Source organism: Leifsonia sp. McL0627 (assembly GCF_058244615.1).
Genome location: NZ_JBZCGM010000002.1, coordinates 1009343 through 1123020, shown reverse-complemented (window position 1 = coordinate 1123020; position 113678 = coordinate 1009343). Strand labels below are relative to the sequence as shown.

107 protein-coding genes and 1 tRNA gene (2 of these 108 running past the window's edge) are annotated in these 113678 nt (G+C 67.8%); 35 read left to right on the top strand and 73 right to left on the bottom strand.

Annotation, left to right across the window (positions count from 1 at the left end; genetic code table 11):
• The 3 genes from AC37TH_RS05990 to AC37TH_RS05980 all read left to right on the top strand — a co-directional run.
• A protein-coding gene (locus AC37TH_RS05990; RefSeq protein ID WP_490763425.1) for a sigma-70 family RNA polymerase sigma factor crosses the window boundary here: on the top strand, nucleotides 1–499 show its 3' portion. Its footprint begins 392 nt before the window's first position; the window shows 499 of its 891 coding nt (coding positions 393–891); its start codon lies beyond the left edge, outside the window; the stop codon is at nucleotides 497–499.
• 107 nt (nucleotides 500–606) lie between these two features.
• Nucleotides 607–1692: an AI-2E family transporter gene (locus AC37TH_RS05985; RefSeq protein ID WP_490763424.1), complete on the top strand. Its 1086-nt coding sequence runs from the start codon at nucleotides 607–609 to the stop codon at nucleotides 1690–1692.
• Complete coding sequence (locus tag AC37TH_RS05980) at nucleotides 1689–3377, top strand: SulP family inorganic anion transporter (RefSeq protein ID WP_490763423.1); 1689 nt, start codon at nucleotides 1689–1691, stop codon at nucleotides 3375–3377. Before AC37TH_RS05985 ends, AC37TH_RS05980 begins: the two co-directional genes overlap by 4 nt.
• Nucleotides 3378–3396: 19 nt before the next feature.
• On the opposite strand, the gene AC37TH_RS05975 is transcribed toward AC37TH_RS05980, so the two are convergent.
• From AC37TH_RS05975 to AC37TH_RS05940, 8 genes are all read right to left on the bottom strand, one after another.
• Nucleotides 3397–4248, bottom strand: coding sequence for a metallophosphoesterase family protein (locus AC37TH_RS05975; protein ID WP_490763422.1), 852 nt, complete (start codon nucleotides 4246–4248; stop codon nucleotides 3397–3399).
• Nucleotides 4249–4293: 45 nt separating this feature from the next.
• Nucleotides 4294–5232, bottom strand: a complete 939-nt coding sequence (locus AC37TH_RS05970; protein ID WP_490763421.1) for a carbohydrate ABC transporter permease — start codon at nucleotides 5230–5232, stop codon at nucleotides 4294–4296.
• Between the two features lie 8 nt (nucleotides 5233–5240).
• A complete protein-coding gene (locus tag AC37TH_RS05965) occupies nucleotides 5241–6041 on the bottom strand; it encodes a carbohydrate ABC transporter permease (RefSeq protein ID WP_490763420.1) in 801 nt (266 codons plus the stop codon).
• A 168-nt stretch (nucleotides 6042–6209) separates the two neighbouring features.
• Nucleotides 6210–7112 (bottom strand): phosphodiesterase, encoded by a 903-nt coding sequence (locus AC37TH_RS05960; RefSeq protein WP_490763419.1) that lies wholly within the window; start codon nucleotides 7110–7112, stop codon nucleotides 6210–6212.
• A 20-nt stretch (nucleotides 7113–7132) separates the two neighbouring features.
• Nucleotides 7133–7906 (bottom strand): tyrosine-protein phosphatase, encoded by a 774-nt coding sequence (locus tag AC37TH_RS05955; protein WP_490763418.1) that lies wholly within the window; start codon nucleotides 7904–7906, stop codon nucleotides 7133–7135.
• Between the two features lie 47 nt (nucleotides 7907–7953).
• Nucleotides 7954–9327, bottom strand: a complete 1374-nt coding sequence (locus tag AC37TH_RS05950; RefSeq protein ID WP_490763417.1) for an ABC transporter substrate-binding protein — start codon at nucleotides 9325–9327, stop codon at nucleotides 7954–7956.
• Nucleotides 9328–9405: 78 nt separating this feature from the next.
• Nucleotides 9406–10536: an ABC transporter ATP-binding protein gene (locus AC37TH_RS05945; protein ID WP_490763416.1), complete on the bottom strand. Its 1131-nt coding sequence runs from the start codon at nucleotides 10534–10536 to the stop codon at nucleotides 9406–9408.
• A 155-nt stretch (nucleotides 10537–10691) separates the two neighbouring features.
• On the bottom strand, nucleotides 10692–11603 hold the full coding sequence (locus AC37TH_RS05940) for a MurR/RpiR family transcriptional regulator (protein WP_490763415.1): 912 nt from the start codon (nucleotides 11601–11603) through the stop codon (nucleotides 10692–10694).
• A 96-nt stretch (nucleotides 11604–11699) separates the two neighbouring features.
• On the opposite strand from AC37TH_RS05940, the gene AC37TH_RS05935 reads away from it, so the two are divergent.
• Nucleotides 11700–13553 carry a glycerophosphodiester phosphodiesterase family protein gene (locus AC37TH_RS05935; RefSeq protein WP_490763414.1) on the top strand — a complete coding sequence of 618 codons (1854 nt, stop codon included), beginning with the start codon at nucleotides 11700–11702 and terminating at the stop codon, nucleotides 13551–13553.
• A gap of 16 nt (nucleotides 13554–13569) precedes the next feature.
• Here AC37TH_RS05935 and AC37TH_RS05930 read toward each other — a convergent pair whose 3' ends face one another.
• The 3 genes from AC37TH_RS05930 to AC37TH_RS05920 form a co-directional block, all read right to left on the bottom strand.
• On the bottom strand, nucleotides 13570–13962 hold the full coding sequence (locus AC37TH_RS05930; protein ID WP_490763413.1) for a hypothetical protein: 393 nt from the start codon (nucleotides 13960–13962) through the stop codon (nucleotides 13570–13572).
• Nucleotides 13963–14061: 99 nt separating this feature from the next.
• The gene (locus tag AC37TH_RS05925) at nucleotides 14062–15216 is read right to left on the bottom strand and encodes a sensor histidine kinase (RefSeq protein WP_490763412.1); all 1155 of its coding nucleotides are present in this window, start codon (nucleotides 15214–15216) and stop codon (nucleotides 14062–14064) included.
• Between the two features lie 4 nt (nucleotides 15217–15220).
• Nucleotides 15221–15937 carry a response regulator transcription factor gene (locus AC37TH_RS05920; RefSeq protein WP_490763411.1) on the bottom strand — a complete coding sequence of 239 codons (717 nt, stop codon included), beginning with the start codon at nucleotides 15935–15937 and terminating at the stop codon, nucleotides 15221–15223.
• Nucleotides 15938–16058: 121 nt separating this feature from the next.
• Here AC37TH_RS05920 and AC37TH_RS05915 point away from each other — a divergent pair, with 121 nt between their 5' ends.
• Genes AC37TH_RS05915 through AC37TH_RS05905 form a run of 3 tightly spaced genes read left to right on the top strand, consistent with a single transcriptional unit; the run spans nucleotide 16059 to nucleotide 18054 of the window.
• Nucleotides 16059–16724 carry a glycosyltransferase family 2 protein gene (locus AC37TH_RS05915; protein ID WP_490763410.1) on the top strand — a complete coding sequence of 222 codons (666 nt, stop codon included), beginning with the start codon at nucleotides 16059–16061 and terminating at the stop codon, nucleotides 16722–16724.
• Complete coding sequence (locus AC37TH_RS05910) at nucleotides 16721–17344, top strand: TIGR04282 family arsenosugar biosynthesis glycosyltransferase (protein WP_490763409.1); 624 nt, start codon at nucleotides 16721–16723, stop codon at nucleotides 17342–17344. The genes AC37TH_RS05915 and AC37TH_RS05910 overlap by 4 nt, the downstream gene beginning before the upstream one ends.
• Nucleotides 17341–18054, top strand: a complete 714-nt coding sequence (locus AC37TH_RS05905) for a methyltransferase domain-containing protein (protein WP_490763408.1) — start codon at nucleotides 17341–17343, stop codon at nucleotides 18052–18054. Before AC37TH_RS05910 ends, AC37TH_RS05905 begins: the two co-directional genes overlap by 4 nt.
• Here the strand turns inward: AC37TH_RS05905 and AC37TH_RS05900 are convergent.
• From AC37TH_RS05900 to AC37TH_RS05890, 3 genes are read right to left on the bottom strand one after another with little or no spacing between them, the layout of a single operon-like run.
• Entirely contained in the window at nucleotides 17966–18448 is a 483-nt protein-coding gene (locus AC37TH_RS05900; RefSeq protein ID WP_490763407.1) for a hypothetical protein, read from the bottom strand. The genes AC37TH_RS05905 and AC37TH_RS05900 overlap by 89 nt on opposite strands.
• Entirely contained in the window at nucleotides 18445–19068 is a 624-nt protein-coding gene (locus tag AC37TH_RS05895) for a molybdopterin-dependent oxidoreductase (protein ID WP_490763406.1), read from the bottom strand. The genes AC37TH_RS05900 and AC37TH_RS05895 overlap by 4 nt, the downstream gene beginning before the upstream one ends.
• Complete coding sequence (locus AC37TH_RS05890; protein ID WP_490763405.1) at nucleotides 19058–19636, bottom strand: hypothetical protein; 579 nt, start codon at nucleotides 19634–19636, stop codon at nucleotides 19058–19060. The genes AC37TH_RS05895 and AC37TH_RS05890 overlap by 11 nt, the downstream gene beginning before the upstream one ends.
• A gap of 111 nt (nucleotides 19637–19747) precedes the next feature.
• Here AC37TH_RS05890 and AC37TH_RS05885 point away from each other — a divergent pair, with 111 nt between their 5' ends.
• The 3 genes from AC37TH_RS05885 to AC37TH_RS05875 are packed head-to-tail and all read left to right on the top strand — an operon-like array spanning nucleotide 19748 to nucleotide 23126.
• Complete coding sequence (locus AC37TH_RS05885; RefSeq protein WP_490763404.1) at nucleotides 19748–21166, top strand: glycosyltransferase 87 family protein; 1419 nt, start codon at nucleotides 19748–19750, stop codon at nucleotides 21164–21166.
• Nucleotides 21163–22032 carry an MTAP family purine nucleoside phosphorylase gene (locus AC37TH_RS05880; protein ID WP_490763403.1) on the top strand — a complete coding sequence of 290 codons (870 nt, stop codon included), beginning with the start codon at nucleotides 21163–21165 and terminating at the stop codon, nucleotides 22030–22032. The genes AC37TH_RS05885 and AC37TH_RS05880 overlap by 4 nt, the downstream gene beginning before the upstream one ends.
• Complete coding sequence (locus AC37TH_RS05875) at nucleotides 22029–23126, top strand: NAD-dependent epimerase/dehydratase family protein (protein ID WP_490763402.1); 1098 nt, start codon at nucleotides 22029–22031, stop codon at nucleotides 23124–23126. The genes AC37TH_RS05880 and AC37TH_RS05875 overlap by 4 nt, the downstream gene beginning before the upstream one ends.
• On the opposite strand, the gene AC37TH_RS05870 is transcribed toward AC37TH_RS05875, so the two are convergent.
• Nucleotides 23105–23566: a GNAT family N-acetyltransferase gene (locus AC37TH_RS05870; protein WP_490763401.1), complete on the bottom strand. Its 462-nt coding sequence runs from the start codon at nucleotides 23564–23566 to the stop codon at nucleotides 23105–23107. The two genes, AC37TH_RS05875 and AC37TH_RS05870, sit on opposite strands and share 22 nt — an antisense overlap.
• Before the next feature lie 110 nt (nucleotides 23567–23676).
• Between AC37TH_RS05870 and AC37TH_RS05865 the strand changes: the two genes are divergently transcribed.
• Genes AC37TH_RS05865 through AC37TH_RS05855 form a run of 3 tightly spaced genes read left to right on the top strand, consistent with a single transcriptional unit; the run spans nucleotide 23677 to nucleotide 25912 of the window.
• Complete coding sequence (locus tag AC37TH_RS05865) at nucleotides 23677–24282, top strand: DUF1214 domain-containing protein (protein ID WP_490763400.1); 606 nt, start codon at nucleotides 23677–23679, stop codon at nucleotides 24280–24282.
• On the top strand, nucleotides 24279–24953 hold the full coding sequence (locus tag AC37TH_RS05860) for a DUF1254 domain-containing protein (RefSeq protein ID WP_490763399.1): 675 nt from the start codon (nucleotides 24279–24281) through the stop codon (nucleotides 24951–24953). The genes AC37TH_RS05865 and AC37TH_RS05860 overlap by 4 nt, the downstream gene beginning before the upstream one ends.
• Before the next feature lie 38 nt (nucleotides 24954–24991).
• Nucleotides 24992–25912: a DUF5996 family protein gene (locus tag AC37TH_RS05855; protein WP_490763398.1), complete on the top strand. Its 921-nt coding sequence runs from the start codon at nucleotides 24992–24994 to the stop codon at nucleotides 25910–25912.
• A gap of 63 nt (nucleotides 25913–25975) precedes the next feature.
• On the opposite strand, the gene AC37TH_RS05850 is transcribed toward AC37TH_RS05855, so the two are convergent.
• The 7 genes from AC37TH_RS05850 to AC37TH_RS05820 form a co-directional block, all read right to left on the bottom strand.
• Nucleotides 25976–27541, bottom strand: coding sequence for a family 20 glycosylhydrolase (locus AC37TH_RS05850; protein WP_490763397.1), 1566 nt, complete (start codon nucleotides 27539–27541; stop codon nucleotides 25976–25978).
• On the bottom strand, nucleotides 27538–28734 hold the full coding sequence (locus AC37TH_RS05845) for a glycoside hydrolase family 1 protein (RefSeq protein WP_490763396.1): 1197 nt from the start codon (nucleotides 28732–28734) through the stop codon (nucleotides 27538–27540). The genes AC37TH_RS05850 and AC37TH_RS05845 overlap by 4 nt, the downstream gene beginning before the upstream one ends.
• Nucleotides 28735–28757: 23 nt before the next feature.
• Nucleotides 28758–29612, bottom strand: coding sequence for a carbohydrate ABC transporter permease (locus AC37TH_RS05840; RefSeq protein ID WP_490763395.1), 855 nt, complete (start codon nucleotides 29610–29612; stop codon nucleotides 28758–28760).
• Nucleotides 29609–30562, bottom strand: coding sequence for a carbohydrate ABC transporter permease (locus tag AC37TH_RS05835; protein ID WP_490763394.1), 954 nt, complete (start codon nucleotides 30560–30562; stop codon nucleotides 29609–29611). The genes AC37TH_RS05840 and AC37TH_RS05835 overlap by 4 nt, the downstream gene beginning before the upstream one ends.
• A 2-nt stretch (nucleotides 30563–30564) precedes the next feature.
• The gene (locus AC37TH_RS05830; RefSeq protein ID WP_490763393.1) at nucleotides 30565–31827 is read right to left on the bottom strand and encodes an extracellular solute-binding protein; all 1263 of its coding nucleotides are present in this window, start codon (nucleotides 31825–31827) and stop codon (nucleotides 30565–30567) included.
• 142 nt (nucleotides 31828–31969) lie between these two features.
• A complete protein-coding gene (locus AC37TH_RS05825; RefSeq protein ID WP_490763392.1) occupies nucleotides 31970–33043 on the bottom strand; it encodes a LacI family DNA-binding transcriptional regulator in 1074 nt (357 codons plus the stop codon).
• An 83-nt stretch (nucleotides 33044–33126) separates the two neighbouring features.
• On the bottom strand, nucleotides 33127–33975 hold the full coding sequence (locus tag AC37TH_RS05820) for a helix-turn-helix transcriptional regulator (protein WP_490763391.1): 849 nt from the start codon (nucleotides 33973–33975) through the stop codon (nucleotides 33127–33129).
• A 101-nt stretch (nucleotides 33976–34076) separates the two neighbouring features.
• Here AC37TH_RS05820 and AC37TH_RS05815 point away from each other — a divergent pair, with 101 nt between their 5' ends.
• The gene (locus AC37TH_RS05815; protein WP_490763390.1) at nucleotides 34077–34760 is read left to right on the top strand and encodes an SDR family NAD(P)-dependent oxidoreductase; all 684 of its coding nucleotides are present in this window, start codon (nucleotides 34077–34079) and stop codon (nucleotides 34758–34760) included.
• A gap of 22 nt (nucleotides 34761–34782) precedes the next feature.
• Here the strand turns inward: AC37TH_RS05815 and AC37TH_RS05810 are convergent, their stop codons facing one another.
• The 7 genes from AC37TH_RS05810 to AC37TH_RS05780 all read right to left on the bottom strand — a co-directional run bounded on the left by AC37TH_RS05810 (nucleotide 34783) and on the right by AC37TH_RS05780 (nucleotide 42456).
• Nucleotides 34783–35619: a carbohydrate ABC transporter permease gene (locus tag AC37TH_RS05810; RefSeq protein WP_490763389.1), complete on the bottom strand. Its 837-nt coding sequence runs from the start codon at nucleotides 35617–35619 to the stop codon at nucleotides 34783–34785.
• The gene (locus AC37TH_RS05805) at nucleotides 35613–36593 is read right to left on the bottom strand and encodes a carbohydrate ABC transporter permease (RefSeq protein ID WP_490763388.1); all 981 of its coding nucleotides are present in this window, start codon (nucleotides 36591–36593) and stop codon (nucleotides 35613–35615) included. The genes AC37TH_RS05810 and AC37TH_RS05805 overlap by 7 nt, the downstream gene beginning before the upstream one ends.
• The gene (locus AC37TH_RS05800) at nucleotides 36590–37909 is read right to left on the bottom strand and encodes an ABC transporter substrate-binding protein (RefSeq protein ID WP_490763387.1); all 1320 of its coding nucleotides are present in this window, start codon (nucleotides 37907–37909) and stop codon (nucleotides 36590–36592) included. The genes AC37TH_RS05805 and AC37TH_RS05800 overlap by 4 nt, the downstream gene beginning before the upstream one ends.
• 175 nt (nucleotides 37910–38084) lie before the next feature.
• Nucleotides 38085–39176 carry a LacI family DNA-binding transcriptional regulator gene (locus AC37TH_RS05795; protein WP_490763386.1) on the bottom strand — a complete coding sequence of 364 codons (1092 nt, stop codon included), beginning with the start codon at nucleotides 39174–39176 and terminating at the stop codon, nucleotides 38085–38087.
• A gap of 35 nt (nucleotides 39177–39211) precedes the next feature.
• Entirely contained in the window at nucleotides 39212–40132 is a 921-nt protein-coding gene (locus AC37TH_RS05790) for a PfkB family carbohydrate kinase (RefSeq protein ID WP_490763385.1), read from the bottom strand.
• Nucleotides 40133–40141: 9 nt separating this feature from the next.
• Nucleotides 40142–41143, bottom strand: coding sequence for an SIS domain-containing protein (locus tag AC37TH_RS05785; protein ID WP_490763384.1), 1002 nt, complete (start codon nucleotides 41141–41143; stop codon nucleotides 40142–40144).
• Between the two features lie 95 nt (nucleotides 41144–41238).
• Nucleotides 41239–42456, bottom strand: coding sequence for an ROK family protein (locus tag AC37TH_RS05780; protein WP_490763383.1), 1218 nt, complete (start codon nucleotides 42454–42456; stop codon nucleotides 41239–41241).
• A 156-nt stretch (nucleotides 42457–42612) separates the two neighbouring features.
• Between AC37TH_RS05780 and AC37TH_RS05775 the strand changes: the two genes are divergently transcribed.
• The 5 genes from AC37TH_RS05775 to AC37TH_RS05755 all read left to right on the top strand — a co-directional run bounded on the left by AC37TH_RS05775 (nucleotide 42613) and on the right by AC37TH_RS05755 (nucleotide 48039).
• On the top strand, nucleotides 42613–43545 hold the full coding sequence (locus AC37TH_RS05775) for a carbohydrate ABC transporter permease (RefSeq protein WP_490763382.1): 933 nt from the start codon (nucleotides 42613–42615) through the stop codon (nucleotides 43543–43545).
• Between the two features lie 9 nt (nucleotides 43546–43554).
• Nucleotides 43555–44511 carry a carbohydrate ABC transporter permease gene (locus tag AC37TH_RS05770; RefSeq protein WP_490763381.1) on the top strand — a complete coding sequence of 319 codons (957 nt, stop codon included), beginning with the start codon at nucleotides 43555–43557 and terminating at the stop codon, nucleotides 44509–44511.
• 50 nt (nucleotides 44512–44561) lie between these two features.
• On the top strand, nucleotides 44562–45902 hold the full coding sequence (locus AC37TH_RS05765) for an ABC transporter substrate-binding protein (RefSeq protein ID WP_490763380.1): 1341 nt from the start codon (nucleotides 44562–44564) through the stop codon (nucleotides 45900–45902).
• 54 nt (nucleotides 45903–45956) lie between these two features.
• A complete protein-coding gene (locus tag AC37TH_RS05760; protein ID WP_490763379.1) occupies nucleotides 45957–47459 on the top strand; it encodes a glycoside hydrolase family 36 protein in 1503 nt (500 codons plus the stop codon).
• A gap of 61 nt (nucleotides 47460–47520) precedes the next feature.
• The gene (locus AC37TH_RS05755; RefSeq protein ID WP_490763378.1) at nucleotides 47521–48039 is read left to right on the top strand and encodes an Lrp/AsnC family transcriptional regulator; all 519 of its coding nucleotides are present in this window, start codon (nucleotides 47521–47523) and stop codon (nucleotides 48037–48039) included.
• An 11-nt stretch (nucleotides 48040–48050) separates the two neighbouring features.
• Here the strand turns inward: AC37TH_RS05755 and AC37TH_RS05750 are convergent, their stop codons facing one another.
• The 9 genes from AC37TH_RS05750 to AC37TH_RS05710 form a co-directional block, all read right to left on the bottom strand.
• A complete protein-coding gene (locus AC37TH_RS05750) occupies nucleotides 48051–48539 on the bottom strand; it encodes an Lrp/AsnC family transcriptional regulator (protein ID WP_490763377.1) in 489 nt (162 codons plus the stop codon).
• 70 nt (nucleotides 48540–48609) lie between these two features.
• Nucleotides 48610–49341: a 3-keto-5-aminohexanoate cleavage protein gene (locus AC37TH_RS05745; RefSeq protein WP_490763376.1), complete on the bottom strand. Its 732-nt coding sequence runs from the start codon at nucleotides 49339–49341 to the stop codon at nucleotides 48610–48612.
• A 50-nt stretch (nucleotides 49342–49391) separates the two neighbouring features.
• Nucleotides 49392–50060 carry an RraA family protein gene (locus tag AC37TH_RS05740; RefSeq protein WP_490763375.1) on the bottom strand — a complete coding sequence of 223 codons (669 nt, stop codon included), beginning with the start codon at nucleotides 50058–50060 and terminating at the stop codon, nucleotides 49392–49394.
• Between the two features lie 34 nt (nucleotides 50061–50094).
• Nucleotides 50095–50889 (bottom strand): carbon-nitrogen hydrolase family protein, encoded by a 795-nt coding sequence (locus AC37TH_RS05735; RefSeq protein WP_490763374.1) that lies wholly within the window; start codon nucleotides 50887–50889, stop codon nucleotides 50095–50097.
• Nucleotides 50890–50929: 40 nt separating this feature from the next.
• Complete coding sequence (locus AC37TH_RS05730) at nucleotides 50930–52090, bottom strand: ABC transporter ATP-binding protein (RefSeq protein WP_490763373.1); 1161 nt, start codon at nucleotides 52088–52090, stop codon at nucleotides 50930–50932.
• Between the two features lie 34 nt (nucleotides 52091–52124).
• Nucleotides 52125–53189, bottom strand: a complete 1065-nt coding sequence (locus AC37TH_RS05725; RefSeq protein WP_490763372.1) for an ABC transporter substrate-binding protein — start codon at nucleotides 53187–53189, stop codon at nucleotides 52125–52127.
• A gap of 40 nt (nucleotides 53190–53229) precedes the next feature.
• Entirely contained in the window at nucleotides 53230–54060 is an 831-nt protein-coding gene (locus tag AC37TH_RS05720) for an ABC transporter permease (RefSeq protein WP_490763371.1), read from the bottom strand.
• Nucleotides 54060–55019, bottom strand: a complete 960-nt coding sequence (locus AC37TH_RS05715; RefSeq protein WP_490763370.1) for an ABC transporter permease — start codon at nucleotides 55017–55019, stop codon at nucleotides 54060–54062. The genes AC37TH_RS05720 and AC37TH_RS05715 overlap by 1 nt, the downstream gene beginning before the upstream one ends.
• A gap of 181 nt (nucleotides 55020–55200) precedes the next feature.
• Nucleotides 55201–55677, bottom strand: coding sequence for an Lrp/AsnC family transcriptional regulator (locus tag AC37TH_RS05710; RefSeq protein WP_490763369.1), 477 nt, complete (start codon nucleotides 55675–55677; stop codon nucleotides 55201–55203).
• 109 nt (nucleotides 55678–55786) lie between these two features.
• On the opposite strand from AC37TH_RS05710, the gene AC37TH_RS05705 reads away from it, so the two are divergent.
• Nucleotides 55787–56257, top strand: coding sequence for a DUF2000 domain-containing protein (locus AC37TH_RS05705; protein WP_490763368.1), 471 nt, complete (start codon nucleotides 55787–55789; stop codon nucleotides 56255–56257).
• A gap of 63 nt (nucleotides 56258–56320) precedes the next feature.
• On the opposite strand, the gene AC37TH_RS05700 is transcribed toward AC37TH_RS05705, so the two are convergent.
• The 3 genes from AC37TH_RS05700 to AC37TH_RS05690 all read right to left on the bottom strand — a co-directional run bounded on the left by AC37TH_RS05700 (nucleotide 56321) and on the right by AC37TH_RS05690 (nucleotide 58519).
• The gene (locus tag AC37TH_RS05700) at nucleotides 56321–57214 is read right to left on the bottom strand and encodes a formylglycine-generating enzyme family protein (protein ID WP_490763863.1); all 894 of its coding nucleotides are present in this window, start codon (nucleotides 57212–57214) and stop codon (nucleotides 56321–56323) included.
• A gap of 76 nt (nucleotides 57215–57290) precedes the next feature.
• Nucleotides 57291–58148 (bottom strand): aldo/keto reductase, encoded by an 858-nt coding sequence (locus AC37TH_RS05695; RefSeq protein WP_490763367.1) that lies wholly within the window; start codon nucleotides 58146–58148, stop codon nucleotides 57291–57293.
• 2 nt (nucleotides 58149–58150) lie between these two features.
• Nucleotides 58151–58519, bottom strand: a complete 369-nt coding sequence (locus AC37TH_RS05690; protein ID WP_490763366.1) for a carboxymuconolactone decarboxylase family protein — start codon at nucleotides 58517–58519, stop codon at nucleotides 58151–58153.
• A 140-nt stretch (nucleotides 58520–58659) separates the two neighbouring features.
• Here AC37TH_RS05690 and AC37TH_RS05685 point away from each other — a divergent pair, with 140 nt between their 5' ends.
• Nucleotides 58660–59532 (top strand): helix-turn-helix transcriptional regulator, encoded by an 873-nt coding sequence (locus tag AC37TH_RS05685; protein ID WP_490763365.1) that lies wholly within the window; start codon nucleotides 58660–58662, stop codon nucleotides 59530–59532.
• The gene (locus AC37TH_RS05680; RefSeq protein WP_490763364.1) at nucleotides 59529–59939 is read left to right on the top strand and encodes a (R)-mandelonitrile lyase; all 411 of its coding nucleotides are present in this window, start codon (nucleotides 59529–59531) and stop codon (nucleotides 59937–59939) included. Before AC37TH_RS05685 ends, AC37TH_RS05680 begins: the two co-directional genes overlap by 4 nt.
• Before the next feature lie 21 nt (nucleotides 59940–59960).
• On the opposite strand, the gene AC37TH_RS05675 is transcribed toward AC37TH_RS05680, so the two are convergent.
• The 4 genes from AC37TH_RS05675 to AC37TH_RS05660 all read right to left on the bottom strand — a co-directional run bounded on the left by AC37TH_RS05675 (nucleotide 59961) and on the right by AC37TH_RS05660 (nucleotide 65212).
• Complete coding sequence (locus AC37TH_RS05675; RefSeq protein WP_490763862.1) at nucleotides 59961–60932, bottom strand: NAD-dependent epimerase/dehydratase family protein; 972 nt, start codon at nucleotides 60930–60932, stop codon at nucleotides 59961–59963.
• Complete coding sequence (locus AC37TH_RS05670) at nucleotides 60929–63619, bottom strand: alpha/beta fold hydrolase (RefSeq protein ID WP_490763861.1); 2691 nt, start codon at nucleotides 63617–63619, stop codon at nucleotides 60929–60931. Before AC37TH_RS05670 ends, AC37TH_RS05675 begins: the two co-directional genes overlap by 4 nt.
• Nucleotides 63609–64640 carry a 3-oxoacyl-ACP synthase III gene (locus AC37TH_RS05665; protein WP_490763363.1) on the bottom strand — a complete coding sequence of 344 codons (1032 nt, stop codon included), beginning with the start codon at nucleotides 64638–64640 and terminating at the stop codon, nucleotides 63609–63611. The genes AC37TH_RS05670 and AC37TH_RS05665 overlap by 11 nt, the downstream gene beginning before the upstream one ends.
• A 200-nt stretch (nucleotides 64641–64840) precedes the next feature.
• Complete coding sequence (locus AC37TH_RS05660; RefSeq protein WP_490763362.1) at nucleotides 64841–65212, bottom strand: VOC family protein; 372 nt, start codon at nucleotides 65210–65212, stop codon at nucleotides 64841–64843.
• 76 nt (nucleotides 65213–65288) lie between these two features.
• On the opposite strand from AC37TH_RS05660, the gene AC37TH_RS05655 reads away from it, so the two are divergent.
• A complete protein-coding gene (locus AC37TH_RS05655) occupies nucleotides 65289–66257 on the top strand; it encodes a helix-turn-helix transcriptional regulator (RefSeq protein WP_490763361.1) in 969 nt (322 codons plus the stop codon).
• Nucleotides 66258–66918: 661 nt separating this feature from the next.
• Here the strand turns inward: AC37TH_RS05655 and AC37TH_RS05650 are convergent.
• The gene (locus tag AC37TH_RS05650) at nucleotides 66919–67305 is read right to left on the bottom strand and encodes a 3,4-dihydroxy-2-butanone-4-phosphate synthase (RefSeq protein ID WP_490763360.1); all 387 of its coding nucleotides are present in this window, start codon (nucleotides 67303–67305) and stop codon (nucleotides 66919–66921) included.
• Between AC37TH_RS05650 and AC37TH_RS05645 the strand changes: the two genes are divergently transcribed.
• Nucleotides 67292–67870 carry a sugar-binding transcriptional regulator gene (locus AC37TH_RS05645; protein ID WP_490763359.1) on the top strand — a complete coding sequence of 193 codons (579 nt, stop codon included), beginning with the start codon at nucleotides 67292–67294 and terminating at the stop codon, nucleotides 67868–67870. The two genes, AC37TH_RS05650 and AC37TH_RS05645, sit on opposite strands and share 14 nt — an antisense overlap.
• 37 nt (nucleotides 67871–67907) lie before the next feature.
• On the opposite strand, the gene AC37TH_RS05640 is transcribed toward AC37TH_RS05645, so the two are convergent.
• From AC37TH_RS05640 to AC37TH_RS05625, 4 genes are read right to left on the bottom strand one after another with little or no spacing between them, the layout of a single operon-like run.
• Nucleotides 67908–70001 carry a beta-galactosidase gene (locus AC37TH_RS05640; protein ID WP_490763358.1) on the bottom strand — a complete coding sequence of 698 codons (2094 nt, stop codon included), beginning with the start codon at nucleotides 69999–70001 and terminating at the stop codon, nucleotides 67908–67910.
• Between the two features lie 29 nt (nucleotides 70002–70030).
• The gene (locus tag AC37TH_RS05635) at nucleotides 70031–70930 is read right to left on the bottom strand and encodes a carbohydrate ABC transporter permease (RefSeq protein ID WP_490763357.1); all 900 of its coding nucleotides are present in this window, start codon (nucleotides 70928–70930) and stop codon (nucleotides 70031–70033) included.
• A gap of 19 nt (nucleotides 70931–70949) precedes the next feature.
• Entirely contained in the window at nucleotides 70950–71891 is a 942-nt protein-coding gene (locus tag AC37TH_RS05630; RefSeq protein ID WP_490763356.1) for a carbohydrate ABC transporter permease, read from the bottom strand.
• Complete coding sequence (locus tag AC37TH_RS05625) at nucleotides 71888–73174, bottom strand: ABC transporter substrate-binding protein (protein WP_490763860.1); 1287 nt, start codon at nucleotides 73172–73174, stop codon at nucleotides 71888–71890. The genes AC37TH_RS05630 and AC37TH_RS05625 overlap by 4 nt, the downstream gene beginning before the upstream one ends.
• Nucleotides 73175–73394: 220 nt before the next feature.
• Between AC37TH_RS05625 and AC37TH_RS05620 the strand changes: the two genes are divergently transcribed.
• Entirely contained in the window at nucleotides 73395–74024 is a 630-nt protein-coding gene (locus tag AC37TH_RS05620; protein WP_490763355.1) for a TetR family transcriptional regulator, read from the top strand.
• Between the two features lie 3 nt (nucleotides 74025–74027).
• Here AC37TH_RS05620 and AC37TH_RS05615 read toward each other — a convergent pair whose 3' ends face one another.
• On the bottom strand, nucleotides 74028–74861 hold the full coding sequence (locus AC37TH_RS05615; RefSeq protein WP_490763354.1) for an SDR family NAD(P)-dependent oxidoreductase: 834 nt from the start codon (nucleotides 74859–74861) through the stop codon (nucleotides 74028–74030).
• Between the two features lie 83 nt (nucleotides 74862–74944).
• Between AC37TH_RS05615 and AC37TH_RS05610 the strand changes: the two genes are divergently transcribed.
• Entirely contained in the window at nucleotides 74945–75556 is a 612-nt protein-coding gene (locus AC37TH_RS05610; protein ID WP_490763353.1) for an acyl-CoA-like ligand-binding transcription factor, read from the top strand.
• Here the strand turns inward: AC37TH_RS05610 and AC37TH_RS05605 are convergent.
• The 6 genes from AC37TH_RS05605 to uidA form a co-directional block, all read right to left on the bottom strand.
• Nucleotides 75528–76142, bottom strand: a complete 615-nt coding sequence (locus AC37TH_RS05605; protein ID WP_490763352.1) for a hypothetical protein — start codon at nucleotides 76140–76142, stop codon at nucleotides 75528–75530. The two genes, AC37TH_RS05610 and AC37TH_RS05605, sit on opposite strands and share 29 nt — an antisense overlap.
• Before the next feature lie 284 nt (nucleotides 76143–76426).
• A complete protein-coding gene (locus tag AC37TH_RS05600) occupies nucleotides 76427–77155 on the bottom strand; it encodes a hypothetical protein (RefSeq protein ID WP_490763351.1) in 729 nt (242 codons plus the stop codon).
• Nucleotides 77152–77694 (bottom strand): gluconokinase, encoded by a 543-nt coding sequence (locus AC37TH_RS05595; protein WP_490763350.1) that lies wholly within the window; start codon nucleotides 77692–77694, stop codon nucleotides 77152–77154. Before AC37TH_RS05595 ends, AC37TH_RS05600 begins: the two co-directional genes overlap by 4 nt.
• A gap of 1 nt (nucleotide 77695) precedes the next feature.
• Nucleotides 77696–78958, bottom strand: coding sequence for an MFS transporter (locus AC37TH_RS05590; protein WP_490763349.1), 1263 nt, complete (start codon nucleotides 78956–78958; stop codon nucleotides 77696–77698).
• Between the two features lie 154 nt (nucleotides 78959–79112).
• The gene (gene manD, locus AC37TH_RS05585) at nucleotides 79113–80351 is read right to left on the bottom strand and encodes a D-mannonate dehydratase ManD (RefSeq protein ID WP_490763348.1); all 1239 of its coding nucleotides are present in this window, start codon (nucleotides 80349–80351) and stop codon (nucleotides 79113–79115) included.
• Between the two features lie 32 nt (nucleotides 80352–80383).
• On the bottom strand, nucleotides 80384–82183 hold the full coding sequence (gene uidA / locus AC37TH_RS05580; RefSeq protein ID WP_490763347.1) for a beta-glucuronidase: 1800 nt from the start codon (nucleotides 82181–82183) through the stop codon (nucleotides 80384–80386).
• Nucleotides 82184–82309: 126 nt separating this feature from the next.
• Between uidA and AC37TH_RS05575 the strand changes: the two genes are divergently transcribed.
• The gene (locus AC37TH_RS05575) at nucleotides 82310–84946 is read left to right on the top strand and encodes an alpha-L-rhamnosidase (protein WP_490763346.1); all 2637 of its coding nucleotides are present in this window, start codon (nucleotides 82310–82312) and stop codon (nucleotides 84944–84946) included.
• 72 nt (nucleotides 84947–85018) lie between these two features.
• Here AC37TH_RS05575 and AC37TH_RS05570 read toward each other — a convergent pair whose 3' ends face one another.
• From AC37TH_RS05570 to uxaC, 3 genes are read right to left on the bottom strand one after another with little or no spacing between them, the layout of a single operon-like run.
• Nucleotides 85019–86236: a glycoside hydrolase family 1 protein gene (locus AC37TH_RS05570; protein WP_490763345.1), complete on the bottom strand. Its 1218-nt coding sequence runs from the start codon at nucleotides 86234–86236 to the stop codon at nucleotides 85019–85021.
• Complete coding sequence (locus tag AC37TH_RS05565) at nucleotides 86233–87618, bottom strand: mannitol dehydrogenase family protein (protein WP_490763344.1); 1386 nt, start codon at nucleotides 87616–87618, stop codon at nucleotides 86233–86235. The genes AC37TH_RS05570 and AC37TH_RS05565 overlap by 4 nt, the downstream gene beginning before the upstream one ends.
• Nucleotides 87615–89003 (bottom strand): glucuronate isomerase, encoded by a 1389-nt coding sequence (gene uxaC, locus AC37TH_RS05560; protein WP_490763343.1) that lies wholly within the window; start codon nucleotides 89001–89003, stop codon nucleotides 87615–87617. The genes AC37TH_RS05565 and uxaC overlap by 4 nt, the downstream gene beginning before the upstream one ends.
• Nucleotides 89004–89182: 179 nt before the next feature.
• Between uxaC and AC37TH_RS05555 the strand changes: the two genes are divergently transcribed.
• Nucleotides 89183–90217, top strand: coding sequence for a LacI family DNA-binding transcriptional regulator (locus tag AC37TH_RS05555; protein ID WP_490763342.1), 1035 nt, complete (start codon nucleotides 89183–89185; stop codon nucleotides 90215–90217).
• A gap of 24 nt (nucleotides 90218–90241) precedes the next feature.
• Nucleotides 90242–90580: an antibiotic biosynthesis monooxygenase family protein gene (locus AC37TH_RS05550; RefSeq protein ID WP_490763341.1), complete on the top strand. Its 339-nt coding sequence runs from the start codon at nucleotides 90242–90244 to the stop codon at nucleotides 90578–90580.
• Nucleotides 90581–90788: 208 nt separating this feature from the next.
• On the opposite strand, the gene AC37TH_RS05545 is transcribed toward AC37TH_RS05550, so the two are convergent.
• The 4 genes from AC37TH_RS05545 to serS all read right to left on the bottom strand — a co-directional run bounded on the left by AC37TH_RS05545 (nucleotide 90789) and on the right by serS (nucleotide 94445).
• A tRNA-Ser gene (locus tag AC37TH_RS05545) sits at nucleotides 90789–90873 on the bottom strand.
• Between the two features lie 78 nt (nucleotides 90874–90951).
• Nucleotides 90952–92226: an LCP family protein gene (locus AC37TH_RS05540; protein WP_490763340.1), complete on the bottom strand. Its 1275-nt coding sequence runs from the start codon at nucleotides 92224–92226 to the stop codon at nucleotides 90952–90954.
• 138 nt (nucleotides 92227–92364) lie between these two features.
• On the bottom strand, nucleotides 92365–93183 hold the full coding sequence (locus AC37TH_RS05535) for an HAD family hydrolase (protein WP_490763339.1): 819 nt from the start codon (nucleotides 93181–93183) through the stop codon (nucleotides 92365–92367).
• On the bottom strand, nucleotides 93180–94445 hold the full coding sequence (gene serS, locus AC37TH_RS05530; protein WP_490763338.1) for a serine--tRNA ligase: 1266 nt from the start codon (nucleotides 94443–94445) through the stop codon (nucleotides 93180–93182). Before serS ends, AC37TH_RS05535 begins: the two co-directional genes overlap by 4 nt.
• A gap of 69 nt (nucleotides 94446–94514) precedes the next feature.
• On the opposite strand from serS, the gene AC37TH_RS05525 reads away from it, so the two are divergent.
• Entirely contained in the window at nucleotides 94515–95528 is a 1014-nt protein-coding gene (locus tag AC37TH_RS05525; RefSeq protein WP_490763337.1) for a diacylglycerol/lipid kinase family protein, read from the top strand.
• A gap of 37 nt (nucleotides 95529–95565) precedes the next feature.
• Here AC37TH_RS05525 and AC37TH_RS05520 read toward each other — a convergent pair whose 3' ends face one another.
• Together AC37TH_RS05520 and pheA are read right to left on the bottom strand one after the other, a co-directional pair.
• A complete protein-coding gene (locus AC37TH_RS05520) occupies nucleotides 95566–96372 on the bottom strand; it encodes a hypothetical protein (RefSeq protein WP_490763336.1) in 807 nt (268 codons plus the stop codon).
• Nucleotides 96373–96391: 19 nt separating this feature from the next.
• Nucleotides 96392–97384, bottom strand: a complete 993-nt coding sequence (gene pheA, locus AC37TH_RS05515) for a prephenate dehydratase (RefSeq protein ID WP_490763335.1) — start codon at nucleotides 97382–97384, stop codon at nucleotides 96392–96394.
• Between the two features lie 99 nt (nucleotides 97385–97483).
• Here pheA and pgm point away from each other — a divergent pair, with 99 nt between their 5' ends.
• Together pgm and AC37TH_RS05505 are read left to right on the top strand one after the other, a co-directional pair.
• Nucleotides 97484–99106: a phosphoglucomutase (alpha-D-glucose-1,6-bisphosphate-dependent) gene (gene pgm / locus AC37TH_RS05510; protein WP_490763334.1), complete on the top strand. Its 1623-nt coding sequence runs from the start codon at nucleotides 97484–97486 to the stop codon at nucleotides 99104–99106.
• 176 nt (nucleotides 99107–99282) lie between these two features.
• Nucleotides 99283–100833 (top strand): DUF5979 domain-containing protein, encoded by a 1551-nt coding sequence (locus tag AC37TH_RS05505; RefSeq protein WP_490763333.1) that lies wholly within the window; start codon nucleotides 99283–99285, stop codon nucleotides 100831–100833.
• Nucleotides 100834–100902: 69 nt separating this feature from the next.
• On the opposite strand, the gene AC37TH_RS05500 is transcribed toward AC37TH_RS05505, so the two are convergent.
• The 3 genes from AC37TH_RS05500 to AC37TH_RS05490 form a co-directional block, all read right to left on the bottom strand.
• Nucleotides 100903–103005: a sigma-70 family RNA polymerase sigma factor gene (locus tag AC37TH_RS05500; protein WP_490763332.1), complete on the bottom strand. Its 2103-nt coding sequence runs from the start codon at nucleotides 103003–103005 to the stop codon at nucleotides 100903–100905.
• 176 nt (nucleotides 103006–103181) lie between these two features.
• Entirely contained in the window at nucleotides 103182–103565 is a 384-nt protein-coding gene (locus AC37TH_RS05495) for a hypothetical protein (protein ID WP_490763331.1), read from the bottom strand.
• Between the two features lie 2 nt (nucleotides 103566–103567).
• A complete protein-coding gene (locus AC37TH_RS05490; RefSeq protein WP_490763330.1) occupies nucleotides 103568–103798 on the bottom strand; it encodes a hypothetical protein in 231 nt (76 codons plus the stop codon).
• Nucleotides 103799–104216: 418 nt separating this feature from the next.
• Between AC37TH_RS05490 and AC37TH_RS05485 the strand changes: the two genes are divergently transcribed.
• Nucleotides 104217–105461 carry an LCP family protein gene (locus AC37TH_RS05485; protein WP_490763329.1) on the top strand — a complete coding sequence of 415 codons (1245 nt, stop codon included), beginning with the start codon at nucleotides 104217–104219 and terminating at the stop codon, nucleotides 105459–105461.
• 86 nt (nucleotides 105462–105547) lie between these two features.
• Here AC37TH_RS05485 and AC37TH_RS05480 read toward each other — a convergent pair whose 3' ends face one another.
• Both AC37TH_RS05480 and AC37TH_RS05475 read right to left on the bottom strand, forming a co-directional pair.
• Complete coding sequence (locus AC37TH_RS05480) at nucleotides 105548–106384, bottom strand: M15 family metallopeptidase (RefSeq protein WP_490763328.1); 837 nt, start codon at nucleotides 106382–106384, stop codon at nucleotides 105548–105550.
• 82 nt (nucleotides 106385–106466) lie between these two features.
• A complete protein-coding gene (locus tag AC37TH_RS05475) occupies nucleotides 106467–107372 on the bottom strand; it encodes a DUF1287 domain-containing protein (RefSeq protein ID WP_490763327.1) in 906 nt (301 codons plus the stop codon).
• Nucleotides 107373–107725: 353 nt separating this feature from the next.
• Here AC37TH_RS05475 and AC37TH_RS05470 point away from each other — a divergent pair, with 353 nt between their 5' ends.
• Together AC37TH_RS05470 and AC37TH_RS05465 are read left to right on the top strand one after the other, a co-directional pair.
• Nucleotides 107726–109723: an MDR family MFS transporter gene (locus AC37TH_RS05470; RefSeq protein ID WP_490763326.1), complete on the top strand. Its 1998-nt coding sequence runs from the start codon at nucleotides 107726–107728 to the stop codon at nucleotides 109721–109723.
• Between the two features lie 188 nt (nucleotides 109724–109911).
• Complete coding sequence (locus AC37TH_RS05465) at nucleotides 109912–112194, top strand: ATP-binding protein (protein WP_490763325.1); 2283 nt, start codon at nucleotides 109912–109914, stop codon at nucleotides 112192–112194.
• A 37-nt stretch (nucleotides 112195–112231) separates the two neighbouring features.
• Here the strand turns inward: AC37TH_RS05465 and AC37TH_RS05460 are convergent, their stop codons facing one another.
• Together AC37TH_RS05460 and AC37TH_RS05455 are read right to left on the bottom strand one after the other, a co-directional pair.
• Nucleotides 112232–112471, bottom strand: coding sequence for a hypothetical protein (locus AC37TH_RS05460; protein ID WP_490763324.1), 240 nt, complete (start codon nucleotides 112469–112471; stop codon nucleotides 112232–112234).
• Nucleotides 112472–112502: 31 nt separating this feature from the next.
• On the bottom strand, nucleotides 112503–113678 hold the 3' portion of the coding sequence (locus tag AC37TH_RS05455; protein WP_490763323.1) for a CehA/McbA family metallohydrolase. It continues 126 nt past the right edge of the window; 1176 of the gene's 1302 nt are visible here — the last part of the coding sequence; the start codon falls outside the window, past its right edge; it ends in the stop codon at nucleotides 112503–112505.

Genomic DNA, 113678 nt, shown 5'->3' with positions numbered 1-113678 from the left:
CTTCGGGGAATCGTTCGACGAGATCGCGACCGTGCTCGATCGGTCGCCGGCGGCGGCGCGGCAGCTCGCGTCCCGCGCCCGGCGCAGGGTGCGCGGCGCGGAGGAAGAGCCGCAGCCGGAGCCGCAGCCGAAGCGCGAGCGCGACCGTCGGCTCGTGCACGCGTGGCTCGACGCCGCCCAGAACGGCGACCTGCGCGCGCTCCTCTCGCTCCTCGACGACGGCGCGGTGCTCCGGGCTGACTACGGCACCTCCACCCAGCTGCTCGACGGCGCACAGGCCATCGGCGAGCAGGCGGTGCTCGCCGCCCGCCTGGCCGCGCACTCCGTCCCGATCCTCATCGGGGGCAGGCCGGGCGTCGCGGCCGTCCTCAACGACAGCGTCTTCTCGATCATGGCGTTCGACATCGTCGGCGACCGCATCGTCGGGCTCGACGTCCTCGCCGACCCCGCACGGCTGCGGCAACTGGATGTGCAAAGCGCGCTGCGAGGCGGCGCTTAGGCAGCCGCCGATCGCCGCCGCCGGCCGTCCTCACGAGTGCCCTCTTGACGCACACCCGTTTGTGCGGAAGCGTCACTCGTGGAACGAGTCCCTCCGGAAGGAGCCCGATGACGCAGCACGGCTCGACCGGACTGGCTCAGGCCTCGCGGGTGCTGCTGACGCTTGCGGCCGCTGCGGGCGCCGGATGGGGTGTCTGGGCGGCGAAGGATGTGCTCGCGCCGTTCCTGCTCGCCGCCGTCGTGGTGATCGTCGTGCATCCGGTGCGTCGCCCGCTGGATCGGCGGGGCGTGCCGCGCTGGCTCGGCAGCACAGCGGTGATCGCGGTGTCGATCGGCGTGCTGGTCGCGCTCGGGACCATCACCCTCCTCGCGCTCGGGCAATTCGCGAACCTGCTTCGCGACTCCGCCGGCGACCTCCAGCAGAGCGCGAAGGCCGTGTCGTCCTTCTTCTCCGGGCTGGGCTTCGAGCCAGGATCGCAGCCCGGCGGCTGGCTCGACCCTCATGCCGTGCTCACCGTCGTCTTCGACGCGGGGATGCGCCTGCTCAACGCCGGTGCGGCGATCTTCTTCGTGTTCGGCTACATCATCTTCATGGCACTGGATGCGGCGCGGTTCCGGGACTTCCCCCGTGAGCTGGCCGAGACGGAGAGCTTCCGCGTTCGCAGCTTCCGGAACTTCGCGGACGCGACCAGCCGCTATTTCGCGGTCAACTCGGTGTTCGGGCTCACGGTCGCCGTGATCGACGGGCTCGCGCTGTGGGCTCTCGGGATCCCCGGTCCGTTCATCTGGGCGGTCCTCGCGTTCGTGACGAACTACATCCCGAACGTCGGATTCGTCATCGGGCTGATCCCTCCGGTCATCCTCGCCATCGTGACCGGCGGCTGGGGCCTCGGACTGATCGTGCTCGCCGTCTACTGCGTGGTCAACGTGGTGCTCCAGGTGCTCGTCCAGCCGCACTTCGTCAGCCAGACGGTGCGGCTGAGCGTGACGCTGACCTTCGCGTCCGTGGTGGTGTGGGCGTTCCTGCTCGGACCGATCGGCTCGATCCTCGCCGTGCCGCTGACGCTGCTCCTCCGCTTCGCCCTGTTCGGCGCCGACCCGCAGGCACGGCTCGCACGGTGGCTGACGGGCGACGACGAACCTCCGCCCGCCGTCAGCCCTGATCGGTCAGCGATACCCGGTTCAGAGGGATGAACGGCCCGCTCCGGCGAACGCTCGCCCCGGCCCTCGGTGTGTTCCGCCGCAAGACGATCGGCAAGGACGCCCTCGCAGGAGTGGTGCTCGGCATCGAGAGCGTTCCGGACGGCCTGGCGAGCGGACTCCTGGCCGGAGTCAACCCGGTCGCCGGGCTCTACGCGTACATGTTCGGGCTCGCCGGGTCCGCGTTCTTCGCCAGCAGCACCTTCCTCGCCGTGCAGGGAACCGGCGCGATGGCGCTGGTGGTCGCCGACACCGACCTCGCCTCCCGGGCCGACCCCTCCCGAGCGCTGTTCACGCTGTCGATGCTCACCGGGGTCTTCATGATCGTCGCGGGCCTGCTCCGCGGAGGGCGGCTGCTGCGGTTCGTGCCGACGGCCGTCATGGTCGGGTTCGTCACCGCCGTCGGCGTGAACATCGTGCTCGGTCAGCTCTCCAACTTCACCGGGGCGGAGGGCAACGGCAACAACCGGGTGACCAGGGCGCTGGACCTGCTGATCCACGTCGGCAGGATCAGCGGGCCGACCTTCGCCGTCGGCGTCGTCACCCTCGCCCTGATCATCGTCCTCACCCGCACCCCGCTGAAGTCGCTGGGGCTCGTCGTCGCGGTGGCTGCCGGATCGGTGCTCGCCCAGGTGCTCAACGCGTCGTTCGGTTCGAAGGTCGCCGTGGTCGACGACATCGCAAAGATCCCGGCCGGCCTCCCCCTCCCCGTGCTCCCGACGCTCGGCGACATCGGCTTCCTGATCGTGCCCGCCCTGTCGCTCGCGTTCGTCGGGCTGGTGCAGGGCGCTGCGGTGTCGGCCGGGGTCCCGAATCCGGAGGGGCGCATCAGCGACAGCTCCCGCGACTTCATCGGGCAGGGCGCCGGGAACATCCTGTCCGGGCTCTTCCGGGGGATGCCGGTGGGCGGCTCGATGTCCGCATCGGCGCTGATCACCGCGGCCGGGGCGAAGACCAGGCTCGCCCTCTTCATCGCCGCCGGAGTCATGGCGCTCACCGTCCTCCTCCTCTCCGGCGTCGTCGCGGTCGTCGCGATGCCGTCCCTCGCCGCCCTGCTGATCGTGGTCGGCGCCGGCGCCATCAAACCGGCCAGGATCCGGTCGGTGATGAAGACGGGGCTGCTCCAGACCACGATCATGGCCGTGACCTTCGTCCTCACCCTGCTCATCCCGCTGCAGTACGCGGTGCTGGTCGGGGTCGGGCTCGGCATCATCCTGTTCGTCGCCCAGCAGTCGAACCGTCTCCGCGTGCGCCAGATCGTGTTCGAGCCGGATGGCCGCCGCCGCGAATCGGATCCCGCGCCGGTCGTGGGCCCGGAGAAGGTGATCGTGCTGCAGCCGTACGGGAGCCTCTTCTTCGCCAGCGCGCCGATCTTCGAAGCGCAACTGCCCCGGATCGACGACGCCACCCGCCGGTCGGTGGTCGTGATCCGGCTGCGCGGCGTCGACCAACTCGGGCTGTCGCTGGTCGAGGTGCTGCGCCGGTACGCGCGCTCACTCGGCGACCACGGCAGCCGTCTGGTCGTGGTGGTCACCAGCGAGGACGTCCTGGTGCAGATGGCGGCCGGTGGCCTCATCGAGACCATCGGCCGCGCCTCGGTCTACCGGGGCACCGAGTGGCTCGGCGCGACGACCAGGCTCGCCGTCGACGACGCGCGGGAGTGGATCCAGGCGGGCTGACCCGCCGCCGAGCCGAAGCTCAGAGGGTCACGCCGAGCGCATCCAGTGCTGCGGTGAACTCCGGGAGCTCGGTCGGCGGCACCTCGACCAGCGAGGTGAGGTTGCGGAAGAACGGACGGACCTCACCCGCCTGCGCGCCGTCGCCGAGGACATATTCGACGATGCCCTGCTGGGCCAGCGCCGTTCCTCCGAGGCCGGCGTGCGCAAAACCGGTGGCCGGTGCGGACACCGTCAGGATGTCGCGCTCCCCCACCGTCTCGACGGCGACGGCGTACTGGTGCAGATGCCCGCTCCCGAACGCGGCGATGGGCACCCCGTCGAGCGTCGAGAGCAGGCGATCCTTGGACGCATCCGGGATGGCGATGTTGTGCTCGACGACCTGCGGGTAGGGGTTCCAGACCGGCTTGTGGCTGAAGATCAGCGTCGGTCGCGCGCCGATCTGCGCCGGTAGGGTCTCAAGCCACGCCCACTGAGCCTCCTCCGCGGCGAGGCCGCTGCCCATGATCTCGCTGTTCAGGCCCACGACGGCCCAGTCGCCGACGAGCTCCAGCCAGTGGTCGTCGCCGAACGTCTGCTCGAACGCCGCGACCCGTTCCTCCGTCACGACGAGCTCCGCCCAGGCGTTCTCCGGCCGCTCCCCGATGTCGTGGTTGCCCGGCAGAACACGCAGCGGCGCCTGGATGCCCGCGAGGAGTTCTCGCCCGGCCTCGCGGTCTTCGGCATTGTCCGGGTCGAGGATCGCGACGTCGCCGCTGTGCACGACGAACGTCGGGTTGATCGCATTGATCAGGTCGACGAACTGGCGCAGGTTCTCGGTGGTGGCGCCGCCGAGGTGGGAGATGTGGGTGTCGGAGAGCTGGATGATCTTCATGGGGTGTTCCTCTCAGGGGGTCTCTCGGGGGACGTGCGGAAGCGGTCAGCGCAGGCCGGAGCGGACGAACGCGTCGACGATGTAGCGCTGCAGGAAGAGGTAGATGAGGAAGATGGGGAGGCAGGCGAGACCTGCGGCGGCCATGATGGCGCCCCAGTTGTCGCCCTCTGCGCCGAGGAAGCTCCGGATGCCGACCTGGATCAGCGCGTCCGACTTGTGCTGGAAGATCAGCGACGGCCACAGATAGTTGTTCCACGCCTCGATGAACAGCATGATCCCGAGCGCCGCGAGCGCCGGGCGCATGTTGGGCAGGACCACCCTGAGCAGGATGCCCCAGTGGTTCCGCCCGTCCATGTGGGCTGCGTCGATGAGCTCGCGCGGGAACGACTGCATGTGCTGGCGCATCAGCATGACCGCGAACGCGGAGCACAGGGTCGGCACGATCACGCCGCCGATGGTCCCGAGCAGCCCCAGCTGCGAGATGAGCACATAGTTCGGGATCATCGTGACCTGGAACGGCACCAGCCACGACCCGATGAAAAACAGGAACAGGATGCTCTTGCCGGGGAACTGCCACATGGCGAACCCGTATGCGGCCAGGATCGCGATGATCAGCTGGCAGACCGCGACGGACAACGACATCGCGAAGGTGTTGCCGATCATGCCGAGGATCGGGATCTGGTGCCAGACCGTGACGAAGTTCTCCAGCGACAGCGGCCAGGGGAACAGCGACTGCGACAGGGCGTCCGCCCGCTGGCGGAACGCCGTGACGAACATCCAGTAGATGGGGAAGATGCTCGCGACTGCAACGACCACGAGCACGATGTGACCGGTGATGGTCACGGCGCGGGTGCGGCGGCGAGCGCTCTCGCGTTCTGCGGTCGCTGCGAGACCGGACGCGGCAGCGGTCTCGGCCGGCACCTCGACGGCGACCGGTGCGGAGGGGCGGAGGGCCGCGGGACCGGCGACGGGGACGAAAGCCATGGGTGCTCCTAGTTGTCGTAGAAGGACAGCCGGTCGGACAGGGTGACGAGACCGAGTGCGATCAGACCGAACGCGATGAAGAAGAGGGTGCCCGCCGCCCCGGCGCTGCCGGCGTCGAAGTTCTGGAACCCGATCTGGTAGAGCAGGTAGTACAGGTTGGTCGTCGAGTCGCTCGGGCCGCCCTGCGTCAGGATGTCGATCATCGGGTAGGTCCACTGCGCCGAGAGCAGGATCGTCATGAGGACGAGGAACACGATCGTCGGCGACAGCAGCGGCAGTGTGATGCGGCGCAGGATCCGCCAGCCGCTCGCGCCGTCGATGGAGGCGGCGTGTGCATAGTCGGGGTTGATGCCCGCGATCCCCGCGGAGACGACGAGCACGCCGAACCCGAGCATCTGCCAGCCGACGATCGCGATGATCGCCCAGATCGCGCCGCTCGGCGAACGCAGCACGTCGCCGATGTCGATGCCGATGCTGTGCAACACGGTCGGGATGGCACCGCCGGAGTCCGACAGCAGCCAGCGCCAGACGGCCGCCGCGGCGACGGGAGTCACTAGGAACGGCACGAAGATGACCGCCTGGTAGACGGTCTTGGCCCGGCCGCCGACGCGGCGCGTCAACAGCGCGATCGCGATCGGGAGCACGACGGAGAAGACGAGGAAAGCCGCGATGTAGATGCCCGTGTTGACCAGCGCATCCCGGAGTTGAGGCGACGTGACGACCGAGGCGTAGTTCTGCAGCCCGACCGGGGTCAGCGGCTGCGTCGGCAGCAGGTTCCAGCTGTAGAACGACAGCTGGAAGGTCTGCACCAGGGGGCGGTATACCCACACGCCCAGGAGCACGATCGCCGGGAGGACATAGAGGTACGGCGCGAGGGGGATGCGGCGTTTGGGCGCCGCCGGCCGGCCGGGGCCGCGGAGTCCGCGACCCTGGCCGGCCCTGCGTCTGTGACGAACATCGGGATGCTCCGGACTCGCCTACTCGGCGCCGACCGAGGCCTGTACGGCGGCGAGCTGCTCGGCGGGCGTCATCGCGAGGAACTTCTCCAGAGCCTCACCCGCCATCTCGTACGCGGTGGGGAACTGGCCGATCGGCACCACCGAGTGCTGCACGTGGTCTCCGTAGACATGCACGAGGTTGTACGACTGCGCACCGGCCTGGCCGCGCGCGGCCGGGAACGGGACCACGAGGTCCTGGGTGTAGCAGGTCGCAGACGCGACGGACACCGGGATCCCCGCGAAAGTGTCGGTCGTCGAGTAGTGCAGGTGGCCGCCCAGGATGCCGCGCACATCGGTTCCACGGATCACGTCGTCCAGCTTCTGCTGGTCTTGCAGCTCGAACAGGCGGATGAGGCCGAGGTGGCTGGGGATGGGCGGGTGGTGCAGCGCGAGCAGCGTTCCGTCCGGCGCCGGCGTCTTCAGCTCGTCCGCGAGCCAGGCGAGCTGGTCGTCGGTGATCTCGCCCCAGTGCTGGCCGGGGACGGTCGAGTCGATCACGATGATCCGGAGCCCGTTCACGTCGTAGACGCGGTCATACGGCTCGGTGGTGCCTTCCTCGCCGAGCAGCCCGGTGCGGAAGGCGGCGCGCTCGTCGTGGTTTCCCATCACCCAGATCAGTTCGGAGCCGTACCGCTCGGCGATGGGCTCGACCATCGCCCGGATGCGGTCGTATGCGTCCGGCGCGGCGGTGTCGGCGATGTCGCCGGTGAAGACGATCGCCTCCGGGCGGGTGTTCGACTTCTCGAAACCTTCGAAGAGCTCCTGCAGGTTCGCGTCGCTGTCGACGATCTCGTGCAGCATGTCGCGGTTCTGAACGAAGTGGGTGTCGCTGATGTGCAGGATGAAGTGGTCCGGCGTCGGGTATGCGTCGTAGTCGGTCATGGTGTTCGCCTTTCGTCTGGTCAGTCGTCGATGGTGGATGCGGTGGAGCTGGGGCCGAGCAAGGAGGCGGCGAGCGCCGCGATCTCCTCGTCGGTCAGTCCGTGCGCTCGGAGGTAGCCGCCGGCGGACCCCCATTCGGAGTCCCAGCGGGCGATGACGGCCGTCATCAGCTCGGCCGGGCTCGCGGTCACGATCTCCTCGAGCGCAGGGCTGAGCGTCGCACCGCTTTCCTGCATCCGCTGGATCATGCCGTCTGCCCAGGGCCCGGCGAGGTTGGCGGCCGTCTGTGCGTAGTCTGCGACGACGTCCTCTCGCTCGACCCCGGAGGCGAGAAGGGCGAGAGCGACCACCAAGCCGGTGCGGTCCTTGCCCGCCGTGCAGTGCACCAGCACCGCATCCTCCCCCGATTCGGAGATGAGACGGACCGCGGCGGCGAGCTGCGGTCCGTGCCGGTCGATCATGACGTCGTAGACCTGGGCCAGCGTGACCTCGGCCTCGCCGAGCGGCACGGGCTGCGTCGCGCCGGTGAAGATCGGCGCGTGAACGATGACGGTCCCGTCGTGCAACAGGCTCGGGCTGGCCGAGACCTCGTCGTCGGAGCGGAGGTCGATGACCAGGCGGACACCCAGGTCGGCGACCGCCTGCCGGCCGGTCGGGGTGAGCGCGTGCAGGGCGTCTGATCGGTAGAGCTTGCCTGCGCGAACGGTGGCGGGTCCGGCGCGGTAGCCGCCCACCTCGCGCAGGTTGTATGTGCCCTCCACGGGCACCTGGCGGCGGGGGATGGTGTCTGTCACGGTCGTCTCTTCTGCTGGGATGGTCGGTGCCTGTCGCGAGTCGATGCTCACTTGACCAGCGCCTGGGCCTGCTTCTGGGCGTCCTGCATCGTCGCCTTCGGGTCCTTGCCGTAGTAGATGGAGTCCTCGACGGCCTTGGAGAAGATCGTGCTGATCTGGCTGTAGTTCGCTCCCGGGTACGACTCCCACGGCTGCAGCTTCTGCAGCTGCGCGATGTTCGGCGCGACGAGCGGGTTGGACTTCGCCCAAGCGGCGAGCGGCCCGTCGCCCTCGGTCATCGTGTCGCGCAGCGGCAGGTAGCCGATCTTGGTGGAGATCTGTTCGTAGGCGGTCGGGCTGGTCATGAACTTGATGAACTCCCAGGCAGCCGCCTGCTTGGCCGGGTCCTTCGACATGATGAACAGCGCGGACCCCGAGTTGGTCGGAGCGACCGACTTCTCGCCGAAGGCGGGCAGCGCGGTGTTCTTCAGTTCCCAGCCGCCGGCCTTCGCCCCGGCCATGAACATGCTCTGGAGCGCGGAGGTCTGCACCTGGATCAGCGACTTGCCGGAGGCGAATGCCGAGTACATGCTGGTCGAGTCGAGGTTCTGCAGCAGCCCGGCGTCGTTCAGCTTCCGCATTTCCTGCACCGCGCCGACCGAGCCTTCGTCACCGAACTCGATGGTCTTGTGGTCGGCGCTGACGATCTTGCCGCCGTTCGACTTGATGATGCCCTGCATGCACCAGTCGCCGCCCGTGACCGTGCACGAGATGGTCACCGGGGCGGTGCCCGTCTTCGCCTTCAGCTGCGCGGCCACCTTCTCGAGGCCGTCCCAGGTGGAGAAGTCCGGGTTGGTGATGCCCGCGTTCGCCAGCGCGGTGGCGTTGTACCAGAGCACCGGCGTCGAGAACACGTACGGGATGCCGTAGGTGACGCCGTTCCAGTCGCCGAGCTTCGTGGCGTTGGCGTTCATCGGGTACTCCCCGCCGAACGCGTCCTGCACCGCCTTCTTGCCGACGAGCTTCGAGATCGGCTGCGCGCCCAGGTCGTTCGCGATGTAGTCGAGGCCGTCGAACGTCAGTTGCGCCACATCCGGCGCCTTGCCCGCCAGCATCTCGGTCTGCACGCTGGAGATGTACGAGGTGCTCGCGCCGCCGGTGGAGGCCGGAGCCTGGCCGGTCACCGTGATGTTGGGGTGCTTGGCCTCGAAGGCCGAGATGAGGCCCTGGATGGTGTCGGTCCAGGCTCCCGCCTGAGCGAGGTTGTAGCTCTCGAAGCTGATCGAGACCTTCTGGTCGGGCGAGAGCGTGGGGATGGTCGCGGTCGAGACGGCGTCGCCGGTCGGGGTGGAGGCGACGCCGGCGCCGATGCAGCCGGTGAGGCTGAGCGCCGCTGCGGCGGTGATGGCGACCGCAGCGAGTGAACGAAGTGCGTTGGGCATGGCGGTAGTGCTCCTTCGATGGTGTGCGAGGGGGTGAGGTGGCGCTGGGTCGAACGGATCTGGGGTGGGGCGGGGGCGCTAAGCCGGGACGGACACCGGCTGCCCGAGGACGGGGAGCTCGTCGGCGTCTGCGACCCATTCGAGGCGGCGGCCGGTGGCGCGGTCGAACAGGTGGATGCGCTCCAGCTGGGCTCCGAGGCCCACCGGGTCTCCGCGGCGGAATGCGCCGAGCGCTTCTCCCCTGGCTGTGACCAGGCGGTCGCCGACCCGGACGTAGAGCACGTGCTCGCTGCCGAGGTTCTCGATCCGCTCGACGAGTCCGTCGATGCGGAGTGCGCCCATCGCGTAGTCGGCCGGGCGAAGGTGCTCCGGCCGCACGCCGATCACGACATCGAGGCTGTCCACCTCGCCGTCCCACAGCCGGGCGTCGATGCCGGGGGCGGTCGCGGCGACCACCCCTCCGGTCGAGCCGACGACGCCGGGGACGAGGTTCATCGGCGGTGCGCCGACGAACCCGGCGACGAACACGGACGCCGGGCGGTGGTAGATCTCCTCCGGGGTGCCCGCCTGCTCGATGCGACCGGCGTCGAGCACGACGATCTTGGTCGCCATGGTCATCGCCTCGACCTGGTCGTGGGTCACGTAGACGAAGGTGGCCGAAAGCCGGGCGTGCAGCTCGCTGAGCTCCTGCCGGGTGGCCGTCCGCAGTTTCGCGTCGAGGTTGGAGAGCGGTTCGTCCATCAGGTACGCGCTCGGCTCGCGCACCAGGGCGCGGCCCACCGCCACCCGCTGCCGCTGGCCTCCGGAGAGCTCGCGCGGCTTGCGGTGCAGGAGCTGCTCCAGCCCGAGCGTGGTCGCGACCTCGCGCACCATGCGGTCCCGCTGCTCCTTCGGCATCCGGAGCACGGCGAGCGGGAACGCCAGGTTCTTCGCGACGCTCAGGTGCGGATAGAGCGCGTAGCTCTGGAAGACCATCGCCAGGTTGCGCTTCTTCGACGGAAGCCCCGTGACGTCTTGGCCGTCGATCAGGATGCGCCCCGACGTCGGTTCGAGGAGGCCGGCGATCATCCGCAGCAGCGTCGTCTTCCCGCATCCGCTCGGGCCGAGCAGCACGACGAAGTCGCCGTCCTCGATGACGAGGTCGATGTCGTCGACGGCCCGGTGGCCCTTGAACTGCTGGGTCAGTCCCAGGATCTCGATGCGGCTCACGCCTGCTCCTCACGCTCAAGTAATTTCGTTTCCCAACTTGAGGTAGTTAGGAATTATCGTTACGTGAGCATGTTCTGCGGCGGAGATTAACGGCAGGCAACGCGGAGCCGACCACCTGGCAGACATTCCGTCAACGCTGACGGGCCACCCTCCGGTCAGTCGACCGTGTCATCCCTGACGCTCGCCCGATCGTCGCTCTCCGTATCGGCGTCGACGACGGTCATGACCCCCTCCATCACGGCAGGGTCGGTCGTCGGAAGTCCGGCGGCCGCCGAGATCGCCAGCTCGAGCGCGGCGAAGAGCAGCACGTGCGCGACGTTCCCGGTAATGAGCCCCGTCGACCACTTCGCGATCGACGCACCGCACACCAGCGTGACGTCCGACAGCTCGTGCAACCGGGAGCGCTGATACCCGGTGACCCCGATCACGGTGGCGCCGGAGCCCGCCGCCGCCTCCGCCGAACTGAGCGTGATCCTGTTCGAGCCGCTCGCGCTGATGCAGATGCAGACGTCGCCTGCACCGAGAGAGCGAGCGGTGAGCTGCTGCATCACGGCGTCCGCCGGCGCCTCGCTGGGCCTGCTCGAATTCAGGAACCCCAAGGTGGCGAGTTGCGCGATCGGCGCCGATGCCCCGTTGCCGATGATCAGCAGCCTCGTCGCACCGGCGATGGCAGCGACCGCCCTCTCGAACTCATCGAAGTCCAGCGGCGCCAGCGCGTTCGCCAGCTCCTCCCCGGCAGAGCGGAACATCGACGGGAGCCAGTCGCGCGGCGCTCCATCGTGGTCGACGGGCGACAGCTCGACCCTGGACGGGAGATCCCGCAGCAGGAGGAGCCGCAGATGCTGAAACCCTTTGAAGCCCAGACTCTGGCACGCCCGGATCACGGTCGCCGCAGAGGTTCCCGTCCGCGACGCCAGGTCGGCCGCCGACATCATCGCGACATCCTCGGGATGCTCGACGACCTCCCTGGCCACCCGCTGCTCACTCGGCACGAGCGAGGGGATCACCGAGTCGATGTAGCTGAGGGTGCCGCCGACGGGAGGGTCGGCACGCAGTGCGTCTGTCATAGCCCGTGTCTACCACGCCGACAGAACGGGACGGCAAACACGTCGCTCCCAGCACTCTCACAAAAAAGAACGAACGTTCCGTTTAGAGTGGGAAGGATGGGCACTCAGCGACACAGCACGACCGGAACCTCCCGGCACCTGCTGCGCCGACTGCGCGCATCCACTGCTGTCGAGGTCACGCGTATCCGGAACGCGGCCAGGCGCACGCGCTCCCGCCCCGGCGCGTTCCTCCTCACCACGCTCACCGTCCAGCTCGCGGCGATCGCGGTGTCCGTGCCGCTCGTCGGCTGGCTCTTCGAGCTGGCCCTGGAGCGCTCGTCGGCACGAAATCTCACCGACCGCACGCTGTCGAGTGTCCTCGCGGACCCCGTCGCCCTGCTCCTCATCGCCCTGGCCGTCGTCGTCATGGGGGCGACGCTGATCGTGCAAGTCGCGGCCCTGGTGGCGGTCTCGTCCCAGGTGCGCAACCGCACGACGCTCTCCCCACGGCTGATCCTCCGCGACATCGGGCGGGCGCTGCGGTCGGTCTTCCATCTGCACGGCCCCGTCCTGCTGCTCTACCTGCTGATCGCCGTGCCGGTGACCGGGTTCGGCTCATACTCGGCGGTGACCCAAGGGGTCGCGATCCCGCCGTTCGTCACCAGGGAGTTCCTCAAGGCGCCGCTCAGCACAGCGGCGTACTGCGGGATCATCGGCGTGCTGCTCTACATCAACCTCCGGCTGGCGTACACGATCCCGATGATGCTGATCGGGCGCCGGACGCCGGTGGCCGCGATGGTCGCGAGCCTCCGGATGACACGGACGCGGACGGTTCCCCTCCTGCTGTCCGTGGTCGTCCCGATCGGGCTCGGCACCCTCCTCTCGACCGCGATCGTCGACGGGATCTCCTGGGTCGCCTCCCTGCCGCCCGGCCTCGGCCAGACCACGTCGGCCGTGCTGATCGGCTGCGGGTCGGCCCTCGGACTCGCCCCGCTCGTGCTCGGCTGGGCGACCGCGCTGAACGCGCTCGTCGACGACACCTGGACGGCGCTCGACCGGCAGCCCGCCCCCGCCCCGCCGCCCGCGCGCACTGCCAGGCGGGTGCGAAGGAACGTCGTCGGCGTCGGCGTCAGCCTCATCGTCGCCTCCGTGGTCGCCGCGGTGTCTGGGACGGCAGCCACCGCCGTCCCTGCCACCCCGATCGCAGACACGGTGATCCTGGCCCACCGCGGCGACGTCTGGGGCGGCGTCGAGAACACGCTCGGCGCGCTGGACGCGGCCGCCGCCGAGCATCCGGATTACGTCGAGATGGACGTGCAAGAGAGCAAGGACGGCGTCTTCGTCGCCGTGCACGACACGAACCTGTTCATGCTCACGGGGCGCGACGTCAACGTCTACGACCTGACCGCCGCCGAACTGGAAGCCACGCAGGTCACGGAGCACGGCCACACCGACGTCATCCCGACCATGGCCACCTACGTCACCCGCGCCAGGGAACTCGGCGTGAAGCTGCTCATCGAACTCAAGGTCCACGGCCACGAACACGGAGACGTCACACGCGCCTTCCTCACCCAGCTGGATGCGCTCGGCAGCCCGGACGACGCCATCTACCACTCTCTCGATCCGGAGGCGGTGGCCGAGCTGAAGCGGCTGCGCCCCGGCCTCACGGTCGGCCTGACCATCGCCATGAGCATCGGCGGCGTCCCCGACACCCCCGCCGATTTCTTCACCGTCGAGCAGGGGTCGTTCTCCGAGAAGTTCCTCGCTGACGCCCACGCGCAGCACAAACCGGTCTACGTCTGGACGGTCAACGACTCCGCCCGCGTGCGCGAGCTGCTCCGGCTCGGCGTCGACGGCATCGTCACGGACATCACCGCCACCGCGGTGGCCGACCGCGACGAACTCACGAGCGACACGTCCCCCGGGCTCGCCGTCTCGGACGCCCTGAAGCTGATCGGCGCGTTTCGCTGAGAACGCTCCCCGCTCGTCAGCCGACCGGGATGAAGAACGCGATCAGCGCCACCACGACCGCGATCCCGAAGGCGAGCGCCGTGATCTGCATCGCCTTGCGCTGATCCTTCGTGCGGAAGTCCGCCTCCATCACGGTCTCCTCCGTGCCCAGCTCGCCGAAGTTGTACAGGCCGCGGGTGCCGAATCCTACGCAGAAGTGGAAGGCGGCCTGCAGGAACCCCTGCGCGGACAGGAACGCGGGCAACGCCACGAACAGCCGCCACGGAGCCGGCCAGGCGAACACGAAGGCCAGCACGAGGAACACCACGCCGACAGCGGCACCGATGTAGCCGGACAGCCGTCGTCTGCGGATCTCGGCCGGCCCGATGTTGCACACGCCCGGCTGGTAGACCTTCTCCTGCGTCGTCATGGGAGCACTCCCTCCACAGCGAGTGCGGCGACCGATCGGCCGCCTGCAGCGCTGCACGAATCAACAGTAACTCCAGCGCTCTCGATTCGGTCACGCCCGTCAGAGCGGAATCGCCGACTCACGCGAACGAGGCAGCACGACGTCGAACCGGCATCCGCGATCGGTGTTGCGGACGAACACATCGCCCGAGTGCGCCTTGACGATGCCGTGGACGATCGCCAGGCCCAGACCGGCGCCCGACGACATGATCGTGCCCTCCGCCGGGGTGCGTGCGGTCGAGCCGCGCCACCCGGCGTCGAACACCCTGCCCAGGCTCTCCTCCGGAATGCCGCCGCCCTCGTCGATGACGCTGAGCGCCACCGTCGACTCTGCGGTCTCCCGCGCGGTCACGAGGATGTCCGAGCCGGGCGGTGAGTGCTGGATGGCGTTCATCAACAGGTTCCGGATGACGCGGGACAGCTCCCGGGCGTCGCCCCAGATCGTCAGGTCCCCGGCCTGGGACTCCCGCAGGGTCACGGAGCGGGACGCGGCGAGCGGGCCGAGGTCTGCGACCGCGTCGCTGACCAGGTCGTACAGCGAGAGCGGCCCGAGGTCGAGCGAGAGCGCGCCGGACTGGATCTTGGAGAGCTCGAACAGGTCGTCGACCATGTGCGCGAGCGTGTCCGACTGGCTGCGGAGTTGCCGATAGTAGCGCTGCGGGTCTTCCGCAATCCCGTCCTCGAGCGCTTCGGCCATGGCCTGCAGGGCGGCGAGGGGCGTGCGGAGGTCGTGCGAGATCCAGGCGACCAGTTCGCGACGCGACTCGTCGAGCATCCTGACCTCTTCCCTGGCCTCTGCAAGACGCTGCGACACCGAGGCGAGCTCGGCGGAGAGCTCACTGAACTCGCCGCCGTCCTGGGGCTGCGCCACGACGATGCGCCCTTCGCCGACAGCCCTGGTCGCGTCGCGCAGGGTGCGGCTGGTGCGCACGAGTCCGACGCCGAGCACGGCCGCGACGCCCAGGCTGACGACCGCGGCGACGCCGATCACCCAGCAGAGCACCACGAAGTCGTGCGGCGAGATGTACATCGCCTGCGCGACCGCGATGGTGCCGCCGACGATGGACGCGACCGCCGCGACGACGACCACGCCGATCCGGAGCATGATGGACGCGCGTTTCGCCGCGTAGAGCATCGCGATCGCGACAGCGGCGATCACGACGGCGACGATCAACGTCGTGCCGACGATCGCGGCGAGGTCTGCTGCTCCGATCATCGGCTCACACGCTCATCCGGTAGCCGACGGCCCAGACCGTGGTCAGGAACAGCGGTTTCGTCGCGTCGGCCTCGATCTTCTCCCGCACCCGGCGCACGTGGACGGTGACCGTTGAGAGGTCGCCGAACTCCCACCGCCACACCTCGCGCAGCAGCTGCTCGCGGCTGAACACCTGGTTCGGATGCTTGAGGAAGAAGGCGAGAAGGTCGAATTCGCGCGCGGACAGCGAGAGCGGGACGCCCGCCTTGGCCACCGTGCGGTTGGACGGGTCGATCGCGAACTCTCCGAGCTCGAACGCGGACTCGGGGGTCAGCTCGCTCACGCTCCGGCGGAGGATCGACTCGACCCGCAGCACCAGCTCGCGCGGCGAGAAGGGCTTGGCGAGGTAGTCGTCCGCGCCAGCTTCAAGACCGTCGATCCTGTCGTCCGTCGAACCGAGAGCCGTCAGCATGATGATGGGCACCCGCCGCGTCTCGCGCAGCCGCCGCGCCACCTCGAGACCGTCGATCCCTGGCAGCATCCGATCGAGCACCACCAGGTCGGGCGGGGTGCGCCCCGCGGAGCGGAGGGCGGAGAAACCGTCGGGCGCCTCGTCGACCACGAGGCCCGCTGACCGCAGATAGTCGCTGGCGACCTCGCGGACGGTGGGATCGTCTTCGACGACGAGCACGCGTCTGTCCCTCACCCCGCTGTCCTGCCGTGCGCTCGCGCCTGCCGTCATGGCCCCAGGATAGGTCGGAGCGCTGGGAAGGGGAACGTCCATCCCGCTTGCACGGCGGACCGTCCGCGTTTCGTAAGATTCTCAGCCCGTGGCCGGTCCGGCCGCTGCGTAGCGTCGGACCGTGACCGATCAAGTCGATGTCGTGCTCCCCTGTCTGAACGAGGCCGCTGCGATCCCCTGGCTCCTGGCCAGGATCCCGGACGGCTTCCGCGCGATCGTGGTCGACAACGGGTCGACGGACGGCACGGCCGACGCCGCCCGCGCTGCCGGCGCACTGGTGGTCGAGGAGTCGCGGCGCGGCTATGGCGCCGCCGTGCACGCCGGACTCCAGGCGGCCGGCTCGGACGTCGTGGTCGTCTGCGATGCCGACGGCACCATTCACCCTGCGCAGTGGGGTGCGGTCATCGCGCCGGTGCTGACCGGAAGCGCCGAACTGACCATCGGGCTCCGGCGACCGACCACGCGGTCGGCCTGGCCGCTCCCGCAACGACTGGCCAACTGGCAGCTGGCCCGGATGCTGCGGGCGCGCACCGGGACGGACCTCCGCGACCTCGGGCCGGTGCGGGCTGCGTCCCGCGAGGGCCTTCTCGCCCTCGGCGTCGAGGATCGCCGGAGCGGCTACCCGGTCGAACTGGTGCTCCACGCTGCCTCGGCCGGGTGGCGCATCCGGCAGGTCGAGGTCGATTACCACCCGCGGATCGGCCGCTCCAAGGTGACCGGCACCGTCCGAGGCGCCCTGACCGCGACCGCGGATATGCGCAGGCGACTGAGGGAGACGACCCCGTGACCGCCGTGGCCGTCATCGCCAAGGAGTGCATCCCCGGGCGGGTCAAGACCCGGCTGCAACCGGAGTTCGACGCCGTGCAGGCGGCGGCGATCGCCTCGGCCGCTCTCGCAGCGACGATCGAGCTGGTCTCCTGCCTGCCCGCGACACGGCGCATCCTGGCGTTCGACGGGGAGGTCGCGCCTCCGGGAACAGACGGCTGGGACGTGCTGCCGCAGCGCGGCGACGGCCTCGACGAGCGCATCGCGCACCTCTTCGACGCGGTCGACGAGCCGTTGTTGCTGCTCGGCATGGACACCCCGCACCTCGACCCGGCCTGGCTGAGCGGGCTCTTCGAGCCGTGGGGGGACCTTGACGCGTGGTTCGGCCCGGCGACCGACGGCGGCTTCTGGGCGCTCGGGATGCGGGAGCCGGACGGATCGCTCGTGCGGGGCGTCGCGATGTCCACGGCGCAGACCGGTCGAGAGCAGCTCGAGCGGCTGACCGGGGCGGGAATGACCGTGCGCCTCCTCCCGCCGCTCACCGACATCGACACCGCTCAGGATGCGCGGGTCGCCGCCGACAGGTGCCCACCGCTGGCGCTGGTACTCCAGTCCATCGACCAGGAGAGGGACGCCGCGTGAGCACGACGCTGGCCGGACGCCCGCCGACCGGACACCCGCAAACCGCTACCTTCGGCCACGGCGGCGGCGAGCCGTTCGATCAGGCGATCCGCTCCGGCGGCGGCCAGGTGACGCTGGTCCCGCGCGCGGACGGTGGTCGACGCCGCGAGAACGACGCTCGGGGGGCCGTCCTGGACGTGTCGGCCTATCTGGCTCCGGCGACCGCAGCCGAACGGCGGGCGCTCGACGTATCCACCGGCCCGGTGCTCGACGTCGGCTGCGGGCCAGGCCGGATCGTTCGCGCCGCCATCGACGCCGGTCGCCTCGCGCTCGGGATCGACGTGTCTGCGGCCGCCATCGCACACGCGACGGCCGACGGACTGCCCGTTCTGCGCCGATCGGTCTTCGACCGTCTCCCCGCAGAGGGCTCATGGGGTGCTGTGTCCCTGTTCGACGGGAACATCGGGATCGACGGCGCCCCTGACGCGCTGCTGGAGCGCTGCGCAGAGCTGCTCGCTCCCGGCGGCAGCCTGCTCGTCGAGACGCACGCCGACCACGACCGCGACCACCGATTCGAGGCGACGCTCCGGCATCCGTCCGGCCGGGAGAGCGACGCGTTCCCGTGGGCGGAGGCCGGAGCGCTCACCGTTCTGTCGTTGACGGAAGCTCTCGGGATGTCGGCGACGACGGTTCGCCACGGCGCACGGACCTTCGTCGTCGCCACACGATGATCCCGGCCACGACGGCCACCACGGTCAGGATTCCGAGCCAGAGAGCGGCGAGCGCGGCGAGGTAGTCGCCGGGCACCACGGTCGGATTCCTCGGGCCGAGCCTCTGGGCGACCAGCTCGGGGATCACCAGCGCGGTGACCAGCGCGCCGACCGCGAACCCCGACTCGACGACGACGAGAACCGAGCGCGGAACGACGACCGCCCTCCGGCGGAGCACCCGTCCGAGGAACGCGAATCCGGGAACGATGATCCCATCGTGCACGACGACCGCCGCACCCAGCCAAAGGACGAGCCCGGCCATTTCGCCGACGCTCAGTTCGAGAAAAGCGAACACGATGCCGACCACGACCAGCGCTGCGCCGGAACCGAACAGGATGACACGGGTGGCCTTCACGACGGCAGCACCTCGATCGAACTCAGCCACTTGGTCTGCAGGACGCCCGGACGGCCAGGGGCGATCACCCGCGCAGGGAAGCCGTGGTCGATGTCCAACGTCTCCCCGTTCACGCGTAGCGCGACGAGCGTGGTCGGGTCCTGCACGAACTCGCTTCCCATCGTCGTCACGCGATACGCGCCCTGCGCTTGCAGACTGGTGATCCGAACGGTCGCCTCCGTGGCGCCGCCCACCAGGGCGACGAGGTCGCGCATCCGGACACCGGTCCACTCCGCCCAGGTGCTCCACCCCTCGACACAGGCGATCGGCAGCCGCGCCGAGGTCTGCGGCAGCCCGTCGAGGCCGCTCCGGGACAACGCGACCTCTCGGGCAGGCCCCCGGAGGTTCAGACGCCAGTCGGAGGAGCGCGCGGCGTCGAGGACCCCGGCTGACCGCGCCGTCTTGTTGACGGGGAGCGACTGCGGGCCGTGACCCTGCACGCGCGGGGCGAACACGTTCAACGGGGCGAGCCATCCGAACGACTGGCCGGCGGTGAACGCGACCAGGGTCGTGGCGGACGCGGCGATCGTGCCGAGCAGCGCGCGCCTCGACACGGTCCGCGCGCGGTCCTCAGCGCTCATCCGTGACGCTCCTGTCCTGCGCCGCGCTGCGCCGCCGCCAGAACCGCACGATGACCGGGAGCTTGAACGCGATGTGCACGGCGATCGACCCGACGATGACCCAGGCCAGCACGAAATGCGCCTGGCGGAACGGGAACGGCCACGGGTACCACTGGTACGTGTTGATCAGGCCGATCGTCGGCTCCAGCAGTGCCGACGAGACCAGCACCGCGATCGTCACTCGCTCGACGAGTTCGACGGCCGACGTCACCGGCGGCCAGACGAACAGACGCGGGTAGACGGTCCACAGCTTGCCGAGCAGCAGAGGGAAGATGGCGATCCCGACCGTCACGTGCAGCCCCTGCGTGAACGCGTACACGCCCGGCCACACGAGAAATCGCAGGCCGGGCAACGGATCCTGCAGCAGATGGCTGTAGAGCCCCGTCAGGAAGCAGATCACGAACGCCAGTGCGAGCAGTCGTCCCACCACGACGGTCGTGCGCGCCGTTCTTGCCGGCGACGCGAACAGGGCCCGAGCGCCGCCCATCCGCGCCTCGAGCGCGGTCGAGAGACGTTCGGTGACAGCCATGCGACGATTCTCGTTCGGATGCCCGGAGCGCACGGCGGCCAAATCTTACGGTCCACGAACGGTCGGCCGGAATCGGCCTCCCGACCGGTCGCCGCACGCGACACTCGAGGTGTGAAGGTCATCGCCGTCTGCGTGCTGCTCGCCGCACTCGCTGTTGTGACAGCCGTGTCCGCGGCGACGTTCAGCGCGTTCGTCCCCGGGCAGAGCGCTCCGCTGGGGATCGCCACGGCCGCCACGTGGGTCCTGGCCGGCTGCGCGTTCCTGATCCTGCTGCGCATCCGGGGGCGCGCCGCGATCGTGCTCGTCGTCGCGGGCTCAGCTGCCATCGGTCTCGCCGCACTCGCGGGTCCGCCGAACCTCAGCACCGACTCCGCCCGGTACGCCTGGGATGGGATCGTCCAGAACGACGGCGTCTCCCCGTATGCGCACGTGCCGGCAGCGGACGCGCTCGCTCCATACCGGCAGGGCTGGCTCTTCCCGCAGCCGACCACCCGCCCGGATGGGATCGCGCACTGCACAGGAACGCGCATCCAGTCGGCGAGGACCGTCCCGGGCGGCGACCTGCTCTGCACGGCGCTCAACCGGCCGCAGGTCCCCACGATCTACCCACCGGTGGCCGAAGGGTTCTTCGCCGCGGTCCGCTCGGTCGTTCCTCCGTCAGCGCAGTACTGGCCCTTCCAGGTGGCCGGGCTCCTGGTGAGCCTGGCGACCACGACACTGCTGCTCGTCGGGATGCGACGACGCGGGCTGGATGCGCGGTGGGCTGCGCTCTGGGGCTGGAGTCCGTTCGTCGCGGCCGAAGCGGTGACGAACTCCCACGTCGACGCGCTCGGCGCCCTCCTCGTGGTCGCGGCGACCTTCGCCGCGACGCCGGCACTGTCCCTCTCCGGACGGCTCGGGCGAGGCAGGGCGATCCTCACCGGTGTCGCCATCGGCCTCGCCGCCGCGACCAAGTTCGTGCCTGCGCTCGCAGCCCCGCCGATCGCCCGTCGCCGACCATTCACGGTCACGATTGCCGCTGCCGTGACCTTCGCGGTCACCTACCTGCCGTACCTCGCCGTCACCGGATGGGCCGTGATCGGCTATCTGCCCGGCTACCTGGACGAGGAAGGGTACGACAGCGGGTCACGCTTCGCGCTCCTCTCGATGCTTCCGGGAGCAGCGGCGACGGCGGTGGCGCTGGTCCTGATCCTGGCCGTGCTCGCCGTCGCCTGGTGGCGGACCGACCCCCACGAGCCGTGGCACGCCCAGACCGTCTCGATCGGGCTCGTCCTGCTGATCGCGAGCCCCGCCTACCCCTGGTACGCCCTGGTGCTCATCCCGTTCATCGCCCTCAGCCGGCGGTGGGAGTGGCTGGCGGTTCCGCTGGCCCTCTCGGCCAGGGCGCTCCTTCCCGAGCCCTGGCAGGGCACGGCCCTGCTCGCGCTCGCTGCCGCGGCGACCATCGGCGCCACCGTCGTCCGACGACGGCGGAGACCGGCCGCCCTTCCGCCCACGATGCCATCCGCCGTTCGAGAGGAGACACCATGACCGCACCGACGATCGGAGTGATCGGAGGATCCGGCCTCTATCGGCTGTTCGACGACGATGACGACGCCAGCGAGACCGTCACGATCGACACCCCGTACGGCCCGCCGTCGGCTCCCATCCGGCTGGGGCTGCTCGGAGGCCGCAGAGTGGCCTTCCTGCCCCGGCACGGCGCTGACCACCGGTTCGCCCCCCACCTCGTGCCATACCGTGCCAACATCTGGGCCCTCGCCTCGCTCGGGGTCCGCAGCATCGTCGCATCCTCAGCCGTCGGCGGCCTCTCCGAGCGGGCCGTCCCCGGCGCCTTCGTGCTTCCCGACCAGCTCATCGACCGCACCGTCGGCCGCCCCGACACCTTCTACGACACCGGCGACGTCCAGCACCTGGCGGCGGCCGAGCCGTTCGACGTCGACCTGCACGCGCTCGCCCTCCGCGCGTTGACGGGCTTGGGAGAGACTGTGCTGCCGGACGGCACCACGGTGGTCATCCAGGGTCCGCGCTTCTCCACCAGGGCGGAGGCCGCCTGGTTCCGGATGGCCGGGGCCGACATCGTGAACATGACCCAGTATCCCGAGGCGATGCTGGCCGCCGAACTGAACATCGCGCTGGTCGCGCTGGCCTTCGTCACCGACACGGACGCTGGCACGGCGGCAGGCGACACGTCCGAGGCCGCGGATGCCGCCGTCGTCCTGGCGCGGATGGCCGAGGCCGGACCGCGCATCCGCGCGGCGACCGCCGCGATCGTCGCAGCGGTCCCGCACGACTTCCGGGGCCGACGCTCGATCCCGCCGCAGGCGGTGGACCGGGTGCTTGGCGCGGCGCCGCGGGTGCCGGCGACTGTGCCGGTGCCGGACAGGACTCCAGCGTGACGCACATTCTGGTGACCGGGGGCCTCGGCTTCATCGGCTCGCACATCGTCGAGGCCGCCGTCGCGCGCGGCTGGCGGGTGACGGTCGTCGATTCGCTGCGCCCCGACGTTCACGCGACCGCAGACATCCCGGACTGGTTCGCGGGGCTCCGCGGCGAGGTCGACCTGCTCGTCGGCGACGCGGCCGAGGCGGCGGCGCCCGTGCTCGGATCGGTCGAGCTGGTCTGCCACCAGGCGGCCAAGGTCGGACTCGGCGTGGACTTCTCCGACGCACCGGACTATATGGAATCGAACGCGGGCGTGACCGCTCGCCTGCTCGCAGCGATGACCAAGGCCGGGGTGGCGAAGCTGGTCCTCGCCTCGTCCATGGTGGTCTACGGCGAGGGCCTTTACCGGGACGGCTCCCGCACCGTCCAGCCGCCCGAGCGCACGATCGGCGATCTGCGAGCGGGCCGGTTCGACCCTCTCGACGCGTCGGGCACCCCGCTCTCCCCCGTGCTGATCAGGGAGACGGACGCCACCGACCCACGCAATGTCTACGCCGCCAGCAAGCTCGCCCAGGAGCACCTCGCCCGGTCGTGGGCCCGATCGACCGGCGGCCGAGCCGCGGCGCTGCGCTACCACAACGTGTTCGGCGCCAGAATGCCCAGCGGCACGCCGTACGCCGGAGTCGCCTCGCTGTTCCGTTCCCGGCTCGCGGAGGGCCTCGCGCCCCTGGTGTTCGAGGACGGGCGTCAGCGCCGTGACTTCGTCGACGCCCGGGATGTTGCCGAGGCCAATCTCGCCGCCTCCGCGTGGCTGGCGCACCAGGAGAACGGGAGGTTCCGGACCTTCAACGTCGGAAGCGGCCAGGTGCACACCATCGGAGACTTCGCGACGGCACTCTCCCGCGCGACGGGAGGACCGCATCCGGAAGTGACGGGTGCGTATCGGCTCGGGGACGTGCGCCACATCACGGCGACCTCGGAACGGGCCGCCGTCGAACTCGCGTGGCACGCGACAACGGACTGGCCCGGCGCCGTCCGCGACTTCGCGGCCGCAGCGGCACGCCAGCCGGTCGCGCCCGCCGGGCGTCAGAGCGCGAGCGTCAGATAGACCGTGTTCGGATCGAGCACATGCCGTCCGTACGGCTCGCACTCGACGAACCCGGCCTTCGCGTACAGCGCCCGCGCGGGCCGGAAGAAGTCCATGGTCCCGGTGTCCAGCGAGATGCGGGCGACATCGCGGCGGCGCGCATCCGCCAGCAGGTGGCCGAGCATCCTGGAGGCGACACCGGAGCCTCGGCTGGCGGGGGCGGTGCGCATGCTCTTCAGCTCCTCGTGTCCTGGCTCGATCGCGGCGAGCGCGCCGGTGCCGACGATGTCCTGCCCGTCGTACGCGACGAACAGTCGCACGGCCGGTTGCTGCAATCCGGACAGGTCGAGGGCGTGGCGGCTCTCCGCGGGGGCGGTGGGAGCGAGCTCGTCGAGGTAGGCCTCCAGGAACTCGGTGAGCCGCGGATCGGCGAAGTCCGCGCGGCGAAACTCGATCGTCATCCCCTCACCGTATCCGGAGCGGAGGGGCGCGTTCGGACTCTAGGATTCCGAGTAGTGGTCACGACGACGGGCATGCCGCCACCGTGGGAGCGCTGGGACGAAGGTGACTGGTGAGCGGGTTTTTCTCCTGGATCGCGGACTCGGGCGTCGTGCAGGGCGTGATCATCGGCGCCACGTTCGCCTTCCTGACCACCGTCCTGCTGCTGGATGCGGTGGCCAGGTCGAAGACGACGACCGTCAACGGCTGGAGCACGATCCGCGCGGTCGGCCAGCCCGGAAACGGGGTGTTGGTGCGCGCCGCGATGCAGAAGGCGCTTCCCGTCGTCAACTCGTTCGAAGAGGCCGCGTACTGGACCGCGGACAGAGACGACACGGGACGACGCCTCACCGGTGACCGCTCGTATCGGCTCCGCTTCCCGGCCGGGCAGCTCCCGCCCAACGAGGCTTTCTGGTCGCTCACGGCGACGGACACCGTCGGTTACCAGACCGGAACCGCGCCCGGCCAGTCGAGCATCGACAGCCGCACCCCTCTCACGACCAACGCCGACGGCTCCGTCGACATCGAGCTGAGCGCGCATCCATCGTCCGAGGTGCGCGGCAACCACGTCGCGACGCCCTCCGGCCGGTTCAAGCTCACCCTCCGCGCCTACCTGCCCGGAGCCTCCATCGTGACCGGCGACTACGAGGTGCCGCCGGTCGTGGAGGTGCGGTCGTGAACCGGTTGATCCTCAAATACGCGACGCCGGCGACGATCGTCATCCTGGCGATCTTCGCCTGGGTCGTCTACCGCCGGATCGCCGACGGAGGGCTGGACTCCATCGTCGTGCTCGCCGTGACCGCTCTGATCGTGTGGGTGATCGGGGCGTTCGTCTTCATCGTGTTCTGGCCGCGGATCACCGTGGGCGGGTTCAAGCGCATCATGCTGAAGCGCGGGCTGGGCGGCGGTCCGATCCCGCTGAACACGCTCTACGCCGTGCGGGAGAGCTCGTCGGAGTCCGCCTCCGCGGGCAGCGTTATCGCGACGGGCACCGACGGCGTCCTGTATTTCGGCGGCTGGCTCGATGTGAAGGCCGGACCCTCGGTGTTGCACGTGCCTGACCTGGACGGCCGGTATTACAGCCTGCAGTTCACCGACCGGGTCAGCGGCGCCAACTTCGCGTATGTCGGAAAGCGCACCACCGGGACCGCCTCGGGCGACTTCCTGCTGTGCGATGCCGGATGGGACGGCGCGACGCCGGTAGGCGCCACCCGGATCGAAATCCCGCACCACGCCGCGCTGCTCATCGGCCGGGTGTTCGTCGCCGACGAGACCGATCGCGGCACTGCCTACGCGCTGGCGGAGCAGTTTCGGCTCGCGCCCGCGGACGAGCGCAGCGGCCGGGTGTGAGCCCGGCCATCCTCAGACCGACGACCCGAAAGGCGCACATGAGCGACAACGCTTGGCCGGCCCTCCCGCTGGATTCCTGGACCGCGACCCGCGACACCCTCCACCTCTGGACCCAGGTGGTCGGGAAGATCCGGATGGGCCTCGCGGCCCCGATCAACCACTGGTGGCATGTCACGCTGCGCGTCGACGCGCGGGGCCTGACGACCGGGGCGATCCCGGTCGACACCAGGATGCTCGAGATCGCGTTCGATTTCATCGATCACGTCCTCGTCGTTCGCACCAGCGACGGGCGCACCGCCTCGTTCTCCCTTCTCGGCCTGTCGGTCGCGGAGTTCTTCGCCGAGGTCTTCAAGGCACTCCGCCAGGCCGGCGTCGAGGTCGCCATCCAGCACGCGGCGCCGAACGAAGTGGAGACCGCGATCCCGTTCGCCGACGACACGCTGCACGCGACATACGTGCCCGAGCAGGCGAACGCGTTCTGGCGTCAACTCATCCAGGCGGACCGCGTCCTGCACCGGTTCCGCTCCGAGTTCCTCGGCAAGGTCAGCCCCGTGCACTACTTCTGGGGTGCGATGGACCTCGCCGTCACCCGGTTCTCCGGCCGCATCGCTCCCCCGCACCCCGGCGGAGCGCCGAACTGCCCGGACAGCGTGATGCTCGAAGGCTACTCGCACGAACTCAGCAGCGCGGGCTTCTGGCCGGGCGGCGGTTCTGAGGGGGCGTTCTACTCCTACGCCTATCCCGCGCCGCGCGGTTACGCCTCGGCGGAGCTGCCGGAGGGCGCATCGTTCAGTGAGGAGTACGGGGAGTTCCTGCTGCCGTACGAGGTCGTCCGAACGTCTCCCGATCCCGACGCGACCGCGCTCGCGTTCCTCCGCGCCACCTACGACAGTGCCGCCCACCTCGGCGACTGGCCGGCAGGGCTGTCATCGCGGTCGGTTCTCCCGTCAGACGTGTGACACCGAGACCGGGGACACGGAGAGGAGCACACCGAACGTCTCAGGGCCGTGCCTCGGTTCCCGTCATATCTCGTCGATCGACGTCTCAATCGGGATGGCATCGTCGCCCAATTCATAGGCGGCCTCCCAGCCGGTGCGTTCCCAGACGGCGCGATGGGTAGCGATGCGTGCTGCGTGGTCCCGCCACGTCGTCGGCGCTCTGCTCCACGCCCGCTCCGCGGCAGAGCCGAGCCGGGGAAGGAGGAGGAAGGCGAGATCATCGAAGCTCTCGACCGTCTCGGCCCAGATCGCGGCCTCGACTCCCGCAATGGGAATGCCGTGACCGGTGACGAAGTCCTCCGGCATCCAGTCGTGCATCTGCTCGAGGGTCTTGGCCGGATATTCGGTGAAACCCAGGCGCTCGCGCCGGCGTTCTCCCCCGCGGCTGGCGGCGGGTTGCGCGTACGGACGATCGAGGTAGAGCACGTCGTTCGAGGAGATCAGCGCAGGGATACCCGCCGCCGCGATGAGTTCTCGATCGCCCGTCGCCCTGGCGAAAAGGTCGACCATCTCGTCAACGAAGTGATGGGCCTCCGGCGGGAGCTCTGCCTTCTTGGCGTCAGAATCGATATGGGTCTCGTCTCCGATCCACAACTGCACAATGTCCGTCTCGGAAAAAGCGTCGGCTCGCACCGCCTCTTGGAATGCGACGACACGTTTGCCGGCGGTATGTGCTGCCGCGATAGCGATGCCGACCGCGTCTGTGAACGCAGATGCCGGCATCCCGAACGCCTCATCGCCGCCGAGATGCACGAACGCGGCAGGTGAGGCGGCGGCGAACCCGCTCGCCTGCGCCTCGATGAAAGCGGCCGCCGGGGCAGCGGCCGGATCGAGATATCCGAGACGGGCGGCACGATCGTCGGCAGCCAGCTCAGGGTATGCCCGGATCGCGGCGGCCGAGTGTCCCGGTAGGTCAACCTCGTACACGATCGTCACGCCACGTGCGGCCGCGCGCTCGGCGAGGCGGGCGAGATCATCCGCAGCGAACGGCGCGCCTGCAGACGCCTCAACCAGTTCGGGATACGCGGCGGACGGGAGCCGCCACCCTTGCGAGTCGGTGAGGTGGAGATGCAGCACGTTGAGCTTGTAACGGGCGATCAGGTCGATCACACGCTCGATTTCTTCGGCCGTGAACGGATGGCGCACGACATCGAGCAGGAGCCCGCGCCAGGCGTACCGCGGCCCGTCCTCGATCCGGCATTCGGGTATCCGGGCATCCGGGCAGGCGAAAAGTTGCAGGAGACCGGCGACGCCGCGCAGTATCGCTCGGTCACCTGGCCCGGTGACGATGACACGGTCGGGGTGGATCTCGATTGTGTGCCGTTCGTCGTGGGCGATGCCGGACGCGTCGACACCCTCAGCGGGAGCGACCCCCGTCGGCGCCGGGCCGAGGCGGAGTTCGACGACGAGCTCCGGCCCAGTGGGACCACTCTGGCCCGCGGCAGCGAGCCCGGCGAGTTCGGACGCCAGCCACCCGCGCGCGTGGTCCAGCTCCGCCGCACCGACGATCCGTACGCGGCTTGGCTCAAAAGCCACATGGCCCTCGCCGAGCGTGACCGACTGCGGCCAGGGTACGAGCGGGAGGGTCATCGCACGACCTCGTTTTCACCGGCGCCCGCCAGGACTCCGACGTGCCGGCCGTACCAGCGCGCGCTGGACTTGACCGTCCGGGCGAAGGTGGCGCGGTCCACGGCGACGAGTCCGAAGGTGGGGTTCCACGAACCCCACTCGTAGTTGTCCAGAAGCGACCAGTGCAGATAGCCGCGCACGTCGACACCGTCGGCGATCGCCCTGTGCAGGCCGGCCAAGGCCTGCTCGGTGTATTCGATGCGCTCGTCGTCGCTGTCAGTCGCGATGCCGTTCTCGGTGACCAGGATCGGCACCCCGGGGATGCGGGCCGCCGTGTGCCGCACGGCGTCCTCCAGCGCCTGCGGGTAGAACTCCCAGCCGATCTTCGTACGACGGTCTTTCTCACCGGGAAGGTCGATACCGTGCGGTCCGACCCGCAGCCTGCTGTACGCCTGAACGCCGATGAAGTCGTCATCGCGGGCGACATCGAGATAGCGGTCCTCGACGGCGTACGAGATCGCTTCGACTCGTGCGGGGTCGGCGTCGAAACCCTGGACGTTCTGGTTCGCCACGGTCCATCCGGAGTTCACCCCGTGAACACCGCGGAGGATGTCCCTGCTCAGCTCGTGTGCGCGGATCAGGGCCGTAGTCACCGCCTCGTCTGGCGGGGGGAAGGTGGTGCCCGCGTTCTGCTTCCCCTGCTGCCTCATCGCGGTCATCAGAGCGACCATGTTGGGCTCGTTGATCGTGCACACCCGTTCGACGCCGTCGAGGATCGGGAGCACCTCGCGCACATAACGCGCAAAGTGGTCGAGGGCCAGATCGGACTTCCAGCCGCCCAGGGAGCGCAGCCAGGCCGGGTTGGTGAAGTGGTGCAAGGTGACCACAGGCGTGATGCCCCGGTCCGCGCATCCCTCGATCATGCGCCGATAGTGGGCCAACTCGGCCAGGGAGACGTGGTCCGGCGTAGGCATGATCCTGGCCCACTCGATGCTGAAGCGATAAGTGTTCAGCCCGAGGTCACGCACGATGTCGAGGTCCTCCTGCCAGCGGTGGTAGCTGTCGCAGGCATCCCCCGATCTGTCTTCGAGCCCCCACTCTCCGTTGCTCTCGGCGGTCCAGAAGTCGCTGAGGACGTTGTTGCCTTCGATCTGGTGCGCGGAGGTGGATGCTCCCCAGAGAAAGCCCCCGGGAAAGTGTGTGGAGTCTGACATGCTGTCCGTTCGAGTCGTCCCGATCATTTCAGGCCCACCGTCGCGAGTCCTTGCACGAAGTAGCGCTGAAGGAAGACGAAGAGCAGGAGGATCGGAGTGATGATGAGCACCGCTCCAGCGAGGAGGGTGCCGTAGTCGGTGGAGTACTGACCCGTCGAATAGAGCGAGAGTGCCACCGGCAGGGTGTACATCGACTGGGATTGGCTGGCCACGAGCGGCCATAGGAAGTTGTTCCACGAGCCGAGAAACGTGAGGATGCCAAGCGTTGCCAGGGCCGGTCCGCATAGCGGGAGCATGATCCTGGCGAAGATCCGCAGCTCAGACGCTCCGTCGATGCGGGCGGCCTCCAGCAGCGAATCCGGGATGTCGAGCATGAACTGCCGCATCAGGAACACACCGGCCGGCTGAGTCAGGAACGGCAGGATGAGCGCCCCGTAGGAGTTGAGCAGCCCCATCTTCGCCACGATCACAAAGAGCGGCACCAGCGTGACCACACCAGGGACCATGATTGTCATCAGCACCGTACCGAGCAGGATGCGTTTGCCGGCGAAGTCCATCTTGGCGAGCGCGTAACCCACCATGGAGCAGAACAGCAGATTGCCCAGGACGGTCACTATCGCGACGATCGCACTCGTAGTGAAGAACGTCCCGAAGTGCAGGTCGACGAACCACTTGGTGAAGTTGCCCATGGTCGGTGACTGCGGCCAGAAGGCTGGAGGGTCGGCCAGGATCTCGGACTGGGGTTTGACAGAACCCAGCACCATCCAGAGGAACGGGTACAGCCAGACGACAAGGCCGACGGTGAGCAGCGTGTAGGTCAAAACGCGGGTGCCGCTTCGAGCCGGGGTGCGACGACGGCGGGTGGTGGTGATGCTCATGTGCGGCTCCTCAATGCGCGGAACTGGATGAAACTCACGGCGGCGATCACGGCGAACATGATGTAGCTGGCGGCGGAGGCCTTCGCGAAGTCGCCGAAGCCGACGAGATTGAAGGTGTAGTACGTCATCGAGAGCGTCGACCCGAGCGGACCCCCGCGGGTCATCACGAAGGCCTCCTCGAAGAACTGGAGGTATCCGACAGAGATCAGCACACTGCCAAGCAGCATGGTCGGGCGCAGCAGCGGCAACGTGATGTTGAAGAACCGCCTGCCCGCTCCCGCGCCGTCCATGGTCGCTGCCTCCGTGACGTCGGCCGGGACGGATTGCAGACCAGCGAGGAAGATCACCATCAGGGTCCCCGTGTTGCGCCACACCGCCATCGCTATCAGTGAGGGCAGCGCCCAGTCAGGGCTGTTCAGCCAGTCCGGGCCGTGGATGCCGATGACGGCGAGTGCGGTGTTCACCAGGCCGTCAGGCGCGAGGATATAGCGCCACACCACCGAGACGCCGACGATGCTGGTCACGACAGGGGCGTAGAACGCGACGCGGTACAGCGGCTTGAGGCGACGGATCCCGGAGTTGAGCGCGACAGCCAGGAGGAGCCCGAGCGCCACCGTCAAAGGGATGCCCACGATGACAAAGGTTGTGGTCACCAGGGCGGCGCGCTGGAACTGCGGGTCGCTCAGTACAGCGACGTACTGGTCGAGGCCGACGAAATTCACTGCGAAAGGCGTCTGGATGTCCTGCGCCGACAGGTCGGTCAGGGAGAAGCCGAACGAACTCGCGATCGGCACGAGCATGAAGACGGTGAACACGATGAGGAAGGGCGCGGAGAACAGCCACGCGATCCACGTCTGTCTGCGGCGTTGAGCCGATCGCGCCCGCGGGGCACGCACGCCGGTCGACGTGCGTGCCTCACGGACGGTCACGGAGGTGACAGGGGACGTCACGGCTACTTCACTCCGATGCCATCGGCCTGCTGCTGCAGCGACTTCAGAGCGTCTTTGACGGGAACGCCGCCCTTGATGATCTGCTCGATGGCCGAATCGCCCACGGCTCCCACCTTGTCGAACGACACGTTCTGCGGAGGGGTCTTCGCCGTCGCGAGTTGCTTCCGGAAGGCGGTCAAGGTGGAGTCGCCCGCCAGCGGCTTCTCGTCCCAGGCGCTCTGAACCGACGGGAGATCCCCGCTGACGCCGTACCAGGCCGCTTGCGTTTTTGCCTTGCTGAGCCACTGCACGAGGCTCCAGGCCGAATCCGGGTTCTTTGCCTTCTTGAAAACGACCAGGTTCGCTCCACCGACGAACGATGTCGACGACTTCTCCGTCGGGAGGGTCGTCGTCGCGAACTTGGATGCGAAGTCTTTGCCAACTGTCGAGGTCAGGACCCCGCGCAGCCACGGACCGTCCACGACCATGGGCGTCGCTCCACTGATGAAGTCCTTGACCTCCGATGTCGGGTCGGTCGCGACGTTGGGATCTGCGATGCCCTTGGTGAAGTAGGACTTCAGGTAGGAGTACGCGTCGGCGAACTCCGGAGTGTCGAGAGTCCACTTGGTCTCTCCGGCATTCATAAGACCTCCGCCTTGCGACCAGGGCAGCCAGAGCGTGCTCTGGAACGAGCCCGACGTGCCTGCGGGAAGACGGATGCCCCATTTCGCGCCAGCCTTGGACTGGAGGTCGGAGCTCAGCTTTTGCAGGTCGTTCCAGGTCGTCGGCGGACTCGTCCAGCCCGCCCGCTGAGCGAGATCGGTGCGGTAGTAAAGCACGCGCACGTCGACGTACCATGGCACCTCGAGAAGGCTGCCCTTGATCGTTCCCGTGGCGATGGAGCCTTTGAACATGTCATCCGTCCGGATGGCGTCCGGAACGGAGGCGAACGCATCCGCGAAGCCGGGAAGGCCCGGCATCATCGCGACATCCGGAACATCGCCGGACGCGATGGCGGTCTGGAACTTTTGATAAGCCGAGTCCCACGGAATCGCCGTGACGTCCACCTTCACGCCCGGGTGGGCGTCCTCGTACGTCTTAACGAACTTCGGCAGCAATTCGCCTTCGTTGCCCATGGCCCACATGGTGATGGTGCCGCTGGGCTTCGCCGCGATGGTCGATGTGCTCGTGGGTTGGCTCTCCGTCACCGTGGATCGTCCGCAGCCCGTCATGGCTACGACGACCGCGGCTGCGACGGCGAGTGCCGCTGCTCCTCTGAATCTCATGCCTGTTCCTTCCTCATTGAAGCCTTCTGATGTCGAAATCGTCTATGCGCATAGAAATCTATGCGCATAACAATGAATTGTCCAATCGTTCGTCGGCTCGCTCCTCACCGAGCGGCGGCGCGCGTCAGCTACCGGGCCGGAGTCACTCGCAGCCGCAACTACGTCCGAGCACGAGGCGGGTGGCGAGGCGGACGGAGCGACTATCGCCGCTGAGGAGGCCGGGGTCGGCGAGAATACGGACCGCCAGTCGGCCCATCGTCACGAAGGGCTGTCTGATCGTCGTCAGGACGGGGTCAGCCAGGCGCGCTGCGATAATCCCGTCGAACCCCGTGACGGCGACATCATCGGGGACGACGAGGCCGCTTGCGGAGAGCGCATCCATCACGGCCAGGGCGGTCTGATCGTTCGCGCAGATCAAGGCGTCGGGCAGCATCCCTCGGGCGATGGCGTCGCGCAACGCGCCGAACCGATCGTCCGCCATCACATTCGACTCGAACGGCTCGGCCGGCGACGGCATCCCTCGGGCGGCGAGCGCGTCTCCGAACGCGTCGAACCGAGCCGCGATGTCCGGTGCCGTGAGTTCCCCGACGAACCCGAGCGTGCGGCTGCCGTGCACATCGACCATGTGGTCGACAACCTCGGTCATCGCGGCCGCGTTGTCGATCGTGATGTGGTGCAGCGAGTCGTTGGAGGGAGGCGTACTGAACACCACGACGGGAACCCCGCGCCCGACATGCTCGAGAAGGGCGCGCTCCGCCCCGCCGGGAAAGATGGCGAGACCGTCCACGCTCCCCGCCAGGTCGATGCTTCCGCGCAGGTCCTGACTGGTCCCTCCGCCGAGGAGAACCGAATAGCCGAGCCGCCGGGCTTCCAGCTCGAAGCCGCGCTGTATCTCGTGGACGTAGAGAGGGAAGCGACGCACGTCCCCCTCCCGCTCGAGTTCCTGCTCCACCAGGTCGCCGATCTCCTCGGGAGGGCTCTGCAGCTCAGAGGGCAGGAACATGTCGAACGTGTAGAGGCCGAGCGTCTGGAACGTGCCGTTCGCCAGGCCTCGCGCGCTGCCGCTGGGAACGTAGCCGATCTCTTGCGCAGCACGGAACACCAGCTCCCGCGTCTCCGAGCGGACGCGGTCCGGCTTGCGGAACGCGAAAGAGACGGTCGCTATCGAGACCCCCGCGCGTTCAGCGACGTCGTAGACCGTCGGCCTCTGCCCCACAGGAACCCCCTTCACACGTTCCCTGATCGTATCGTCCCCGAACACGCGCGCTCTACGCGCATAACACCGGCGCTACTCGATCCCTACCGATAGCTCGCGCCGCGTGCGAACGCCTCCAGCCCCGTCACCCGCAGCAGGTCGAGCTTCGCCGCGTCGTCGCTCCCCTGGGCGGCCGTGTACACGACGATCCGCAGGTCGCCGCCTGGAACACTGAGCACATCGCAGTCCACGGTGATCGGGCCGACCGCGGTGCCGGTGAGCGTCTTGCGACTGGCCCGGTGCTCGGCCACGCGCGCTGTCGCCCAGTGCTCCTCGAATGCCGGGGACTCGGCGCGGAGGCGGGCGATGAGGTGGCCGAGCGCCGGGTCGTCCGGGTAGCGTCCGGTGGCGGCACGCAGGTCGGCGACGAGATCGCTGGAGAATTCGCGGTCGTGCTCCTCGTCGAACAGGATGCCCGTCCGCTCGGTCATGAAGTGACGCCAGGCGAGGTTGCGTTCGATGCCGGCGCGCTCCGCGGGGTCGCCGGTCAGAGCCGCCCACAGCGGGTTCCAGCGGACGATGTCCCACACCGCCGTGAACACCGCGAGCGGAACGTCGCCGATCCGGTCGATGATGCGCTGCACTCCGGGCGTGATGTGGCGGGGAACCACGGCGGGCGACGGCGGCATCGCACCGGCGACGCGGTAGAGGTGGTCGCGCTCCTCGTCGGTGAGGCGGAGCGCCCGGGCGAGGGCTCCGAGCAGCTGCGGCGACGGGTTCGTCGCGCGCCCCTGCTCCAGCCGCACGATGTAGTCGACGCTGACGCCGGCCAGCGCGGAGAGCTCCTCGCGCCGGAGGCCGGGCGTACGCCGCCCAGGACCGGCCGGCAGCCCCACCTCGGCGGGGCTCACCCGTCCGCGCCACGACCGCAGCGCCTCCGCGAACTCGCTCATCCCGGCAGTGTATGCCGCGCGTCACGGAGCAGGGTGGTACTCCCGGTCCCCCCGAACGACGAGGCCTGGGGCGGCCATCGCCGCCGGGCGAGCATGGAGTCATGACAACGACACTCATCACCGGCGGCAATCGCAGCCTCGGGCTCGAGACCACCCGCCGACTCCACGACGCCGGCCACACCGTCTACGCCGGGATGCGCGACACGCGTGACGGCGACGCCGCTCTGGCGCTCGGCGCGATCCCCGTGGAACTGGACGTCACCGACCAGGCGAGCGTAAACGCCGCGCTCGCCTCCCTCCCTGCGCTCGACGTGCTGGTCAACAACGCCGGCATCCTGGGCTCCTCCATCACCGGCCTCGACACGCTCGACGCGGAGTCCATGCTGCAGACCCTCGACACGAACGTGCTCGGCATCGTCCGCGTCACCCAGGCGGCCCTGCCCCTGCTGCGCACCTCCGAGCATCCCGTCATCGTCAACGTCGCCTCCGGCGTCGGCTGGCCGCGCTTCCTCACCACGGAAGGACGCGACGAGCAGCCCATCCTCGGCATCCCGTATGCGGCGTCGAAGGCCGCGGTGATCGCACTCACCGTGCAGTACGCGAAGAACCTGCCCGCGTTCCGGGTGAACGCGAGCGACCCCGGATACACGGCGACCGACTTCAACAGGCATTCCGGCCACCAGACCGTCACCGAGGGCACCGACGCGACCGTGCGGCTCGCCACGCTCGGCGACGACGGCCCCACCGGCGAGTTCTGGGACCGGACGGGGCGCATCCCGTTCTGAGGGGCGAGGACTCTCCCGTTCGCTACTTGCCCACGCCGCCCGCGAGGCCGCGCACGAAGTAGCGCTGACACACGAAGAACAGGATCACCATCGGCAGGGCCGCCATCACCATTCCGGCGAAGACGATCGGGTACTGCGTCCCGTTCTTCGACATCATGTCGGCGAGGCCGACGGGCAGTGTCTGCACGCCGGTTCCACTCGTGAAGATCATCGCGAACAGGTATTCGTTCCAGTTCTGCAGCACGTTCAGCACGATCGTGGTGGCGACGATCGGCATGCTCATCGGCAGGATGATCCGCCAGAACGTCGCCGCTCGCGACGCGCCGTCGATCGCGGCGGCCTCGTCGACCTCACGGGGCAGATCAAGCATGTACGCGCGCATCAGGAACACGGTGAACGGGATCCGGAACGCCGTGTAGAGGATCAGAAGCCCGAAGAACGAGTCGTAGAGCCCCCACGCCTGGAACAGCTTCACCAGCGGGATGAGAGCGACGGTCGGCGCGAGCATCAGCCCGGCGAGCACAATGATCGTGAAGGTGCGGTTCAGCGGGATGTTCACCCGCGCCAGGCCGTAGGCGGCCCAGGCGCTGATCAGTTCGGTGATGAGCGTCGCCAGCACCGTCAGCGACACACTCGTGAGCACGAAGTCCCCGACACCCTGGTTCCACGCTTTGCCGAAGTTCTGCCACAGCCACTGCGTCGGCAGCGCGAACGGGTTGCCGAACAGTTCCGCGTTGGTCTTCAGCGCGTTCGTCACCATCCAGAGCAGCGGGTACAGCACGAGCACCGCGAGCCCCAGCAGGAGCGCCCACATCGCGACGACGCGGACGCCGCGGCCCAACCGGGCGATGGCTACCATTCCACTCTCCTTCTGCGCGAGTATGCGAGCTGTGCTGCAGCCAGCAGCAGGGTGATGACGAAGATCGCGACGCCGATCGCCGCGGCCGAACCGAAGTCGTTGGTGACGAACCCTGCGTGGTACAGCCACGTGCCGAGCACTTGGCTGGAGTTGTTCGGTCCGCCGCTCGTCATCACCATGACCTCGTTGAACACCTGGAATGCTCCGGAGATCGTGACGATCATCATCAGCCCGGTCATCTCTCGAACCAGCGGAAGCGAGACCTGGAAGAACCGGCGCACGGGACCGACGCCGTCGAGGTTCGCCGCCTCGTACAACTCGGTCGGGATGCGCTGCAGAGCCACGGAGAAGAGCAGCACGCTGTAGCCGAACCCCTGCCACTGGCTCATCGCGATGATCGCGAAGATCGCCGTGCCCTCGTGTCCGAGCCACGCCTGCGAGAACTCGCCGAGGCCGAGGTTGTCGAGGAAGACGTTCAGCATCCCGGTCTGCGGCTGGTAGATGAAATAGAAGAGCAGACCGGCGACCGTCAGCGAGATCGCCGACGGGATGAAGTAGATCGCCCGGAAGGCCTTGCGCCAGCGTTCACTGCGCACGCTCTCCACGATGGCGGCGAGCACCAGGGCTCCGAACACCTGGAAGACGATCGAGAGCCCCGCGTACCATCCGTTGTTTCCGAGCGCCCGCCAGAAGATCGGGTCCTGCGCCAGGTTGGTGTAGTTGTCCACGCCGACGAAGGTCTGGTCGCCGCTGTAGATGTTCCACTTCAGGAAACTGAAGAGGACGTTCTGGAGGAGCGGCCAGTACACGAAGACCGCGAGCACGGCGAGCGCGGGCACCAGCCAGATCAGGCCGCGCCATTGACCGGCGCCTCGCCGGGATGCTCGAGGCGCGGCGTTCCGTGGCGCCGGGTCCGTGCGGGCGCGCTCGATGCGCGCCCGCACGGGGGCATGGGGTGCCTGGGTCGTGGTCATTTCGCCTTCTCGGACGCCTGACGCACGCTCTTCAGCGCATCCTCCGGGCTGAGGCTGCCCGAGACCAGGCCCTCCGAGGCGGAGACCCAGGCGTCGCCGACCGTCGGCACGTTCGCCATGTCGAGCCAGACGACAGTCGACTTCGCGTCGTTGACGAGTTTCGTGCCCTCGGCGACGGCGGGGGTGGTGATCTTCTCGGTGACGACGCCCTTCACTGCACTCGGCTGACCGTATGGCGGCGCCGAGAGGGTCGTAGCGTTCTTCTCGTTCGTGACGAACTTCAGGAAGTCCAGTGCGAGCGCGGCGCTCTTGCTCTTCTTGTTGATCATGTATCCTTCCGGCGCCGCCTCCAGGGCCGAGGTGTCACCCTTCGCTCCGGCCGCGGCGGGCAGCGGGAAGATGCCGAACCCGTCCTTGCTGAGCTGACTGTCCTTGGTGTTCACCGAGTCGAACTCGATGAGCTCCTGGTAATACATCGCCGCCTTGCCCGTCGCCTGCTGCTGTTGCGCCGTCGTGTATGTCACGCCGTTGGAGTTCGACCCATCGCCGGTGCAGGAGTTCACGACCTGCGTGAACTGCTTCATGCCCTCCACATACCCGACGTCGGTGTACTTCGCCGTCGACGGGAGCAGGTCGGCCTGGCGGGCCTTCTCCGGCACGTCGTAGGCGAAGAGCTGGCCGAGATAGTGCAGTCCTGGCCAGCCGTCTTTATTGCCGAAGGCGATGGGGGTGTATCCGGCGGCCTTGATGGTCGAGCAGTCCGAGATGAGCTGTTCGAGGCTCGTCGGGACCGTGAGCCCGAGGTCCGAGAAGATCTTCTTGTTGTAGCCCATGAACTTGCCGTCGACGTATTGCGGGATGCCGTAGTACTTGCCGTCGTACTTGAAGGCGTTCAGCGAGCCCTCGCCGAAGGTGTCGCCCCAGGCTGTGCCGGGGGCGATGACCGAGCTGAGGTCGGCCGCAAGCCCGTTCGCCGCGAAGTTCTCTCCCCAGTTGCCGGCGTAGCTGAAGTAGATGTCGGGCAGCGACTGCGACCCGATCAGGACCTTCTCCTTGTCTTTGATCGCGTTGTCGTCTGTCTCCTGCGCCAGCGTGATCTTCACGTCCGGGTGCAGCTTCTTGTAGTCCGCGATGACCGTATCGAAATACGAGCCGAGCGGGTCGCCTGCTGCCGCGGTGAGGATGCTGAGGCTTCCGGAGTAGTCCGGTTTGGCCGCGATGTCGGCGGAGCCGCCTCCGCCGCCGGACGAGCACGCGGTCAACGCGAGTGCGAGCACGCCCGCCGCCGCTGCAGTGATGGTCCTGATCTTCTTCACGCTGAACTCCCGTCGTCCGGGTGCGGTCGGGGGTCCGCCTAACCCGTCATTGGATCGCTTGGTTGCGATGACTATACGCGAAAGTGGTACCGGTATCAACACTGGCCAATAATCGGGTTTGCCCCCGTGCCGTGCCAACGCGCGCCGACGGGCGCGCGACGTGCCGGAGTCCCCTTCAGGACCGGGGAGCCGCGACGCTGTCGCGCTCGACCAGCGAGGCCTGCAGCACGTGGGTCGCGACGGGCGCGTCGCTTCCGGCGATCCGTGCGAGCAGACATTCTGCCGTCAGCTCGCCGAGCTGGTGCATCGGCTGAGCCACCACGGACATCGGCGGGGTCATCACGCTCGCCCAGGAGCTGTCGTCGAAACCGATCACCGAGATGTCGGCGGGGCAGCTCAGACCGCGTTGCCGCATCGCCCGCAGCGAGCCGGTCAGCGCGTCCGTCTCCGTGGCGAAGATCGCGGTCGGCGGGTTCGCGAGCGAGAGCATCCCGAGAACGGCTCTGGTCGCCTGGGCCTCGTTCTTGTGCACGTGCGTGACGAGTCCGGTGTCGAACGGGATGCCCCCCACTTCGAGCGCGTCGAGGTAGCCCAGAAGTCGCTCGCCGTCCGACCACAGCGCGTGGTCCAGGATGCGGCGCAGGTCGTCGGCGTCGGCGGCCGGCTCGTTCGTCACGGGACCCCACACGAACGCGATCCTCCGGTGGCCCTTCTCGATGAGCGAGCTGACGGCGGCGCGGGACGCCTCGCGGTTGTTCACGACGACGGCATCGGCTTCCACCGTGTCCACCAGGCGGTCGAGGAGCACCAAAGGGATCTCGCGCTTCTGCACGATGTCCAGGTGCGGGAGCGGGTCGCGGCGGCCGGCCGCAGCAGCGAGGACGATGCCGTCGACCTGCTTGTCGACGAGCACGTCGATCGCGGCGGCCTCCTGCTGCAGATCCTCGTCGGTACTCAGCACGAGCACGTCGTAGTCCGCCTTGCGCGCCGCGTCTGTGATGCCGCGCAGTACTCCGGCGAAGAACGGGTTGCCGACGTCGGCGAGCACCACGCCCAGCGTTCTCGTCTCACCGGTGGTCATGCTCCTGGCGATCGAGTTCGGCCGGTAGCCGAGATCCTTGGCGACAGCCAGCACGCGATCCCGCGTCTTCGGGCTCACCGAACCGTACCCGCCCAGGGTGCGTGCGACGGTGGCTCTGCCGACACCTGCGGCCGCGGCCACCTCGGAGATCGTCGGGGACGGCGTCCTGTCACGGTCCGTGGACATTGCCACCCCTTCCTGTGCCGGGGCGGCTCGCGCCGTCACCCGGCGTCGCCCGCCAGCCGGGACATCGCTCCGCCCGCATCCATCGCCCTGTCGAACGGGCGCCCGTGACCGAATGCGCCATCGATGGTGCACTGCCGCGCCGCGAACTGAGCTGCCCGTCGCATGGAGCGGTGCACAGCTGCCCCGCTCGGCCGCGCGTTCCTGCGCCAGCCGGATCGGAGCAATTCAACCACGAACGAGCTCACATACGCGTCACCGCATCCCATCGTGTCCACGAGAGGGCCGGGCACGGGCGCCGCGTCCGAGTAGTAGTACGCCTCGCCGTCGAACAGCACCGCGCCGCCCTCCCCCTGCGTGCCGAGAACCAGGGATGGCCCGTGGGCCGCGATCCTGCGCAGTTCCGCCCACGTCTCGGTTCGGGACAGCCCGCCGAGCGACACCAAGGCGAGATCGATCCACGGCCCGACGTCGTCGAGGTACTCGGACGACCGGAACTCCTGCTCGGAGGAGAAGTCGTACGAACGCAGTGCACGCGCAGCGGCGAGTTTCGGCAGCTCGGGGATGACCCCCGAATACGCGCTCGAATGGATGAGGTCGAACGCAGAGGCGTACCGCACGTCTTCGTCGCCGAGGACGAGGGGATCGCTGATCGTGACCCCGCCCTGATTCCAGCCGAGGAAGCGCCGCTCACCGCCGACCGTCTCGATCTCGGTGAGGCCGTTCGGCCCGGGGCGCACCGCGGACCGCGAGGTGTCGACCCCGCAGGCTTCGATGGCGCCCCGGACGAATCGGCCGCGCTCATCGTCGCCGAACACGCCGAGATACGCCGCCTCGGCGCCGAGCTGCCGTGCGAAGACGGCGACGTTCGCCGCGTTTCCTCCGGGGTACTCGACGCCGCGATCGACGAATCGGTCAACGATGTTGTCCCCGAGTCCGAGGACGCGCACGGTGGTCATCCGATCCCTTTAGTACGCCACGACGCGGTAGTAGCGGCGCAGGTCGAGCGAGTGATCGCGCACCTGGGCCAGGTGCTTGCTGAACCGGTCGACGACCGTGTCGATCACGAGTGGCGCGAGAAGGCCACGGAACTCGTCGCTCACCCCGGGGAGCGCGTAGTCCTTGGTGTCGACGACGGTCACGTCGTCGCTGTAGTCATTGGAGAACGAGATGACCCGGTCGGTCAGCGGCCGGGTCTCGTCTTCGCCGACGAACACGATGATGCTGGTGTCCTTCTCGATGAGCTCGAGAGAGCCGTGGAAGAACTCTGCGGCGTGGACGCGCGTGGTGCGCAGCCACTGCATCTCCTCGAGGATGCACATCGAGTACAGATAGGTGAAACCCCACAGCTGGCCGGCGCCGGTGAGGAAGTGGAAGTCCGTCTCGGCGTGCTTTTCGGCGAAACCTCGGCCGACCTCATCGGCCTGCTTCGCCACGGCGACCAGGGCGTCAGGAATCGCGTCGAGATCCCGGACAAGACGGTCGTAGCCGTCGAACTCGCCACGCAGCGAGAGGAACTTGGCCGCGAACGTGAGGAACTGCGCATCGAATGGCCAGGCCTTCGGTGCGGATAGGAGCACCTCGTCGACCGCTGACGCGATCGGGCTGTTCTCCTGGCCTGTGAAGCCGATGGTCAGAGCGCCCTTCTCGCGAGCGAACTCGACGCAGTCGAGGATGTCCTCCGTGGTGCCGGAGACCGACGCGAAAATGGCCACGGAGTCCGGCCCGAACTGCGCATCTGGCGCAAGGACGAACTCCTTGCCGATGACGGCGCGCACGGGGAACGAGGAGCGGATCTGGAAGAACCGCTCATACGGAAGCGCAGCGGCGTATGTGCCACCCGCTCCGATGAAGTAGATGTTCTTCCAGCGGCCCGCGCTGACGCGCTCGGCCAGTTCCTCGATCTGCGACCGAAGTGCGACGGTGCTCCGCACCTGCTCGATGAACTCTTCTTCGTTGAAGCCCAGCATCTGTCTCCCTTCACCGATCCACATTTTGGTACCGGTATCAATTGGTCTCAATGTTGGCACAGAGTAGCGACGGTGGCAAGCACGTCCCCGACGCGTCAGGCCGAGACGGCGTCCTCTCGAAGCAGCTCGAACGCCTCCACAGGATTCGGGAACGCGTCCCGATCGCGAACGGCTCCCTCGAGGAGCGCGTCGAGGTGGTTGCCGGCGAGGCTGATCCCGCCCATCGCGACCGCCTCGGAGCCCAGGGTCGAGGCGATGACCGCCGGAGGCAGCGGGCAGATCTGCCGCAGCGTCTCCTCGAATCGGGGAAGGAACACGTCAGCACCCGGCGAGCTGCCGCCTCCGACGACGAGCAGTTCAGGATCGAGCGTGAGCGTCATCGCCGCCGCCCCCGTCGCGAGGTCGTCGGCGAACTCGTTGACCGCGGTGATCGCCGTCGGGTCGCCGGTGCGCGCGAGTTCGAAGATCTGCTCGCGGGTCGGGCGCGGGGTGGCGAGCACCGAGGTGCCGTAGAGCTCGTTGAGCTCCGCCCAGCGGAGCTCGGGCATCTCACCCACGATTCCGGCGGCGCCGTGCACGCCCCGGTGCACCTTGCCGCCGACGATGGATGCGCCACTGGTCCGGACACCGCAGAGTACGTACACGACGTCGCTGTAGTTCTTGGCTGCGCCGATCGTGAGTTCCGCGTGCGCGCCGAGCGCGACGTCGCCCTCCACCAGCACGGCTCCCGGGAACTCCGGCCCGAACCGCTCGTGCAGGTCGAGGCCGATCCAGCCGGGCATCCCGCTGCCGCCGAAGTGGGAGACGACGCCGGAGGCGCTGATGGCGCCGGGAGAGCCGATGGTGACCACCCACAGCGCGTCCCGTCCGATGCCGAGGTCGGCGAGGAGCCTGTCGCTCACATCCAGGGCAGCCGAGACCCGACCGGGGGCGCTCGCCATCTCGTCGATCGGTTCGTTCCGGTGACCGTGCACGTGACCGGTCAGGTCGGTGACGACAGCGTAGATGTGGTTGGCGCCGATGTCGATCGAGAGGAAGTATCCGAGCGTCGTCGCAAGGCGATACGTGGCGGCAGGGCGTCCGAGACGGCCGGCTGATGCGACCTCCGACGCCTCCAGCCAGCCCATGCCGACGAGGTCGCCGGCGACGGCGTCGACCGCCGTGCGGGAGAGTCCGGAGCTCGCGGCCAGGTCGCGCAGGGTCTGGGGCTCGTCCATGACAGCCCGCAGAATGCCGAGTGAGTTCATCCTCCTCAGCAGCGAGCGACTGCCGACGGCGCCTCCCGACGCCTGAACGAGCGCCTCCCGGGACATTGCTCTCCTCCATGGTTGCGGTTTATAACGGCAAGTTGCATAATTAATCCGATTCACCCCAGTCTACCGCGGTCGCAGCCCGCATTCTCCGGTAGATCCCGGCAATTCGAGTGTGCGCCAACGACGGTTCTCTTCTTCGGCGCCGAGAGGTTCCCCATGACAGCACTGCTCCCCAAGGTCGCGGCCCGTGACCGTCCCGTGCCGGGTTCGCGACCCCGCCGACGGCGCGACGACCGCAAGGTCGCGCTCCTCTTCATCGCGCCGGTCCTGATCGGTTTCGCCGTGTTCTATCTGTATCCGACGGTGCGCGGCGCCTGGTGGTCGTTCACCGACTACAGCATGCTCGGCGACGCCAAGTTCGTCGGATTCGCGAACTACGCGGCCGTGCTGCAGGATGCCGAATTCTGGAACTCGATGGGCGTGACCCTCTACTACGTGGTCTTCAACGTCACAACGCAGACCGTGCTGGCGCTGCTGCTGGCCGCCCTGATGCATCGGCTCACCCGGTCGGTCGTTCTGCGCACGACCCTCCTCCTCCCCTGGCTCGTGCCGAATGTGACCGTCGGGCTGATCTGGCTGTGGCTGCTCGACACGAACCTCGGCTTCGTCAACCACGTCATCACCTCGATGGGCTTCCACGCGGTCGGGTTCTTCACCAACCCGGCCCTCGGCATCCCCACGATCTCGATCGTGAACACCTGGGCCTTCACCGGATACACGGCCCTCCTCTTCTACGCGGGAATGCTGCAGATCCCGCACGACCTCTACGAGAGCGCTGCCCTCGACGGCGCCGGCGAGTGGCGGTTGTTCAGCCGGATCACCCTTCCGCTGCTGCGGCCGATCCTCGCCCTCGTCCTGGTGGTGTCGCTCATCGGGTCGTTCCAGATCTTCGACACCGTCGCCGTGACCACGAAGGGAGGGCCGGTGAACGCCACAAGAGTCATCTACTACTACATCTACCAACAGGCGTTCAACTACTTCCACATGGGCTACGCCGCGACCATGGCCATCGTCCTCGTACTCATCCTCGGAATCCTCACGGCCGTCCAGCTCCGCCTGCTCCGCGCCTCCGAATCCCAGCTCGCCTAGGACACGCTCATGACTTCGACACCGCAAACCCTCCCCGTTCCCCCGACCGCAACGGCCGTGCGCCCGACTCGCGACGCACAGCGCGCACGGCGTCCCTTCTCGATCGGCCGCCTGCTCGGCTGGACCGTGCTGATCGTCTCGCTCGTCCTCACGATCTTCCCCTTCTACTGGATGCTGAAGACCGCGCTCACGCCGGCGGCCGACGTCATCCGCGACTCGGGGAACCTCTTCCCCGGCAGCCCGACGCTCGTCAACTTCGCCCGCGTGCTCGGCTTCCTCAGCCCGGAAGAAGATCGCGCTGCCGGAGGCTCAGGGGCGTCGATCAACTTCGTGCTCTACCTCTGGAACTCGATCGTGTACTGCACGCTCATCGGCTTCTTCCAGACGCTGTTCTGCGCGATGGGCGGGTATGCCTTCGCGCGGCTGAAGTTCCCCGGCCGCAACCTGCTGTTCGCCATCCTGATCGCCGCGCTGATGGTGCCTGGCATTTTCACCCTCCTGCCGAACTTCGTCCTGGTGCGCGACTTCGGGCTGCTCAACAACATCTTCGGGATGGTCGCGCCGAGCCTGCTGATGACCCCGTTCGCCCTCTTCTTCCTCCGGCAGTTCTTCCTCAACATCCCTGTCGACGTGGAGGAAGCCGCCCTGCTCGACGGCGCGGGCAAGGCCAAGGTGTTCTGGCGCATCGCGCTCCCGATGAGCAAGGGGCCGCTCATCACGATCGGCCTGATCACCGTGGTCTGGGCGTGGAAGGACTACCTCTGGCCGCTGCTCATCGGCCGCGACGAGGCCGTGCGCACCATGACCGTCGCCCTCGGCGTCTTCCTGCAGCAGTCCCCGAACACACAACCCGACTGGACCGGGCTGATGGCCGGATCGACGCTCTCGGTGATCCCCGTGCTCATCCTGCTCATCGTCCTCGGCCGCCGCATCGTCGAGTCCCTCAACTTCACTGGCATCAAATGACCGCACCATCCACCCCGAATAGCACCGCCAATCACAGAGAGAGAAAACAGATGAACAGAGTCCGTCGCGTCGCCGCCATCGCTGCCGCCGCCGCACTGCTCGCGGGCGTCTCAGCGTGTTCCTCCACAGGATCCGACGCCGAGGCCAAAGTCACCCTCCAGTACTGGATGTGGGACGACACGCAGGTTCCCGCCTATCAGCAGTGCGCCACCCAGTTCGAGAAGGAGAACCCGAACATCACCATCAAGATCAGCCAGTCGGCGTGGGGGCAGTACTGGACCAACCTGACGACGCAGATCGCGGCGGGGAGCGCACCCGACGTCTGGGTGGACCAGGTCTCGTACTACCCGCAGTTCGTCGAAGACAAGCAGATCGTCGACCTCGAGCCGTACGTCACGAAAGACAAGGTCGACCTCACCCAGTACGTCGACGGGATGGCCGACCTCTGGAAGAACGGCGACGCCAGGTACGGACTGCCGAAGGACTGGGACACCATGGGCCTCGTCTACAGCAAGGCCGACATGCAGGCCGCCGGAGTGGCCGAGGACGACCTCTCCAAGCTCACCTGGAACCCGAAGGACGGCGGCACGTTCGAGCAGACCATCGCGAAGCTGACCGTCGACAAGAACGGCCACAACGGCCTCGACCCGGCGTTCGACAAGAACAACGTGAAGACCTACGGCTTCCTCCCGGAGTGGGCGGACGGATCGCAGGGTCAGAACGGCTGGGGCAACCTCGCCTTCTCGAACGGTTTCAGCTACGCGAACAAGAACCCGTTCGGCACGAAGTTCAACTACGGCGACTCCTCCCTGACCGACACCGTCCAGTGGCTGGCCGACCTGTCGAAGAAGGGATACGCGCCCAAGCTCGACACGCAGTCGACCCTCGCGCGCTCCGACGTCCTCGCCAGCGGCGGCGGCGCGCTGACAACGCTCGGCTCGTTCAACCTCGCCTCATACAAGGGCAAGACAGACCAGTTCGGCTTCGCGCCGCTGCCGATCGGGCCGGAGGGTCGCAAGACCGCGATCAACGGTCTCTCGGATGCGATCTACGCCGGTTCGAAGCACAAGGATCAGGCCTGGGAATGGGTGAAGTACCTCGCGTCGGCGGACTGCCAGAACACGGTCGCCGCGACAGGCGTGGTCTTCCCCGCGATCAAGGAGGCCTCCGAGAAGTCGGCCGCCGTGCGTGAGAAGGAGGGGCTGAACGCCCAGGTCTTCCTCGACGAGCAGAAGGCCAAGGATGGCACGTTCATCATCCCGATCAGCCTGCACGGCACGGAGATCAACCAGATCGTGCAGGACGCGATCCAGAGCGTCGCTCTCGGCTCGACGTCGGCGAAGTCTGCGCTGACCAAGGCCAACACCCAGGTCAACGCCCTCTTCAAGTAAGCCAACCGTGAGGGGCGGCGGCAGCCGCCCCTCACCTTCCAACGAAAGACACCCATGCTGCACACCCTCGAATTCGGCTCCCTCCACATCCCCGCGAACATCGCGGGTGCGCCCACCCCGACGCCGACCGGCTACATCGTCCCCGCCGGCGCGCTCGCGCTGCTGCACCCGTTCGGCGACACCGAGTTCTACCGGCACGGCTGGAACTCATGGAGCCCGAGCGGGTGGGCCAGAACCGACGGTGACACGATCGGCATCAAGGACAGCCCTCGCCGGCTGCTGACCGCGGACGACGCCGCCAACGAGACCCCGCATGCGCACTCGGGAAGTGCGGTCGGCGCGGTCGCCGGGCCGGACGGAAACGTGCTGCTGATCGGTGCCCTCGGTCTCGGGACGCCGCGTGTCGGAGCCGATGCCAACGTGCTCTGGGCGCGCTCCGAGCACGATCTCGCCGAATGGTTCGTCGCGTACGGACCGGAACAGACGGTCTTCGCCGACTACACGGATGCGCTGTCCGAGCGGCTGGGTCGCCGCTCCCAGCGGGCTGGGACCGTGTGGAGCAGCTGGTACTCGTTCTTCGAGGACATCGACGAGGAACTCGTCGCGCGCACCGCGAACGACCTCGCCGGCTACCCTGTCGACGTCTTCCAGCTCGACGACGGCTGGGAGCCGATCGTGGGCGACTGGATCGCCAACTCCAAGTTCCCGTCCGGGATGCGCGCGACCGCCGGAACGATCGCCCGTGCGGGTTTCCGTCCCGGTCTCTGGCTTGCGCCGCTGATCGCGTTGCCCGGCTCGACGATCGCCCGCGAGCGACCCGACCTCCTGGTCCATGATGCCGACGGCCGCCCGCTGACCACCGGATACAACTGGGGTTCGCACTACTACTCGCTCGACACCACGCAGAACGAAGTGAAGGACCACCTTCGGGAGGTGTTCGAGCGCGTCACCGGCTGGGGCTACAGCTACCTCAAACTCGACTTCATGTACGGCGGCGCCATCACGGGGCACCGCCGCCAGGATCTGCCGCGCGAGACGGTCTACCGCGACGCCGTCCAGCACATCCGGAACGTGGTGGGCGATTCGGTCTACCTGCTCGGTTGCGGCGTCCCGATGATCCCCTCGGTCGGCGTCTTCGACGGCGCCCGCGTCGGCCCGGACGTCGGCGCGTTCTGGGACAACGCGGAGCGGGTCGGGGACCCGTCCGGCGTCGGCGCACGCAACTCGATCGTCGCGTCCATCAACCGCACCTGGATGAAACGTCTCTACGAGGTCGACCCGGACGCGATCTACTTCCGCAGCGCGCGGAGCCTCCTCAGCGACAGTGAGCGGGGCGCGCTGCGCGACACAGCGGCGATCCTCGAGTTCCGCTCCACCTCCGACCCGGTCGCGTGGCTCAGCGAGGCGGAGCGGGGCGAGCTGGCGGACTACATGAACGAGACGGCGGTCATCGAGCAGACCGGACGCTACGCATACCGGATCAACGGGCGCGCCGTCGACCTGGCGCCGATCGTGACAGGGGAGGCATCCTCGGAGGCCGCCTCCCTCGTCGTCTAGACCTCGCAGCTCCTTCGATCCCGCCGCCCTAGACTTTGTGCAACCAAGCTCGGGAGCACGCATGGACATCGACTCCATCGATCGAAAGATCATCGACCAGCTGCGCATCGACGGGCGCAGGTCGTTCGCTGTGATCGGGCGTAATGTCGGCCTCTCCGAGCCGAGTGTGCGGGCGCGCTACCGCCGGCTCTCGGAGGCCGGCATCGTCCAGGTGGTCGGGATGCCGGACGCGCCCAAGCTGGGCGACATCGAGGTGCACATCGCCATCAGCGTCCGCGGTGTGACCGTCGCTGCCGTGGCCAAGCAGCTCGCCGCCGTGCCGGAGATCAAGTTCGTGGCGAGCGCCGTCGGAGCGCACGATCTGATCGCCGACCTGCGCTGTGACGATGTCGTGCATTTGTCGGCGATCCTGAACGAGCGCGTCCGCCGCATCAACGGCGTGCAGAACGTCGAGACGCTGACCGTGCTGGAGGTCATGAAGGACACCTACCTGTGGGCTGGCTTCCGCGAGAATCCGGCACCCGTGGACCAGGCGATCATCAAGCGGCGGACGGCCCGGGCGCAGCTGCCCAAGCTGTAGCGGACGGTGTCCTAACCGGCCGACTCCCCTGTGCCCTGGCCGGCGCTCTGCCCCGACTTGTCGCGCAAGCCCACCCACGAGTAGTCCTTGAACAGCTCGAGGAGCAGATACTGGTCCATCCTGGTGACCCCCGGCACCCTGCGAACGTCGTCCAGCAGCGTCACCAGCTGATCCAGGTCGCGGCAGGTCGCCTCGACGTACACATCGTGCGCTCCCGTCGCCAGCGCGATGTGATTCACCATGGCCATGTCGGCGAGGGCCTTCGCGACGGCTCGGGGCGAGTGGCCGCCGACCTCGATCATCAAGCGGACGGATTGATGACCGAGGGTCAGCGGGTTGCAGAGCGCGACGATCTTGAGGATCCCGGACTCCTGGAGGCGCGCGACCCTGCCCCGGACCGTGGCCTCGCTCACGTCGAGCTCGGCGCCGAGCTCGGTGTACGGACGACGGCCGTCGCGCATCAGCAGGTCGATGAGCCTGCGGTCGGTGTCGTCGATCATTGCAAGCACCCTAGACGGCGATCCTGAGAGCGCATCGCCTCCCGAGCGCGAGCGCAGGTCGACGACGTGATCAGGCGATCGCCGGTTCGAGTGCGCGCACGGCTGCGACGAGGTCCACGTTCCCCGACGCGAGGGTGCCGTCTTCGTGCGTCAGCCCGTCCTCGAGGCCGATGCGGGCCTCGCACCCGTCGTCGAGGGCTGCCCGGACGACCGGCCAGGCGGTCTGGTCGAACCCGTGGTACAGGATCGGAGCCCCCACCCCGGCCTCGCGCAGCGCGGCGGCGATCTCACGGCACGCGGCGACGGCTTCGGCGGGGTCCGGCAGTTCCGGCTCGATCAGGATGCGCACGTTGCTGTGCAAGGTCGGCGACGCCAGCAGAGCGGGGACGTCGTCGATCGACCACACGGCGCTCTCCAGTGTCATCCCGCGCTCGAGCACGAGTCGCGCTGCCTCGGCGGCGCCCTCCTCGCAGAAGGCGACGGACGCGAAGTCGGGGAGGGCGTCGTCCGGCCAGGCCGCGACGAGCCGCATCCGTTCCTCGTGCCCACTGCAGGTCCACAGGCCGGTGGTCGTGCCGATGATCCCGTTCGGGACCTCCGCACGGAAGGCGCGCACCATCGCCCCGATCTGGAGGGGGTCGATGGTCTGGGCGCCGTCGGCCGTGCGCGCGTGCGCATGCACCACGTCCGCGCCGGCGGCCAGCACGGCAGCCGAATCCCGCGCGATCTCCTCCGCGGTCAGCGGGACTGCGGGGAACTCGTCTCGAGTCCTCCCTCCGTTGATGGCGGCTTTGAGAAGCATGGGGTCCTTTCGAATGATGGGGCGGGGGTGCGGAGGAGGAAGATGGATGGTCAGGAGACGAAGGCGGCGACGGTCGCACTGGCGCCGGTGAGGTCACCGAGCCGTCCGCCGTCGCGAAGGGCCTGGACGAGCTCCGGCTCTTCTGCGTCGTCCTCGAGGGCGATGTCGATCAGCGCCTCGAGCACGGCGGCGGGGGCGAACAGCACGCCATTGGCGTCGGCGAGGACGACATCGCCCGGCTGAACGACGACCCCGCCGCAGACGATGGGGACGTTGAGCCCTCCCGCGTCGATGTCGTGCAGCTTCGTGGTCAGCATGCTGAGCCCCCGCGCGTACACCGGGAGGTCGAGCGGCGTGATCTCCTCGATGTCGGTCGCGCTGCCGTCGACGATCACGCCCGCCGCTCCGCGGAACGACAGCGCGGAGGCGACGACCTCCCCGAGCGGCGCGTGGCGCACATCCCCGCCCGTGTCGACGACGATCACGTCTCCCGGCTCGACGAGTCCGGCGGCGTGGTGCAGCATCGTCGAGTCAGTGGAGGTGGTGCGCACGGTGATGGCCCGCCCGACGACGCGGGTTCTTCCCGCGAGCCGCGAGATACCGGGGTCGGCGAAGCCCTCCTCCAGATAGTGACCGAGCGTCGGAAAGGAGACGCGGCCGAGCTTCTCGATGAGCGCTGCGTCGACGGCAGGCGGGGTGGGACCGATGTGGACAGGCATGGGTGACTGGCTCCTAGCGGGTCGGGGATGCGGGTCAAAGGCTGATGGAGGTGTTGAGCCGCCGGTTCTCGAGCACAGGGAGCACCGCGCGCACCTCGTCGGTGCGGCGCTGCGATACGGTGGCGACCGCCAGTCCGTACGTCTCGCCGCCGAGGGAGGATCGTACGATGCCGAAGGGGTCGACGACCATGCTCTGCCCGATGCAGTCCGGAGACGCCGAACCCGCCGCGACCAGCCAGGTGGTGGACTCGATGGCGCGGGCCCGCAGCAGGGTGCGCCAGTGGTCCTCCTTCATGGCGCCGGAGACCCACGCGGCCGAGACCGAGATGAGGTCGGCTCCCTGGTCGATGAGGTTGCGGGTCAGCTCGGGGAAGCGCAGGTCGTAGCAGTTGACGAGGCCGACGGACGCGCCCGCGAGCTCGACGACGACGGGGTTCGCGTCGCCGGGGGTCACGTAGTCGGACTCCCGGTACGCGAACGCGTCGTACAGATGCAGCTTGCGGTAGCGCGCCAGCTCCGTCCCGCGCTCGTCGATCGCGACGATCGTGTTGAACGGCCGGTCGCCGTCTGTGCCTTCGTAGCCCGCGGCGATGATGGCCATCCCGTTGCGCTTCGCAAGCCCGGAGACGAACTCGACGAATCCTGGCCACTCGGCGCGCGCGACCTCGCCGAGCGGCACGTCGACACCGTCCGCGAGAAGCATGGCCTCCTCGGGGAGGACCAGCAGCTCGACGTTCTCGGCCGCGGCCTCCTCGACGAGGGTCTCGATCGTGCGACGGTTGGCGGCGACGTCAGTCGTGGGCGCGAGCTGGCCTGCTGCGACCTTCATGGTGTTCCTTTCGGGGATCGGTGTCTGGCGGGAGGCGTTCTCAGGCTGCGAGGACGCGGGCGTCCGCGGGCAGCCAGGAGATCGTGACGGCGTCGCCCGGCAGCAGCCGGGTCAGGTCGTCGTCGGCACGGCCGCTCGGGCGGGTGACGACGAGCTCGGCGCCCTGCTCGGCGCGCACGATGTAGCGCCACTCGTCGCCGAGGAAGACGGCGTCGAGGAGGGTCGCCGCGACTGCGCCGGTGCCCCGATCGGCGTCCGGCACACCGGCCGTGAGGGCGACGCGCTCCGGACGAACGGCGACGGTCACGTCCGCCCCTGGGCCGGCGGCGCCAGGCGCAGCGGGAATCGTCCCGAGTCCAGCCACGTCGATCGTCGCCCCGGCCGGAGTGCCGTGGTACACGGCGTCGAACAGATTGCAGGTGCCGATGAAGCCCGCCACGAAGCGGTTCGCCGGCTGGTCGTAGATCGCGCGCGGCGCATCCACTTGCTGCACCCGTCCCTCGGACATCACAGCGATCCGGTCGGACATCGTCAGCGCCTCCTCCTGGTCGTGGGTCACGTAGACGAACGTGATGCCGACCTCGCGCTGCATCCGCTTCAACTCGATCTGCATTTCCTTGCGGAGCTGCTGGTCGAGCGCGCCGAGCGGTTCGTCCAGCAGCACGACGGCCGGACGGGAGACGATGGCACGGGCGAGCGCGACGCGCTGGCGCTGGCCGCCGGAGAGCTCGGTCGGCTTGCGATCGGCGAAGCGCTCCATGCGGACCAGCGCGAGCGCCGCCTCCACGGCGGCCTCCCGGTCGGGGAACCGCTTGCGACCGCGCACCTTGAGCTCGAAGCCGATGTTGTCGCGCACGGACAGGTGCGGGAACAGCGCGTAGCTCTGGAACAGCATGTTGAGGTCCCGCTTGCGGGTGGGCAGCGTCTCCACCGGCTGGCCCGCCAGCTCGATCGAGCCGCCGGTCGGCGTCTCGAACCCGGCGATCATCCGCATCAGAGTGGTCTTGCCGCATCCCGACGGGCCGAGGATCGAGAAGAACTCGTTGTCCCCGATCGTCAGGTCGACCGGCTGGACGACCGTGGTGCTGCCGAACGTCTTGGTGACGCCGGTGAGGCGGATGGCCGGGGGCTTCCGGTCCGCAACGGACGCTGGGGGCGCGGCTGCGGAGGCGATCGTGGCCGAGCTGGCGGGCGTGGTCATGGTGTGTTCCTCGCGGGGTGTGGTGTGCCGGGACCTAGGACGCCTTGACCTTCGTCCAGCCTTGCTGGAACCAGGTGAGCGCCTTGCCGGGGTCGACGATGAATTCGCTTTTCGCGAGCTGCTCGTCGCTCGGGTAGACGGCGACGTTCTCCAGCAGGGACTTGTCCGTGATGTGCGCCTTGGCGGCCTCGTTCGCGGAGGCACTGCCCCCGTCGTTGGTGGCCATCGCCGCGATCTCCGGCTTCAGCGTGAAGTTGAGCCACTTGTATGCGGCGTCGGCGTGCGGGGCGTCCTTGGCGACCGCGAAGCCGTCGACCCAGAGCGTGCCGCCCTCCTTGGGGATGACGAACTTCACATCCGGGTTGGCTGCCGTCACTTTGGCGATGCCGCTTCCGCCGTACGCCTCGGCGACGCAGGCGTCTCCGGCGGCGAGCAGGTCGGCGTAATTGGACGAGTTGTAGCCGGCGAGCAGAGGCTTCTGATCGAGCAGCGCCTGGGTGCCCTTCTCAATGTCCTTCTCGCTGGTGGCTGTCGCCTTCAGCCCCTTGTACTGCAGTGCGGGGATGTAGGCACTCAGCATGTTGTCGAGCATGTAGATCTTGCCCTTGTACGCCGGGTCCCACAGCGCGTCCCAGCTGTCCACCGCCTTGCCGGTGCACTTCTGGTTGTATGCCAGGCCGGTGGTCCCCCAGATCCACGGGACGCTGTACTCGTTCCCCTTGTCGTAGCTGGGATCGGCGAACTTCTTGCCGAGGTTGTCGAGGCCGGTGATCTTGGAGTGGTCGAGCTTCTCGACGAGCTGCTGGCCGACCAGCTGCTGGACGGCGTACTGACTGGGCTCCACGATGTCGTAGCCGGACCCGCCGGCGGCGAGCTTCGAGATCATGGTCTCGTTCGCGTCGAAGGTGTCGATCGTCACCGTGATGCCGGTCTCCTTTTCGAAGGCGGAGATCACGGTCTTCGGGATCTCGTCGGCCCACGCGTAGATGTTCAGCTGCGTGGAGGGGGCGGAGGACGAGCCGCCCGAACCGGACGAACACGCGGTGAGGCCGAGGGCGGTCACCGCGGCGACAGCGATGAGTGCTGTGGTGCGTTTCATGGATCTTCTCCCGTTCATGGGGGTGATGGGTGGGGTGGATCTAGCGGGTGCGAATGGAGGTGGTGCTGGTGTCAGGCGGTGCAGCCGCGGCGCCGGATGGGCTCGCGAGGATCCGGCGCATCTGTTGGATGCCGACGGAGAGGACGACGACGAAGGTCAGGACGATCAGCAGCGTCCCGAGTGCGTTGAGCTCCGGGGTGAGACCGGATTTCAGCAGCGAGTACACGCGCAGCGGCATCGTGGTGGAGCCGACCCCGCTGACGAAGGTCGAGATCACGATGTTGCCGAGCGAGACGGTGAAGGCGAGGAGCCACGAGGCGAGGATCGACGACCGCATCAGCGGGAACAGCACGCGGGTGAAGGTGCGCCATGGCGTGCAGCCCAGGTCGGCCGCGGCTTCGATGAGGCTCGGGTCGAGGGTGCGGAAAGCACCGATCAGGATGAGGGTCGTCAGCGGGAGCGTGATGATCATGTGCCCGAGGACGAGGGTGAGGATGCCGAGCGGGATGTGGAGGAAGCTGAACACGCTGAGCAGCGCGACCCCGAGCACGATCTCGGGAACGATCAGCGGAAGCGCGATAGCGCCGAGGATCGCGGCCGAGCCCTTGAACGGGAAGCGCGTGATACCGATGGCCGCGAGCAGGCCGATCACGGTCGCGACCGAGGCGGCGAGCACGCCGACGATCACGCTGATCAGCAGCGTCTGCAGCAGCGCGCTGTCACCGAAGAGCTGGCCGTACCACTGCACGGTGAAGCCCTTCCACTGGTAGCCGCCCGACGCCGAATTGAACGAGTAGACGATGACGGCGACGATCGGGATGTAGAGGAACACCAGCACGATGCGGGCGATCCACGAGGTGACGCGGTCCATCAGGCGACCTTCTTCCGTCCGCGGCGGGCGATGAGGCCGGCCACCGCCATGGCGACCAGCATCAGCGCGAGCAGCGCCATCGAGACGGCTGCGCCCATCGGCTGGTTGCGGAACTCGGTGTACAGCGTGACGATCAGGTTGCCGACCAGCTGGTCCTTCCCGCCGCCGAGGAGCACCGGGATCACGAACACACCCAGCGTCGGCACGAAGGTGAGCATCGCGGCGGCGACGATCCCGACCCCGCTGAGCGGGATCAGCACGCGGAAGTGGGTCTGCCACCAGCCGCAGCCGAGGTCCGCCGCCGCCTCCTTCACCGAGGGGTCGATCGCTCGCATGCTGGCATAGATCGGGAAGATCGCGGTCGGGAGGAAGGCGTACAGCAGCCCCATGAGCACGGCTCCCTGGCTCGGGATGAGCGACAGGTCGGCCGTGTCGACACCCAGTGCGCTCAGCAGGCCGTAGACCGGGCCGCCGCGGCCGAGGACGGAGATCCACGCGAAGGTTCTGACCAGGAAGTCTGTCCAGAACGGGACGATGATCAGCAGCAGCAGGAGCGACTGCCGCTGCGGCGGCCGAGACACGATGTAGTACGAGACGATGTAGCCGACGACCAGGCAGACGACCGTGTTGATCGCGGCCATCCCGAGGCTGTAGCCGAGCACTTTGCCGTACGACGGGTCGAAAAGCTGCGCGTAGTTGTCGAAGGTGAAGCCGCCGGTGATGCCGCCGTAGACGTTGCTCTCGGCGAACGAGTTGCGGGCGACGATGACGATCGGGATGATCGCGAGCCCGAGGACGGCGATGATCGCCGGGGCGAGCAGGACGAGGCCGGTAGCGGTGCGGCGGCCGGAACCGCGTGGTGCGCGAGCGCGGAGCGCACCTCTTCTGGTGCCGGAGCCGGAAGCCGCAGGCGGTGCGGCGGTGTCCGGGTCTGCGCGGACGATGGTGTCGGTCGACACGGCGGTCCTCCTCGTGGCGTCTTCGCGGTTGGTCGGGGTTGATCCATTGTTGGTGCCCCGTTCACCTGCCGGATACGTCAGGCCGCTTCGAGATCAGTGGCGTTCCCGTTACATGCTTTCGCATTTCGCAACCGCGTCCGGGCCTGGTTGCGTCCCGTCGTCGACAGCCGGATGCGGGCATTCAGCCGGCAGCGGTGAGACCGGACACGAGGTTGGTGGAGCGGAGGTGTTCGTACACCACCGAGGTGCGCACATCGGCGACCTCCGGCTTCTCTGTCAGCCGGTCGATGACGAACGCGTAGAGGTGATCGTTGTCGGGAACAGCGACATGAAGGAGGAAGTCCTCGCTGCCACTGGTGACGAAGACCCCGAGCACCTCGGGCAGGCCGGCCGCCCACTCGCGGAAGCCTTCGATGTTGGCCCGTGTCGGCGGGCGCACTCGGACGGCGACGAGAGCCTGAACGGGCCTTCCGATCTTGGCGAGATCCACCTCCAGGCGAGCCCCGGTGATGATGCCGCGTTCGCGCAGCCCCCGCGTCCGCTCCAGCGCCGTCGTGGGTGCGACGCCGACCGCCGCCGCAACATCGCGGTTGGTGCGTCGTGCATCGTACTGAAGTTCGCGGAGTATCGCCGTATCAAGTTCGTCCAGCTCAGCCATGCGGCAATGGTATCCGAACTAAATTCGGACTTGGACAGAGAGTGTGTAGAAACAGCTAGAGTCATGCTTCTACATCGGCATAAGTACGACAATAGGAGTCTATTAGCGCATGAATGAGCACTTCGACGGGTTCACTGCGGACGAGGTCCGGACGAGCGAGCCCACCCGGTCGGCGCGATTGAAGTGGGTCATCGTCGTCGACAGCACCTTGCCGAGTGGCCGGATCGCGAACGCGGCGGCGTGCGTGGCTGCCGCGACCTCGCCGGTCGTCTCCGGGATCCTCGCCGGTGGCGGCCTCGATGCCGACCGGTCGCCTCACGCCGGTCTGCCGTGGGCAGGATGCACGATCCTGTCCGCGGACCCCGAGAAGTTGCGACGGCTGCGGGACAAGGCCGATCGGCGTGACGACGTGCTCGTGGTCGACATGCCACGGGTGGCGCAGGAGACCCGCGTCTACGACGAGTACCTCACGGTGCTCGCCGGCCAGCCCGGCAGCACGATCGAGTACGCCGCGGTGAGCCTGGTCGGACCCCGTGCGTCAGTCGACCGCATCGTCGGCGGTTTGAGCCTGTGGCCGTGAAAGGTGCGCGACGGTTCGGGACGACTAGTCTCGGGTGTTCCCGAAAGCGCTCTGAGTCTCAGCTCAGGCGTCCCTGACGCAGCGGAACCCGATGTGCGACATGCCGGTGTCCTCGGCTTGCGGCGAGCGGGCGGCCGGGCGGAAGCGCAGGCAGTAGTCCGGCGAGCACAGGTGCGATCCGCCCTTGAGCACGCGCCGCGCGATGGCGGGGAACTCCGGCTGGGCGCTGGCCGTGGCAAGCAGATTCGCGCGCTTGCCGGCATCCACTGGTTTGTCCGACAGGCGCAGATGGCGCGGCGTGTAGTAGTCGCTCGTCCACTCCCAGACGTTGCCGATCAGGTCGTAGAGCCCGAAACCGTTCGCGGTGTACGAACCCACCGGAGCCGTCCCGCCGACGCCCTGGTTGTCATACGGGAACCGGCCGAGCCAGGAGTTCGCTTGGGCGACCCCGCCCGGATAGATGTCGTCGCCCCAGGCGAACCTGGCACCCTCGATCCCACCGCGGGCGGCGAACTCATGCTCGGCCTCCGTCGGCAACCGCAGTCCGGCCCACGCCGCGTATGCGACCGCGTCTTCGTACGCGACCTGGACCACCGGATGGTTCATCCGGTCCTCGATCGACGAGTGCGGACCGAAAGGCTTGCGCCAGAACGCTCCCGGCTTCCAGGTCCACCAGTTGCGCCAGTCGGTCAGATCGACCGGGCCTGCCGTCGGCGCGAACACCATCGCTCCGGGAACGAGATCGGCGGGATCAGCGCCAGGGAACGCGGCGGGGTCGAGGTCTCGCTCGGCGACGGTGACGTATGCGGTGTCCTCGACGAAATCAGCGAAGAGCGCATTGGTGACCTCGAAACGGTCGATCCAGAAGTCAGCCACCTCACGCTCGTGAACCGGTCGCTCGTCTGGATAGAAGTCGTCAGACCCCATCGCGAACGAACCACCGCTGAGGAACACCATGTCTCGCGAATCCGGCTGCACGCCCCCACCATAACGTGGTGGAGAGGCTTCGCCCGTGCCGCGATCCGCGGTTTTACTACTTGCCGCTGTAGACAGGGAAGACGGAGTCGTCGCCGTAGTCGCGGATGTGCAGCCCGCGCAACTTTGCTATGTCCTCGTCCGAGATGACGAAGTCGAGGTCGGCGTTGCTGCGCATGTGCTCCGGATTCTCGGTCTTGGGGAGCGGGACCGTGCCCAGCTGGATGGTGTACCGCAGCGCGAGCCGCGGCACGGCGACGCCGTAGCGGTCCGCCATCCCCGTCAACTCTTCGTTCTGCAGGATCGCGCCGTGTCCGAACGGCGAGTACGCCTGCACGAGAATGTTGTGCTCGGCGGAGTAGGCGAGTAGTTCATCAGGGGTGTTGCCGACGTGCACGAGGAGCTGGTTGGCGTGAGGGGCGACGGTCGCCTCGGCAAGGATGCTGTCGACGTCCTCGTTCTGGAAGTTGGAGACGCCGATCGCGCGCAGCTTCCCGGCCTGGTAGGCCTCCTCGAGCGCTCTCCAAGCGGCACGGTTGCCCTCGGAGTAGTCGCCGCCACGGAAGTCGTTCCACGGCTGGGGGCTGTGGATGAGCATCAGGTCGATGTAGTCGAGCCCGAGAGTGTGCAGGGAACGGTCGATGGCCGCGACGGCGCCGTCGTAGTCCTTGATCTCGGCGGCGAGCTTGGTCGACACGAACAGGTCATCGCGGGCAACGCCACTGGTGCGAACGCCCTCGCCGACGCCGCGCTCGTTGCCGTACGCCTGGGCGGTGTCGATGTTGCGGTAGCCGGCCCCGATCGCCTCCCCGACCGCCCGCGCGGCCCGGTCGTCGTCGATGAACCAGGTGCCGAATCCCAGCTTGGGGATCTGAACACCATTGGAGAGGGTGTAGGTCTCGTCGAGGATTGTCATGTTCACTTCTCCTGCTCGTTGGTGCTGTCGTGGTCGATACTGTCGTCCATGGCGAAGACGTTCTTCGCCACGGTCATCGCGGACATGGCCTTGGGCCAGCCGGCGTAGAACGCGAGGTGCGTGATCGCCTCGACCAGCTCCTCCTGGGTCGCGCCGTTCTGCTTCGCGAACGCGAGGTGGAAGTTCAGCTGCTCGACAGTTCCGGCGGTCAGCAGCGCGGCGACGGTTACGAGGCTGCGGTCGCGCTTGGACAGCTGTGGCCGCTCCCACACCTCGTCGAACAGCACCCGGTCGGTGTAATGCACGAGCCCGGGGGCGAAGTCCCCGAAGGCGCGCTGCCCGCCAGTCCAGCCGGTGGTCTCGTCGGTCATGAGTGTTCCTTTCAGCGGGGTGGACGCGGGATCGGTCATGCATCCAGTGAACGCCTCCCCGTGCGCGGGTGGGAGTCCCTGTCGATACGGGTACTGACAGAGACTCCCGGCGATCCCGGCGGAGACGTAGCGTGGTCGGCATGGATAACCGCAGCGAGATTCGTGAGTTCCTCGCCACCCGGCGGGCGAAGCTCACCCCGGAAAACGCCGGCCTGCCGAACTTCGGCGGCACCCGCCGCGTGCCTGGACTCCGTCGTGAGGAAGTCGCTCTGCTCGCGGGCGTCTCCGTCGAGTACTACACGAAACTCGAACGCGGCGCACTCGGCGGTGTCTCCGACACCGTGCTGGACTCACTGGGGCGCGCACTGCAGCTCAGCGAAGCCGAGACTGAGCATCTGTACGACCTCGCCCGCGCCGCGGCGCCATCGTCCCGGCCGCGCCGCAAACCGGCGCTCACCGTCTCCCCGAGCATCCAGCGGCTGCTCGACTCGATGGTCGGGGTGCCCGCGTTCGTCCGCAACGGCCGACTGGACATCCTCACCATCAACGAACTGGGTCGCGCGCTTTACTCTGACGCCTTCGCGAGCGGCTCCCAGACGGTGAACCTCGCTCGCTTCGCCTTCTTCGACCCGCGCTCGCACAACCTCTACCCGGATTGGGACAACGCCGCCGACACCGCCGTCGCGATCCTCCGCACCGAAGCGGGACGCGACCCGTTCAACAGGGACCTCACAGACCTGGTCGGCGAGCTCTCGACCCGATCCGACGAATTTCGCGCGCGTTGGGCGCGCCACGACGTGCGCCTGCACCGCGAAGGGCACAAGGACTTTCACCATCCCGCCGTCGGCGACCTCCGCCTCGCCTTCGACGCGCTCGCCATCCCCAACGCCCCCGGCCTCACCTTCACCGCCTACAGCGCCGACCCTGGCACGCCATCGGAAGACGGGCTGCGCCTCCTGGCGTCCTGGGCGGCCACCGAACATACTCCCGTATCGCAGAAGGAAGACGCATGAACATCGAACCCCGCACCCCCACCACCAAGAACCCGGCCGAGCAATTCGCCGGCGACGTCTGGCTCGACCCCATCGCCCTCCCCCACGAGGACGACCAGCGGATGATCGTCTCCACCGTGCGGTTCGCGCCCGGTGCCCGCACCGCCTGGCACTCCCACGCCCGCGGCCAATACCTGCGCGTCACGCAGGGCGTCGGCCGGTTCGGCACCCGCGATGGGCAGATCATCGAAGTCCACCCCGGCGAGACGCTGTACACCCCGCCTGGCCAGGAGCACTGGCACGCCGCAGCGCCCGGCTGCTTCATGGAACACATCGCGATGCTCGAGAACGCCGACGCCCCCTCCGACACCACCACCTGGCTCGAGCACATCACCGACGACGACTACAACGGCACCGCTCGGGGCTGACCCCCTGCCCGATCCTCTGGGCTAATCGGCGGCCGACCACGCGGCAAGCAGCGCGATGCCGTCGTCGATCGTCAAGGCCGGCGACCAGTGGAGGTCTTGGCGAGTGCGGCGCTGGTCGAACCAGTGCGCAGTCGAGAGCTGTTCCGCGAGGAACCGGGTCATCGGCGGCTCGTCGCGGCCCGGCCGGATCCGCCACAGGGCTTCTACGGCTCCTCCACCGGCGCGGGCGAGCGCTGGCGGCACCCGCCACGACGGAACCGGGGCACCGCACGCGATGCAGATGCTTGCGAGCAGCTCGGCGACCGGGCGCGGCTCGCCGTTCGTGACCACGTAGGAGCGACCGTGGACCGCCTCTGCCCGGTCGAGCGCAGCGACGATCGCCGAGACCGCGTTGTCGAGGAATGTCGTGTCGATGAGCGCGGCGCCGCTGCCGATGATCGGGAGGCGTCGCTGTCGGGCGCGTTCCACGATGCGACCGACGAGCTGCGGATCGCCCGGCCCCCAAACGAGGTGCGGCCGCACGACCACGACCGCGAAGCCTGCCGCATCGGAGGCAAGCGCGAGGAGTTCCGCCGCGGCTTTCGTGCGCGCGTACTCTCCCCTCGCGTTGGCGGGGTCGGCAGGTCGTGCGGAGTCGCCGATCAGCGACGCACCGACGTGCGCGACCGACGGAGTCGAGACGTGCACGAAGCGCCGCACGCCTGCGGCCCGCGCTTCGGCGAGCAACGTTCGTGTGCCGCCGACGTTGATGCGCTCGAAGTCCGCAGCGGCGCCGGCGAGCGACACTTTCGCGGCGAGGTGCACGATGGCGTCGGCTCCCCGGACCGCAGAGCGCACGCGCCGGTCATCCGTCATGTCGCCCAGCTCGTCGACCGCGCCCGCGACGCCCGACGGCCGCCGCTGGAACGTGCGCACGTCGTGGCCCTCGCCCACGAGGGCCGACGCGACGGCACCGCCGAGGTACCCGCTCGCTCCCGTGACGAGCACTCTCACGGCCGGCACGTCCGTTCGCCTCGCAGCACAGCGTCAGCCCAGGTCGCAAGTGCCGTGCGGTCGATCTTGGAGTTGTGACGGATGTCGGTCGGCAGTGTCGGCAGCGTGAGAACCGCCGCGAGCGGCCGCGGAGACGCCCCTCGGACGGCGAGCGCGAGCGGCGCATCGGCGAGACCCGACCGGCTCGGCCCGTCGAGTTCGACCACGGCCACGAGCACCTGCGTGCCGCGCGGACCGACGCCGACAAGGGCGGCGCGACGCACGCCGCTGACGCCTTCGATGCGCTGCTCGATGCCCACCGGGGTGACGACGCCGTCGGCGGTTACCACGACGTGCTGCAGCCGTCCCTCGACCCAGAGACGACCTTCGGCGTCGAGGTGGCCGACATCGCCGGTGCTGTGCCGGCGCGCGCCGAGCACACTGAACGTCTTCGCGATACGGTCGACCGACCAGAGCCGGTCGTATCCGTCGCGCAAGTGCGGGGCCTCGACGACGATCTCGCCGGTGACGCCGGGCTCGGTGGTGAGTTTGCCCATCGGGCGGCCGTCTGCGTCGAACGGGCTGACGTGCACCGCGACGCCTTCGACGGGCGCGCCGACGCAGACGCCGCCGGCATCCGTCGCGCCGACCTCTGACGCGCCGACCGCTGACGCGCCGACCTCTGACGCGGCACGGATGCCCTCGAGCGTGATGTCGGTCATCAGCAGCCCTTCGGTCATGCCATAGGGCGTGTGGGCGGTGGCGTTGGGCATCAATTGGACGATGCGTTCGAGCAGTCGGGCGGGAACGGGCGCCCCCGCCGAGAGCACGATCCGGATGCGGTCGAGCGCCTCGCGCTGGGTTGCGTCAAGGTCGTCGGCGGTCGCCACCACGTTCGCGAGCGCGGCGGGCGAGAGGAAGAGCACCGTCGCGTCGGCGCCTCCCGCGGCGTCTGCGACGGCACTCGCGGTGAGAGTGCGTGGCGCGGTGACGTCACCGACCGGGATCACGGACCGGGCGCCGAGAGCAGGCCCGAGCAGCGCGAAGGGCGCGAACCCGGCGACGATTCCCGTGCTGGGGCCGAGGTCGTAGTGGCCGGCGAGCGCATCGCGCAGGGCGCTGAGCTGCGCCTGCGTGTACCGCACCCCCTTCGCCGGACCGGTCGAGCCCGAGGTGAAAAGGACGGCCGCGAGATCGGTGGGCGCAGGTGTGGCGAGCGGCGCGCCATCGGGTGCGGCGCGGATGCTCGCCCGCCCGAGCCGGAGCAGGTCGCCGAGCGAGTGTTCCACTTTGAGAGCGCGCGCCAGCGCTGGCGACAAGGTGGAGACCGAGATTCGGCGGCCTGGCCAGCCGAGTGCGCGGGCGGCGACGAGGCCTGGGAGTGCGCCGACGATCACGGAGGGGTGGCTGCCGCGGATGGCCCGACCGAGTCCGCGGACCCCGAGACCGGCGTCTGCGACGACGACGACCGCGCCGATACGAACCGCGGCGTAGAGCACGGCCGTGAGATCGGCCGACGGCGGCACGAGCAGACTCACCCGATCGCCGGGGCGCACGCCGGCGGCGACGAGGCCGTGCGCCAGTTCGTCGACCCGTCTGGACAGCTGCGACCAGGGGATGACACGCGTTCCACCGTTCGGACCCGCCCCCATGTCGATCAGGACCGGTTCAGCGCTACCAGCGTTGCGTTCGATCGGCCCCCATAGTGGCTCACTCGACCATGCTTCAGCGTCGGCTCCGGTGTTCGCGGTGGGCTGCACAATCGTTTCGGTCAACCAGTCGAGCACGATGGGCGCGTACTCGACGTCTTCGGCGACAAGGTGCCCGGCGCTTTCGAAGCGATGAACGTCGGCCTGCGGCATCCGCTGGAGCAGATCGCGCAGGTACACCTCGCCGAATACCGGATCCCGCGGACCCCAGATGAAGAGTGCCGGGACGCTGAGGGCGGAGACGCCTTCGGCTATGCGGTCGAGTTCGGTGAAACTCGGGTGAGACTCGTCGACAGGGATGTCAGCGACGAAGTCTCGGATGCCGCGCCGCTGCACGCGCGTCGCGTACGGGGAGCGGAAGGCGTCGCGGACTCCCCGTTCCAGCCGCGGCCGGGCGAGCGAAAGCGTCGTCTCGAGGAAAGACGGCGTGCCCGACGTCGCCCAGGAGAGCACGCCCGGTGCAAGCGTTGCCCGGAGCGGAGCGGGAATCGATCGACCGTCCGGTTGATGCACCGCCGTGTTGAGGAGCACGACCCCGGCTAGGAGTTGCGGGTGGTCGATCGCCCACCCGAGGCTCACCGGCCCGCCCCAGTCGTGCCCGACGGTGACAATCGGTCCCGCCAGGTCCAGCTCTTCCGTGAGGGCGGCGAGATCGGCGACCCGGTCAGCGAGCCGGCGAAAGCGGCCGGTGCGCTCGGAGTAGCCCATCTCGAGCTGGTCGACCGCGATCACCCTCCAGGCGGCGCCGTCGCGATTCGTCTCCGCGGCAGCCGTTGCCTCGGCGACGAGTCGGCGCCAGAGGTACGACCACGTGGGGTTGCCGTGAACGCAGAGCAGAGTACCGGTCGGTGTGATGCCCGCCGCCTCCAGCGCGGGGCCCGTGTCGAGCAGATGCCACTCGGCGCCGGCCGCGGTGACGATGCGCGAAGAACGTGCTCGCCAGCCCGGGCAAGCCGGACGGCGGGAAGGATGCTCCGATGCGCACGCCCTACCAGGCAATCTCAAGCATCGAGGTGTTCAGCCCCGAGCCCACCCCCATGAGCAGCACCCGATCACCGCGTCGCAGCGACGGCGCTTCCTGCGCGAGGGTGATCGGAATAGAGGCCGGCCCCACGTTGCCGAGTGTCGGGTACGTGAGTGGAATGCGCGATCGGTCGAGCTTCACCGCCTTCACGATGGCGTCGGTGTGCACGTTGGAGACCTGGTGCATGATGTAGCGGTCCATCTGCGTCCAGTTCCAGTGCTTGCGGGCTTCTCGCCAGGCGACGGTCACCAGGTCCATGCCGCCCTTCAAGAGAGCCTTCCCATCGGTGAACATACCGTCGACGCTGCCGACGCAGAGGGCATTGAACTGCGTGGCGGCTCGGGTGACGCCGCCCAGCATGCGGTGGCCGTCGGAATTCCGGTCGCTGCGGCCGATCACCGCTGCCGCTGCTCCCGACCCGAGCGTGAGGCTCGCGAACTCGCTCATGAACTCCGCGCGCCCCAGACCGGCGCGCTTCAGTCGCTCAATCGTGTTGAGCTGCACCTGGTCGGCATCCTCGCCGTCTACCACGACCGCGTATTCGACCTGCCCAGAGTCGACCATGCCTGCGGCGAGGTTCATGCCGTTGACGAACCCCAGGCACGCGTTCGTGACGTCGAAATTGATCGCAGACGACGGCAGCCCGAGCCCGTGATGGATTCGCACCGCCACTGACGGCTCGAGATGCGGACGCGTGATCGACGTATTAACGAGGAGGCCTACCTGGTCGGGCCGGACACCCGCCTCGTCGAGGGCGCGTCGACCCGCGTCGACCGCGGCCGTGTCGAAGGTCACACCCTCTTCCCAGTTGCGACGCTCGCGAACTCCCGCGACGCGCTCAAGCAGTCCCGTCGGCAACTTCAGCCGCTCCAGTACGGGCAGCAGGTGACGTTCGATCTCCTCGGAGGTGGTTATGCGATTCGCGAGAGTGGTCGCAACCGACAGCAACGAAGCGTTGCTGTACCGGGTGGTTGCGTTGCCGACGACAGAGGTCATTTTCAAACCATACGTCGGAACGATGGCTAAGGAAGGGGCGTCGGCAGCAGCGGCCGGACGAAAGGCGGGCTGCTACCGGCTCACGGCCTGTCCCACCTCGATGAGGTGCCCGTCGGGATCGCCTGCTGCCTAAAGCCCTACCGTGGACCTTTGATCACGTCCGGCCGCACGCACTTCCACCTTGGTGTGGTTCACGAGCGTCAGCGGGCTATCGGCGCAAAGACGTTGACGAGGTTGCCATCCGGGTCTTCGACGAGCAGCGACCGGTTGCCCCACGGCATCGTGCTCGGCGGCTGCGCGACAGTGACGCCACGTTCACGGAGGCCCTCGTGGATCCGGTCGACCTCGTCCGGCGAGTCGACCTGGAACTCGACGATCACGCTCCCCGCTCGATCCGCGAATCCAGGTACGGGGACGGTGGCCGCCGCGCCGATGGCGAGGGTGCCCGTCGCCGCGCGGAAGACGGCGAAGATCGGCGCCGGGCGGTCGGCTGGCACGCCGAGCAACTCCTCATAGAAGGCGGCGAGCCGGTCGACGTCGTCGGTGATGATACGGGCTGATGCGAAGTGCATTGCTGGTCCTTCCTGTCAATGAGGACGCTATTCTCAATACCGGGCAGAATCCGCCCGGTATCGAGAAAGTCACCCCATGCCCCGACCGACTGCGCATCTCCTCGCGCTCATCGAGCTGCTGCAGGCGGGCGGGGTCCGGACCGCAGCAGAGTTGGCCGAACGGCTCTCCGTCGACGAACGCACCGTGCGCCGCTACATCGAACACCTCCTCGACCTGGACATGCCGGTGGAGTCGATCCGGGGGCGGTACGGCGGGTTCCGCATGCGGCCCGGTGCTCACCTCCCGCCCCTGATGCTCACCGAGGAGGAGGCGTTCTCGGTCGTGATCGGGCTCGGCCTCATCGGCCGCACCGGCCCGTCGGCGGCCACGCGCATCGCTGCGGACACGGCAACTGCCAAGCTAACCCGCGTCCTACCGCAGCGCGTCGCCGCGCGGCTAGCCGGGCTCCGGGACGTGCAGTCGACATCGGGAAACACTGTTGCGACGGCGCTGGATGTCGACGCCGTGCTCGTCGCCACCCTGGCTGCGAACGAAGGACGTCCGCTGCTGATCGCACACCGGAGAAACGGTGCACGCAGCGAACGGACGGTGCTTCCGTACGGCGTCGTTGAGCACCGCGGGCGGTGGTACCTCGTCGGTCTGGACTCCGCCTCCGACTCGGTCCGAACCTTCCGCTTGGACCGCATCGAACAGATCGAGATCGGCTCTGGCCGTTTCACCCGCCCCGCAGACCTCGACCCCGTGGCTGAGCTCACATCGTCGCTCGCGGCCGCGCCCCGGCGCCACGCCGTCGCCATCGAAGTCCACGCCACCGAAACGGCGGTCCGGCGACTACTGCCGGCGTCCGTCGCCGAGATGGCGGCCGCGACTCAGGACGGCTGGCTGCTCGTAACGCTCGAGGCAGAGCAGCTCGGCTGGGTCGCGGGAATCCTGGCCCAACTCGACTCACCATTCCGCATCATTCGACCAGCCGCGCTCGGAGACGAGGTCCGGCTGCTTGCGCAGCGCATCCTCGACCGGGCCGGAGCGCCTAGCTCTCACTGAGCGCGCGGACGCAACGCCACCGCGGAGCTTCCCGACAGGCCGGGCTTGATATCGGGCCGGGTTCTCGGATTCAGCTGATGCGACCGCGACCTGATCAGGTCGCAACCAAGGGATGCCGGGCCATTTGAAAGGGCGGAGGGCGTGGGATTCGAACTCTATCCTGACCCTCATGCCAGCGGTGATCACGCTCAAATCCTCGGAAAATCAACGATTCTTGGCCTGCCTCGACCCTCTTCGAACCGCTACGACCTCACTGGAGTGTGCGCAAATTGTGCGCAAGAGCGAGCGCCTGAGCACTGTGGTCGCTGTGATGTCTCAAGACATCGGTAACATTCCACGCTGACGCATCCTGCTGTTTCCAGCCGGTCACTGACACCACCGGTGGATTATCTCCCGGGAGATCGACGGGGCGGACCGGACGTCAGGAACCCACACTGCTGCCGACTAGGCCGACGGACCGTCGCTCACGATGGCTGGCCCCGCTTCTTCGCACACCCACCGGGCCTCGAACGGGCCAGGAGCGCAGACGGAGCGCCGGACAGAGGAGCCCGACGGCGCGATGTCTTCTTCCGCCGAATTTGGCCTCTCCGTCGTGACCGACATGGCGGAAACAGGCATACGACGCTCGCGCTTCTAGCGAGCTGAGTAAAGAACTGAGAACTTACAACGCCGGCATCTCGAGGTACACCCTGAGCTGCTCAATCGTCGAGAACGGTATCCCGTGCTCTGCAGCGAACACTTCCAGCTGAGCCCCTCGAACCATCTCGCCGTCATCACCGATGATTTCGACGATGAGGGCCGCCGGCCGCAGCCCTGCGAGTCGAACGAGGTCGACCGCCGCTTCGGTATGACCCGGGCGGGCTAGCACTCCTCCGGGGCGAGCCACGACGGGGAAAAGGTGCCCTGGCCGACTGAAATCGTCAGCCGTGCCGTCCGCGCCCAACCGTGCCGTGATCGCACGGTCGGACGCTGAGATTCCCGTGGTCACGCCATGCACGGTCGTGGCGTCGATGCTGACCGCAGTGGTGAACTCTATGACGCCGCGCACGACCCGGATGGCAGCGGAAGTGGTGCAGATTCTTGGCGGAGTGGGCAACCCCAACGCACAAGCTCAAGCCACGCATTTGGCGGACGGGCTCGCGAAGGTGACGGGGAGTCATGTCGTGTATCTTCCGCTCCCCGGAATTGTGGCCACCGGTCATGTTCGCGACGCGTTGCTCACCGACGCCTACACGGGTAACGCCCCCAAGCTCTGGGACTCTTTGACAACAGCCTTGGTGGGCATCGGAAGCCTTCAACCCTCAGAACTGCTTCGCTCTTCCGGTAACGCGATATCGGAAGCAGATCAAGCGATGCTTCGTGCTGGCGGGGCGGTTGGCGGTGTGTGCCTGCGGTTCTTCGACGCCGCCGGAAACCTCGTCGATTCCGACCTCGAAGGTCGTGTGATCGGTATCTCTGCCACGCAACTGTTGGCGACGCCGCGACGCGTCGGGGTCGCGGGCGGTCCCCGAAAGCGCGAGGCAATCCTGGCCGCACTGCGTGGTGGATGGGTCAATGTCCTTGTGACCGACGAAGAGACCGCCGAGTACCTACTGCAATCCCCGGTGGCCTGACCAGGCGTGCGTCTCTGGGATGGGACTGCACCGTTGCTCACGCGAGAAGGTCTCGCACTGCAAGCCGCGATTCGGGGTCGCTACGGACGCGGGCGTTCGCGATGACCGCCACACCGTGCGGTTCAAGGATCGAGCCGAATGCATCCGCTCCAGTCAGGATGTCGGTACCCACGCCGTGGACGGTCACCGGCTCTGGCCCGTGGTTGATCACAAAGACATAGTCGCCTCGTTGCACGGCCTCGACGAATCCTTGCTGCTCATGGACGACGGGAACGGGCAGCTCTACGCCGCTCTCTGTGATGAGGCGCTCCACGAGAACGGCCGTGTCCTCCCGGCCGAGTCGCGTCGCCAAGTACCAAGCACTACCCGCGCCACGGGCGTTGCGGGTGAGTGCCGGCCACCCGGCGAGGGCACCGTCCTCGAACACGGCGACAACCCTGGCTTCGCGCACGTGCACGCTCTCGCTCCATTCGACACCGGTTACGGGTTCCTGTCCGAAGACATCCCCTCGGACACGCACGGTCGGCGGGATAGTGGACTCGGGCGCGACAGGGATCCCGCCGGGCCGTGCCCAAGCTCCGCCCAACGGCCAGAACTCCTCGATCCACACACCGAGCGTCGATTGCAGTTCGCCTAGATACCCGCCTAGTCGGGCGCGCAAGTTCTCGTCCACGATGCCGGTCTGATGGGTGACCAGAACGGTCGAGCCCCCGCGCGCGGCCGCGTCGATCGCCGAAGCTTGGGCGTCGGTCGTTACGAACAGGCTTGCGACGACGACGATCGGGTAGCCGGTCAAGTCTTCGTCGCCCTTCACCAGGTCGACCGTCAGGCCAGCCTCCGTCAACGCGGCGTGCCAACCTGATACAAGATCCAGGTAATTCGATGTCGTCGGGAGTCCCGCCTGCTCGATGGCCCACCTGCTGTCCCAGTCGAACACAAGCGCAGCGTGCGCGTGCGTGCGCGTGCCCATAACCGGTGCGAGCCTCTGCAACTCCGAGCCCAAGTGTTCCACTTCGTGCCAGATACGAGTATCCGTTCCGGCGTGCGGGAGCATCGCCGAGTGGAACTTTTCCGCACCGGAGGCGGACTGCCGCCATTGGAAGAACAGGATGCCATCGGCCCCCCGAGCGAGCGCCTGATAGGAGAGCGCCCGCATCTGTCCAAACGCTTTCGGCACGTTCGCCGGTCGAGTGTTCACCGCGCTCGTGGACTGTTCCATGAGAAGCCAGGGCTTGCCTCGCCCGAGCGAGCGCATGAGGTCTCGAGCCATCGCCGCCCCACGCGCCGCATCGGGGTCGGCCGGATCCGGGTAGAGGTCGTCCGACACTACGTCGACGTGGGGCGCCCAGGTCCAATAGTCGGTACCACGGAAAAGCCCCATGAAGTTCGTGGTGACAGGGATGTCAGGGGTCAGTTCGCGAAGGATTGCCTTCTCCTCCAGGAAGCAAGCCAACAGCTCATCCGAGCTGAAGCGTTCGAAGTCGAGCGACTGTGTCGGGTTGGGCACCGCAGGGGTGGCGCGCGGAGGCAGAATCTCCTCGAAGGATCCATACGACTGGGACCAGAACGCGGTCCCCCACGCCGCATTCAGCTCGGCGATGCTGCCGTACTTGGTCTCCAGCCACCGGCGGAACGCGGACGCGGACGCGTCGCAGTAGCACCGGGAGACGTGACAGCCATACTCGTTGTTGATGTGCCACATCACGACCGCCGGGTGCGAACCGTACCGCTCCGCCATTTTGCGCGCGAGTCTGGCGGCGCCCCGCCTGTATGCCGGAGAACTGGGGCAGTACGCCTGGCGCGAGCCTGGAGAAAGCCGAGTGCCATCGCGTGTCACCGGTAGCGACTCGGGGTAGCGATGCGCCAACCAGGGCGGTGGTGCGGCCGTCGCGGTCGCGAGGTCGACCTTCACGCCGTGCTCATGCAGCAGATCGAGCACGCTGTCCAACCAGCCGAACTCGAATCTGCCCTCCTCCGGCTCCAACAGCGACCAGGCGAAGACACCCACGGTGACCAGGTTCACCCCGGCCCGCTGCATAAGATCGATGTCCTCGTCCCACACCGCCTCCGGCCACTGCTCGGGGTTGTAGTCGCCGCCGTACCAGGGGCTCTCAGTGAATACGGGACGCATCGGTGGGCGTTTCCTTCCGGTGTGGTGCGTTACTTGATCGCGCCGGCGCTGATGCCGTCCACGATCTGGCGTTGTGCGAAGAGATAGAAGATCACAACGGGAACGATCGAGATCAGGGTCGCCGCTAGAAGGATCTGCGGCTGAGGCGTCTCAGCCGAAACGAAGCTGGTCAGCCCGCGCTGTACCGGCATGAGGGAGTTGTCGTTGAAAATGACCAGCGCCATCAGATACTCGTTCCAGACGGCGAACGCTTGAATGACCGCGACGGCGGCAAGTCCGGGTCTGGCAAGCGGCAACATGATGCGGAAGAAGATCCCGAGGGCGGATGCGCCGTCGAGCGCCGCCGCCTCCTCCAGGTCCTTCGGCTGGGAGGCGAAGAAGCTGCGCATGATCAGTGTCGAGATCGGGATCCCAGTGGTGATCAGGATAAAAACGTAGCCCGGCCGCGTGTTGGCCAGATCCAGCGCAAGGAGCACCTTGTACTGGGCGAGGAACATGGCCGGTGCCGGGATGATCATCACGGCGAGGATCAGGGCGGTGAAAACCCCCTTGCCTTTGAAGTCAAGGCGAGCGAGCGCATATCCCGCCAGGCTGGACACGAGAAGGATCCCGACGACTGCGCACAGCGTATAGATGACACTGTTCGCCATATACACGCCAAGGTTGCCCTTCACCCACGCAGTGGCGAAGTTCTGCCACTGCGGCACGGCCGGGAGCAGCGCGTCGCCCTTCAATATCTCGGGCAGGGTCTGCATCGAACCAGAGATCATCCAGAGGATGGGGAACAATGCGCTGAGCGCTGCGGCGACCAGGAGGGCGTACAGTGCGACGCGGCCGGGACGCAGGGGCCGTCGGCCGGTGCGCGCTTGTGCGGCCTCGGTCGTCTCGCGGAGCCCGACATACTCGGGCGCGTTAGTTGTTGTGGTCATGGTCGTCTTCCTTGTCCGTTCAGGCGATCGCACGGCGACGCGAGAAGCCGAGCTGAAGCAGCGACAGGAGGATAAGGGCACCGCCGAAGATCACCGACATAGCGGCAGCGGCTCCGTAGTTGTTATAGGTGAAGGCCTGCGTGAAGATCTGCAAGGTGGGGACCATCGTGGTGTAGCCGGGCCCTCCGTTCGTCAGCACCTGCACGGTCCCGAAGATCTGCAGTGCCGCGAGCAGGGTGAGCAGGCTGACCACGGTCGTCACAGGGGCGAGCTGCGGCCACGTGATGTAGCGAAACTTTGCCCAGCCGCGTGCGCCGTCAAGTTCGGCCGCCTCGTAGAGGTACTTGGGAATGTCCTGCAGACCGGCGAGGAACAAGATGAAGCCGAACCCCCAGTGCAGCCAGAGGAACACGCCAATGACGGCGAGCATCGCAACGGTGGGATCGTTCAACCAGTCGTGCCGCAGGAAACCAAACCCCGCCCAGCCGAGGATCTTGTTGACCACGCCCGATCGCGGGTCGAGCATTGCCGAGAACACCATGCCGACGACGACGACCGACAGCACGCTGGGCAGGTAGTACACCGTGCGAAAGAAGGTGCGGCCCCTGCGGACGGCGTTGACGGCGAGCGCCATGACCATCGAAACGCCATTGCCAACCACGAATCCGACGACGCCGAAGATCAGCACGTTCTTCATCGAGACCCAGAAGGCCGCGTTTTTGAACGCCGCCTGGTAGTTGAGCCAGCCGACCCACGGTGTGTCCGGACTGACACCGTCCCACGACTGAAAGCTGAGCACGATCGATTCGATGAACGGCACCAGGGTGAACACGGCGATTAGCGCAATCGCCGGAACTAAGAACAAATAGCCGGTGATCGCCTTGCGTCCGCCGATCCGGCGCCGCCTGCGCGGCGCTCCGAGGGAGCGCCGCGCAGGGGTGGTGCTGACGGTCGTGGTCACTGGCTGGCGTCCTGTGCACTCTGGACGTCGGCGAGCAGATCCTTGACCGTCATCTGCCCGAGCACGAGGCTCTGCACGTCGCGATTGATCGCGTCCGTGACCTGGGCGCTGAACGTGTTGGGGATGACCTGCTGGTTCTTTGCAGCCTGGGCGTAGCCGGTGAGTGTGTCAGGCAGCTTGGCACCGCTCTTGAGCAGGGCGGGGCTGGTCGGGATGATGTAGGCCTCTTTGGCGAACACTTCCTGCTGGGCCGGCTTGGTGAGCCACTTGACGAAGTCGAGCGATGCCTGCACATGCTGGCCGCGCGGGTTGATGACCGCTCCCTTTCCGGGAACGCCCGGGGAACGCGGCGTGTATTTGGCGTCGGACGCCTTCGGCAGGGAGAGGGAGAAGAACGAGGTGTAGTCCGGGGCCGTCTTGTGGGCAACGGAAACGCCAGGCGACGCATCGAAGATGGTTCCAACGCTGTGCTTGGTGAAGAAGTTCGTCTCAACAGTGGGGTTGTCGTTCTGGCCGCCGGGGATCGCGCCGCCTTGAATCGCGCCCGCCTTCTTGAGGTCGGCGATCACCTGGAACGCGTTGGCCCAGCCGTCGGCGGTCCACTTGTATTTGCCGGCGAAGGTGTCGTTGATCTGCTTGTCGGTCAGCCAGTTCGAGGCGAGGTACTGCACGAACTGCGGTGTGAGAGAGGCGGCGACAGAGAACCCGCCGTTGGCGTCCTTGTTGCTGGCTGCCAGCTGGTCGATCAGCTCGGAGACTGTCTTCGGCGGAGTGGAGGCGTCGATTCCAGAGTTCGCCGAGTCCGAGATAAGCCCGTACGCCTGGTTCTCCCAGTGAACCGAGTAGATGCCCGGCTTCACACCCAGGTTGTTGCCCTTGGCGAAGGTGGCGAGCTTGATGACCGCGGGGGTGAAGTCCTTGCTCCAGTCACCCTTCAGCTCCTTGGTCAGGTCGAGTGCCCAGCCGGCCTTATAGAACGGGGCCATCGAGACCGGGTTGAACGAGGAGTACACATCAGGCATCTGCTTGGACTGCGCATCCGCCTGCAGCTTGGGCAGGTAGTCGACAGGCCCGGGAGTGTCGATTGTCACCGTGACGCCAGTCTGGTCGCCATACTTCTTGGCGAGTTCGTTCAGCACGACCTCTTGCCCGCGAGACTGGTTGAGGAAAGTCAGGTGCACATCCTTCTCGGCAGTCGCCGAGGACGTGGCCGCGGGGCTGGCGCTGCTGCAGCCGGTCAGCAGAAGGGCCGTCGCCGCGACGGTCGCGCCGGCTGCCAGCATCACCCGCCGATTGACTTTGGATCGATTCAATTTGCGTGGAAGCATTCGTCCTCACCTTTGAAAGACGCCGGGGCAAGCCGCCCTGGCCATTGGAATGGGATTGCGGGAGCGAACTCTGAGTCTCTTATAGAGTTCGCATGGGGATGCTAACCAGACACACTCCCTCATGTCAATTCTTAGTCGATAATAGTTTTAGCAATTTCTGGGTTAGTGTTTCCGCATGACGAATACGGTCGGCGTGCGTGGCCGGCGTGGCAGCTACGCCAAGACGAAGGAACGACGACGGGCTATCGCGGAGGCAGCGCTCGAGCTCGTCCTCGAGAAGGGCCATCGCTCCCTCATCACCGCCGACGTCGCGCAGCGGGCAGGCCTCAGCGAGCCCGGCGTGCTCTACCACTACGCGACAAAGGACGACTTGCTGCTCGCCGCTCTGCGTCTCTCCGACGAGTTCGAGTGGTCCACGATGCCCCTCGGCGAGTCCGTGCGCCGCGCTCCCGCTCGCGCGGCCGAGAGCCTTCGTCGCATCAACGTCGTCCGTCTTCACACCGCGATGTTCGGCGAGTCCAGCGACCCGGCGCATCCCGCACACGAATACTTCAAAGAGCGCTGGCGTTCGGGTGACCAGCGCATGGTCGAGAGCATCCGTCGCCTACAGGACATCGGACTCGTCGATAGCGCGATCGAGCCCTTCCGCGCGTCTCGCTGGATCCACACCGCCTGGGAGGGCTTGCAGCTCCAGTGGCTCGCGGAGCAGGACTTCGACATCGCGGCCGAACTGGAGTCGTTGATCGAGCGCATCCTGGGCGTCACGATGGAGGAGATCGATCGCGTCACCCAGGAGCGCGACTGAGCCCTACAGGGTCTCCCCCGCATCCGCGAGCAGCGTGCTGCCGGTCATAATGAGCGAGAGGTCGCTTGCCGCAAACAACACGACGCGTGCAATGTCGTCCGGCGTACCGAGGCGGCCGATGCGGCTCTGCGTCATGACATCGAGCGGCGGCAGCTCGATACCGGCCGCGGCGGCCTGCTCGGCCGTCGCCTTCCCGGCGGCGATGTTGCCCTCAGTCGGGACGAAGCTGGGAGCCACACCGAGAACGCGTACGCCCAGCGGCGCGAGATCCACTGCGAGCGACTTGGTGAGTCCGCGCGCGGCGTGCTTCGAACTCACATATGCGGCCATCCCAGGAAAGGCGACCTTGAAGCCGGCTGTCGAGATGATGTTGACGATGACGCCGCCGGAGCCGTCGGCGGCCATCCGGCGCGCCGCCTCCCGCGACCCGAGGAACACCCCGCGGGCATTGACGGCGAAGACGCGGTCCCACGTCTCATCCGGCATGTCGAGCACCGGCGCGTTGGGGAACAGACCCGCGTTGTTGACCCAGATGTCCAGCCCGCCGAGTTCGGCGACAGCGAGATCTGCCGCGGCGATCACGGAAGCGGTGTCCGACACATCGGCCCGCGTCCCGATCACTGTGACGCCATAGCGCCCCGCCAACTCGGCCGCCGCAGCGCGGGCGAGCTCCTCGTCGATGTCCAGGATGAGAACGTGTGCGCCAGCCTCCGCCAGGCGAGCCGCGATGGCTTTTCCCAGCCCCTGCGCACCACCGGTGACGACCGCCCGCCGCCCGGCGAGCGAGACGAGCTCGGCGATAGATGAGCCGGACACGTCGGCGAATGGATAGGGCATTGGAACCTCCTGAGGCGAATGAGAAACACGTATTGGCAGACTATGCCATAACCTGATGCCTGGCAATCGACTACCGTCGGACCATGACGGTGAACGGGAGCAAGGGAGGCCGCCCTCCTATCGCGGACGAGGACGACCTGCGCACTCGGGCGATCGCCGTCCTCCAGCGCGACGGCTACCGAGCCGTCACGATGTCGCAGATCGCTGCCGAGACGGGCGTGAGCGTCCGGACTCTCCACCGGTATTTCCCCGGCAAGGCGGATATCGTCTGGGGAGGCATCGAAGGGTCGCTCGACGCTCTGAGGCGCGGCCTCGCCCACGCCGACGACTCCCTTCCACCGATGGAGGCGATCGCGGCGGTGGTCGCTACCGTGTTCGACCAGGACGCCGACGAGGTCGCGGTCGGCCGCGCCCGGATGCGCCTGATCGCCACCGAGCCCGAACTCGAGAGCACCCGACCGGATACCTATCGCCTATGGCGCGAGGAGACGGTAGCCTACTTCGCCCGCCGGTTGGCGCTCCCCGCGGACGATCTGGTACCCCAGACGGCCGGTGCGGCAGTGCAGACGGCAATCATGAGCGGCCTCTCCTGGTGGTCCGTCCAGGACGATCCCTGCCTCTCCCCGTCGGAGGCGGTGACGCGCGCCCTGCGAGGCCTGAGCAGCGCTACTCGGCCAGGTCCTCGACCCGCATGATTGTGTCGCCGAACCGGGAGAACCCTCGGCTCTGCGGCACTCCGTCCTCTGCCATTCCGAACAGCAGCCTGGTTCCGTCTTCCACACCGGACCAGGTTGCGCGCAAACGCATCTCCCCGTCTACGTCGCCAAGGAGTTCCAGGTCCGCCTCGTAGACCGTGCCGCCCGTCATGGACCCGCTCGAGCGCTCGACGCCGTCGTAGACGTTCCGCCCGTCGTCGCTGTAGCCGACGTAGCGAGACGTCGTCGCCCACGTGCCCGGGCCGTTTGAGGAGCGGTCGAATTCGAGATAGCCGGAGTGTGCGCCGGCGATGCGGCCGGAGGGGACGAATCCGGCGGTCCGGCCGAGTACCTCCTCCGCTCCCCGGCCTGCGATCGCGTATGGCGTCGTCGCCGGCGTCACCGCTATCGGCACCGGCTCACCTGGCGTGTGCTCCATCAGCTTGGTGGTCCGGATCCGAAGCGTGGGTCCGAGCTGGCCTCCGCTGCCGCGCTTCATCTCCATCCACAGGACGTTGCGGCCGTCCGGATGCCAGGACATCGGGGACACGTACACCCACGAGTCGTCCGTACTGTTGAGCGGCACTCCGCGATACTCCCGCTCAGCCTTTGAGCGCTCGACGTCGATCAACACCGGCCCGATGTTTCCCGGGCGGGAGCGGCGGACCCCGTCAACGGCGTACATGTATAGCGCCCACGCCATCCACACAGTGACCAGTGTGCCGTGCGGACGCGGCATCAACCCGAGAAAGGCGGGGTTCGTGCGCTCCGAAGCCCGGGAAGTCATGACGATGCCGAGTCGCTCGTCGGGCGAGAGGATAGTCGTCTCGTCGTACCCGGGTGTGCGGGTGATCGGCTCGATGGACTCGGTCAGGAGGTCTTGGATGACCGAGTCGGTGAGCGGACCGCCCCGTCCCCGACCGCCGAGATCGCCGTTCCGCCACGGACGAACTGTTTCACCTCACCCCCGAGCATTGGACGTGCCGTGTAGTAACCTTCCCGCTCTTGGTCGGGCACGAGAGCATCCGCGCCGCTGATGATGACCGGATCGACGATCGTGTACCGTTCCCTGTCGCGCCGCAGGTGACCCATCGCAGCCACGGCCGTCATGTCGGTGCGCAGGATGGTCCATGCGATCCGTTCGCCATCTGGCGAGACGATGATCTCGGACCAGTGGTGGGACGTGAGCGGGTCCTCTGTGAGGTTCCAGGGGTACTGGACGGGGACGAGCTGAACAGTCTCGGGGGCGTCTAAGCTCGGGGCCGCCTCCAAGACGTAGTCGCCGAGCAGCATCCGCCGGTTGTCGGCGAAGGGCATGTGCCGGATACCGTTCGCCGTACGAATCTGCGGGATGGGCCCAGCGAAGATCTCACGGAAGTCGGAGCCATCGTCAGCGACGGTCGCGGCGCGCCACCAGTCGGCGGGATCCTCGTCCGTGCGGAACAGCAGGAACACGCGGCCCGACGGAGTGTAGGTAGCGCTCGGCGCGCGGACGCCGTCAGGGAGCGGTACCGTCGCGATTCGGATACGGCCGAGGTCGGCGTCCACGACCTCCTGCACATCCGTCCCCGTGTCGCCATTTCGGGCGCTCTCTGTCATACGCCGGCTTCCTCTCGGGTGGCATCCGCTGCCCAGTCGCAGATGCGGGCGGCAACCTCTGCGGCGCCCGCGTAGATGGCGAACGACCTGCCGTTCTCGTCCACCTCCAGCGGCTCCAGTGTCTCCAGTTGGGAGTCGAGGAGAGCCGGGGGCATGAAATGATCGGCCCGTGCGTCCATCCGCTCCCGGATCAGGCCGCGTTCGCCCGCGAGGTGCGCGAAGCCGACGGGAACCCTGGCCTCCTCGGTGATCGCGTCCCGGTAGCTACGGCGCAGCGCCGAGCAGGCTACGACGGCCCCGCGATCGGCGGCGACCTGCTCAGCGATGGCGTGCCCGACTGCGCGCAGCCACGGCATACGGTCCTCGTCCGTCAGGGGTGTGCCGCCGGCCATCTTGTCGCGGTTGGACTGCGGGTGCAGGTCATCGGCGTCCACGAACGGCACGCCGAGCAACTCCGCGAGCTCTCGGCCGACCGTGGTCTTGCCCGAGCCGGAAACCCCCATCACGACGATGGCGGGCGGTGGGACGGATGCGGTCATGTCAACGGACCGATTTGACTTTGGTGAAGATGATGAGGCCACCGACGAGCGCGAACACGGCGCCGATGAGGTAGAGGGCGGTGTAGTTCTTGTCCGCTCCGACCGCACCGATGGTGATGATCAGGGGCGCGATCAGCGGCGCGATGGCGCTCGGGATCTTCTGGGCGAAGGCGACGACCGCGAGGTAGCGGCCGGCCTCGGCTCGGCTGGGCAGGACGGCGAAGACGATGGCCTGATCGACGACACTGAAGGCCGCGATCGCCAGCTGCATTATGACCGAACCGATGATCAAGGGAAGCAACGAGTGCGCGAACGCCTCGACGCACGCACCGGCGACGAAGAGCAACGAGCCGATCAGAGTGAAGAGCTTGCGGCGGCCCAGCTTGTCGGAGAGGAATCCGCCAAGCAGTGCGCCGCCGGCGGCCGCGACCACCCCGATGATTCCGATCGCCGCGACCACACCGGCGACCTGGATGACGGGTATGTGGAGGCGCTGTGCGTAGAAGAAGGTGCCGAAGGTGGTGTTGAAGTACAGCCCCATGAAGAAGATGAAGCGGCCGAGCCAGTTCCAGCCGAAGTCCGGGTATTTGCGCGGGTTGAAGATGTAGGAGCTGAACAGAGTCTTCACTCCGACGCTGTCGTTGCGGACGATGGCCTGTGAGCTGCCCTCGCGTTTGATGAATACGAAGGCGAGGATCAGAACCAGTCCGATGATCGCGGGGAGCACGAAGATCATCAGCGTGGAGGACACGACCGAGTAGGCGATGCCGATGCCGAAGACGGGCGCGATCTGCGTCGTGACGCCTGTCAGCGCAGAGGCGCGTCCACGCTGCTCTTCGGGCACCCGGTCTGCGAGCAATGTCTGGATTCCCTGGCCGGCGGTCGCCCAACCGAGCAGCCCGACGATCCAGCCGACGCCGACGAGCGGGATGTTGGGGGCCACGGCGATGAACGCGACCCCGACCAGGCCGACCAGCGAGCCGATGACGATGAAGGGGGTCCGTCGGCCGAACCGCGATCGGAGGCGATCGCTCCACACTCCGAGCAGCGGACTGAGGATCAGGTAGATCAGCTGGGCAGTGCCGGTGACGTAGCCGAGCACCTCCTCGTGGCCGGGAGCCAGCTGCGTGACGCGCACCGCGAGCGAGTAGGTCAGCGGCACCATCAACGCCAGGCTGGCGCCGAAGTTCGCCACCGTGATCCAGAACAGGAAGCTGGCACTGACCCGCTGCAGCGGTGGGGCGACGAGGTCGGGCCCGTTCACTTCTTGGTTCTGCGGCCCAGCGGCGGGACCCGCTGTCGTGGGCAGGACCGTCGTCGCTTCCACTCGCACGGCGCGAGAGGATTTGGTATCGAGGTTGCTGTACTTGCGCATTGCGTTTGACTCCTTCGTCAAGTGAACAGTGTTGGGGGGCCGGTTACCAGTCGTGGACGGTGCCGTCGGCGAGCCGGTTGTATGGCAGGTAGGCGCGGATGTACGGATATTTGCCGGCCTCGTCAACGTCGAGGTCGACGCCTAGGCCGGGCGTCTCGCCCGGGTGCAGGAAGCCGTCTTGCCACGTGTAGGACTGCCGGAATACCGCGTCGGTCTTCTCACCGTGCTGCATGTACTCCTGGATACCGAAGTTGTGGATAGCCATACCGAGGTGCATCGCAGCGGCCATGCCGACCGGCGAAATGTCGGTCGGTCCGTGCATGCCCGACTTGATCTGGTATTGCGAGGCGTAGTCGAGCACTTTCTTCAGGTGGGTGATACCGCCGGTGTGGGTGACGGCGCTACGCACGTAGTCGATCAGTTGCTCACGGATGATCTGCTGGTAGTCCCAGACGGTGTTGAAGATCTCGCCGATCGCAAGCGGCGTCGTGGTGTGCTGGCGGACGAGCCTGAGCGCTTCCTGGTTTTCGGCCGGGGTGCAGTCCTCGAGCCAGAACAGGTCGAACGGCTCCAGGGACTTGCCGAGCTGGGCGGCCTGGATCGGAGTCATCCGGTGATGGCCGTCGTGCAGTAGCGGCAGTTCCGGTCCGAACTCGCTCCGCACTGCTTCGAACACGGTCGGCATGTGCCGGAGGTAGGAGCGGGTGTCCCAATCCTCTTCGTTGGGTAGGCCGCCGCGCTGTGCCGGCTCGTGGTCGTAACGCACGCCCTGGTTGGCCTCGTAGGTGGCGTTCGACGCGATCCCGTAGATGGACTTCAGCCCGGGAACCGCGGACTGGATGCGGATCGCCCGGTATCCCTTCTCCTGGTGCTCACGGACGCTGTCAAACAGTTCCGGCAGGTCCCGGCCCGACGCGTGCCCGTAGGCGAGAAGCCCGTTGCGGGAGGCACCCCCGAGCAACTGATACACCGGCATCCCGGCGGCTTTACCCTTGATGTCCCATAGCGCCATGTCCACAGCAGCGATAGACGCCATCGTCACGGGGCCGCGGCGCCAGTACGCGCTGCGGTACAGGAACTGCCAGGTGTCCTCGATCCGAGAAGCGTCCCGGCCGATGAGCAACGGGACGACATGCTCGGCGAGGTACGCGACGACCGCCTGCTCCCGGCCGTTGAGGGTCGCGTCGCCGAGTCCCGTCAGGCCGTCATCCGTGGTGAGCTTCAGAGTCACGAAGTTCCGGTCAGGACTTGTGACGATGACCTCTGCTTTGTCGATGCGCATGGGATGTTCCTCGAGATGGTGACGGATACGGGTCAGGATTCGCTGCCGGGCTTGCGGCCATCCAAGCCACGCCACCTGCTCTGCAGCGAGAACGCGGCGCCCTTGGGCTTGCGGTCGCGGGTGAAGACACCCTTCTTGTTGCCGTCGACACGGTGAATGCCGGGACCGGTCATGAAGTCGGCGAAGTTCCAGATGTGCTCACCCACGAATTCGGGGATGCGGTCGAAGACGCGGTGGTAGGTCGCGAGCAGGTCGGTCTGGTACTCCTCGGTCCACGGCATGTCCCACACCGAGTGGAGTCCGGGCTGGGTGTCGGCACCGTACTCTGACATCATGATCGGCTTGCCGAAGCGCTGGACCCAGCCGCGAAGCTCTTGCTCGAGGACCGTCTCGGCGGTGCCGAGGTCCCCGGTGAATACGTACCAGCCGTAGTAGCGGTTGATCGATAGCACGTCGAAGAGGTCGCCGATCTTGTCGTTCGCCGGTGTCGAGAACATAACGGCCGCATAGGTGAGGGGACGCGTCGGGTCGAGTTCGCGCGCGAGATTGACCAGGGGCTCGAAGTATTCGCGCGAACCCTCCTCGTTCGAGGCCGGTTCGTTGGCGATGCTCCACATGACCACGCTCGGATGGTTCTTGTCCCGCTCGATGAGCTCACGCAGGTGCTGCGCGTGGACGTTCCGTGTCTCGCCGCCGAAGTTCTCCTCGGCGAAGGTGGGTGTCGGTGGGATGCCGGTCAGGCCGCCCTGTACGCCCAGGTTGAGTCCGACGGCGGCCGTCTCGTCGACCACGACCATCCCGTGACGGTCTGCGAAGTCGAGCACCTCCTCCGCGTAAGGGTAGTGGCTGGTGCGGAAGCTGTTCGCGCCTGTCCACTCCAGCAACTGGAAGTCGTGGACGAGATAGGCGTCGTCGTGTCCCTTGCCGCGGACCGGAGTGTCCTCGTGCTTGCCGAATCCGGTGAAGTAGAACGGCTCGCCGTTGATGAGGAACTCGGTGCCGCGCACCTCGACGGTCCGGACACCGAACGGGAGGGTGTAGCTGTCGACGAGTTCACCACCCCGAAGCAGCTCGACCACGAGGTCATACAGGTAGGCGGCGCCCGGCATCCAGAGCTGCACGTCGTCGATGCGGATCGCGCCTGACGCGCCGTCGCGTGTTGCCACCTGCGCGCCGGCCTCATCGAGCACGCGGACGCGGACTGCGGCGTCGTCTGGGCCGCCGACGCGCACGCTGTAGTCGACGAGGCCCGCAGCCCCGTCGATGCCGGTGATCACCGTGATGTCGTCGACATACGAGAGCGGGGTGCTGTACAGCTTCACCGAGCGTGCAATGCCTGCGTAGTTGTAGAAGTCGTGGAAGTAGGTCTGGCGCTCGCGGCCATCCGGTCCGGTCGTCACAGAGCCCGGCGGGATAGTGAGGTTGGTGAGGCGGTTGTCGACCGAGACGGTAAGGCGGAACTCCTCCCCCACCTTCACGACATCGGTCAGGTCCGCCTCGAACGGCGTATACCCGCCGACATGCTCGGCCACCAGACTGTCGTCGACGTAGACCTTGGCGGCGTGGGTCACTGACCCGAACCTCAGGACGATCCGCTCCCCGTTCCAGCCGCGCGGCACGCGGGCGTCGCGCTGGTACCACACGACACCGACGTGGTCACGGATGGCGGAGTCGACGAACAGGTCGTTGTAGCTGGCTGGGACCGGGGCCTCCAGGACGGTTTCGATGCGGGCGGTCCACGGCTCGGCGCCGGCGGTCGTGTCGAGCGCAAAACGCCAGAGGCCGTCGAGACTGACGACGTCGCGGGTGGGGGTGGTTCGGGTGCTGAGCATGATTCTCCTACGCGGCACTGCGGGGACAGTGGACTTAGTACACCAGGTTTTTGGCGTTTCGGCAAGCGATTGCCATAATGGTCAGGCAGGCCCCGCAACTTACGCATTTTGGAGGCGATGACGCCGATGACCGAGACGACCCCGACTGGATTACGGATCGATGCAGGAGGTGACCAGTTCCCGGTTTCCGGACGGAGGCCCCGGCTCTCCTGGCTACCGGTTGACACCACCGACGGCTATCAGCTCGACGCCACGATCAACGACGAGCGGCAAGATGTTGCGGAGGTCGACGGACACCGGTTGAATGCGTGGCCCTGGCGACCGTTGCGCAGCGGCGAGCGCGTGCGCTGGCGGGTGCGTGCCGCGGCATCAGGGTGGAGCGACGAGCACGCCTTCGAGGCAGGGCTGCAGACAGAGGATTGGACCGCTGAGTGGATCTCCCCAGCCGACTCGGCTGAAACCGAGGGACCGTACGGCAAGCGACCTGGCCAGGTCTTCCGCCGGGACTTCCGCCTCGACGGCACATTGAAGAGCGCGCGCCTGTACTCGACCGCGCTCGGCGTCTACGAGGCCTTCGTCAACGCCGAGCGCGTCGGCACCGCCGAGCTCTCACCGGGGTCGACCTCATACGACAAGACCGTGTACGCGCAAGCGGCAGACGTCACCTCCGTCCTGCGTGCAGGCAGCAATACGGTCGAGCTGCTGGTCACCGACGGGTGGTGGCTCGGCCAGGTCGGCGCCTTCCACGCCGCGGCGGCGTGGGGCGCCGAACGGGTCGCGGCGCGGGCCGAACTTCACTTGCACTTCGAGGACGGCGCCCGGGAGATCGTCCGCACTGACGATACCTGGGCGAGCTGGACCTCCACCGTTGTCCGCGCGGGCCTGATGGACGGTCAGTCCACCGACTTCACCGTCGAGCCGGCCGAGGTGGGTCCCGTCCGCGTCGGACAGGTGACCGCTCCACCGGTGTCCTGGTCCCCCGCCCCGCCGGTACGACGGGTCGAGGAGCGCGCCCCTGTCTCCCTCGCTCAGCTGCACTCCGGCGAGTGGATCGCCGACTTCGGGCAGAACGCCTCCGGCTGGACGCGTCTGACTGATCTCGGGCCGCGCGGCAGCCGCACCGTGGTCGAGCACGGCGAGCATCTCGACCCGAGCGGGAACCTCGACATGTCGCACCTCGACTCGGAACGCGAAGGGGACGGGCTCGTCGTCCTCGACCAGCGGGACGAGGTCGTCTCCGCCGGGATCGAGGGGGCGGTCTTCGAACCGAGGCACACCATCCACGGCTTCCAATACGCCCGCATCAGCCGCGGTGACCTGCGTCTCGCCCCCGATTCGGTCCGGATGCAGGTGGTCAACACCGACCTCGCGACAACCGGCACGTTCCGGTGCAGCGACGAGGATCTGAACCGACTCCATCACATCGCCGAGTGGAGCTTCCGCGGCAACGCCGTCGACATCCCGACCGACTGCCCGCAGCGCGAGCGCAGCGGGTGGACCGGCGACTACCAGGTGTTCGCGTCGACGGCCGTCCGGCTCTTCGACGTTCACGGATTCTCCCGCAAGTGGCTGCAGTCGGTGCGTGACGACCAACTGGACGACGGACGGATCGCGAACTTCTCACCCGACGGCCGTCAGGTCAAGCACCACCCGGAGCTACAAGTCGCGCAGATGACCGGGTCCGCCGGTTGGGGCGACGCGATCGTCCACGTTCCGTGGGTGCTGTACGAGGCCTACGGAGACCGGGACGAGCTCGCCGCGAACTGGGACGCCATGACCCGCTGGGTGGAGTGGGTGGCCGAGACCGCTCGCACCAGACGGCATCCTTCCCGCATCCAGCGCTCGGTCGCGCCGCTTCCGCACGAGCAGTTCCTCTGGGACGGCTCCTTCCACTGGGGTGAGTGGTGCGAGCCGAAGCTTCGCACACCGGAGGGCGATCTCATCGATCCGCTCATAGCAGACCCGATGGCGTGGTTCATGGAGGACAAGGGCGAGATCGGCACCGCGTTCTTCTACCGCTCGTCGTCCCAGTTGGCGCGGATCGCCCGCGTCATCGGCCGCGACGATGCCGCCGAACGCTACGAGACGCTCGCCGCCCACGCCCTGGACGCGTGGCGGACGGAGTTTCTCCGACCTGACGGACGGACGGCCAAGGACACCCAGGCGGCCTACGTGCGCGCGCTGGACTTCGGGCTCATCCCCGACGACCTCCGGGCATCGGCGGCGGACCGGCTGGTGGAGTTGATCCGGGCTGCAGGCAATCACCTCGGCACGGGATTCCTCTCCACCGCCGACCTGTTGCCCGTTCTGGCCGAGACCGGTCACGCTGACCTCGCGTACGAACTGCTACACCAGCGAACCACGCCGTCCTGGCTTGGCATGCTCGACCGCGGCGCGACGACAATCTGGGAGGACTGGGATGGGGTCGATGAGCATGGCGTCGCCCATGAGTCGCTGAACCACTACTCCAAGGGCGCCGTGATCAGGTTCCTGCACACGCACCTGCTGGGTTTGGACCAGGCCTCCGGCTCGGTCGCCTGGGAGTCGTTCGTCTTGCGTCCCGTCCTTGGCGGGGGCGTGACCTGGGCGGAGGGTTCGTACACGACACCGCAGGGAACAATCCAGGCGTCCTGGCGCGTCGAAGACGGTCAGCTCACCGTGAGCGGGACGGTACCGCCGGCGACGACCGGGAAGATCATTCTCCCCAACGGCTCCACCATGACGGTGGGAACTGGCGGGTTCCGCGTCGTCAGCGCGGCCTGATCGCCATACCGTCAAGCCCGAAGGGCCCGGCAGCCGTGCTGCCGGGCCCTTCGACTTACCGCAGGTCTCGCGTCAGGCGAAAGCCGCTCGCCCGTTGCGGATGGCGAAATCGCCCAGCCAGGCGAGGCTCGGCTTCGGCGTGCGGACGAAGGTCTCGCGGTCAACCTCGATCAAGCCGAAGGTGGGCTCCCAATGTCCCCACTCATAGTTGTCGAGCAGGCTCCAGTGCAAATAGCCGCGCACGTCCACCCCGTCGGCGAGCGCCAGACCGAGGTGGCGGAGGGCTTCGCCCGTGTAAGCGATGCGGCGGGAATCGTCGTGGGTCGCGATGCCGTTCTCGGTGACGACGATCGGCACGCCACCCGTGACCTCCGCGGTGTGCCGGACCGCGATCTCCAGAGCGTCCGGGCGGTACGCGGTGCCGACAAGGGTGTTATCGGGGTGCTGCGGGTAGGGTTCGATCCCGTCCGCATTCACCAACTGCGCGGAGTACGACTGAACGCCGACGAAGTCGTCGCCACGCGAGCCCTCGAGGTAGAGGTCCTCCCAAATGTACTCGAGTTCGCGGCGCTTCTCCTCGCCGCCGGGACGGGTCTCGAAGGCGCGGTTGGCGACGGTCCAGCCGACGTTTGCTCCGGTGCGCTCGCGCACGATGTCGCGGACGGCGTGGTGGGCTTCCACGAAGATCCGACCGATCTCGGGGCTCGGCGCCGGGAGCGCCGGACGCGGTCCGTCCGTGTCGACGGTCGGGCTCTGCCATCCTTCGCCCTTGTCCTGCGCCTGCTGCATGAAGACGGCCATGCCGGTCATCATGGCGAGCATGTTGGGCTCGTTCATTGTTGCCACCCACTCCACGCCGTCGAGGATGGTGGTCGCCGTCTCGACGTATGAGCGGAACCGGTCGATCGCGCCTGGTGCCGTCCAGCCGCCCTGCTCGGCGAACCATCGTGGGTTCGTGAAGTGATGCAGGGTGACGAACGGCGTGAGCCCCAGTTCGTTCGCCGTGTCGATCATCCGCCGGTAGTGGGCCAGCTCCGCACGGGAGATGAGGCCCGGTTCCGGTTCGATGCGCGCCCACTCGATGCCGAAACGGTAGCTATTCAGTCCTGCGTCGGCGAGGAGCTGCATGTCCTCGCGGTAGCGGTGGTAGCTGTCGCAGGCGTCGCCGCTGCGCTCCATACCTGGGATGCGGCCCTCGTTCAGCCAAAAGTCGCTGTTGAGGTTATTGCCCTCGATCTGGTGCGGGGCGGTCGAGGCGCCCCACAGGAAGTCGTCGGGGAAGGTGGTCATCGGTTCGTACCTGCTCTTTCGGGTGTTCCGTCGGTCTTCGTTGCCGACAAGATGGTGTGCACAGTCGTCGCGAACAGGTCGTCGTCCGCGAGTTCGGGCGCGAGGTCGCGAAGCACGGCGCGCGGGTCGGCGCTGGGAGCCTCCTGGAGGACCCACGCAGCGATGGCGATGGCGCAGCCGGCAGCGGTGCGGCCGGCTGCCCTTTCCGCGAGTGCGATCGGGACGATGCGCAGCCGCATCTTGGTGCGGGACCCCTCGGCGATCTGGGCGAGGCTGTGGACGATTCGCGGGTTCGCGAACCGAGCCGCCAGAGCGTTTCGGTACGCGACGGTCTCCACGGTCGGGAGGTTTCTGGCTGCTTCCTCCCAGAGGTCATCGACCTGGCCGCGGCACACCGGATCGGCGAACGCCTCAGCAACGGTCGCATGCCCCCGCAGCCGCCCGGACGAGGCGAGCAGTGAGTGTGCGCCGTTCAGCATCCACAGCTTCCGCGCCTCCCACGGGGTGATGTCGTCGACGAAGCGGGCGCCGGCGGTCTCCCACTGTGGCCGGCCGGACGGGAAGTCGCCCGCCAACACCCAGTCGGCGAACGGCTCGGTGACGACTGGAGTCTCATCGAACCACCCGGTGGCGGTGGCGACGAGGGTGCGGTCGTCAGGGTCAAGTCGCGGCGTGATGCGATCGACCGACGTCGACACGAAGGACACGCCGCGCGGGAGCCAGTCCGCCAGGTTCACGTCCACCTCCCTGGCCAGACGGTCGAGGGCGCGGCGGACAAGGGGCCCGTTCTCGGGCAGGTTGTCGCAGGGGACGATCGCGATCGGCGGTGCCCCGGCGAGCATGCGGGCGTGCAGGCCGATCAGCAGCCGGCCGAGGACGGTCCGCGGTCCCTCAGCTGGGGCTGGCATCGCGAGGGCAGCCTGCGCGATCACGTCGCGGAGGAGCCGGATGTCCGACTGAGTGTCTGAGTCGTCCAGGTCCAGATCGCCGCTCGCGTCGAGGTGGTATCCCGCTTCGGTGACGGTCAGCGTGACGACCGCGACGTCAGGGGCACCGAACGTCGCGACGAAGCGCGCATTGTCGTCGCCCGCCGTCGCTTCGACGATGCTTCCGATCACTTCAAAGCGGTCCTCCTCAGGACCGCGCTCAATCACGGTGTAGACGCACCCCTGAGCGGCGAGGAGCTCGGCAGCATCCGCCCGACGCCCGGTGAACGCGGCGATCCCCCACCGGTCGGCGTCCGCCGCGTGCGCCGTGTACCAGGCCTGGTGGGAGCGATGGAAAGCCCCGAGCCCGAGGTGCACGATCCGCACCGGCCGGGCGCTTTCCGGATGTGGGAGCGCGGCGCGGTTCAACAGCGGAGCGGTGGATACGGCGGTCACAGCTTGAAGACTCTCTTCGGCAACGCCCCGACCAGTTCGTCGGCGACCTGCTCGGCCGCGCCGAGCGCGATCCTGCCCTCGGCGACGTAGCGGGCGAGGAAGGCGGCATCCGCCCGCCTGGCCGTGTCATGTCGCGCGGGAATGGAGAGGAAGGCTCGGGTGTCGTCGATGAATCCGGACCCGCGGAAGAACCCGGCGGTCTCGGTCACCGCCGAGCGGAACCGGCCCATCGCATCCGGCGCATCCAGGAACCACCAGGGTGCCCCGATGTACACGCTGCGATAGAAGCCGGCCAAGGGTGCCAGCTCCCGGGAGTAAACGGTCTCGTCCACGGCGAACAACACCAGGTGGAAGCCGTCCGCGTTCCCGAACCGCTCCAGAAGCGGACGCAGCCCCCGGACAAAATCAGTGCGAACCGGGATGTCATGGCCGGTGTCCGGGCCGAAGCGCTCGAACGTCTCCGTGTGATGGTTGCGTAGGACGCCGGCATGGACGGTCATCACGAGACCGTCATCGACGCTCATCCGGGCCATCTGGAACAGCATGTGAGCCCGGAAGGCGCGTTTGTCGCTCTCACCCGCCGTGCCCGCAGTCACCTCCGCGAAGAGCCGCTGGGCTTCGTGGGGCGACAGGTCGAGAGCGACTGGCTCCTCGACGCCGTGATCGGCCGACACCGCACCATGGTCGATGAACTGGCGACGACGTTCCTCCAGGGCTTCCAGGTAACCGGCGAACGTGGCGGGCCGCCCGGTCACCGTCAGCAGACGGTCCACGTTCGCCGTGAAACCGGGCGCGTCGGGGTCGAGGTATCGGTCCGGCCGGAACGTCGGGACGACACGGAGGCCGGCATCCCGGAGGACTTCGTGGTGCTCGAGATCGGCCAGCGGGTCGTCCGTCGTGGCGAGAACCTCGATACCGAACCGCTTGAACAGTGCGCGCGGCGTGAAGTCCGGTTCGGCCAGGCGGGCGGCGATCTGGTCGTAGATCCCATCCGCGGTCGACGGTCCAAGTTCATCCTCCACCCCGAGTATCGAGGTAAGCGCCTCCTCCAGCCAGTACCCGGAAGCTGTTCCAGCAAAGAGGCGCCAGTTGGCGGCGAGCACACCCCACACGGCCCGCGGATCCGCTACACCTCCGACACCGAGTTGCTCGAGGTCGACGCCCGCGGCATGCAACAGTCGGGTCACGTAGTGGTCGTGCGTGATCAGGAGGTCGGCCGGGTCGCGGAATCGTTGATCCTCCGCCAGCCATTCGACCGGGACGTGACCATGCGGCGACACGATCGGAGCGTCCGCCATCAGAAGGTACAGATCATGAGCAATGTTTCGGGTCCGCTGGTCCGCGGGCAGGAGGCGGTAGGGGTCGCGGCGTCGCGGCTGATGCATTAGCCCATTCCATCTCGCCCACGCATTTTTGTCAACCGATTGCCAAAATGCCGCAAACTCGCGCCAGTGCCATGTATCAACCGCGCCTCAGGGACATGACCTGGTGTTCGGCGGCCGCCTTTCAGATAGACTGTGCCAACCGTTTGCCGATAAGCGTCTACGCATCGTAAGGGAGCCCCGTGAGCGAAATTGAGGCCATCCCGCAAGTCCGGCCCGGGGTTCGCAAACCGGCCGCCACCATCTACGACGTCGCCAAGGCGACCGGCGTGAGCGCGTCGACCGTTTCGCGAGCGCTGAACAAGCCGGGCCGCCTCAAGGAAGCCACCGAGCGCCGCATCCGCGACGCCGCCGACGAGCTCGGCTATCGCATCAACCCGATGGCACGAGCGCTGCCGACCGGCAAGACTGGCACCCTGGCGCTCCTCGTGTCGGATATCACTAACCCCGTCTACTTCGACGTCGTCCGCGGTGCCGAACGGATCGCCACCGCGAACGGCCTCACGCTCGTGTTCGCCGAATCCCAGGAGTCGCCCGAACTCGAGCTCGCGACTGCGCAGCGTCTGCAGACCTCTGTCGATGGGCTGTTCCTTGTCGCCTCCCGCCTCACGGATGACCAGATCGGCGAGCTGGCGTCCGTCAAGCCGCTCATCGTGGCCAACCGGCTAGTACCGGGCGTAACGGCGGTCGTGCCGGATCCGCGCCCCGGAGTCAGCGCCGCCCTTGACCAACTCCACGAATTCGGGCACCACCGCGTCGCCTACCTTTCCGGACCCGATACCTCTTGGATGAATGAGGTTCGTTGGCGCACCCTCTTCACCTTCGCCGTCGAGCGCGGAATGTCGATCGTGGAGATCGCCGCGACCGCCCCCACACGCGAGGGGGGCGCGGAAGCCCTGCCCCGCGTGCTCGCCGCGGATGTGAGTGCCGTGATCGCCTACAACGACCTCGTGGCGCTGGGCTTACTGCGCGCCGCACGCGAGCGCGGCGTCGAGGTGCCCGATCAGCTCAGCATCATCGGCTTCGACGACATTTTCGGAGCAGATCTCCCCACCCCCGCCCTCAGCACGATCAAGAGTCCTCTGCGAGAACTCGGCGAGGCGGCCATGCACCGACTCCTCGTGGAGATCGACGACGGAGACGAGGAGCATTCTCCCTCGTTGCCTACGCGTTTCATCAGTCGCGAATCGGTGGCGGACCGCCGGGAGCGCAACTAACGCCATCGCGACAGAGGAGTGAGCATGTTTACGTCCACCTTCATCTTCGAGGCCAAGCCCTACGATGACGACTTCCACCGGCTGAACAACGAGATCGCGGAGCGTGCGCGCGCGATCCCTGGATTCCTGGGCGAAGAGGCCTGGACCAACGACGAGACCGGGTTGCACTCCGAGGTCTATTACTGGGAGAGCCGGGAAGCGCTCCACCAGCTGATCGGCATGGACACCCACCGAGAAGCCAAGCGCCTTCACGACCGTTGGATCGGCGCGTACCGCATCGTCATCTCGGAAGTGATTGCGACCTATGGACGGCCGGACCTCGGGCTCGAGCACGTGCCCGAGGTGCACCCCGATCTCGCCTGATTCATTTCGACCCCGGCAGTGTACGAGCGCTCCAATCGCGTGCCGGTGCACCACACGCCTGCGGATTCCGCCGTCAAGTCTGCCAGCCGGCGGATCGTGGCCCGCGGTCCGCGGCGATCGCCCACCCGCCAGCCGCACCGACACAGGAACGTGTCTTAGTCGACCAATTCCCCATGGCGTTTTCTCACAACGCCCGAATTTCGCACCGCGGAGGGCGTGGGATTCGAACCCACGAGACATTTCTGCCCACCAGTTTTCAAGACTGGCTCCATCGGCCGCTCGGACAGCCCTCCTGGCGCCGGCGCGAACCGGCGTCGACCGATTCTAACGGACGCGCGGGAACGTCCGCCGACCGTCCCTGTGCGCTCCCGTCAGCCGGAGAACGGCTTGGAGCAGGTGTACTGGCTGGCGGTCTGGCCGTGGACGTCGGACGGCAGGTCTACCGAGCCGGATGACGACGTGGGGGCGTCCGTGGACGGCGTGCCCGTTGCCGGGGCCTGCGTCGCGGGCGTGCCTGCCGCGGGGGCTCCCGCCGCGGGCGCGTTCGGGTCGGCCTCGGAGCCGACGCCCGTGTCACCGGTGAGGGTGATCGGCTGGTCGTTCTTCAGGGCGGTCATCAGGGTGTCTGCCGCATCCACCGTCGGGGCGACGCCGTCGCCCTGGTAGTGGTTGGGGTACTGCACGAAGACCATCTGGCTGAGGTCGATGTTCTTCAGAGCTGCCGCCATGGATGCGATGGTCGTCACGTTGTTGAGGCTCTCGGAGAGCTCGATGTTCGTGGTCGCCGCTTTCGCCATCCCGTAGACCTTCACCGGGTTCGACAGGGTGTCTGCGCTCTTGATGGTGCGCACGAGCGACGACAGGAAGACCTGCTGGTTGCTGATGCGTCCGAGGTCGGAGCCGTCGCCGACGCCGTGCCGGGTGCGGAGGAACGCGAGGGCCTGCTGACCCTGCAGCGTGTTCTGGCCGGCCTTCACATCGAGGCCCGTGTACGGGTCGTTGATGTCGCCCGCGACGCAGACGGGCACTCCGCCGACGGCGTTGGACATCTCGATCACGCCGTCGAACTGGATCACGCCCGCATACGGGATGTCGAGTCCGGTCAGCTTCTGCACTGTGAGGACGGTGCAGGCGAGACCGCCGTAGCTGAGGCTGTTGTTGATCTTCTGGCTGCTCATCGAGTCGAAGCTGCCGCCCTTGGGGTCAGGGCAGGACGGGATGGGCACGTACATGTCGCGCGGGAAGCTGATCACCGTCGCGGTTTTGTGGTCGCCGGAGACGTGCAACAGCATCGTCACGTCGTTGAGGTTCTCACCCCGGTCGCCGTATGCGGCGTTGCCGCCGCCGCTGTCACTGCCGGCGAGGAGCACGTTGAACGCGCCGTTCATCGCACCGACCTGCGGAATGACCTCTTTGCCCTTCGCGTCGACCAGCTTGACCGACGGTTTGAGGCCGGTGGCCACATCCCAGACGGCGTACGCGGCGACGGAGGCGGTGCTCACGCCGACGACGGCGAGGACAGCCGCCAGCATCCCCAGGATGAAGCGGAGCGGGTGGTGCTGCTTGAGGCGACCATGGCGTGCGATGCTCGGACCGGCCGACACTTCTTTCGCACGCGCCTGGGCGCGGGTGGGCAACTCGCTCATTCACTTCCTCTGCAGGATCGGGTGGGGCTTTCGCGCGCTCGGAGTCGGCGCGCACTACCCTCCAGGCTCGCAGACCATTCTGGCAAACCTCTGGACAACCACGCCAGAAATGCTGATCAGAGCGCGCGAGCGGGCAGATCAGAGCCGGTCGAGCACCAGCGCGAGCCCGTCGGCCACGACCGGTTCGGTGACCCGGTTCGCCACCGCTTTGACCTCATCCGGAGCCTGGCCCATCGCGACGCCGAGGCCGTCCGCTGCCGCCCAGGTGAGCATGTCGATGTCGTTCCTGCCGTCGCCGACCGCCACCACGCGAGACAGCGGGATGCCGAGCTGCTGCCGCACCCGCTCCAGCGCGGTGGCCTTGTTGACGCCGTCCGGAGCGATGTCGAGCCACGCCGTCCAGCCGATCGCGTAGCTGACCTTGTGCAACCCCATCCGCTCTACGATGTCGAGGAACTCGTCCTCGTCGTGCTGCGGCGAGACGACCACGACGCGGGTCGCCGGATGCGCGGAGAGCTCCTCGAAGGAGACCTGCACCGCGTTCACCAGCTCCCAGTCGGTCATGCCCTCGGTGTAGCGGCGGAACCCGGTCGCGTCCTCGACCATGAAGCTGCCGCTCGGCAGGAACGGCCGGATCGTCTCGAGTACCTCGGTCGGGTCGAACACCTCGACGAACTCGCGCCGGTAACCCTCATCGAGGGTGTCGTCACGCTGCATCGTGAGCGCGCCGTTCGCGCAGACCACGTATTCGCTGGTCAGCCCGAACTTCTCGTGGATACCCCGCGCCGTCTCCCAGCTGCGGCCGGTGGCGAGCATGACCTCGTGACCGGCGTCCCGAACGCGGGTCACCGCATCCAGGACAGCGGCGCCGATGGTCTCGTCCTCGTGGATCAGGGTGCCGTCGACGTCGAGCGCGATCAGCAGGCGGCCGTCGTCGGCCTGGTCGGAGGCGCTCACCGGGCGATCGGTTCCAGGACCTCGAGGCCGCCCAGGTATGGACGGAGCGCTTCCGGCACGACCACCGAGCCGTCCTCCCGCTGGTGCGTCTCCAGGATGGCGACGATCCAGCGGGTGGTGGCGAGGGTGCCGTTGAGGGTGGCGACCGGGCTGGTCTTGCCGCTCTCCGTGCGGTAGCGGATGTCGAGGCGGCGGGCCTGGAACGTGGTGCAGTTGGAGGTGGAGGTCAGCTCGCGGTACGCATCCTGGGTGGGCACCCACGCCTCCACGTCGAACTTGCGCGCTGCGCTCGACCCGAGGTCGCCCGCCGCCGTGTCGATGACGCGGTAGCTGAGCCCGAGAGCCTGAAGCATCTCCTCCTGGTACTGGAGCAGGCGCGCGTGCTCCGCCTCCGCCTCCTCCGGGAGCGTGTAGACGAACATCTCGAGCTTGTTGAACTGGTGCACCCGGATGATGCCGCGGGTGTCCTTGCCCGCGGAGCCCGCCTCACGGCGGTAGCAGGTGGACCAGCCGGCGTAGCGGAGCGGCTCCGCCACATCCACGATCTCGTCGGAGTGGTATCCGGCGAGCGCGACCTCGCTGGTGCCGGTCAAGTAGAGGTCGTCGGCGGGCAGGTAGTAGATCTCGTCGGCGTGTGCGCCGAGGAAGCCGGTGCCCTGCATGATCTCCGGCTTGACCAGGGTGGGCGTGATCATCGGGATGAACCCGTTGGCGACGGCCTTGTCGAGTGCCATGTTCATGATGGCGATCTCCAGGCGGGCGCCGATGCCGCGCAGGTAGGAGAAGCGGGCGCCGGAGACCTTGGCGCCTCTGGCCATGTCGATCGCGCCGAGCAGTTCGCCGAGCTCCAGGTGGTCGCGGGGCTCGAAGTCGAACGTCGGCTTCTCACCGACGGTCTTGACGAGCACGTAGTCGTCTTCGCCGCCGGACGGGACGCCGTCGATGATCGGGTTGCCGATGCGGCGGAGCACGTCGTCGAAGCGTTTCTCGGCGTCGTTCGAGGCGGCCTGCGCCTCCTTCACCCGGCCGGCGAGGCTCTGCGCCTGCGCGACCAGCTCCTTCTTCTCCTCCTTGGGAGCCGCGGCGACCTTCTTGCCGAACGCGTTCTGCTCCGCGCGCAGCTCCTCGAAGGCGGAGATGGCGGCACGGCGGTCTTTATCGGCCTGCAGCGCCTCGTCGACGACCTCGACGGAGTCGCCCCTGGCCTCCTGCGAACGCTTGATGACGTCGGGGTGCTCACGGAGAAGAACTGGATCGATCACGGGTTCAGCTTATCGAGGCCGCGCTGGACGTTCGGGGCGTTCGGCCGGGAAACAGGTAGCGTGAGCTTCGTGAACGATCGGCGAGTGGGGGCGACGACGCGCGCTGCCGTCGTCTACAACCCGATCAAGGTCGACGTGACCCGGCTCACGGCGGCAGTCGAGTCCGCTGCGGCGAGCGCCGGAGTGGATGAGGTCCAGTGGTTCGAGACGACCGCGGACGAGGTCGCCGGCAGCGGCGGCGGCGGTCAGTCTCAGACCAGGGAGGCACTCGCCGCCGGCGCGACGCTCGTGCTGGCTGCGGGCGGCGACGGCACGGTCCGCGCTGTCGCAGAGGCGCTCCGCGGTCGCGACGCCGACCTCGCGATCATCCCGTCCGGCACCGGCAACCTCCTCGCTCGCAACATCGGCATCCCCTACGCCCGGCTCGAAGACGCTGTCGCGGTCGCCTTCTCCGGGGCGACGCGGGAGATCGACCTCGGCATCGTCTCCATCACCGCGACGGACGGCGGGCTCCACGAGCACGCCTTCCTGGTCATGGCCGGTCTCGGCATCGACGCGACCATGATCGCCAACACCAGCCCCCGCCTGAAGCGCCGCTTCGGCTGGCTGGCCTACGTGGATGCGGGCTTCCGCGCCCTGCCGAAGGCCCAGAAGGTGCGGGTGCGGTACACCCTCGATGGCGGCACGACCCGGGCGGCGCAGGTGAGCACGATCCTGGTCGCCAACTGCGGCAGCCTTCCCGGCAACATCGAGCTGATCCCTGACGCCGCCGTGGACGACGGCAGCCTCGACATCGCCGTCCTGCAGCCGAAGTCCCTGTTCGGCTGGCTGCTGATCTGGCGCAAGATCACCTGGGAGAACAGGGTGCTGCGCCGCAGCGCCGCCGGGCAGCGGATCATCCGCTTCACCGATCGCGCCATCCGGACGGAGCTGACCTACCTGCGCGGCGCGTCCGTGCGGCTGACCGTGGATCGCCCTGAACCGTTCGAGCTCGACGGCGACAGCTTCGGCGATGTGATGGCCGTGGGCCTCACCGTGGACCATCGCGGGCTGCGTGTGCGCATTCCCGCCGCCGCTTCCTGACCCGCCTGCCGACCAGCGCAGTCGAGGTCGACGGTGTTCACGCCTCCGGTCGGCGTGCCGGGGGAAGAACGTCTGAGTCGTTCGATGCGGGCTGCGCCGGTCGGTGCGACGCGAGCAGTGTCAGGCCGAGAAGGACGACGAGCGTCGCGAGACCGACCGTGATCAGCGGACCGGCCAGCATCCAGCCCAGTTGGCTGAAGACCAGCCCTGTCACGTCCGCGCTCGACGTGGGGTTCGTGTACGAGGTGAAGACCGACATGACATAGAGGACGACGCCGAGAGCGACCAGGCCCGCGCCGACCAGCCACAGGATGAGGACGGCGCGGTTGCGGCGCGGGGAGAAGTCGACGGCGTCGAGGATCCCGCCACGGCGGGCGGGTGTGAACTCGGGTGCGACGTCGCCGTACGCGACCACGTCGGAGGGCTGGGCGGTCCCCCGTTCACGCTCGATCACGGCGCGTTCGCGCTCGACCTCGGTCTCCCACGAGTCGGGGGCGACGACAGCGCTGGATGCGGGGGCATCGGCGAACGGGACGGGCTGCGGAGCGGGCGGCGTGTGCTCGACCGGGCGCTGGGACGGCCGTTCCAGCGCGGTCGCTGCCGCCGTCCCCGCCGCCGGTCGACGTGCCGCTGCAGTGTTAGCAGTCGTGTTCACCGCTGTGTCCGCCGCCGTCTCCGGCCTGGTCGCGACATCTCGCACCCTGGTGCGTGCGCGCTCCCCCGGCTGCGGCCGGTAACCGCGCTGGAATTCCGGGTCGTAGCGCGGGTCGAAGTCGCCGCGTGCTGTGGTCTCCCTGTTCGCGTCGTCGACGGCCATCGTGTCTGCTCCTCGTTCGGAACTCACCACTCTTCTGGCTCGCAGCCTACGCCTGTGGGCCGCGAGCGTCCGGGGCTGTCAGCGATGCGAGCCAGTCCCGCGCCTCGGTGAAGACCTCGTCACGGTAGCGACGGTCGTAGTCCACGGAGACCTTGTCGGCGCGCGGGTACGAGCCGAGGAAGATCACGGCCGGGCTGAAACGGCGGAGGCCGAGCAGCGCATCCGCCACCCGCTCGTCGTGGATGTGCCCGTCCGCGTCGATCACGAAGCGGTAGCGGCCGAGGGCGTCCCCGATCGGGCGCGACTCGATCAGGCTCAGGTTGATGCCGCGCGTGGAGAACTGCTCCAGCAGATCGAGGAGGGAGCCGGGGCGGTCATCGGGCAGTTCCGCGATGAGGCTGGTCTTGTCCGCACCGGTCGGGGCAGGAACGGTGCGCTCCGTGCTGACGAGCACGAACCGGGTGACCGCGTTCGGGTTGTCGCCGATGTTCTCGGCCAGCACCTCCACGTCGTGGTGGTCGACGATCCCGGGCGGAGCGATGGCGGCGTCTGCGGTGCTCCCGTCGAAGAGGGAGGCGGCCGCCGCGACGTTGCTCGACGCCGGCAGGTGCCCGTGCTCCGGCAGGTGCTCATCCAGCCACAGGTGGCACTGCGCATACGCCACCGGATGCGCGTTGATCGTCTTCACGTCGGCCAGCGTCGTGCCCGGACGCGCGACGAGGACGAAGTTCACCGGCACCAGGTATTCCCCGACGATGCGCAGGCCGGGAACCGTGGCGAGCGCATCCTGGGCGACGGAGACGCCGCCCTCGATCGAGTTCTCGATCGCGATCATCGCGGCGACGCTGCGGCCTGCCACGACGTCGGCGAGCGCCTCGCCGACGTTGTTCACCGAACGCCAGTGCTTGCCACGCGCCTCAGGGACCTGCGCGAGCGCCGCCTCCGTGAACGTGCCGGAGGGGCCGAGAAAGCTGTAGACCTCGTCGACGGACGCTGGCAGTTCGGCGGTGGGATCGGCGGGACCTGCGGCTTCTGGCATGGCGATCAGCTTAGCCAACGGCCCCTCCACAGGATGAAGTTCTCCACAACCTTGCGTAACCCTCTGGCGCCGCGCATCCCGAGTGGAAGGATGGGAGCCATGAACGAACGAGCTGGCACCCCCGCACAGGCCTCCGACCTGGTCGACGTCGATGCGCTCAGACGCGCGTACTACGAGCTCAAGCCGGATGTGAGCATCCCGGAGCAGAGGGTGGTGTTCGGCACCTCCGGTCACCGGGGCAGCTCGCTCAACACGGCCTTCAACGAGAACCACATCGCCGCCACCACGCAAGCCATCGTGGAGTATCGCGCATCGCAGGGCATCACGGGTCCGCTTTTCCTCGGGGCGGACACGCACGCGCTGAGCGAGTATGCGATGACCACAGCCCTCGCGGTGCTGGTCGGCAACGAGGTGCGGGTGCTCGTCGACGAGTTCGACGACTGGGTGCCGACGCCGGCGCTCTCGCACGCCATCCTGCGCTACAACAGGGCAGGCCACGACGACCAGGCAGACGGCATCGTCGTCACCCCGAGCCACAACCCGCCGGCCGACGGCGGCTTCAAGTACAACCCGCCGCACGGTGGTCCGGCGGACACCGACGCCACCAGCTGGATCGCGGCCAGGGCCAACGAGCTGATCGCAGACGAACTGCGCGGCGTGCGCATGAGCGAGCCGAGCGCGGTGGAGTCGTACGACTTCCGCGGCACCTACGTGGACGACCTCGAGAACATCATCGACGTGAAGGCCATCCGCGACAGCGGCATCCACATCGGCGCCGACCCGCTCGGCGGAGCGAGTGTCAACTACTGGGCGGCCATCGCCGAGCGCTACGACCTCGACCTCACGGTCGTGAACCCCGCGGTCGATCCCACGTGGAGCTTCATGACGCTCGACTGGGACTCCAAGATCCGGATGGACCCGTCCAGCCCGTCTGCCATGGCGTCCGTGCTGAAGCACAAAGACGACTACGACATCCTCACCGGCAACGACGCCGACGCAGACAGGCACGGCATCGTCACACCGGACGGCGGCCTGATGAACCCCAACCACTACCTCGCGGTCGCGATCGACTACCTCTACCGCACGCGCACCGAGTGGCGCGCCGATGCGGCGGTCGGCAAGACGCTCGTCTCCTCATCCATCATCGACAAGGTGGCGGAGTCGCTCGGACGCCGCCTCTGGGAGGTGCCGGTCGGCTTCAAGTGGTTCGTGCCCGGTCTGATCGACGGCTCGGTCGGCTTCGGCGGGGAGGAGAGCGCGGGCGCCAGCTTCCTGCGCTTCGACGGTTCGGTCTGGACGACGGACAAAGACGGCATCCTGCTCGCACTCCTCGCCAGCGAGATCCGCGCCGTGACGGGCAAGACACCGTCGCAGCTCTATGCGGAGCTCACCGAGAAGTTCGGCGACCCCGTCTACGAACGAGTGGATGCGCCGGCCAGCCCGGCAGAGAAGTCCGCCCTCGCCAAGCTCGACGGCGACGCCATCGCCGCCACCGAGCTCGCGGGCGAGCCGATCACCGCCAAGCTCAGCCGCGCCCCCGGCAACGACGCAGCCCTCGGCGGCGTCAAGGTCGAGACGGCCACCGCCTGGTTCGCCGCCCGCCCGAGCGGCACCGAGAACGTTTACAAGATCTACGCCGAGTCGTTCGCGGGCCCCGACAACCTGCGCGCCGTGCAGGAGGAGGCCAAGCGCATCGTCGCCGACGCGCTCGGAGGCGCGTAGGCGCCTCAGCCCGCTCGACTCGTGCCAAAAATTCGGTCACGCTGACGCGCACCGCACGTTTCGCACGAACCGTGCGGTGACCGCCCGCGAGGCGCGTCATAACTGACACAATTTCATCTCTCTGACTCTGAGGGCCTCGGTTCTTCCGGCTCTCGTACCCGAGTTGGAGACCCGAAATGCAACTGAAGTCGTTCCTTGTTCGTGCGCGCCGGACGTCGGCTGTCGGCGCCGCCGCGGTGGTGGCGGCCATCGTCGGCATCGTCATCGCCGTGGCACCGGCGGCCACCGCCCTCGCAGCGCCCGTGGATGCTGTGACCTCCGTGTCGGTCGTCGCGCCCGACCCCGCGCATCCGGATGCGCCGTTGACGGTTGGTCAGCGGTTCCGCGTCGACGCGTCGTGGGCGCTCCCAGCGGGAGCGAAACCCGGCGACACGTTCACGCTGACGTTCCCGTCGCCGGTGCACGGATACGCGTCGCAGTTCGCGCTGCAGGATGCGTCCGGCGCCACCGTGGGGCAGTGCGCCGTCACCTCGTCGAGCGTGACGTGCACGGTCGGAGACTACGTCGCCACCCACTCGGACATCGTCGGCTCCCTGTACTTCTACGCCACCGCCGCGGAGTCAACCACCGGTGACGTCCTCTTCAGCACGGGCTCCGGGGCCACGATCACCGTCCCCCTCCCCGGCGGCGGCATCGGCCAGGGCACGGGCGGCGGCGGGTGGAGCGCCCCGACGTCGCTGGTCAAGGGCGGCTGGCAGAACGACGACGGCAGCCTCGGCTGGAACGTCTACGTTCCCGGATCGCTTCTGACCAGCGCCGGCACTGAGGTCGAACTGACCGACGCATACGACCCACGACTGAGCCTGCGTGCCGGGTCGGTCAAGGTCGACCGCATCCCGCTCGCCGGCTGGAACAACGGCGACTGGGGCGCATCCGGTGTCGCGCTCGCGCAGGGGACGGGCGCCGGGACGTACTCGTTCACCCCCGGCGCTTCGTCGTTCCAGCTGACCGTGCACCAACCGGATGCGGCGAGCATGTACGCGATCTTCTACATCCTCGACGTCCCCTCCGGCACCCCGGACGGCACGACCTTCCACAACACGGTCAGCGGCCGGAGCCTCGGCGACGCCGACGCGACCGTGGACTACGTCTCGGCGGGAGGGACCGCATCCGGTGATGCATTGCGCTCGCTCGCCGTGACCAAGAAGATCGCAGGAGACGGCACAGCGCCGTCCGGCACGTTCCCGATCAGCGTGGCGTGCACCGTCGGAGGCTCTCCGGTCGCCGGCTATCCGGCCACGGCCGCGATCGCCGCAGGGCAGACCAGCACCTTCGGCGGGATCCCGGTCGGCGCGAGCTGCACGGTGACCGAGACCGACAGCCGCGGGGCGTCGTCCGTGCAGTACGCACCCGCCGGAGCGATCGTGGTGACCCACGACTCGGCCGCGATCATCCAGGCGACCGTCACGAACACCTATGAGGCCGTCACGCCGACACCCACCCCGGCACCGACAGCCCCGACGCCAACGACGACGCCGCTCGTCCCCGCAGGCCCGGCCCCGGCCGCGGGCACGACGCCCGACGCCACCCCGACCGGCACTCTGGCGCACACCGGCAGCGACACAGCCGGCACAGGGGTGTTCGCGGCAGCGGCCGGACTCGCCGTCGTCGCGGGCATCGGGATGCTCGTGATCCGTCGACGACGGCGGGCAGCGACGCGAGGCTGACGCCGAGCGCGCGGGGCGGCCGCACGCGCGGCCGCCCCGCGTCGTTCACGGGAGAGGCGATGGCAGCTCTCAGCCGTTGCCGATGGGTGCCGCGCCCCCGAGCGGCACCGAGGCCGTCGGACCGACACGGCCGTCGCCCGCATACCGGAGCTGCAGCGTCCTGTTCCCGAAGTCGGTCCACCACGGCAGGGTCCCCGACCATCGTCCGTCGGCGTCGAGCGTGACCGTGACCCACGAACCGGATGCGGTGATCCGTCCAGCGACCTGCGCACCGGGAACACCGGTCACGGTGAGCGCGACGCCCTCCCTGGTGCGGTCGACCGCGACGGCGGGCACAGTGAGCACGGCCGTGGCGCCCGTGACCGGCGACACCTGACCCTGGGCGTCAGTCTGGGTGACGTTCAGGGTGTCCGTTCCCGCAGGGAGTCCTGTGATGGCGGCGGAAGTCCAGGCTCCGCTCGCGTCGGCGGTCGCGGTCGAGGTCGCGGTCTCGGTCGCCGCGACGGACTGGATGGTCACCGTGGCACCCGGAAGCGCCGTGCCGGACAGGACGGGGAAGTACCGGCCGCCGCCGGTGTCGACGGCCGAGACGACCGGCGCATCCGGGGCGACAGGACTTCTGGCGATCACGACCTGCAGCGTCGCCGCCTTCGAGGCTCCGCCCGCCGTGGCCTGCACGAGGGAGAGGGTGTGCGGACCATCGGCGAGCGCCGCGGTGGGGAGGCTCAGCAACCAGGCGCCTGACCCATCCACTGTCGCGATGGCGACGGGGTGGTCGTCGAACGACGCCGTCAGCCGTGCGCCTGGGGTTCCGGTGCCGGAGACGACGATGGTGTCCTCGCCGGTTCGCAGGGTGGACGTCGGCGACGGGGAGACGATGGTCGGCGCATCCGGAGCCTGGACGGCCGGTTCGGTGGGCGTGGGACTAGACGTGGGTGTGGGCGTCCGCGTCGGAGCGGGGGCCGGTGCCGGTGCCGCAGGCGGGATGCTCGCGGCTGCGACCGGGACCTGTGGCACCCCCAGCGGCGGGGCGGACGGTGCGTGTGGTGCGGCAGTCGGTGCATCCGGAGTCGGTGTCGGGGTGGGCAGCGCGCTCGGCGACACCATCGGCGACGCGGCAGGGGCGGGCGACGTCGTCGAATGCGCGGACGTCTCCGCCGCGGGCACCGGCGCGTCCGCCGGAGCGCTCGCCACGACGGCGAAGACGGCAACGCCCGCGACGGCGACAGCACCGAGAACAAGGCCGGCGCCGACCAGCACGGCCGTCCCTGACACGCTCCCCGCGGAACCCGCCGTCCCTGCCGTACCTGCAGTCCCTGTCCCTGCCGCGGGAAGCGTCGCCGCCGTCGCAGCGCCCGTCGCGCCGCCCGTCGACATCCACGCCGTGTACGCAGCGGCCCCGCCCATACCGGCGGCCAACGGCAGCAGGGCGAGCCCCACCTGCCGGTTCGCATCCTTGGCATCGCCGGCGGCCATCGTGCAGTCCGCGCAGCCGGCGAGGTGCTGCTCGACCCGGAGCCGCGTTCGCTTCGGGGTCTTGCCCCGCAGATGGGCGCCCAGGTGCTCGATCGTCCAGCGGCACTCCGAGTCGGCGGGGACCGAGGCGATGTGGGCCTGGATCCAGGCTTGCCGCAGCCCTTCGCGCGCCCGGTAGGCGAGGGCGGCGGCCGAGTTGGCGGTCAGGCCGAGGAGCGGCGCGAGTTCACGCGGGGCGAGCCCTTCCACCTCGGTGTACCAGAGGACCTCCTGCCACTCGGCGGAGAGGCTACGGAACGCCGCCATCGCCAGCGACCCGTCGAGCGCTTTGAGCTGGGCGTCGTCGGTGAACCGGGGATCCTCGATGAGGTCGACGTCGTCCACCGGAATCTCTCGGCGGGCGCGTCCCCACCCGGCAGCCGTGTTCCTGATGGTCGTGAACAGATACGGGCGAAAGGCCGCCGTCGGGCCGCCTCCGGACGCGATGGCCGTGAAGATGCGGGCGAACGACTCGGAAACCAGGTCGTCGGCGTCGAGCGACGGGCTGTGAGCACGCGCGACGGCGAGACCGGCAGAGGCGTGTCGGCGCCAGAGTTCGGCGTACGCGTCCTTCTCTCCGCTGCGGCTCAGCTCGACGAGCTCTCCATCGGATCGGCTAGCGACATCTCGTCGCGCGCCGAAAAGCGCTCGCGCCATAGGGTTCGACCTCCGGGTACAGGTGTGATCCAGAACGGTCGCCCTTTTCGGGGAAGGAGAACCGTCCTACCGAGGAGAGATGGGGCGAACCCCCGATCATGATGCGATGTCGGCGAATTCTCAGTAACGACTTTCGCCGAAGCCGATACCGATACCGATACCAAGGCAGACGCCGCTCACTCCCCGCTTTCCACCCGCACCAGGTCGTCAAGGGTCTCGAACGCGCGGGCCACCCCCGAGCAGCGCAGCACGTCGCCCGACATTGCCAGTTCCGCGGCGACCAGGGCGACCGAACTGCGCGCATCCACCAGACCGCGCAGATAGGCGTCGCGCTCGCCCGGAAGCATGGGGCCATCGGCGAGCCCCACGCCGACGGTGCCGGGCCCGGCGAGCCTGCACTCGACGGCGGGGACCACCACGCTCAGCTCCCGCAGCGCTCCGGCGAGCAGCACGATGCTGTCGCGGTCGTCGTCGTAGCCACCGGCCAGCCCGACCAGCACGTTGCCATCCCGCGACCAGCGGACCAGTTCCCCGACGAGCGGGTGATCGAGCGCGGTCATGGTCACACCGTCTGGGCGGCGAGAATCGCCACCAGGCTCAGCACGGCGGCCGTGACGACGACGACGACACCACCGGTGATCGCGACGACGACGATGGATGCGCGCAGGCGTGGGAAGGCGGACCCCGTCGCGGCCGTCGCAGCCCGGGTGCTCTCGAGTTCGGCTCGGAGCTCGGCAAGCGTCATCCGCTGTTGGCCGAGCACGTATGGCACATGGTCGTCCGGGAGAGTCATCAGGGCACCTTCATCGCTTGAGGAGGGGTTGCGGCATCGAATGGCCGCCCTCACAGAGAAGAGACGCAGAATCGCCGCCAGAATGACGCGGGATCCGAAGGAAAACCAGGGCTACCCGTAGGTCGTGCCGCCCGGGACGGTGAAGAACTCCTCCAGCGTGCACGTGCGAGTCGCACGCGAAGCGTCAGCGCTGCACCAAGAAGTCCAGCTGCACCAAGAAGTCCAGGGGACGACCCAGGTGCTCACCGGATCGTCGATCGACAGCTCGGTGCCATCGAAACCGACTGCGACCGGCGACGAACGACCGTCACGGCCATGTCCGCAGTCAGCGTCCCGATGAGTTTCTCATGAAACACTCGCTAACATTCAAAATTAGAACACTGCATTCAACGAATCACTATGACCATATGGGGAGCATGTGAGCGAACCGAAAACCCGCCGCGGGTTACGAGCGGGCGAACGCGTGGGCGCGCCCCCGAACGTCAGACACGGGCGGCTGCGGCAGTACCGCCCGATCCGATCCGCCGTGATGTTCGTCGGAGCAAGCATCGGGGTTCTCGCCGTCAGCTCAACGGCAATCGCCGCGTACGCAGCATGGGACATTGCAACGAGCATCAAGCCCGGCATCCGTTTGGCTCAGGATCCTTCACCTCGTGCACCAGGTACCGGGGCGATGTCGGGTGCATTCAACGTTTTGCTCGTCGGCAGCGACAGCGGCGGGGGAAACCCGGCGTACGATACACGGAGCGAAACGCTCAACGACGTGACGATGCTGCTTCACGTGTCTTCCGATCACTCGAACGCCACGGTCCTCAGCTTCCCTCGCGACATGTTCGTGGACGTTCCCGCGTCCCCCTCCGAAGGCGGCACCGAGTATCAAGCCATGTCCGGGGCGAAACTCAACACGACTCTGAGCCATGGCGGCCTGGCCTGCACCGTGCTCACCATCTCGCGGCTCACCGGGCTCGAAATCCCCTACGCAGGCGTGATCGAATTCGATGGTGTGATCGAGATGTCAAACGCTGTCGGCGGCGTCCCCGTCTGTACGACAGGCGAGATCTTCGATAAGTACACGGGTCTCAATATCCCAGCAGGGGAATCCACGCTGGTCGGATCTCAAGCCCTCGCGTTTCTCCGCAGTAGATACAGCGTGGGCGACGGATCAGATCTTGGTCGAATCAGCAGCCAGCAAGCTTTTCTCTCGTCGCTCGTACGCACAATGAGGAGCTCAGACGTTCTGTCGAATCCGGTCAAGCTCTACGGGCTCGCAAAAGCCGCAACGAACAACATCCAGTTGTCGAAAAGCTTGAGCAACCCCACAACGGTCGTCTCGATGGCGCTCGCACTAAAAGCGATCGATATCGACAAAGTGACATTCGTCCAATACCCGAATCACATCGTGGAACACGGGGTGGCACCGTCCGAGGCAAGCGCTGCGTTGCTCCTGGATGCGCTGGTCAACGACAGACGCGTTGTCCTCACCGGTGATTCTGGAGTCGGAACGGAGTCGACTCAGACCGAAGCGCAACCAGACCGCCTGGAAACGAGTTCGTCACCGTCCGCCCCGACGACACCCGACGACACGAGCAATGCGCCCCTCCCGGCGGATGTACACGGCCAGAGCGCGGATAAACAGATGTGCACCAAGCCGTTCGGCGGATGACGTTCACTGGACAGGCTCCGGCACCGGGCCGTAGTTCACGCCTCCGGGCACACCGAAGATCCTCCGGCGTCGAAGGAAAACCAGGGCTACCCGTAGGTCGTGCCGCCCGGGACGGTGAAGAACTCCTCCAGCGTGCTGACACCGGTCTGGTGCAGCTGCGTGGCGAGAGGCACGCCGATGTACCGGTAGTGCCAGGGTTCGAAGGTGAATCCGGTCACCGGCACCTTGTCGGCCGGGTACCGCAGCAGGAACCCGAACCGCCAGGCGTTCGCGGCGAGCCACTGACCCTGCGGGGTCTGCGCGAAGCAAGCGGAGAGCGAGCAGGCGGCGGGGACGGCGCTGATGTCGACGGCCAGCCCGGTCTGGTGCTCGGAGTGCCCTGGACGAGCGGTGTCCGTGTCGGCGAAGGCCTGGCCGTTGCGCGCGACGTCGTCGTTGTACACGCGCACCTGCGAGTCGTACGAGCGATATGCACTCTGCACCGAGAAGTCGAGCCCGGCCTCCGCCTTGCCCGCCGCGAACATCGCGACGAGCGCCGTCGCCACCTCTTGTCGCATCGGCTGACGGTTCACGAACGTCACGTCGGGATACACGAGATCGGCGGGGACGAACTCGTGCGGCTTCAGGCCGCGCGGCTTGTTCACGACCACCCACGTGCTCGCGGGATCGTCGATCGACTGCGCGGTGCGGTCGAAGCCCACGGAGATCGGCGGTTGGGGCGCATCCGGTGTCGGCCGGGACGTCGACGCGGCATCGGACGGTCGCGGCGGCTTCGGGTGCGGGGTGCCGGACCGCCGTGGATGCTCGGCCGGTGTCGGTCCGCCCGTCGCACATCCACAGAGCGCTGCGACGACGATCAGCGCGCCGCCGAGCAGCGCGGCCGCAGTTCGAGCGCGCCGAGCGCGATGGTCCCCCGTATTCACGCGATGAGCCTAACCCGCGTCGCCGGGAGAATCCTCACCCCCTGCTGCTTCGCCGCCGCGGCGAAGCAGACCAGGGATCGCGCTACTTGGAGAGGCTCCAGAAGTGGCCGATGGCTCCCGGGTGGTCGACCGTGATCGTGGTGTCGAGGTCGCGATAGTCGGTGTCCTCGTTGTGCCCGACCATCTTGATCACGATCTTGCCGTCGACGTGGTCGACGGCGGAGACGATCTGCACGTGGTCGAGCGAGTCGTTGTCGTTCCAGTCAAACATCACGATGTCGCCCACCTTGATGTTCTGGCGCTGGTCGAGCGGGTACTCCGTGAGCCCGAGAGCCGAAGCATTCTCCTGGAAGTATGTGTCCATCGCGGGGACGTATCCCCAGGCGGGGCTCCAGTCGGCGGCGGCGTTCTTGTTGTACCAGTCGCCGTTCATCTGCCAGCCGCGCGCGATGAGGGTCTGGCTGACGAAGTTGGCGCAGTCGCCTCCCACCGGGTTGAGGTCGCCCCACTCCGCCGTGTTGTAGTTCTTCCAGTAGGTCATCGCGTATGCGAGTTGCTTGTCGACCGGCGTGGACACCTGGTAGTCGTATGCCTTGTCGCTCGTGGCGATGGCCTTGCCGTTCTTGCCGGTGAGCGCCACATCCACGGAACCCGCCTGGAAGTTGGCTGCGGCAGGAACCACGGCGATGACCTTCTTGTCGCTGGTGTGCGTGACCGTGGCCGGCTGGCCGCCGATCTCCACACTCTTCACGTCGTCGAGGTTACTGCCGGAGATGGTGACCGTTCCGGCGCCGGAGACGCTGCCGGCGGCGGGCTTGATGGTCGAGATGGTCGTGCTCTGCGAAGTGGGGCTTGCTGCACCGGCGACGGCCTTGGTGATGGGCGACGGCTCGCCCGCGCATCCGGTCAGGATGAGGGCGGTCGCTGCGGCGAAGCCGGCCACCGCGATGATGCGGTGACGAGCAGACGAAGGAGAGTGGCGGCGCATGGGACCTTCAGATCGATGGGGGGCGTCGGATTCGGGTCTCCTTTCACGGTACGCCTCATTTCTTAGGTGTCACCTGTGCAGGGGTGGCGCGTCCGTGCATGCCGTTCCATTCATCCGCATGAATACGCGGAATGCGGCGCTGCGTTCGCCCGTGGCGAACGTTGACGGAGGATAACTACTTCACGTTGCTGAAACACTCGCACTGGGTGTAACTTTGCACCCTCCGCAAATTTTCTTTTGTGCCCCACACCGGTGTGACTCCCGTGGCTCGGGCGTCCCCATTCAGACTCTCGACTCGGAGATTCATGTCAAGCCAAGCACCCGCGGTTCCCGCCGCACCGAGGAACGCGATCATGACGCACCGTCAGATCCTGTTCGTCATTTTCGGCCTTATGGCCGGAATGTTCCTATCAGCCCTCGACCAGACGGTCGTCGGAACCGCCATCCGTACCATCGGTGACGATCTGCACGGCCTCAGCCAGCAGGCGTGGGTCACCACGGCGTACCTGATCGTCTCCACGATCGCCACGCCCATCTACGGCAAGCTCTCCGACATCTTCGGTCGCCGCCCGCTGTTCCTCCTCGCGATCATCATCTTCGTCGTCGGCTCGTTCGCCGCGTCGTTCTCGACCTCCATGATCGAGCTCGCGGTCTTCCGCGCCATCCAGGGCCTCGGCGCCGGTGGCCTGATGTCGATGCCGCTCGCGATCATGGGCGATATGCTCGCCCCGCGTGAGCGCGCCAAGTACCAGGGATACTTCCTCGCCGTCTTCGGTATCTCCAGCCTCATCGGCCCGCTCGTGGGTGGCCTGTTCGCGGGCGCGAACGAGATCCTGTGGATCGCCGGATGGCGCTGGGTGTTCCTCATCAACGTGCCGATCGGCGTCGTCGCGCTGATCATCGTGATGCGGTTCCTGCACCTGCCCAAACGAGAACGCGGGTCCGCCCGAATCGACTGGTGGGGCGCGACAGCCGTGGTCGTCGCGCTCGTCCCGCTGCTGCTCGTGGCAGAAGAGGGACGCGACTGGGGCTGGGGCAGCGCAGGCGCCATCGCCTGCTACGTGATCGGAGCCATCGGCATCCTGGCCTTCATCTTCATCGAGATGGCCATGAAGGACGACGCGCTCATCCCGCTCAAGCTGTTCCGTTCCTCCACCTTCTCGATGGCCACCATCATCGGTGTGTTCGTCGGCTTCGGGATGTTCGGTGCCATGCTGACCCTGCCGCTCTATCTGCAGCTCGTGCTCGGCGCGACGCCGACGGAGTCCGGTTTGCAGATGCTCCCGATGATCCTCGGACTCATGATCTCCTCGATCGCGTCCGGCCAGATCATCTCGCGGACCGGCCACTACCGCCAGTTCCCGATCATCGGCACGGCGTTGCTCTCCGGCGGATTCTTCTACCTGACGTTCCTCAAGTTCGACAGCTCGTACTGGTTCATCGCCGGTGCCATGCTGCTCATCGGCCTCGGCCTCGGCCAGCTCATGCAGACGCTGACCATCGCCAGCCAGAACTCGGTGGGCCTGAAGGACATGGGCGTCGCGACCAGCGCATCCACGTTCTTCCGTCAGATCGGTGGAACGCTCGGCACGGCCGTGCTGCTGTCCCTGCTGTTCACGGTGATGCCGGGCAACGTCCAGACGTCGCTGACGGACAAGCCGACGCTGACCAACGCTCTGGATGCGGCGCTCACCCCGTCGGTGGCCTCCGCTCCCGAGAACAAGCAGATCATGGACACGATCTACAACAGGATCGTCACGCCGCTCGAAGCCGGCGCGCAGAAGGGCGCGCACGACGCGGCCGTCGCCCAGCTCGTCGCCCAGGGCGTTCCCGCCGACATCGCTGCCACCAAGGTCCCGGCCGCGCCGATCGACTTCTCGAACGCCGACCAGCGTTCGCAGGTCGTCGACCAGGCGGTGCCGACCCTGCAGGCCGAGCTGAAGAAGAACAGCTCCGCCGGTGGAGCGAGCCTCGACGACACGTCGTTCCTGAACGGCGCTGACAAGCGGCTCTCCAAGCCGTTCCTCGTCGGCTTCAACCAGTCGGCCATCGAGGTCTACTGGGTGGCTCTGATCGTGGTCCTGATCGCGTTCGTGCTCACCTGGTTCTTCAAGACGCCGCCGCTGCGGGCCAAGTCGGCTCTGCAGGAGGCAGCGGACGACGCGGCCGACAAGGCGGATGCCGCCGACCGCGACCGCGTGCTCGCCGGAACGTCGGCATCCGAGGCGGAGGAGGAGCTCAACACGGGCATCCTCGCCCACCGCGCGGCCGACGACTTCGGCGCGCTGATCGAGCCGGGAGCCGACACGGCTTCCCTGCGCGCCCAGCGGCCGAACCCGGCGACGGACTAGCACCGGCGACCGAGTAGTCCTGCACGACCCCAGCGGCCGTCGCCCTTCCGGGCGGCGGCCGCTCTGCGTAGTCGCGCCCACGACGATCGGGCGGGGCGCCTCGCGAGAGATGAGGTGTCATCGGGTCAGGACTGCGCGAAGATGGTCGTGTGCGCGGCACGGAGACAGCCGGGCTGGGGAGCTGGGGCATGACGCAGACCGAAACCGTTGGTGAGTCGTTCCTTGCTCCTCCGCTGGATGTCTCGTCGTTCGTGGGACGCAGACGCGAGATCGCGGAGCTTCGCGGTCGGCTCGGGGAGTCGCGTCTCGTCACCATCCTGGGTCCGGGTGGGGTGGGCAAGACACGGCTGGCGGTCAAGGTCGCCGATTCGGTCGAGCGCGCGTACCCCGACGGCGTCTGCTTCGTGGATCTGGCCGCGAGCACGACCCCGGAGCAGGCCATCGAGGTTCTCAACACCGCGATGAGGCTCGAAGTAGCCGGTCTGGAGACCGTCGTCAACCGGATCGGCTCGCGGCGCATGCTGCTGCTGTTCGACAACTGCGAGCACATCATCGACGCGTGCGCGACGATCGTCAGCGCGATCCTGCGAGCCTGTGAGAACGTCCGAATCCTCGCGACGAGCAGAGAGGTGCTCGCCGTCGACGGAGAGGCGATCTTCGTGCTCGACCCGCTGCCCGTCGTCGCCGACGCCACAGGGAACAGCCCGGCCGTCGATCTCTTCGTCGCCCGGATGACGGGGGCGGACCCCGGCGATCGGGTGGGAGAGCTGGTGCCGACGATCCAGGCGATCTGCGCGCGCCTCGATGGGCTCCCGTTGGCGATCGAGCTCGCGGCGGCGACCGCTCGCGTCCTCAGCCTTCCCGACATCCTGGGGCGGCTGGACGAGCCGTTCCGGCTCCCCGGCGGGCGGAGGCGGGTCCAGCCGGAGCGTCAGCAGACGCTGCACGCCTCGATGGAATGGAGCTACGCCCTGTGCACGGCCGCCGAGCAACGACTCTGGCGGTGGCTCGCGATCTTCCCGAGCACCTTCGACATCGCCGCAGTGGAGACCGTCGTCGCACGCATGGGCGACGAGGACGCGCTCGGACTGGTCGGCGCGCTCGTCGACAAGTCGATCGTGGCGCGAAGCACGGGCCAGTCCCACACCCGATACTCCATGCTCTTCGCCATCCGGGAGTTCGGCGTCGAGAAGGCCACGGAGGCCGGTGAGCGACGGTCCGCCGGTGAGGCGCTGTGCGCCTGGTGCGTGCAGTTCGTAGCAACGGCAGAGCGGGACTGGTTCAGCGAGCGCCAGGTGGACTGGATCCAGCGGCACGATCTCGAGATCCCGAACATCCGCGCCGCCTTGGACTTCTCGCTCCGCGACGGCGACCCGGAGGACGTGTTCGCCCTCGTCGTCCCGATGTGGCGGGTCTTCTGGTTGTCCCGGGGCCGCGCCCTCGACCTCGAGGCGCTCCTCAGCCGCGCCATCGAGCGCACGGACAGCACGTCGCCGCTCCGGTTGAACGGCATGGTGCTCCGGGAATTCATCGTCGGTTCCCGCGACGGCATCGCGGCGGTGCTCCCCGAGCTCGAACGCATCGCCGCCATCGCGGCAGAGGTCGGAGACGAACGCACGGTGCGATCCGTGGATGCGGGAATCGGCGTTCTCACTCCAGATGGCCCCGCGGCGATCGCCCGGTTGGAGGTCGCGCTGGAGTACGGCGCAGGAGACCTGACCATGCTTGCGAGGACGGGGACGCACATCCGGCTCCTCCTGCTCTACGACAGGTCAGGGGACGTGGGGCGGGCAGACCGGCTCCGATCCGTGATCCTGACACGCAGCGCTCAGACGAGCGAGCTGTTCGACAGGAGCTACCTGCTCTTCGGGCTGGCCGTGAATGCGGTCTCGAGGGAGGAGGGCGAGGCCGCGTTGCGGTTCGCTCGCGAATCCCTCGAACTCCGCTCACGCCTCACGCCGTCCGCGCTCACCGCGCACACCGTCGAGGCGGTCGCGGCCGGGTACTCGATCGACGCCGACTTCCGTCGCGCCGCGTGGTGCCTCGGGCTCGCGGACGGCATCTGGTCGGAGACGGGGGTGAGCAGGGACACCATCGGTCTGGTGGCCATCGACCGCCCAGCCCACGAGAGCCGGATCCGGGCTGCACTCACCGCCGACGATTTCACCCGCAGCTACGGCGCCGGCAGAGCGCTCGGCCCCGGCGACGGGGTCAGGCGGCTCCTCGGCGTCCGGTACGACGGCTCACCGAAGCGATCGGTCATCGACGGAGACGGCATAACGAAACGCGAGCGCGAGGTCGCCAGGCTCGTAGCCCTCGGCCTCAGCAACAAGGAGATCGCAACAACGCTCGTGGTCGCGCAACGCACCGCGGAAGGGCACGTCCAGCGCATCCTCACGAAGCTCGGCCTGAGTTCCCGGGTGCAGCTCGCCGGTTGGGTTCGCGACCAGGACGACAGCGCCACCGCCTGACGCGGGCACGGACGGCGTCAGACGGCGGAATCGGGCCTCAGTGTGCTCGCAGCCAGATCGGATTGGTGAGAGCCGCCATGGGTCCGAAACTGAGCGACGGTCCCATCGACGTTCCCCCTGCCGTGCCATCCTGCATCGGATGGCGCACCTCGGCGCGCACGTAGGCGGCGATCTCGGGACGGGTGACCCAGGTCACGGTTCCCGACCCGGATGCGGGCAGGCTGGTCTGGAACATCTGCCCCTCGTCGGTGAACAGCCGCACGGTGGCGTTCGGCACACCGGAGATGTCGACGGTGATGGTGACATCCTCACTCCGATCTGCTTGCAGGGTGCCCCCGATCGCGGCCGTGCGCCCCCCTGGCGGTGGCAGCGGTGAACGTGAGCTGCACATCGGCGGATTCCGCGATCCAGGACTGCCCGGCCTTGAGCCCGGCGAGGATCGCCTGACGGGTCAGGTTGTCCGCGAGCACGACGTTGTGGGGCAGACCGATCACGTCGGTCGGATTGTGCGCATCGCTGTTGCCGAACGCGGGGAGCCACTTCCTTCCGGTGCGGGCTGCCTCGGCAAGGAGGTTGTCCCAGGTGGAGACGGCGGCGTCGTCATCCCATCCCCACGGCCCCGTCCAGACCTCCGTACCGTCGAGGCCGTCCCAGCCGAACTTCCACTCGGACCCGATCCACGGGCAATACATGTGTGCTGAGACGGTGAGTCCGCCGTCAGCGTTCACCCGCCTCTGGAAGCTCGGGAAGACGTTGTCCCGTGCCCGGTATCGCCAGTCGATGAAGTCTCCGGGCTTGGTGCCCAGGGCCAGCCAGTGACCATTGCGCGTCGTCACCTCTTCACCCGTGATGATGAGCAGGTCGTCCCCGGCGAGAGGACCCCACACTCCGTGCGACGCCGTCGTGTTGTGGTCCGTCGAGACCATGAAATCAAGACGGCGGGCGCGCGCACCGGCCGCGACGTTCTCCGGTGTGTTCCGACCGTCCGAGTACACGGTGTGCAGGTGGCAGTCGCCCCGGTACCAGTCGCGTCCGCGGCCCAGTGCGGAGGTGGGCGGATACGCGGGAGTGAACGCGTTGCCTGCTGCACCTGCGGTCAGAGTGACCTGCACGTCGTAGTCCATCCCCTGCGGTGCGACCTGGTACGGGCCGAGGACGACGTGCCAGGTGCCAGGAGACACGTCGCCCGGCAGGTATCCAGGGGTGGCCTCGGCTCTGGCGATCGAGAACTGGGTGCGGAATCCGCCGGACCAGCCTCGGAATCCTGCCCCGCCGACGTCGATCCCCCGCGAATCGAATACGCCGATGTCGCAGGAGTTGCCCGGCGTCCCGGCCGGCACGGACGGCTTCGAGTATGTGTACGAGACGTCGATCTGGGAGGTGCCAGGAGGAACCACCACCGGAAGGTAGACGAAGTCGGCCGCGCCCGCGTCCAGGTGGCCGGTGATCGTCTTGGTCTGGGAGCCACTCGAGGTGGCAGCGTG

Coding starts and splice junctions, on each gene's coding strand:
- AC37TH_RS05985 (WP_490763424.1), top strand. CDS start 607: ATGACGCAGCACGGCTCGACCGGACTGGCTCAGGCCTCGCGGGTGCTG.
- AC37TH_RS05980 (WP_490763423.1), top strand. CDS start 1,689: ATGAACGGCCCGCTCCGGCGAACGCTCGCCCCGGCCCTCGGTGTGTTC.
- AC37TH_RS05975 (WP_490763422.1), bottom strand. CDS start 4,248: ATGAAGATCATCCAGCTCTCCGACACCCACATCTCCCACCTCGGCGGC.
- AC37TH_RS05970 (WP_490763421.1), bottom strand. CDS start 5,232: ATGGCTTTCGTCCCCGTCGCCGGTCCCGCGGCCCTCCGCCCCTCCGCA.
- AC37TH_RS05960 (WP_490763419.1), bottom strand. CDS start 7,112: ATGACCGACTACGACGCATACCCGACGCCGGACCACTTCATCCTGCAC.
- AC37TH_RS05950 (WP_490763417.1), bottom strand. CDS start 9,327: ATGCCCAACGCACTTCGTTCACTCGCTGCGGTCGCCATCACCGCCGCA.
- AC37TH_RS05940 (WP_490763415.1), bottom strand. CDS start 11,603: ATGACAGACGCACTGCGTGCCGACCCTCCCGTCGGCGGCACCCTCAGC.
- AC37TH_RS05935 (WP_490763414.1), top strand. CDS start 11,700: ATGGGCACTCAGCGACACAGCACGACCGGAACCTCCCGGCACCTGCTG.
- AC37TH_RS05930 (WP_490763413.1), bottom strand. CDS start 13,962: ATGACGACGCAGGAGAAGGTCTACCAGCCGGGCGTGTGCAACATCGGG.
- AC37TH_RS05925 (WP_490763412.1), bottom strand. CDS start 15,216: ATGATCGGAGCAGCAGACCTCGCCGCGATCGTCGGCACGACGTTGATC.
- AC37TH_RS05920 (WP_490763411.1), bottom strand. CDS start 15,937: ATGACGGCAGGCGCGAGCGCACGGCAGGACAGCGGGGTGAGGGACAGA.
- AC37TH_RS05895 (WP_490763406.1), bottom strand. CDS start 19,068: ATGAGCGCTGAGGACCGCGCGCGGACCGTGTCGAGGCGCGCGCTGCTC.
- AC37TH_RS05890 (WP_490763405.1), bottom strand. CDS start 19,636: ATGGCTGTCACCGAACGTCTCTCGACCGCGCTCGAGGCGCGGATGGGC.
- AC37TH_RS05880 (WP_490763403.1), top strand. CDS start 21,163: ATGACCGCACCGACGATCGGAGTGATCGGAGGATCCGGCCTCTATCGG.
- AC37TH_RS05870 (WP_490763401.1), bottom strand. CDS start 23,566: ATGACGATCGAGTTTCGCCGCGCGGACTTCGCCGATCCGCGGCTCACC.
- AC37TH_RS05855 (WP_490763398.1), top strand. CDS start 24,992: ATGAGCGACAACGCTTGGCCGGCCCTCCCGCTGGATTCCTGGACCGCG.
- AC37TH_RS05850 (WP_490763397.1), bottom strand. CDS start 27,541: ATGACCCTCCCGCTCGTACCCTGGCCGCAGTCGGTCACGCTCGGCGAG.
- AC37TH_RS05845 (WP_490763396.1), bottom strand. CDS start 28,734: ATGTCAGACTCCACACACTTTCCCGGGGGCTTTCTCTGGGGAGCATCC.
- AC37TH_RS05840 (WP_490763395.1), bottom strand. CDS start 29,612: ATGAGCATCACCACCACCCGCCGTCGTCGCACCCCGGCTCGAAGCGGC.
- AC37TH_RS05830 (WP_490763393.1), bottom strand. CDS start 31,827: ATGAGATTCAGAGGAGCAGCGGCACTCGCCGTCGCAGCCGCGGTCGTC.
- AC37TH_RS05820 (WP_490763391.1), bottom strand. CDS start 33,975: ATGAGCGAGTTCGCGGAGGCGCTGCGGTCGTGGCGCGGACGGGTGAGC.
- AC37TH_RS05815 (WP_490763390.1), top strand. CDS start 34,077: ATGACAACGACACTCATCACCGGCGGCAATCGCAGCCTCGGGCTCGAG.
- AC37TH_RS05810 (WP_490763389.1), bottom strand. CDS start 35,619: ATGGTAGCCATCGCCCGGTTGGGCCGCGGCGTCCGCGTCGTCGCGATG.
- AC37TH_RS05805 (WP_490763388.1), bottom strand. CDS start 36,593: ATGACCACGACCCAGGCACCCCATGCCCCCGTGCGGGCGCGCATCGAG.
- AC37TH_RS05795 (WP_490763386.1), bottom strand. CDS start 39,176: ATGTCCACGGACCGTGACAGGACGCCGTCCCCGACGATCTCCGAGGTG.
- AC37TH_RS05790 (WP_490763385.1), bottom strand. CDS start 40,132: ATGACCACCGTGCGCGTCCTCGGACTCGGGGACAACATCGTTGACCGA.
- AC37TH_RS05785 (WP_490763384.1), bottom strand. CDS start 41,143: ATGCTGGGCTTCAACGAAGAAGAGTTCATCGAGCAGGTGCGGAGCACC.
- AC37TH_RS05780 (WP_490763383.1), bottom strand. CDS start 42,456: ATGTCCCGGGAGGCGCTCGTTCAGGCGTCGGGAGGCGCCGTCGGCAGT.
- AC37TH_RS05775 (WP_490763382.1), top strand. CDS start 42,613: ATGACAGCACTGCTCCCCAAGGTCGCGGCCCGTGACCGTCCCGTGCCG.
- AC37TH_RS05770 (WP_490763381.1), top strand. CDS start 43,555: ATGACTTCGACACCGCAAACCCTCCCCGTTCCCCCGACCGCAACGGCC.
- AC37TH_RS05765 (WP_490763380.1), top strand. CDS start 44,562: ATGAACAGAGTCCGTCGCGTCGCCGCCATCGCTGCCGCCGCCGCACTG.
- AC37TH_RS05760 (WP_490763379.1), top strand. CDS start 45,957: ATGCTGCACACCCTCGAATTCGGCTCCCTCCACATCCCCGCGAACATC.
- AC37TH_RS05755 (WP_490763378.1), top strand. CDS start 47,521: ATGGACATCGACTCCATCGATCGAAAGATCATCGACCAGCTGCGCATC.
- AC37TH_RS05750 (WP_490763377.1), bottom strand. CDS start 48,539: ATGATCGACGACACCGACCGCAGGCTCATCGACCTGCTGATGCGCGAC.
- AC37TH_RS05745 (WP_490763376.1), bottom strand. CDS start 49,341: ATGCTTCTCAAAGCCGCCATCAACGGAGGGAGGACTCGAGACGAGTTC.
- AC37TH_RS05740 (WP_490763375.1), bottom strand. CDS start 50,060: ATGCCTGTCCACATCGGTCCCACCCCGCCTGCCGTCGACGCAGCGCTC.
- AC37TH_RS05735 (WP_490763374.1), bottom strand. CDS start 50,889: ATGAAGGTCGCAGCAGGCCAGCTCGCGCCCACGACTGACGTCGCCGCC.
- AC37TH_RS05730 (WP_490763373.1), bottom strand. CDS start 52,090: ATGACCACGCCCGCCAGCTCGGCCACGATCGCCTCCGCAGCCGCGCCC.
- AC37TH_RS05725 (WP_490763372.1), bottom strand. CDS start 53,189: ATGAAACGCACCACAGCACTCATCGCTGTCGCCGCGGTGACCGCCCTC.
- AC37TH_RS05720 (WP_490763371.1), bottom strand. CDS start 54,060: ATGGACCGCGTCACCTCGTGGATCGCCCGCATCGTGCTGGTGTTCCTC.
- AC37TH_RS05710 (WP_490763369.1), bottom strand. CDS start 55,677: ATGGCTGAGCTGGACGAACTTGATACGGCGATACTCCGCGAACTTCAG.
- AC37TH_RS05705 (WP_490763368.1), top strand. CDS start 55,787: ATGAATGAGCACTTCGACGGGTTCACTGCGGACGAGGTCCGGACGAGC.
- AC37TH_RS05700 (WP_490763863.1), bottom strand. CDS start 57,214: ATGGTGTTCCTCAGCGGTGGTTCGTTCGCGATGGGGTCTGACGACTTC.
- AC37TH_RS05695 (WP_490763367.1), bottom strand. CDS start 58,148: ATGACAATCCTCGACGAGACCTACACCCTCTCCAATGGTGTTCAGATC.
- AC37TH_RS05690 (WP_490763366.1), bottom strand. CDS start 58,519: ATGACCGACGAGACCACCGGCTGGACTGGCGGGCAGCGCGCCTTCGGG.
- AC37TH_RS05685 (WP_490763365.1), top strand. CDS start 58,660: ATGGATAACCGCAGCGAGATTCGTGAGTTCCTCGCCACCCGGCGGGCG.
- AC37TH_RS05680 (WP_490763364.1), top strand. CDS start 59,529: ATGAACATCGAACCCCGCACCCCCACCACCAAGAACCCGGCCGAGCAA.
- AC37TH_RS05665 (WP_490763363.1), bottom strand. CDS start 64,640: ATGACCTCTGTCGTCGGCAACGCAACCACCCGGTACAGCAACGCTTCG.
- AC37TH_RS05660 (WP_490763362.1), bottom strand. CDS start 65,212: ATGCACTTCGCATCAGCCCGTATCATCACCGACGACGTCGACCGGCTC.
- AC37TH_RS05655 (WP_490763361.1), top strand. CDS start 65,289: ATGCCCCGACCGACTGCGCATCTCCTCGCGCTCATCGAGCTGCTGCAG.
- AC37TH_RS05645 (WP_490763359.1), top strand. CDS start 67,292: ATGACGCCGCGCACGACCCGGATGGCAGCGGAAGTGGTGCAGATTCTT.
- AC37TH_RS05640 (WP_490763358.1), bottom strand. CDS start 70,001: ATGCGTCCCGTATTCACTGAGAGCCCCTGGTACGGCGGCGACTACAAC.
- AC37TH_RS05635 (WP_490763357.1), bottom strand. CDS start 70,930: ATGACCACAACAACTAACGCGCCCGAGTATGTCGGGCTCCGCGAGACG.
- AC37TH_RS05625 (WP_490763860.1), bottom strand. CDS start 73,174: ATGCTGGCAGCCGGCGCGACCGTCGCGGCGACGGCCCTTCTGCTGACC.
- AC37TH_RS05620 (WP_490763355.1), top strand. CDS start 73,395: ATGACGAATACGGTCGGCGTGCGTGGCCGGCGTGGCAGCTACGCCAAG.
- AC37TH_RS05615 (WP_490763354.1), bottom strand. CDS start 74,861: ATGCCCTATCCATTCGCCGACGTGTCCGGCTCATCTATCGCCGAGCTC.
- AC37TH_RS05610 (WP_490763353.1), top strand. CDS start 74,945: ATGACGGTGAACGGGAGCAAGGGAGGCCGCCCTCCTATCGCGGACGAG.
- AC37TH_RS05600 (WP_490763351.1), bottom strand. CDS start 77,155: ATGACAGAGAGCGCCCGAAATGGCGACACGGGGACGGATGTGCAGGAG.
- AC37TH_RS05595 (WP_490763350.1), bottom strand. CDS start 77,694: ATGACCGCATCCGTCCCACCGCCCGCCATCGTCGTGATGGGGGTTTCC.
- manD (WP_490763348.1), bottom strand. CDS start 80,351: ATGCGCATCGACAAAGCAGAGGTCATCGTCACAAGTCCTGACCGGAAC.
- uidA (WP_490763347.1), bottom strand. CDS start 82,183: ATGCTCAGCACCCGAACCACCCCCACCCGCGACGTCGTCAGTCTCGAC.
- AC37TH_RS05575 (WP_490763346.1), top strand. CDS start 82,310: ATGACCGAGACGACCCCGACTGGATTACGGATCGATGCAGGAGGTGAC.
- AC37TH_RS05570 (WP_490763345.1), bottom strand. CDS start 86,236: ATGACCACCTTCCCCGACGACTTCCTGTGGGGCGCCTCGACCGCCCCG.
- uxaC (WP_490763343.1), bottom strand. CDS start 89,003: ATGCATCAGCCGCGACGCCGCGACCCCTACCGCCTCCTGCCCGCGGAC.
- AC37TH_RS05550 (WP_490763341.1), top strand. CDS start 90,242: ATGTTTACGTCCACCTTCATCTTCGAGGCCAAGCCCTACGATGACGAC.
- AC37TH_RS05540 (WP_490763340.1), bottom strand. CDS start 92,226: ATGAGCGAGTTGCCCACCCGCGCCCAGGCGCGTGCGAAAGAAGTGTCG.
- pheA (WP_490763335.1), bottom strand. CDS start 97,384: ATGCCAGAAGCCGCAGGTCCCGCCGATCCCACCGCCGAACTGCCAGCG.
- pgm (WP_490763334.1), top strand. CDS start 97,484: ATGAACGAACGAGCTGGCACCCCCGCACAGGCCTCCGACCTGGTCGAC.
- AC37TH_RS05505 (WP_490763333.1), top strand. CDS start 99,283: ATGCAACTGAAGTCGTTCCTTGTTCGTGCGCGCCGGACGTCGGCTGTC.
- AC37TH_RS05500 (WP_490763332.1), bottom strand. CDS start 103,005: ATGGCGCGAGCGCTTTTCGGCGCGCGACGAGATGTCGCTAGCCGATCC.
- AC37TH_RS05495 (WP_490763331.1), bottom strand. CDS start 103,565: ATGACCGCGCTCGATCACCCGCTCGTCGGGGAACTGGTCCGCTGGTCG.
- AC37TH_RS05490 (WP_490763330.1), bottom strand. CDS start 103,798: ATGACTCTCCCGGACGACCATGTGCCATACGTGCTCGGCCAACAGCGG.
- AC37TH_RS05475 (WP_490763327.1), bottom strand. CDS start 107,372: ATGCGCCGCCACTCTCCTTCGTCTGCTCGTCACCGCATCATCGCGGTG.
- AC37TH_RS05470 (WP_490763326.1), top strand. CDS start 107,726: ATGACGCACCGTCAGATCCTGTTCGTCATTTTCGGCCTTATGGCCGGA.
- AC37TH_RS05465 (WP_490763325.1), top strand. CDS start 109,912: ATGACGCAGACCGAAACCGTTGGTGAGTCGTTCCTTGCTCCTCCGCTG.